The 92,871-nt window shown below is 70.4% G+C and carries 105 protein-coding genes and 3 pseudogenes; 47 read left to right on the forward strand and 61 right to left on the reverse strand.

The annotated features are described in order from the left end of the window. Positions 1-124: 124 nt before the first annotated feature. The 3 genes from DMB42_RS49650 to DMB42_RS49660 form a co-directional block, all read right to left on the reverse strand. On the reverse strand, positions 125-670 hold the full coding sequence (locus DMB42_RS49650) for an ATP-binding protein (RefSeq protein WP_125648314.1): 546 nt from the start codon (positions 668-670) through the stop codon (positions 125-127). 429 nt (positions 671-1,099) lie between these two features. Next, positions 1,100-1,855: a CPBP family intramembrane glutamic endopeptidase gene (locus DMB42_RS49655; protein ID WP_125648317.1), complete on the reverse strand. Its 756-nt coding sequence runs from the start codon at positions 1,853-1,855 to the stop codon at positions 1,100-1,102. Further along, entirely contained in the window at positions 1,852-2,388 is a 537-nt protein-coding gene (locus DMB42_RS49660) for a PadR family transcriptional regulator (protein WP_125648319.1), read from the reverse strand. The genes DMB42_RS49655 and DMB42_RS49660 overlap by 4 nt, the downstream gene beginning before the upstream one ends. Before the next feature lie 310 nt (positions 2,389-2,698). Between DMB42_RS49660 and DMB42_RS49665 the strand changes: the two genes are divergently transcribed. Together DMB42_RS49665 and DMB42_RS49670 are read left to right on the forward strand one after the other, a co-directional pair. After that, positions 2,699-3,031, forward strand: coding sequence for a PadR family transcriptional regulator (locus DMB42_RS49665; protein ID WP_260478393.1), 333 nt, complete (start codon positions 2,699-2,701; stop codon positions 3,029-3,031). Next, entirely contained in the window at positions 3,028-3,972 is a 945-nt protein-coding gene (locus DMB42_RS49670) for a hypothetical protein (RefSeq protein WP_125648321.1), read from the forward strand. The genes DMB42_RS49665 and DMB42_RS49670 overlap by 4 nt, the downstream gene beginning before the upstream one ends. A gap of 269 nt (positions 3,973-4,241) precedes the next feature. Here the strand turns inward: DMB42_RS49670 and DMB42_RS49675 are convergent, their stop codons facing one another. The 4 genes from DMB42_RS49675 to DMB42_RS49690 form a co-directional block, all read right to left on the reverse strand. After that, positions 4,242-6,278, reverse strand: coding sequence for an endo-1,3-alpha-glucanase family glycosylhydrolase (locus DMB42_RS49675; RefSeq protein ID WP_185845284.1), 2,037 nt, complete (start codon positions 6,276-6,278; stop codon positions 4,242-4,244). 339 nt (positions 6,279-6,617) lie between these two features. Beyond that, positions 6,618-6,836: a hypothetical protein gene (locus tag DMB42_RS49680; RefSeq protein WP_125648325.1), complete on the reverse strand. Its 219-nt coding sequence runs from the start codon at positions 6,834-6,836 to the stop codon at positions 6,618-6,620. Between the two features lie 54 nt (positions 6,837-6,890). Beyond that, positions 6,891-7,154: a transposase gene (locus tag DMB42_RS56560; protein ID WP_125648554.1), complete on the reverse strand. Its 264-nt coding sequence runs from the start codon at positions 7,152-7,154 to the stop codon at positions 6,891-6,893. After that, positions 7,063-7,347 (reverse strand): transposase, encoded by a 285-nt coding sequence (locus DMB42_RS49690; RefSeq protein ID WP_185845285.1) that lies wholly within the window; start codon positions 7,345-7,347, stop codon positions 7,063-7,065. The genes DMB42_RS56560 and DMB42_RS49690 overlap by 92 nt, the downstream gene beginning before the upstream one ends. A 526-nt stretch (positions 7,348-7,873) precedes the next feature. Here DMB42_RS49690 and DMB42_RS49695 point away from each other — a divergent pair. Then, positions 7,874-8,185, forward strand: a complete 312-nt coding sequence (locus DMB42_RS49695; protein ID WP_125648329.1) for a hypothetical protein — start codon at positions 7,874-7,876, stop codon at positions 8,183-8,185. Between the two features lie 346 nt (positions 8,186-8,531). Here the strand turns inward: DMB42_RS49695 and DMB42_RS55780 are convergent, their stop codons facing one another. From DMB42_RS55780 to DMB42_RS49710, 4 genes are all read right to left on the reverse strand, one after another. Further along, positions 8,532-8,666 carry a hypothetical protein gene (locus DMB42_RS55780; RefSeq protein WP_260478394.1) on the reverse strand — a complete coding sequence of 45 codons (135 nt, stop codon included), beginning with the start codon at positions 8,664-8,666 and terminating at the stop codon, positions 8,532-8,534. Positions 8,667-9,009: 343 nt separating this feature from the next. Next, positions 9,010-9,660: a response regulator transcription factor gene (locus DMB42_RS49700; protein WP_125648332.1), complete on the reverse strand. Its 651-nt coding sequence runs from the start codon at positions 9,658-9,660 to the stop codon at positions 9,010-9,012. Beyond that, positions 9,657-10,889, reverse strand: a complete 1,233-nt coding sequence (locus tag DMB42_RS49705) for a sensor histidine kinase (protein WP_125648334.1) — start codon at positions 10,887-10,889, stop codon at positions 9,657-9,659. The genes DMB42_RS49700 and DMB42_RS49705 overlap by 4 nt, the downstream gene beginning before the upstream one ends. Before the next feature lie 41 nt (positions 10,890-10,930). Then, positions 10,931-11,908 (reverse strand): hypothetical protein, encoded by a 978-nt coding sequence (locus tag DMB42_RS49710; RefSeq protein ID WP_125648336.1) that lies wholly within the window; start codon positions 11,906-11,908, stop codon positions 10,931-10,933. A gap of 261 nt (positions 11,909-12,169) precedes the next feature. Here DMB42_RS49710 and DMB42_RS49715 point away from each other — a divergent pair, with 261 nt between their 5' ends. Next, on the forward strand, positions 12,170-12,787 hold the full coding sequence (locus DMB42_RS49715) for a GNAT family N-acetyltransferase (protein ID WP_125648339.1): 618 nt from the start codon (positions 12,170-12,172) through the stop codon (positions 12,785-12,787). Here the strand turns inward: DMB42_RS49715 and DMB42_RS49720 are convergent. Then, positions 12,713-13,537 (reverse strand): ABC transporter permease, encoded by an 825-nt coding sequence (locus DMB42_RS49720; RefSeq protein ID WP_125648342.1) that lies wholly within the window; start codon positions 13,535-13,537, stop codon positions 12,713-12,715. The genes DMB42_RS49715 and DMB42_RS49720 overlap by 75 nt on opposite strands. Next, complete coding sequence (locus DMB42_RS49725; RefSeq protein ID WP_125648345.1) at positions 13,534-14,541, reverse strand: ATP-binding cassette domain-containing protein; 1,008 nt, start codon at positions 14,539-14,541, stop codon at positions 13,534-13,536. The genes DMB42_RS49720 and DMB42_RS49725 overlap by 4 nt, the downstream gene beginning before the upstream one ends. Positions 14,542-14,605: 64 nt before the next feature. Between DMB42_RS49725 and DMB42_RS49730 the strand changes: the two genes are divergently transcribed. Next, positions 14,606-15,220 (forward strand): TetR/AcrR family transcriptional regulator, encoded by a 615-nt coding sequence (locus DMB42_RS49730; protein ID WP_125648348.1) that lies wholly within the window; start codon positions 14,606-14,608, stop codon positions 15,218-15,220. Here DMB42_RS49730 and DMB42_RS49735 read toward each other — a convergent pair. The 7 genes from DMB42_RS49735 to DMB42_RS49765 form a co-directional block, all read right to left on the reverse strand. After that, positions 15,217-15,732, reverse strand: coding sequence for a helix-turn-helix domain-containing protein (locus DMB42_RS49735; RefSeq protein WP_260478395.1), 516 nt, complete (start codon positions 15,730-15,732; stop codon positions 15,217-15,219). The genes DMB42_RS49730 and DMB42_RS49735 overlap by 4 nt on opposite strands. A gap of 287 nt (positions 15,733-16,019) precedes the next feature. Then, the gene (locus DMB42_RS49740; protein ID WP_125648555.1) at positions 16,020-17,036 is read right to left on the reverse strand and encodes a bile acid:sodium symporter; all 1,017 of its coding nucleotides are present in this window, start codon (positions 17,034-17,036) and stop codon (positions 16,020-16,022) included. Between the two features lie 169 nt (positions 17,037-17,205). Next, positions 17,206-17,538 (reverse strand): MerR family DNA-binding protein, encoded by a 333-nt coding sequence (locus DMB42_RS49745; protein WP_125648351.1) that lies wholly within the window; start codon positions 17,536-17,538, stop codon positions 17,206-17,208. Positions 17,539-17,547: 9 nt separating this feature from the next. Beyond that, positions 17,548-17,898: a DUF3703 domain-containing protein gene (locus DMB42_RS49750; protein ID WP_185845286.1), complete on the reverse strand. Its 351-nt coding sequence runs from the start codon at positions 17,896-17,898 to the stop codon at positions 17,548-17,550. Next, positions 17,895-18,602 (reverse strand): cation transporter, encoded by a 708-nt coding sequence (locus DMB42_RS49755; RefSeq protein ID WP_125648354.1) that lies wholly within the window; start codon positions 18,600-18,602, stop codon positions 17,895-17,897. Before DMB42_RS49755 ends, DMB42_RS49750 begins: the two co-directional genes overlap by 4 nt. Continuing rightward, positions 18,599-18,988: a metalloregulator ArsR/SmtB family transcription factor gene (locus DMB42_RS49760; protein ID WP_125648357.1), complete on the reverse strand. Its 390-nt coding sequence runs from the start codon at positions 18,986-18,988 to the stop codon at positions 18,599-18,601. Before DMB42_RS49760 ends, DMB42_RS49755 begins: the two co-directional genes overlap by 4 nt. A 142-nt stretch (positions 18,989-19,130) precedes the next feature. After that, positions 19,131-20,018 carry a lipase family protein gene (locus DMB42_RS49765; protein WP_125648360.1) on the reverse strand — a complete coding sequence of 296 codons (888 nt, stop codon included), beginning with the start codon at positions 20,016-20,018 and terminating at the stop codon, positions 19,131-19,133. Positions 20,019-20,246: 228 nt separating this feature from the next. Between DMB42_RS49765 and DMB42_RS49770 the strand changes: the two genes are divergently transcribed. Both DMB42_RS49770 and DMB42_RS49775 read left to right on the forward strand, forming a co-directional pair. After that, positions 20,247-20,546, forward strand: coding sequence for a DUF4193 domain-containing protein (locus DMB42_RS49770; protein WP_125648559.1), 300 nt, complete (start codon positions 20,247-20,249; stop codon positions 20,544-20,546). Positions 20,547-20,894: 348 nt separating this feature from the next. After that, entirely contained in the window at positions 20,895-21,182 is a 288-nt protein-coding gene (locus tag DMB42_RS49775; RefSeq protein ID WP_125648363.1) for a hypothetical protein, read from the forward strand. Between the two features lie 20 nt (positions 21,183-21,202). Here DMB42_RS49775 and DMB42_RS49780 read toward each other — a convergent pair whose 3' ends face one another. Further along, a complete protein-coding gene (locus tag DMB42_RS49780) occupies positions 21,203-22,168 on the reverse strand; it encodes an alpha/beta hydrolase (RefSeq protein ID WP_125648366.1) in 966 nt (321 codons plus the stop codon). Positions 22,169-22,251: 83 nt separating this feature from the next. Continuing rightward, complete coding sequence (locus DMB42_RS49785; RefSeq protein ID WP_221762715.1) at positions 22,252-23,364, reverse strand: serine hydrolase; 1,113 nt, start codon at positions 23,362-23,364, stop codon at positions 22,252-22,254. A 223-nt stretch (positions 23,365-23,587) separates the two neighbouring features. On the opposite strand from DMB42_RS49785, the gene DMB42_RS49790 reads away from it, so the two are divergent. Beyond that, a complete protein-coding gene (locus DMB42_RS49790; protein WP_125648369.1) occupies positions 23,588-25,195 on the forward strand; it encodes a CdaR family transcriptional regulator in 1,608 nt (535 codons plus the stop codon). 18 nt (positions 25,196-25,213) lie between these two features. Here DMB42_RS49790 and DMB42_RS56210 read toward each other — a convergent pair whose 3' ends face one another. Beyond that, entirely contained in the window at positions 25,214-26,833 is a 1,620-nt protein-coding gene (locus DMB42_RS56210) for a zinc-binding dehydrogenase (protein WP_125648372.1), read from the reverse strand. Between the two features lie 90 nt (positions 26,834-26,923). Between DMB42_RS56210 and DMB42_RS49800 the strand changes: the two genes are divergently transcribed. Next, positions 26,924-27,853 carry an AraC family transcriptional regulator gene (locus DMB42_RS49800; protein WP_125648375.1) on the forward strand — a complete coding sequence of 310 codons (930 nt, stop codon included), beginning with the start codon at positions 26,924-26,926 and terminating at the stop codon, positions 27,851-27,853. Positions 27,854-27,909: 56 nt separating this feature from the next. After that, positions 27,910-28,482, forward strand: coding sequence for a cysteine hydrolase family protein (locus DMB42_RS49805; RefSeq protein ID WP_125648378.1), 573 nt, complete (start codon positions 27,910-27,912; stop codon positions 28,480-28,482). Between the two features lie 110 nt (positions 28,483-28,592). Here the strand turns inward: DMB42_RS49805 and DMB42_RS49810 are convergent, their stop codons facing one another. Together DMB42_RS49810 and DMB42_RS49815 are read right to left on the reverse strand one after the other, a co-directional pair. Further along, positions 28,593-28,913 carry a multidrug efflux SMR transporter gene (locus DMB42_RS49810; RefSeq protein ID WP_125648382.1) on the reverse strand — a complete coding sequence of 107 codons (321 nt, stop codon included), beginning with the start codon at positions 28,911-28,913 and terminating at the stop codon, positions 28,593-28,595. Positions 28,914-28,951: 38 nt separating this feature from the next. Beyond that, positions 28,952-29,281 carry a multidrug efflux SMR transporter gene (locus DMB42_RS49815; protein WP_125648385.1) on the reverse strand — a complete coding sequence of 110 codons (330 nt, stop codon included), beginning with the start codon at positions 29,279-29,281 and terminating at the stop codon, positions 28,952-28,954. Positions 29,282-29,409: 128 nt separating this feature from the next. On the opposite strand from DMB42_RS49815, the gene DMB42_RS49820 reads away from it, so the two are divergent. Beyond that, complete coding sequence (locus tag DMB42_RS49820; RefSeq protein WP_125648388.1) at positions 29,410-29,868, forward strand: MarR family winged helix-turn-helix transcriptional regulator; 459 nt, start codon at positions 29,410-29,412, stop codon at positions 29,866-29,868. Between the two features lie 24 nt (positions 29,869-29,892). Here DMB42_RS49820 and DMB42_RS49825 read toward each other — a convergent pair whose 3' ends face one another. From DMB42_RS49825 to DMB42_RS49835, 3 genes are all read right to left on the reverse strand, one after another. Beyond that, positions 29,893-30,732: an alpha/beta fold hydrolase gene (locus DMB42_RS49825; RefSeq protein ID WP_125648391.1), complete on the reverse strand. Its 840-nt coding sequence runs from the start codon at positions 30,730-30,732 to the stop codon at positions 29,893-29,895. Positions 30,733-30,867: 135 nt separating this feature from the next. After that, positions 30,868-31,872 (reverse strand): HEAT repeat domain-containing protein, encoded by a 1,005-nt coding sequence (locus tag DMB42_RS49830; protein WP_125648394.1) that lies wholly within the window; start codon positions 31,870-31,872, stop codon positions 30,868-30,870. A gap of 6 nt (positions 31,873-31,878) precedes the next feature. After that, the gene (locus tag DMB42_RS49835; RefSeq protein ID WP_125648397.1) at positions 31,879-32,547 is read right to left on the reverse strand and encodes a HEAT repeat domain-containing protein; all 669 of its coding nucleotides are present in this window, start codon (positions 32,545-32,547) and stop codon (positions 31,879-31,881) included. A gap of 111 nt (positions 32,548-32,658) precedes the next feature. Here DMB42_RS49835 and DMB42_RS49840 point away from each other — a divergent pair, with 111 nt between their 5' ends. Then, the gene (locus DMB42_RS49840) at positions 32,659-33,564 is read left to right on the forward strand and encodes an NADP-dependent oxidoreductase (RefSeq protein WP_125648400.1); all 906 of its coding nucleotides are present in this window, start codon (positions 32,659-32,661) and stop codon (positions 33,562-33,564) included. A 23-nt stretch (positions 33,565-33,587) separates the two neighbouring features. Here the strand turns inward: DMB42_RS49840 and DMB42_RS49845 are convergent, their stop codons facing one another. After that, entirely contained in the window at positions 33,588-34,430 is an 843-nt protein-coding gene (locus DMB42_RS49845; RefSeq protein ID WP_125648402.1) for a LysR family transcriptional regulator, read from the reverse strand. Between the two features lie 72 nt (positions 34,431-34,502). Here DMB42_RS49845 and DMB42_RS56215 point away from each other — a divergent pair, with 72 nt between their 5' ends. Further along, complete coding sequence (locus DMB42_RS56215) at positions 34,503-35,729, forward strand: MFS transporter (protein ID WP_125648405.1); 1,227 nt, start codon at positions 34,503-34,505, stop codon at positions 35,727-35,729. A 36-nt stretch (positions 35,730-35,765) separates the two neighbouring features. After that, positions 35,766-36,188 (forward strand): hypothetical protein, encoded by a 423-nt coding sequence (locus tag DMB42_RS49855; protein ID WP_125648408.1) that lies wholly within the window; start codon positions 35,766-35,768, stop codon positions 36,186-36,188. A gap of 68 nt (positions 36,189-36,256) precedes the next feature. On the opposite strand, the gene DMB42_RS49860 is transcribed toward DMB42_RS49855, so the two are convergent. The 5 genes from DMB42_RS49860 to DMB42_RS49880 all read right to left on the reverse strand — a co-directional run bounded on the left by DMB42_RS49860 (position 36,257) and on the right by DMB42_RS49880 (position 40,132). Beyond that, a complete protein-coding gene (locus tag DMB42_RS49860; protein ID WP_125648564.1) occupies positions 36,257-37,897 on the reverse strand; it encodes a SulP family inorganic anion transporter in 1,641 nt (546 codons plus the stop codon). A 68-nt stretch (positions 37,898-37,965) separates the two neighbouring features. Continuing rightward, the gene (locus tag DMB42_RS49865) at positions 37,966-38,307 is read right to left on the reverse strand and encodes a helix-turn-helix transcriptional regulator (RefSeq protein WP_125648411.1); all 342 of its coding nucleotides are present in this window, start codon (positions 38,305-38,307) and stop codon (positions 37,966-37,968) included. After that, positions 38,307-38,504, reverse strand: coding sequence for a hypothetical protein (locus tag DMB42_RS49870; RefSeq protein ID WP_125648414.1), 198 nt, complete (start codon positions 38,502-38,504; stop codon positions 38,307-38,309). Before DMB42_RS49870 ends, DMB42_RS49865 begins: the two co-directional genes overlap by 1 nt. A gap of 84 nt (positions 38,505-38,588) precedes the next feature. After that, positions 38,589-39,242 carry a TetR/AcrR family transcriptional regulator gene (locus DMB42_RS49875; protein ID WP_125648416.1) on the reverse strand — a complete coding sequence of 218 codons (654 nt, stop codon included), beginning with the start codon at positions 39,240-39,242 and terminating at the stop codon, positions 38,589-38,591. Further along, positions 39,239-40,132 carry an alpha/beta fold hydrolase gene (locus DMB42_RS49880; RefSeq protein ID WP_125648419.1) on the reverse strand — a complete coding sequence of 298 codons (894 nt, stop codon included), beginning with the start codon at positions 40,130-40,132 and terminating at the stop codon, positions 39,239-39,241. Before DMB42_RS49880 ends, DMB42_RS49875 begins: the two co-directional genes overlap by 4 nt. Before the next feature lie 87 nt (positions 40,133-40,219). Here DMB42_RS49880 and DMB42_RS49885 point away from each other — a divergent pair, with 87 nt between their 5' ends. From DMB42_RS49885 to DMB42_RS49895, 3 genes are read left to right on the forward strand one after another with little or no spacing between them, the layout of a single operon-like run. Continuing rightward, positions 40,220-40,804 (forward strand): NADPH-dependent FMN reductase, encoded by a 585-nt coding sequence (locus DMB42_RS49885; RefSeq protein WP_125648422.1) that lies wholly within the window; start codon positions 40,220-40,222, stop codon positions 40,802-40,804. Further along, positions 40,801-42,273: a DHA2 family efflux MFS transporter permease subunit gene (locus DMB42_RS49890; RefSeq protein ID WP_125648425.1), complete on the forward strand. Its 1,473-nt coding sequence runs from the start codon at positions 40,801-40,803 to the stop codon at positions 42,271-42,273. Before DMB42_RS49885 ends, DMB42_RS49890 begins: the two co-directional genes overlap by 4 nt. Next, positions 42,270-42,653, forward strand: a complete 384-nt coding sequence (locus DMB42_RS49895) for a MerR family transcriptional regulator (protein ID WP_125648427.1) — start codon at positions 42,270-42,272, stop codon at positions 42,651-42,653. Before DMB42_RS49890 ends, DMB42_RS49895 begins: the two co-directional genes overlap by 4 nt. A 20-nt stretch (positions 42,654-42,673) precedes the next feature. Here the strand turns inward: DMB42_RS49895 and DMB42_RS49900 are convergent, their stop codons facing one another. The 3 genes from DMB42_RS49900 to DMB42_RS49910 form a co-directional block, all read right to left on the reverse strand. Continuing rightward, a complete protein-coding gene (locus DMB42_RS49900; protein ID WP_125648430.1) occupies positions 42,674-43,846 on the reverse strand; it encodes a hypothetical protein in 1,173 nt (390 codons plus the stop codon). Further along, complete coding sequence (locus DMB42_RS49905) at positions 43,843-44,379, reverse strand: SigE family RNA polymerase sigma factor (RefSeq protein ID WP_312024811.1); 537 nt, start codon at positions 44,377-44,379, stop codon at positions 43,843-43,845. Before DMB42_RS49905 ends, DMB42_RS49900 begins: the two co-directional genes overlap by 4 nt. A gap of 66 nt (positions 44,380-44,445) precedes the next feature. Continuing rightward, positions 44,446-45,246, reverse strand: coding sequence for an alpha/beta fold hydrolase (locus DMB42_RS49910; RefSeq protein WP_125648436.1), 801 nt, complete (start codon positions 45,244-45,246; stop codon positions 44,446-44,448). A gap of 124 nt (positions 45,247-45,370) precedes the next feature. On the opposite strand from DMB42_RS49910, the gene DMB42_RS49915 reads away from it, so the two are divergent. Then, positions 45,371-45,958: a TetR/AcrR family transcriptional regulator gene (locus DMB42_RS49915; protein WP_125648439.1), complete on the forward strand. Its 588-nt coding sequence runs from the start codon at positions 45,371-45,373 to the stop codon at positions 45,956-45,958. Positions 45,959-46,341: 383 nt separating this feature from the next. On the opposite strand, the gene DMB42_RS49920 is transcribed toward DMB42_RS49915, so the two are convergent. Continuing rightward, positions 46,342-47,520 carry a hypothetical protein gene (locus DMB42_RS49920; protein WP_125648442.1) on the reverse strand — a complete coding sequence of 393 codons (1,179 nt, stop codon included), beginning with the start codon at positions 47,518-47,520 and terminating at the stop codon, positions 46,342-46,344. Positions 47,521-47,782: 262 nt separating this feature from the next. Here DMB42_RS49920 and DMB42_RS49925 point away from each other — a divergent pair, with 262 nt between their 5' ends. Next, positions 47,783-47,962 (forward strand): hypothetical protein, encoded by a 180-nt coding sequence (locus DMB42_RS49925; RefSeq protein WP_125648445.1) that lies wholly within the window; start codon positions 47,783-47,785, stop codon positions 47,960-47,962. An 8-nt stretch (positions 47,963-47,970) separates the two neighbouring features. Here DMB42_RS49925 and DMB42_RS49930 read toward each other — a convergent pair whose 3' ends face one another. Beyond that, positions 47,971-49,200 carry a serine hydrolase gene (locus DMB42_RS49930; protein WP_125648567.1) on the reverse strand — a complete coding sequence of 410 codons (1,230 nt, stop codon included), beginning with the start codon at positions 49,198-49,200 and terminating at the stop codon, positions 47,971-47,973. Positions 49,201-49,481: 281 nt separating this feature from the next. On the opposite strand from DMB42_RS49930, the gene DMB42_RS49935 reads away from it, so the two are divergent. The 3 genes from DMB42_RS49935 to DMB42_RS49945 all read left to right on the forward strand — a co-directional run bounded on the left by DMB42_RS49935 (position 49,482) and on the right by DMB42_RS49945 (position 51,831). After that, positions 49,482-50,216, forward strand: coding sequence for a LysR family transcriptional regulator (locus DMB42_RS49935; protein ID WP_125648448.1), 735 nt, complete (start codon positions 49,482-49,484; stop codon positions 50,214-50,216). Between the two features lie 114 nt (positions 50,217-50,330). Then, on the forward strand, positions 50,331-50,744 hold the full coding sequence (locus DMB42_RS49940; RefSeq protein WP_125648451.1) for an SgcJ/EcaC family oxidoreductase: 414 nt from the start codon (positions 50,331-50,333) through the stop codon (positions 50,742-50,744). A gap of 103 nt (positions 50,745-50,847) precedes the next feature. Continuing rightward, positions 50,848-51,831, forward strand: a complete 984-nt coding sequence (locus DMB42_RS49945; RefSeq protein WP_221762717.1) for an RNA polymerase subunit sigma-70 — start codon at positions 50,848-50,850, stop codon at positions 51,829-51,831. 12 nt (positions 51,832-51,843) lie between these two features. Here DMB42_RS49945 and DMB42_RS49950 read toward each other — a convergent pair whose 3' ends face one another. After that, entirely contained in the window at positions 51,844-52,782 is a 939-nt protein-coding gene (locus tag DMB42_RS49950; RefSeq protein WP_125648454.1) for a LysR family transcriptional regulator, read from the reverse strand. A gap of 115 nt (positions 52,783-52,897) precedes the next feature. On the opposite strand from DMB42_RS49950, the gene DMB42_RS49955 reads away from it, so the two are divergent. Both DMB42_RS49955 and DMB42_RS49960 read left to right on the forward strand, forming a co-directional pair. Beyond that, positions 52,898-53,815: an NAD(P)H-binding protein gene (locus tag DMB42_RS49955; protein WP_125648457.1), complete on the forward strand. Its 918-nt coding sequence runs from the start codon at positions 52,898-52,900 to the stop codon at positions 53,813-53,815. Next, positions 53,805-54,170, forward strand: a complete 366-nt coding sequence (locus tag DMB42_RS49960) for a darcynin family protein (RefSeq protein WP_125648460.1) — start codon at positions 53,805-53,807, stop codon at positions 54,168-54,170. Before DMB42_RS49955 ends, DMB42_RS49960 begins: the two co-directional genes overlap by 11 nt. Positions 54,171-54,198: 28 nt before the next feature. Here DMB42_RS49960 and DMB42_RS49965 read toward each other — a convergent pair whose 3' ends face one another. The 4 genes from DMB42_RS49965 to DMB42_RS49980 all read right to left on the reverse strand — a co-directional run bounded on the left by DMB42_RS49965 (position 54,199) and on the right by DMB42_RS49980 (position 57,738). After that, complete coding sequence (locus DMB42_RS49965) at positions 54,199-55,209, reverse strand: CU044_5270 family protein (protein ID WP_260478397.1); 1,011 nt, start codon at positions 55,207-55,209, stop codon at positions 54,199-54,201. Further along, entirely contained in the window at positions 55,202-55,792 is a 591-nt protein-coding gene (locus tag DMB42_RS49970) for an RNA polymerase sigma factor (protein WP_125648463.1), read from the reverse strand. Before DMB42_RS49970 ends, DMB42_RS49965 begins: the two co-directional genes overlap by 8 nt. Positions 55,793-55,894: 102 nt before the next feature. Continuing rightward, positions 55,895-56,896: a zinc-binding dehydrogenase gene (locus tag DMB42_RS49975; RefSeq protein WP_221762718.1), complete on the reverse strand. Its 1,002-nt coding sequence runs from the start codon at positions 56,894-56,896 to the stop codon at positions 55,895-55,897. Then, a complete protein-coding gene (locus tag DMB42_RS49980; protein ID WP_125648466.1) occupies positions 56,893-57,738 on the reverse strand; it encodes an MBL fold metallo-hydrolase in 846 nt (281 codons plus the stop codon). Before DMB42_RS49980 ends, DMB42_RS49975 begins: the two co-directional genes overlap by 4 nt. A gap of 75 nt (positions 57,739-57,813) precedes the next feature. Between DMB42_RS49980 and DMB42_RS49985 the strand changes: the two genes are divergently transcribed. The 3 genes from DMB42_RS49985 (at position 57,814) to DMB42_RS50000 (ending at position 60,191) form a co-directional block, all read left to right on the forward strand. Then, complete coding sequence (locus DMB42_RS49985) at positions 57,814-58,164, forward strand: helix-turn-helix domain-containing protein (RefSeq protein ID WP_125648468.1); 351 nt, start codon at positions 57,814-57,816, stop codon at positions 58,162-58,164. A gap of 115 nt (positions 58,165-58,279) precedes the next feature. After that, positions 58,280-59,194: a hypothetical protein gene (locus DMB42_RS49995; RefSeq protein WP_185845288.1), complete on the forward strand. Its 915-nt coding sequence runs from the start codon at positions 58,280-58,282 to the stop codon at positions 59,192-59,194. 205 nt (positions 59,195-59,399) lie between these two features. Continuing rightward, positions 59,400-60,191, forward strand: coding sequence for a hypothetical protein (locus tag DMB42_RS50000; protein ID WP_125648475.1), 792 nt, complete (start codon positions 59,400-59,402; stop codon positions 60,189-60,191). Between the two features lie 25 nt (positions 60,192-60,216). Here the strand turns inward: DMB42_RS50000 and DMB42_RS50005 are convergent, their stop codons facing one another. After that, positions 60,217-61,167 (reverse strand): SDR family NAD(P)-dependent oxidoreductase, encoded by a 951-nt coding sequence (locus DMB42_RS50005; RefSeq protein WP_125648479.1) that lies wholly within the window; start codon positions 61,165-61,167, stop codon positions 60,217-60,219. Between the two features lie 54 nt (positions 61,168-61,221). On the opposite strand from DMB42_RS50005, the gene DMB42_RS50010 reads away from it, so the two are divergent. Together DMB42_RS50010 and DMB42_RS50015 are read left to right on the forward strand one after the other, a co-directional pair. Next, on the forward strand, positions 61,222-61,650 hold the full coding sequence (locus DMB42_RS50010) for a MerR family transcriptional regulator (RefSeq protein ID WP_125648482.1): 429 nt from the start codon (positions 61,222-61,224) through the stop codon (positions 61,648-61,650). Between the two features lie 227 nt (positions 61,651-61,877). After that, positions 61,878-62,318 carry a hypothetical protein gene (locus tag DMB42_RS50015; RefSeq protein ID WP_125648485.1) on the forward strand — a complete coding sequence of 147 codons (441 nt, stop codon included), beginning with the start codon at positions 61,878-61,880 and terminating at the stop codon, positions 62,316-62,318. 11 nt (positions 62,319-62,329) lie between these two features. Here the strand turns inward: DMB42_RS50015 and DMB42_RS50020 are convergent, their stop codons facing one another. Beyond that, complete coding sequence (locus DMB42_RS50020; RefSeq protein WP_125648488.1) at positions 62,330-63,517, reverse strand: cytochrome P450; 1,188 nt, start codon at positions 63,515-63,517, stop codon at positions 62,330-62,332. A gap of 109 nt (positions 63,518-63,626) precedes the next feature. Between DMB42_RS50020 and DMB42_RS50025 the strand changes: the two genes are divergently transcribed. From DMB42_RS50025 to DMB42_RS50035, 4 genes are all read left to right on the forward strand, one after another. Further along, on the forward strand, positions 63,627-64,241 hold the full coding sequence (locus tag DMB42_RS50025; RefSeq protein ID WP_125648492.1) for a TetR/AcrR family transcriptional regulator: 615 nt from the start codon (positions 63,627-63,629) through the stop codon (positions 64,239-64,241). A gap of 109 nt (positions 64,242-64,350) precedes the next feature. Beyond that, positions 64,351-64,500, forward strand: coding sequence for a hypothetical protein (locus DMB42_RS53890; protein WP_185845289.1), 150 nt, complete (start codon positions 64,351-64,353; stop codon positions 64,498-64,500). A 50-nt stretch (positions 64,501-64,550) separates the two neighbouring features. After that, positions 64,551-65,510, forward strand: a complete 960-nt coding sequence (locus DMB42_RS50030) for an MvdC/MvdD family ATP grasp protein (protein WP_125648495.1) — start codon at positions 64,551-64,553, stop codon at positions 65,508-65,510. Beyond that, positions 65,507-66,529, forward strand: coding sequence for a TIGR04500 family putative peptide maturation system protein (locus DMB42_RS50035; protein ID WP_125648498.1), 1,023 nt, complete (start codon positions 65,507-65,509; stop codon positions 66,527-66,529). The genes DMB42_RS50030 and DMB42_RS50035 overlap by 4 nt, the downstream gene beginning before the upstream one ends. Positions 66,530-66,546: 17 nt before the next feature. Here the strand turns inward: DMB42_RS50035 and DMB42_RS50040 are convergent, their stop codons facing one another. The 3 genes from DMB42_RS50040 to DMB42_RS50050 form a co-directional block, all read right to left on the reverse strand. Continuing rightward, complete coding sequence (locus tag DMB42_RS50040) at positions 66,547-67,107, reverse strand: GNAT family N-acetyltransferase (RefSeq protein WP_125648501.1); 561 nt, start codon at positions 67,105-67,107, stop codon at positions 66,547-66,549. Positions 67,108-67,320: 213 nt separating this feature from the next. Continuing rightward, a complete protein-coding gene (locus tag DMB42_RS50045) occupies positions 67,321-67,782 on the reverse strand; it encodes an MFS transporter (protein WP_260478398.1) in 462 nt (153 codons plus the stop codon). 106 nt (positions 67,783-67,888) lie between these two features. Next, entirely contained in the window at positions 67,889-68,881 is a 993-nt protein-coding gene (locus tag DMB42_RS50050) for a helix-turn-helix domain-containing protein (RefSeq protein WP_221762719.1), read from the reverse strand. A gap of 376 nt (positions 68,882-69,257) precedes the next feature. Here DMB42_RS50050 and DMB42_RS50055 point away from each other — a divergent pair, with 376 nt between their 5' ends. The 3 genes and pseudogenes from DMB42_RS50055 to DMB42_RS55805 all read left to right on the forward strand — a co-directional run bounded on the left by DMB42_RS50055 (position 69,258) and on the right by DMB42_RS55805 (position 71,442). Further along, positions 69,258-70,082: a ThiF family adenylyltransferase gene (locus DMB42_RS50055; RefSeq protein ID WP_260478399.1), complete on the forward strand. Its 825-nt coding sequence runs from the start codon at positions 69,258-69,260 to the stop codon at positions 70,080-70,082. A 306-nt stretch (positions 70,083-70,388) separates the two neighbouring features. Beyond that, positions 70,389-70,922, forward strand: a pseudogene (locus DMB42_RS55800) (tyrosine-type recombinase/integrase); the annotation flags it as partial. Positions 70,923-71,046: 124 nt separating this feature from the next. Then, the gene (locus DMB42_RS55805) at positions 71,047-71,442 is read left to right on the forward strand and encodes a Tn3 family transposase (protein WP_185845290.1); all 396 of its coding nucleotides are present in this window, start codon (positions 71,047-71,049) and stop codon (positions 71,440-71,442) included. On the opposite strand, the gene DMB42_RS50070 is transcribed toward DMB42_RS55805, so the two are convergent. Continuing rightward, on the reverse strand, positions 71,432-71,932 hold the full coding sequence (locus DMB42_RS50070; protein WP_125648507.1) for a hypothetical protein: 501 nt from the start codon (positions 71,930-71,932) through the stop codon (positions 71,432-71,434). The genes DMB42_RS55805 and DMB42_RS50070 overlap by 11 nt on opposite strands. 6 nt (positions 71,933-71,938) lie before the next feature. After that, entirely contained in the window at positions 71,939-72,310 is a 372-nt protein-coding gene (locus DMB42_RS50075; protein WP_125648510.1) for a hypothetical protein, read from the reverse strand. A 301-nt stretch (positions 72,311-72,611) separates the two neighbouring features. On the opposite strand from DMB42_RS50075, the gene DMB42_RS50080 reads away from it, so the two are divergent. The 4 genes from DMB42_RS50080 (at position 72,612) to DMB42_RS50095 (ending at position 78,635) form a co-directional block, all read left to right on the forward strand. Then, the gene (locus DMB42_RS50080) at positions 72,612-73,307 is read left to right on the forward strand and encodes a DUF6193 family natural product biosynthesis protein (protein ID WP_125648513.1); all 696 of its coding nucleotides are present in this window, start codon (positions 72,612-72,614) and stop codon (positions 73,305-73,307) included. A 48-nt stretch (positions 73,308-73,355) separates the two neighbouring features. Next, a complete protein-coding gene (locus tag DMB42_RS50085; RefSeq protein ID WP_125648515.1) occupies positions 73,356-74,066 on the forward strand; it encodes a recombinase family protein in 711 nt (236 codons plus the stop codon). Positions 74,067-74,970: 904 nt separating this feature from the next. Continuing rightward, entirely contained in the window at positions 74,971-76,857 is a 1,887-nt protein-coding gene (locus tag DMB42_RS50090; protein WP_125648518.1) for a WD40 repeat domain-containing protein, read from the forward strand. Between the two features lie 545 nt (positions 76,858-77,402). Beyond that, positions 77,403-78,635, forward strand: coding sequence for a PQQ-binding-like beta-propeller repeat protein (locus DMB42_RS50095; protein ID WP_125648521.1), 1,233 nt, complete (start codon positions 77,403-77,405; stop codon positions 78,633-78,635). Here DMB42_RS50095 and DMB42_RS54575 read toward each other — a convergent pair. Continuing rightward, positions 78,596-79,066, reverse strand: a complete 471-nt coding sequence (locus DMB42_RS54575) for a DUF4158 domain-containing protein (protein ID WP_312024812.1) — start codon at positions 79,064-79,066, stop codon at positions 78,596-78,598. The two genes, DMB42_RS50095 and DMB42_RS54575, sit on opposite strands and share 40 nt — an antisense overlap. A gap of 256 nt (positions 79,067-79,322) precedes the next feature. Between DMB42_RS54575 and DMB42_RS50105 the strand changes: the two genes are divergently transcribed. Both DMB42_RS50105 and DMB42_RS50110 read left to right on the forward strand, forming a co-directional pair. Beyond that, the gene (locus DMB42_RS50105) at positions 79,323-79,964 is read left to right on the forward strand and encodes a helix-turn-helix domain-containing protein (RefSeq protein WP_125648524.1); all 642 of its coding nucleotides are present in this window, start codon (positions 79,323-79,325) and stop codon (positions 79,962-79,964) included. Then, entirely contained in the window at positions 79,961-81,316 is a 1,356-nt protein-coding gene (locus DMB42_RS50110; protein WP_221762721.1) for an MFS transporter, read from the forward strand. Before DMB42_RS50105 ends, DMB42_RS50110 begins: the two co-directional genes overlap by 4 nt. Before the next feature lie 547 nt (positions 81,317-81,863). Here DMB42_RS50110 and DMB42_RS50115 read toward each other — a convergent pair. Continuing rightward, positions 81,864-83,205, reverse strand: a pseudogene (locus tag DMB42_RS50115) (transposase); the annotation flags it as partial. 2 nt (positions 83,206-83,207) lie between these two features. Here DMB42_RS50115 and DMB42_RS50120 point away from each other — a divergent pair. Next, positions 83,208-83,558 (forward strand): hypothetical protein, encoded by a 351-nt coding sequence (locus DMB42_RS50120; protein ID WP_125648527.1) that lies wholly within the window; start codon positions 83,208-83,210, stop codon positions 83,556-83,558. A gap of 17 nt (positions 83,559-83,575) precedes the next feature. Here DMB42_RS50120 and DMB42_RS50125 read toward each other — a convergent pair whose 3' ends face one another. Together DMB42_RS50125 and DMB42_RS55810 are read right to left on the reverse strand one after the other, a co-directional pair. Continuing rightward, entirely contained in the window at positions 83,576-84,190 is a 615-nt protein-coding gene (locus tag DMB42_RS50125) for a hypothetical protein (RefSeq protein WP_125648530.1), read from the reverse strand. A 283-nt stretch (positions 84,191-84,473) separates the two neighbouring features. After that, positions 84,474-84,662, reverse strand: a pseudogene (locus tag DMB42_RS55810) (RNA polymerase sigma factor); the annotation flags it as partial. A gap of 176 nt (positions 84,663-84,838) precedes the next feature. On the opposite strand from DMB42_RS55810, the gene DMB42_RS50135 reads away from it, so the two are divergent. Continuing rightward, on the forward strand, positions 84,839-85,237 hold the full coding sequence (locus DMB42_RS50135; protein WP_125648533.1) for a nuclear transport factor 2 family protein: 399 nt from the start codon (positions 84,839-84,841) through the stop codon (positions 85,235-85,237). Positions 85,238-85,415: 178 nt separating this feature from the next. Then, complete coding sequence (locus tag DMB42_RS50140) at positions 85,416-86,414, forward strand: helix-turn-helix domain-containing protein (protein WP_125648535.1); 999 nt, start codon at positions 85,416-85,418, stop codon at positions 86,412-86,414. Between the two features lie 8 nt (positions 86,415-86,422). On the opposite strand, the gene DMB42_RS50145 is transcribed toward DMB42_RS50140, so the two are convergent. Beyond that, positions 86,423-87,259 (reverse strand): MBL fold metallo-hydrolase, encoded by an 837-nt coding sequence (locus DMB42_RS50145; protein WP_125648538.1) that lies wholly within the window; start codon positions 87,257-87,259, stop codon positions 86,423-86,425. Further along, a complete protein-coding gene (locus tag DMB42_RS50150) occupies positions 87,253-87,876 on the reverse strand; it encodes a dihydrofolate reductase family protein (RefSeq protein ID WP_260478400.1) in 624 nt (207 codons plus the stop codon). The genes DMB42_RS50145 and DMB42_RS50150 overlap by 7 nt, the downstream gene beginning before the upstream one ends. A 47-nt stretch (positions 87,877-87,923) precedes the next feature. Here DMB42_RS50150 and DMB42_RS50155 point away from each other — a divergent pair, with 47 nt between their 5' ends. Then, complete coding sequence (locus tag DMB42_RS50155; RefSeq protein WP_221762722.1) at positions 87,924-88,400, forward strand: helix-turn-helix domain-containing protein; 477 nt, start codon at positions 87,924-87,926, stop codon at positions 88,398-88,400. Positions 88,401-88,552: 152 nt separating this feature from the next. Then, positions 88,553-89,737: a hypothetical protein gene (locus tag DMB42_RS50160; RefSeq protein ID WP_125648544.1), complete on the forward strand. Its 1,185-nt coding sequence runs from the start codon at positions 88,553-88,555 to the stop codon at positions 89,735-89,737. Here DMB42_RS50160 and DMB42_RS50165 read toward each other — a convergent pair. From DMB42_RS50165 to DMB42_RS50180, 4 genes are all read right to left on the reverse strand, one after another. Then, on the reverse strand, positions 89,688-90,584 hold the full coding sequence (locus tag DMB42_RS50165; protein ID WP_125648547.1) for a hypothetical protein: 897 nt from the start codon (positions 90,582-90,584) through the stop codon (positions 89,688-89,690). The two genes, DMB42_RS50160 and DMB42_RS50165, sit on opposite strands and share 50 nt — an antisense overlap. Further along, positions 90,581-91,621, reverse strand: a complete 1,041-nt coding sequence (locus tag DMB42_RS50170) for a hypothetical protein (RefSeq protein ID WP_125648550.1) — start codon at positions 91,619-91,621, stop codon at positions 90,581-90,583. Before DMB42_RS50170 ends, DMB42_RS50165 begins: the two co-directional genes overlap by 4 nt. Continuing rightward, complete coding sequence (locus DMB42_RS50175) at positions 91,614-92,231, reverse strand: RNA polymerase sigma factor (RefSeq protein WP_260478401.1); 618 nt, start codon at positions 92,229-92,231, stop codon at positions 91,614-91,616. The genes DMB42_RS50170 and DMB42_RS50175 overlap by 8 nt, the downstream gene beginning before the upstream one ends. Positions 92,232-92,408: 177 nt before the next feature. Beyond that, positions 92,409-92,871: proprotein convertase P-domain-containing protein (locus DMB42_RS50180; RefSeq protein ID WP_185845291.1), on the reverse strand; the 463-nt coding region annotated here is incomplete at its 5' end.

The raw sequence follows: 92,871 nt of genomic DNA on the forward strand, positions 1-92,871 counted from the left end.
GCCGGCCACCTTCGGGCAGCAGCGGCTTGAGCCGCTCCCACTCCGCGTTGGTTAAGTCACCTCGACCCATAGGCCCATCGTGACGGCCTAGACACGATCAGTCAGCAGATCTAAGAAACAGCTCCTAGGACACCGCCTGCCCCAGCGCGGCAAGGACCGCGCCCAGTCGGCCGTCCAGCGATCCGCTGAGCTCCAGCACCGGGATGGACTCCCAGGCGCTCAGCGGGTCGTCATAGACCAGGTCCAGCAGCGCATCATTCACCCGCGAGCGAAGCACGTGCATCTCCGCAGCCGGCAACACCCGCTCCGTCTCCGCCGTGACCGGCGTAACGATCAGCAGGTCAAGGCCCGCAAAGGCGGCCCGGAGCTCTGCGGTTCCGGCCTCGCCCGAGGGGTCGGCGCCAAGAGCGGCCATGTACGCGAGGTAGTCCAGTGGCGTCCGGTCAAAGACAACCCCGGCCGCCGAAAGAGGCGAGGTCATACTCTGCACCGAGCGCGCGAACATGGCCCGGTAATCCTCCAAGGAGGGCGGGAACCCGAACTCGTACCCTTCCTCCTCAAGCAGGTAGTACGGCTCGTCGACCGCCACGTGGCCCGGCAGGTGCTCACACAGCGCCTCGGCCAGCGTCGTCTTCCCTGTCCCGTGCGCGCCGGAGATTCCGACTCTCATCCGCGGCTCCCCGCTTCCTGTGAAGGCTGCCGCGGCGATTCCACGGCCACCGAAGATCTCTCCCGCGGGCTTGGTTCTCAGGAACAAACCAAGATCGCTAAAGAGGCTTGAAGACACCCTCAAACAACCTGGCCTACGCCTACCGGGACATGGACCACGTACACGCGCACCTGAGCGCCGCACTCCTCCCGGTGCTCGGAATTGGGGGACATCGGAACAGCCATTGCTGGTCCCGGCGAGTAACAGGGTGCTGACCTGTGCGTCGGTTCCGCTCGGCCGCTGGGTTTCGGCGGCAGGCCGCCACGCGGTTCGTAGGACCGGATTACCAGTGACGCGTCTCGACAGAGCATGAGATGTGTTCGGTCAACCCAGTTACCGGCAGGTGCCGCCAACGGCTGTGCCGCCGTTCCTCAACCCCCACCTCGACCGCTACTGAGGCACGCCGAGCCGTCCTCTGGTCACGGCCACGGCCAGGACCGCGAGCGCCGCCAGGCCCAGGGCCGCCGGCCAGGTGTTCGTGACGGTCGTCCCCGCCAGGAAGAGCGCCCAGTTGACGCCGTTGTGCCCGAGGACGGCCACCGCCATGCTCCCCCGCGACCCGTTGACCAGCCACGCCAGTACGATCGACAGCGCAACCGTCAGCACCAGGTAGGCGACGAGCTGCCCGGCGTCGCTCCTCGCGGTGTCCCACTCGCGGGTCAGGAAGAGCGGCGCGTGCCAGAAGCAGTGGATCACCCCGAGCACCGACGCGGCGGCGAGCGGATGCAGCCTCCGCTGGAGCAGGGGCAGCGCCACGCCGCGCCAGCCGGGCTCCTCCTGGACCGGCCCGCCGATCAGGTAGACGACGTAGGTGACGGCCGCCGCCGCCCCGATCTGCACGGTGTACCCCACGGCGACCGCGAAGGGGATCACCGCGAGAGCGAGGACGTACCAGCCGGGATGCGCCCGCCACCGCAGCAGCCGCCGCCACCCGGAAGGCCCCTCGACCACGCGGGTGACCACGATCGCCGCCGCGAACGGACCGGCGAGCAGGCCGAGCTGGTTGACGCCCGCGATCGCCGGGAGCGAGAGCTCGTACGGCAGAAGCCCCACCCCGCTCTGCGACAGCCACCACGGACTCCAGCCGATCCAGGAGCCCAGGTAGGCCATGGCTAAGAAGGCGAGCAGCGGATGCCGCTTGATCATCGTTCTCCCCCGAGGTCGTCGAGCACGGATCGCCAGAAGGCGGTGTTGGCGCGCACGGTCGCTCTCCCCCAGGTGAGCACCCGCAGATGGCTCGGCTGGACGCCCCCGAGCCCAGGCTGTTCGAGGAAGCGCAACGTCCCGGAGAGCTCTTCGACCCGTCGGCGGGCGAGGGGTTCGATGAGCTCGGGGGCGGCGTCCATGAAGAAGAGCTTGAGCATCGCCGGGTCGCGGTGCTGCGACGCCTCGGCCGGCTCCCCGAGCCAGCGTACGAGCTCCTCGCGCCCGGCGTCGGTGACGGCGAACGTCCGCCGCCTGCGGCCGATCTCCTCCTGCGTCGCGGAGACCAGGCCGAGCGTGACCAGGCGCTGCGGCTCCGCGTAGAGCTGCGAGCGGGGGACCTGCCAGAAGAACGCGACGGAGAGCTCTACGTTGCGCCGCAGCTCGTAGGAGGTCTGGGGGCCTGCGGTCACCAGCAGGCCGAGGACGATGAAGGTGATGGGCCGTAACGAACCGTCCGAATCGGATGGTGGCATGCCTTCACACTAACTCCGGAACGGCCGCCCCGGACGCCTCCAGCATCCAACCACCAGCACCGCCGAGAGCCCCCCTTGAACGGCGAATTCCAGCGGGCGTCGCAACACGATGATCAACTATTGGTGCTGAGAAGCATGGCGAGACGCTCGGCCGGTGGTGCGCCGCCGCACCCGCTCACCGTCAGCGCCAGTACGGTCACCAGCCCGGCCATGCCTCTCGCGGGGCCGTCGTCATGCGAGTCATCTTGACCCCTGATCGGTTGTGACGGCCGTCCGCCCTATAGGTAGATGATCGGTATATGTTGATCACATGAGACAGATGCAGGAGCCGACCTTCCTGATCCTGACCGCGTTAGCTGCCGGTCCACAACACGGGTACGGCATCATCACCGACGTGGAGCGCATCTCGGACGGCCAGGTTCGCCTGCGCGCCGGCACCCTGTACGCCGCTTTCGACCGGCTCCAGGAAGAGGGCCTGATCGCCGAGGACCGGGAAGAGATCGTCGACGGCCGGGTGCGCCGCTACTACCGGCTGACCGGCGACGGCGCCGCGAGGCTGGCGGCGGAGGCCGAGCGGATGCGCAGGCACGCCACGGCTGCCACCGCACGCCTGCGCGTGATCGGCTCGGGAGGAACGGCATGAGCCCGCTCGAATCCCGCTACCGGCGGCTGCTGGCCTGCTATCCCCGCGACCACCGGGCGCGGCACGAAGCGGAGATGATGGGAGTACTGCAGGCGGGGGCACGGCCCGGACAGACCCACCCGGACCTGGCTGACGTGGCCGACCTGCTGTGGGGCGCGGCGCGGGTGCATGCCCGGCGGGCCTTCGGGCCGGTCTCGGCGGGCGCCTGGCGCGACGGGCTGGCCGTCGCCGTGGCGCTGTGGCCGTTCCTGATGCTGGTCGCCGAGGTGGCCACCGTGTCGCTGCGGGCCGCCGAGTCCCTGCGTTACGGCGCGGCCTTTCTGGAGCAACCAAGCTCGATCCGTTTCCTGACCGAGCCGGCCCTGGTCGCGGCCCTGCCCGCGCCGGCCGTACTGTTCGGCCGCCGGTGGATCGCCGTGCTCGCCGTCGTCGCATTCGCGCTGCGTCAGGCCGGCAACCCGGACCCTGAACTGAATCTGGACTTGTTGTTCCTCCCGAACTACGGCCCCCTCCTGGTGGCCGAGGTGATGGCGCTGGTCATCGCCTTCATGCCGGCGGCCTACCGTGCGGTCGGGCTGATCTCCCGGCGCGCCTTCCTGCTGTGGGGGCCGCTCGCCCTCGCGGGGCTCATCGCCAGCAAGGCCATTGTGCGCGCGCGCTGGGTGGACGTGATCGCCGGCGATATCATCACGAGCTGGAAGCCGGTGCCGTGGCTGATCGTGGTCGCGCTGGCGGCCGGGTACGCGTGCCGGTCGGCCGTGGGGCGGCGGGCGGCGCTGCTGCTGTTCCTGCCCGCGGCGGCCCTGGGCGACCTCGGGGACCTGCCGTGGGTGCCCACCTCCACGGCCCTTGCCCAGCTCGGGTGTGCGGCCCTGGCCTTCACCGCCGGGGCCGCCTTGACCCGGCTGCGGAGCAGCCAGAGACACGCCCCGGCGACTTGAGGAAAAACACCCAGCAGATCAACGACCAGGCAGCCTCGATGGTCTGGTACCGCCGTCGGCCTTGGAAGGCTCGCACATGGTCCTGCGTCCACGCACGATGCCTTCGCTGATCGACGAGGACGTGGTCTGATCACTGGGCGGGTCGCCGGGGGCGTGGTGGATCCAGGTCCTCCGGCGTCCGCGGCCGTGCGGGTCGCGCTCGCCGTGAATCCGATCCCGAGCGGCGACATGCCGCCTCCCGGCCCGTCCCGGGGCCGGGAGGCGGCGCGCTACAGCGGGCGCGAGCAGGGGACGCCGCCGCCTGCGTGGTTGATCAGATCCTGGTAGACGACGCTCTTGACGATCGCGGTGTCGCTCTTGACCGTCTGGACGACCTTGCCGTTGCGCTTCAGCTCGAAGACGGGGGTTGTCCCGGGCACCATCGGCGCCTTGAAGGACACCATGCCCGGCCCGGTCACCTCCTTGGTCTGGACGTCCGTGCCCTGTTTGATGGTCAGGGTGCCGGCCTCCTTGACGAAGGCGAGCAGTTCGACGTTGTTGGTGGCCGCGTCACCGTAGGGGATGGAGATGGCGCCGATGGTCTGCTTCGAGGCGTCGAACGGCGCGTCGGTGCGGTGGCTGCGGTGGAAGTAGTACAGGGCGTCGCGCTTGACGCTGGGCTCCTTGCCGGTCTTGAACCAGGTCGTGTAGTAGGCGACGACGTCGGCGGGCGCGTAGCCGCGCTCGACGGACGGGGCCAGCCACGACTCGGCGTAGTCGTTCCAGGTGAGCAGGTTGACGATGTCGGCGTCGCCCTCCATGGCCTTGACGAACGACTGCCGCAGGGTGCCGCTGTTGGACGGCTCCCAGTAGCGCTTGTCACGCGGGCGCACGTCCTCCAGGGCCGCTGGGGCCATGTAGAACTTGCCGCGCTTGGCCGCCTCGATGCCGGACTTGCGGTAGCCGTCCGTGGAACTCTGCCAGCGGACGCCCCAGGAGGAGTAGCCGGCCACGGAGTCGTTCCACTCGGTCTTGCCCGAGCCGCTCCAGTCCAGGAAGATCGGCACCAGGACCGTCTTCATGCCCTGAGCGGCCAGCTTCTCGCGCACGGTGTCCCACCATGCCGGGCTCTGACGCTCGGGGTAGAACGGCGCCAGCGGGATCGTCCCGTCGGGCAGCTTGTACAGCGACGGGTGCCCCTTGGCCATCAGGACGTCGGAGATCACCTTGTCGGGCGCGGCGCCCTTGGTGGTCGGGAAGTCCGGGCTGAGCATGATCCGGAAGCCGGGGTCCACCGCCTTGGCGGCCGCCAGCATCTTGGGGAACTGGTTGAAGCGCTGGTCGCTGGTCGAGGTGTGGTGCTCGTAGATGAAGCCGTCCAGGCCCATTGCGATGGCCTGACGCACCTCGACTTCGAAGTCCGCCTGCCGCCAGTCGCCGGAGCGCACCGGGCGGGTCAGCGGCCGGTCGCGGGAGTGGCCGCCTTGCTCGGCGTACATGCCGTTGGAGCCGGCGGGGTCCAGCCATGAGGCGTACTGGTCCTTGGCCGGGTCCTTGTTGTCGATGGACAGCGGATAGGGCGGGAAGTAGAAGGCGAACACCTTCTTGTCGTAGGAGCGCAGCGTCGAGGCGGCCGGCTTGTCGAACGGCAGGCAGGGCACGCTGCCCGTCGCCGTCGGGGACGCCGTCGGGGAGACCGTCGGAGAGGTGGTCGGGGACGCCGTGGGGGTGGGGCCGGTGGTCGGGGTAGCCGTCGGGGTGGCGGCGGCGGGCGTGTAGGTGACCTTGAGGTTCGGCCCCTTGCCGGTCGTGCGCGAGGAGTACAGCACCGCTACCGGGCCCTTGGACGCGGTCAGGCCGAAGGAGTAGGTGCCGTTGCCGGTGTAGGCCTTGCTGATGTCCAGTTCCGCCACCGTGTCGGCGGTGAAGCCGGTGCGGGTGGTCAGCGCTGTGCCGAACGCCGGTCTGGTTGTCCAGGAGGTGGTGGTCTGCGACCACGTGCCGGTGACCTTGTGCGCGCTGACGGTGGTGTCGGTGGTGCGGGTCGAACGCACCTGGAGCGTCAGCTTGACGTTCTGCGCGTTGGCCGGGACGCCGGAGACCTTGAACTGCATGAGAGCTCGGCGCTCAGCGTTGGTGGCGTCGTTGCAGGTCTTGACGCAGACCGACATCCACTCGGCGCTGCCGTAAACGGTTTCCGGCGCGGCCTGACTGATGAACACGTCGTTGGTCGAGGGCACCACGACGCTCACCGGCGCCGCCGAAGCCGACGCGTCCGCCGCGCCCGCGCTCAGCGCGCAGGCCACGGCGACAAGGACGGCGGGCACCGCCCGTCGATGGGTTGACAAAGGGCCTCCAGTCGGGGGGTTCCCTGGGGTGAATGTGGATCACCTTAGCCGTGCCTTACAAACCCCCGGCGACAAAAGCCACCTTTTGGCCAGTTCCATAAATAGTCATTTGCGCCATAAGTCCGATTGGATCGGGCTATGTTCCGACACGTGATCGTCCCGTTACGCGGGACAGAGTCGCCACAAGGAAGCCTCGACCTTCCTGCCGACTATCCCGTCGACGCGGACCGGCTCGGGGCCGCCGATCGCACGCCCCCCGGGCGGTGGCGGTGGGGAAGCCCGGTACGCGTCTGGCTCTAAGAGCCTGCTGACAAAGGCTTAAGTGCTGGCGGGCATGGGCCCGTAGAGAGCTGGTCCGATCTTGTTGATGTAACCCTGGTGGGACCATTGAGACAGCTGGACGCGGAAGCTGTTGACGTTCTCGATCCCGAGGATGGCGGCCAGTTCACTTCCTCGCCAGGCCGGTAGTGGTGGCGGGTCGCTCCAGCGGCCAGGGGGTGGCAGGCCCGCCAGCTCGCGCGTCAGTCGGCGGGTCATCTGGTGCACGGTGGCCCACCAGATCATGGCCTCGTGATGAGCGGGCCTGCGTTCCTAGATCCGCGCCAGGCGGCGGTAGCGGACCAGCCAGGCGAACGTCCTTTCCACCACCCACCGGCGGGGCAGCACCACGAAGCCCCGCAGGCCGTCGCTGCGCTTGACGATCGTGACCGCCAGGTCGAGGGCCTTCCGGGCCCAGACCTGCAGCCGTCCGGCGTAGCCGCCATCAGCCCAGACCGGCGTGATGGTGGAGAACTTCTCGCGCAGCAGCGCCAGGACCGGATGCGCGCCGGCGCGGGTCCTGCACGGACGCGGCAGTGACGATCACGCACAGCAGCAGCCCGAGGGTGTCCACCACGACGTGCCGTTTCTGCCCCTTCAGCTTCTTGCCCGCGTCGTACCCGCAGGCCGCCGCCCCGACGGTCTCGGTCGCCCTGGCGGTCTGGGAGTCGACGCAGCCGGCCGTCGGCAGCTCACGCCGCCCGGCCAGGACACGCAGCCGCCCGCGCAACCGCGCAGCCAGCCGTTACTCCGGCAGACCACGCCGCGACCAGCTCGGCCATCACCCCCCGCGCCTCGCCCTCCAACACCGACCACTGGGCATCGGTCAGATCCGACGGATATGCCGGTTTCCGACCGCGACATCCGCACCCCGGTGAGGCGCAACTGCTGGCGTTCACGGCCACGGGCGTGCAGACAACCACGGGCTCCAGGCCGCTGAACTGCTTAGACAACACCTCAGCTATCAGGAGCCCGCTCCTGCTTACGGGGCAACTACCCACTCATGACCACAGCACGGCGCTCTACTGACTCGAGCCCGGACACCAAATCCCTTTGTCAGCAGGCTCTGAGAGCTTGGCCGGTTCTGAGGACGTGACCTGTGGCGAAGCTGCTCGCTGGGGCCTTGGGGCACGATTCTCACCCGCACCCCGAGTACCAAGCCCGAAAGAAGGTTGTGCCGACCAGGATAGTTACTGAATGCAGTTGTCTCGTGACAGATTGTAATAAGTCAGTTGACCTTCGTGAGAGGATGCCCGATGCGCCACACCTCTACTGCGCTCCTGGCCGCAACCGCCGCCGGAGCTCTCGCCCTCACCATCGCCGGTCCGGCCTCCGCAGCACCGGGTCTCGTGCGGGTGGCATCGGCGTCCGGCCAGGTGAAGACGTACAACAACCCGGAGGCTGGTCGCTGCTACCAGGGCTTCGAAGGGGAATCCAGCATCACCAACCGGACCCAGGGCACGATCCTGGTCTTCCCCGACCCCAACTGCCAGACCAGGGTCTACATCCCGGTTTTCGCGGGCCAAACCGTTACCGACAACTACCCCAGTTTCAGGCCACTGGACTGAGTCCGACCACGCTCCCCGGGCCACCGGTCCACGATCGCCTTCGGCCAAACATCGCCTTCCTCCATCACAGTCGCCATGCTGCGAGCCGCGTTCTCGGAGTGAGTTCTTCTCAGCTCGGGATCGATCTGAGCAGCCCGCCGCCGGCTCGGTGAGCGGGGCTTCCAGAATCATCTGCGTGAGCAGGCCGGTGTTCTCCTGCCGGACCACGTGCGGGCCAACCTTGTCGAGACCGGCGACCTTCGTGATGCACTCGTCAGCGGCTCTGGCCATCGTTTCGAACCGGCTTCGAACGTGGTGGCGCGGTGGGCCTTCGAGGAGGCTGAGTGCAGAAATCAGCGATAGCGGCTCAGAGCCGGTCCATCGCGTCGTCCAGCTCAGCAAGGAACTTGTCCACGGCGCTCGTATCCAGGCCTGGAGAGGTGATCGAGAAGCTAGGCATGATGGGGTGCGCGCCGCGCCTCTGATCCGGATTGGCTCCCATGGTTGCTCCACTGCTGACCTGGGAGTACGCCACTCCAGGAACGGGACAGAGCCTCATTTCTGCCCGGTCACCGCTCCGACGCGGCCCATGTCGCGCCGTATTCCGGTGGCACCCCTAGTCAGAGGATCCGCCACTGTGGCCGCGCACCCGCGACGCCAGGCGGTGATCCTCGATGGGCGCACTGTGCCATCCATGGCTCCAGAGGCGAGCATCTTGCCATCGGGACTCCGATCTGTTCCTGGGGGCCAGGTCAGTGATCGCATCGCGCTCGGAGGGTTGGCGGGAACTCCCAGCCGGGATCTGCACCAGTACAGAACCCCGACGCCGACTCCCCAGTCGGCGCTCAACGCTCGCCCGGAGTGACAACGCCGGATTCGTACGCCAGGACCACCGCCTGGACCCGGTCGCGCAGCCCGAGCTTCGTCAGGATGCGCCCCACGTGGGTCTTGATCGTGGTCTCCGACAAGAACAACTCGACCCCGATCTCGGCGTTGGACGCGCCTCCGGCCAGGCTGAGGAAGACCTCACGCTCACGCTCCGTGAGCACCTTGAGCACGGCGTCCGGGTCGGTGTCGGCCTTCGCGACGAGCCGCCCGATGAGCCGGCGGGTCGTGGCGGGCGCGATGATCGAGTCACCCCGGTGCACGTGCCGGATCGCAGCGATGATCTCCTCACCCGGCGCGTCCTTCAGCATGAACCCGCTCGCACCGGCGCGCAGCGCGGCCAGGGCGTGCTCGTCGAGATCGAACGTGGTCAACACCAGCACCTTCGGCGGGTCGTCCAGCCGCTGGATCTCCCTGGTGGCGATGACACCGTCCATTCGGGGCATACGGATGTCCATCACCACCACGTCGACGTGCCGCGACTCCGGCGCCGACAGGGCCGACAGGGCCGCCAGGCCGTCAGCGGCCTCGGCGACCACCTCCATGTCGGGCTGGGACCTGACGACCATGGTCAGGCCGTTGCGCAGCAGCTCCTGATCGTCGACGATCATGATCCGGATGATGGGAGACTCCTCGGCTCATAAGGCAGGGTGGCCGACAGTTCGAAGCCGGCGCCGGAGCGTCTGCCGGCCTCCAGGGTGCCTCCCACCATGCCGAGACGTTCGCGCATCCCGGTCAGCCCCACGCCGGCCTCTCCGGCGGGCGGGCCGGCGCCGTCGTTCGTGATGGTGATGTGCAGTCTGTCCGCGCGCCAGGCCAGCGTCATGTCGGCGGCCGCCGTCGCCCCCGCGTGTTTGATCACGTTGGTCAGGCCCTCTTGGATGACACGATAGGCGGTCAGGTCGACGGCGGGGCGCAGCGGCCGGGCATCCCCGACCTCCTGTACGTCGAGCCGGACGCCTGTGTCGCGTACCTGGTCGAGCAGGTCGGAGAGATCGCCGAGGCCCGGTTGCGGAGTGGTGCCACCGTCGGCGCGCAGCACGCCCAGAAGCCCGCGCATGTCGCGCAGGGCCTCGCGCCCTACCCCGGCGATGGTGGCGAACACATCCGCCCCGGGCGAGCCTGGGTCGGACAGCCTGCCACCTTCCGCCTGGCTGACCATGACGGCGAGCGAGTGGGACACCACGTCGTGCATCTCGCGGCTGATACGGTCGCGCTCCGCCCGCGCCGCCTCCTGCCGCTCCCGCGTACGGTCGGCCTCTGCGCGCTCGGCCTTCGCTCTGAGCTCGGACAGGAACAACACCCGGATCCGGCTGAGGCGGCCCAGCGACCATAGGCATGCCGCTGCGGCGACCAGGCCGACCGACAACCCGATCCGCCAAGCGACCAGCTCGTAGGAGCCCGACGAGCCGCCCCATGAGGCCGGGTTCCACAGACGCGCCAGGACCAGGGCCACACCCGTCAGGGCGACACCCAGACAGGCCAGGCTGGGCAGCAGGTCGAGCCGGCCGCAGACCGTGTAGAGCAGCAGCCCGAAGACCAGCGTGCTCGGCAGCAGCACCGCCGGGTAGTAGGCGCCGTCCGGGTCATGCAGGGGCGGTAGTGCCACCAGCAGCAGCATCGCCGCGCTGGCCAGGCCGTACGCGACCAGCGGGCGCAGCCGACGCGGAACGACGCACCCGTGCAGCACCAGCAGGCCGAGACCCGCGAGCAGGCGGAGCGGCAGAGGACTGTCCGAGGCCCGGAGCAGGCTCAACGAGACCAGGCCGAGCGGCAGGAAGAGCAGGACCGCGAGCAGGGCATCGGTGCTCACCTGATGGCGGTCGAGAAACGAGTCCACCGCGGCATCGGAAGATGACGGGGACTCTCGCACGCCCACCATTATGGTCGCTGTACGTGAACGAGGTGCCGGCGGCGGGAGAGGTACGCCAGCGCGGCCACCGCCAGAGCCGCACCCCACAGCGGCCACAACATCTCCGGCAGCCAGGCCCCCAGTTCGGTGTTCGCCCCCGCAGGGCCGACCTGCTCGCCTGTGAGCTTCTTGCGGACGTACATCAGTCCGGCGGAAGTGACGGGGAGGGAGACGGCCAGAGCCAAGTAGGCCGGGAACTTCGCCGGAATCGCACGCCCGCGCAGGAACGGCACCCAGCGCGGCCAGATCTCACCCCACGGCCGGACCAAGCCGAAGGTCAGGACCGCACCGATGAGACCGAGCGTGCTGAGACCGGCGCCGATCGGGGTGATCTCGGCGATGTGGGCCAGGAACCGGTCGCTGATCCCGACAGGCACGCCCAGCAACCAGCCGAAGCGGGTGACGGCGTAGACGACGGGGACGGCGACCGCGACGGCGGTCGCGTACTGCCCGACCCGTAGCGCGCGGGCGGCGCTACCGGGCCGCCCGGCCCCTGCGATCAGCGCGCGCGTCCCCAGGAGCATCAGGCTGACGCCGGCCGCCATCAGGATGAGCAGGTTGACGCTCGGCCACGTGAGCATGGTCGCGATCATCGAGAACTCAGCCTGGCCGGCGAGCGCGGCGACCAGCATCACCGGCAGATACCCAGCGGTCATCATGATGCGCACGTCAGGCAGGAGCACCGCCAGGCCGGCGCCGAGCGCGACGGCCGCGACGGCGGGGGCCCGGTTGAGCGGACCTCTGCCGGCGAGCACGGCGACGACGCCGGCCACCAGCGCCGACACCGCGAGCACAGCCCCGCCGGCTGCCGCTGGAAGAGGGTCGAGCAGGGTGTTGCCCGCGCCCGTACGGCCGGCGTCGAAGGGATATGCGGGCCCTCCGAGAGCCCAGAGCAGGCTGAAGGGCAGATAGCTCACCGACCAGACGGCGACGATCAGGGTCGGCACGATTGCGGGACGGTTTCGTAGGGAAGAGGCGTTCACCCGGCCCACTCTGCTGCCGTGGGGATGCCCCGCACATCGTCACCGGGTCTCGGCCGGCTCCTCCGGAGGTCGCGACGGCGTCGTCCCGAAGGATGACGCCAGACCGTCCGGTCGGCGAGAGCGGGGCGCCCCAAGCTGGAAGGCCCGTGCTGTGGGTCAGCGGGCTCCTCGAAGGCCGCCCTGATGGGACGAACCGCCCGTCCCGGGCTCTGGCATCATCACCGGATGACCCAGTTGACGACCGCCCGCCTGCTCCTGCGCCGCCCGGACGAGAACGATCTCGACGCCTTCGCCGCCATGAACGCCGACCCCGAGGTCATGCGGTACATCGGCGACGGTTCCGTGCTGCCTCCGGAGCGGGCCGCGGCGGGGATCGCCCGTGCCCGGCAGGAATGGGACGAACGCGGCCACGGCCTGCTCTCGGTGGTCGTCCGGGAGACCGGGCGGACGGCCGGCTGGGTCGCCCTGGCGGTGCCCGCGTTCCTGCCCGAGGTCCTGCCCGCCGTGGAGATCGGCTGGCGGTTCGGACGCCCCCACTGGGGACACGGCTACGCCACGGAGGCGGCGCGGCGGCTGCTGCGGTTCGGGTTCACCGAATGCGGTCTCGACCGGGTCGTCAGCATCCGTCACGTGGACAACGACCGGTCCCGGCGGGTGATGGACAAGCTGGGCCTGCGGTTCGCGTTCGAGACCGTGGTGCCCGCCCACGGGCGGCCCGTCGCGGTGCACGAGATCACCGAGGCCGAACACCGCGCGCTCCGCGACGTCTCATCCGCGCCTGCCGTACAGATGGAGGACGAGCGGCGCGCACACGGCGGTGACGGCGGCGGTCGCGACGAGTGACCAGGTGACGGCCGCGCCGGTGCCGCCGGCGTGGTTCATCAGGCCCCTGGCCGCGGTGGCGACGTGGCTGAGCGGGTTGACCTCGACGAAGGCCCGCAGCCAGCCGGGCATGGTCTCGGGCCGGACGAAGACGTTGCTGGCGAACGACAGCGGCATGAGCACGACGTTCGCGATGCTGATGACCACGGCCTGGTCGGGCACGAGCAGGGCGACCGCGGCCCACAGCAGGGACAGCGAGAGCCCGAAGGCGACGACCAGCGCCACCGCGGCGAGCACCCCCGTGATCCCGCCGGCCGGCCGATAGCCCATGACCAGCCCGAGCAGCACCACGACGGCCGACGCGAACAGGTAGCGGACGGCGTCGCTGAGCAGCCCGCCGAGCACGAACGCGCCGCGCCACACCGACAGGGAACGGAAGCGGTCGAAGGCCCCGGTCGTGACGTCCTTGGCCAGGCGGGCGCCGCCGTACATGGTGACGATGGCGATGCTCATGGTGAGCGTGCCCGGCAGGAGGAGCGTGAGGTAGTCGCCGGTCGAGCCGCTGACCGCGCCGCCGAACAGGTAGGTGAACAGCACGGTGAACAGGATCGGGATGGCGATCGAGTCCACGAGCTGTTTGGGGTCGTGCTTGATCTTGAGCAGGGCCCGCAGGGCGAAGGTCGCGGAGGCGGTCAGCGCTCCGGCGCGGCGGCGTGGCCGGGGCGCGGTGAGCAGGACGTCGATCCGGTAGGGCTGGGCCGTGGTGCTCATGCGGGCACGTCCTCGTGGTCGGGGGTGGCCAGGTGGCCGGTCAGGGCGAGGAACGCCTCGTCCAGGCTGGGCTGGCCGAGGGTGATCTCGGCGATGCCCACCTGGGCCTCGGCGAGGCGAGTCATGGCATGCCCGACCAGCCGTCCCACGTCGGCCGCGCCGGCCGGGACGGGGAGCAGCACGGACAGGGCGAGCGGATCGGCGGCCAGGCGGACCGTACCGTCCAGGGCGTCGGCCAGCACCTGCCGGGCCCGCGCGCGCTGCCCGCCGTCGAGGAGGCGCAGGTGCAGCGCGCCCGAGCCGACCCGCGACTTGAGCTGGGCGCTGGTGCCCTCGGCCACGATCCGGCCGCGGTCGATGACGGCGATCTGCTCGGCGAGCTGGTCGGCCTCCTCCAGGTATTGGGTGGTGAGCAACACCGTGGTGCCGGCCGCGGCGACCTGGCGGACCAGCTCCCACACCTGGCCCCGGCTGCGCGGGTCGAGCCCGGTGGTCGGCTCGTCGAGGAACAGCAGGTCGGGCGGCACGATCAGGCCGGCCGCGATGTCCAGCCTGCGTCGCATCCCGCCCGAGTAGCCGCCCACCGCGCGGCCGGCCGGTCCGGTCAGGTCGAAGGCGGCCAGCAGGTCGTCGGCGCGCCGCCGGCCGGCCGCGCGGGACAGGCCGTGGAGGCGGCCGAGGATGATCAGGTTCTCGTGGCCGGTCAGGTCCTCGTCCAGGGCGGCGTACTGGCCGGTCACGGAGACGCGGGCCCGGATCGCCTCGCGCTCGCCGGTCAGGTCGTGGCCGAGGACGCGGGCGGTGCCGCCGTCGGGGCGGGTCAGGGTGGCCAGGATGCGGATCGTGGTGGTCTTGCCCGCGCCGTTGGGCCCGAGGAAGCCGAACACCTGGCCGCGCCGGACCGTGAGGTCGATCCCGTCCAGTGCCCGGTGCTCGCCGTAGATCTTGACCAGTCCGTACGCCTCGATCGCCGGACGGCTCTCGTCCAAGCTGTTCTTTGACATGCCGTAAGACTTAAGTATCTCTTACGCGCTGTCAAGGTTATTGCGGCGGGATATCATCGGCGCGATGGTTGACGCACACACCGCCACCCGGCCCCGCCGCCGGCGCTCGGACGCCCGGCGCAGCATCGACGCGATCCTCGACGCGGCCCGCGTCGTCCTCGGCGAGCGCCCCGACGCCAGCATGGAAGAGATCGCCACCACCGCGAACGTCACCCGCCAGACCGTCTACGCGCACTTCGCCTCGCGCGACGCCCTGATGGCGGCCCTCATCGAGGTCGCCGCCGCGGAGTACGCCGCCCTGCTCGACGCGGCCGCACTCGACACCGCGCCGCCCCCCGACGCGCTGGCCGGGTTCCTCGACGCCGGCTGGCGGTTCCTGCGCCGCCATCCCCTCCTGCTCGACCTCACCGTGGGCCGGGTCCACCGGCCCGAGGGCGACGACCCCCACGACGTCGTGCCGCCACGGCTCGAACGCCTCATCCGGCGCGGCCAGCACACCGGCGACTTCGACCCGGTGCCCCCGGCCGCCTGGCTCGCCGCCGCCGTCATCGGCCTCCAGCACGCCGCCGCGGAGGAGATCTCCGAAGGCCGCCTGGCTCCCCCCGAGGCGGCGGCCCTGTGCCTGCGCAGCGCGCTGCGCCTGTGCGGCAGCGGCGACCGGCCCGCCGCGGGCGGTTAGGCGCCGATCGGCACGGCCGCGCTCCGGGCCCGCGTGAACGGCCAGGCGACGTCGTCCACCGCGAGGAACGGCGACAGCGCGATCGCGCCCGGGGTCGTCCCGGTGAAGGTCATGACGTCCCTGTGCAGGTGGGACTGGTCGGCGTAACCGCTCTCCACCGCCACCGTCGCGGCCCGCTGACCGGCGGCCAGGCGGTGGGCCGCGTGGTCGAAGCGGATGAGCTGGGCGACCCGCTTCGGGGTGAGCCCGACCTGCGCGCGGAACCGGGACCACAGGCGTTTACGGCTCCAGCCGGTCTCGGCGACGAGCCGTTCGACGCGCACCCGTCCCCGGCTGGCCACCATCCGCCTCCACGAGAAGGCGACCTCCGGATCGACGGCCCGGCCCGCGTCGCCCCGGCGGGCCAGCACGTCCTCGGCGATCGCGAACCGGTCCTCCCACGACCCGGCGGCCCGCAGCCGCTCCTGGATCCGTACGGCCTCGCGTCCCCACAGGTCGTCGAGGGTGACCACCGTCCCGCCCAGCTCGGAGGAGGCGCCCCAGGACCGCGTGCGCGACCATCGGGGACAGCCTCAACTGGAGGCATTCGGAGCTTCTGGCCGGCCCCCGCCCGCGGGCCTGGTCGGGAGCCAGCCCGGCGACGACCCGTTCGCGCGGACGGTGATCTCCCATCGGGGCACGCCTGCGCGGACCGGCTCGACTGTACGCACTCCCGACATGTTACGAGCCACTTCACGATCCTCGCAGAGCGCCGCCCCTCACGGGCGCGCCAGGTCAGACGGCGTCTCCTCCCCGTCCGTCATGGCCCCACCCTGCCGCTGCGGTGGCCCGCCGACGTGGACGCGTCCGCCGGGAGCGGTTCGGGCACGAGCCTCGGGACGAGGCGGACGAGGACCACCATCGCCACCAGCTCCACCAGCGTCTGGGTGACCACGGCCAGCGGGGCGATGCCGAGCGCCGGCGGCAACGCCAGGGCGAGGGGCAGGACGACCAGGGAGTTGCGGGTGGCGGCGGAGAACATGACCGCCCGCGTGGCCGGGACGTCCAGGCGTACCGTACGGCCGGCGACCAGGCCCACGGCCACGGCGAGGACGACGAAGAGCGCGTAGAGCGGGACCAGCCGCGCCAGCGTCACGACCTGAGCGCCGACGGCGGCGATCTGGGAGCCGATGACGACGGCGAGTGTGGCCATCATCAGCGGCACCATCGCCCCGGCCATGACCTCCTCCACCACCCGCCCGGCCCGGCGACGGCGTGCGAGCGCCTGCACGAGCGCCGCGGCGGCCAGCGGCGCGACGATGAGAACGAGGAACGCCTCCGCGAACGGCGCGACCTCCACCACGGCCAGCACGTCGGACCCCGCGAAGGCCAGCAGGTAGACGGGCAGCAGGAGCATCTGCGCCAGCATCAGCAGCGGCGCGGCCGCCAGCAGCCGGGCGCGCGCCCCACCGGCGAGCCCGGTGAAGACGATCACGTAGTCGATGCACGGGGTCAGGAGCACCAGCAGCAGCCCGAGCAGCAGCCCTCGGTCGTCGGCGACGCACCGGGACAGGCCGTAGACGATCACGGGGACGACCACGAAGTTCGCCACCAGCGCCGTGACCAGGAAGCGCACGTCACGAAAGGCCCGCCCGACCTCGGCCATCGGCACGGCGAGGAACGTCGCGAACAGCAGCAGCGCCAGCACCGGGTTGATCGCGCCCTCCAGCGCCGGGGCGATGCTCGGGGCGGCGAGCCCGGCCAGCGCGCCGGTGGCGATCGCGGCCAGGTAGAGGGGGATCTGGTGCTCGTCCCACCATTCGACCGCTCGCGACATGCTCACCGTGCTCCTCTCGTGCTCCTCTCATGCTCCGGCCGCCACAACGGTCGGGGGGCGGGCGGAGTCACGACCCCGGAACCACGTCCGTCACCAGGCTAAACGTTCGAATCACCCGAAAGCGTGCTCACGGACACCGTGACCCGTCGCGCGGCCGCCCACGGCACACTCAGTCCGCCTTCGGCGTGCGGCCCTCGGCCAGGTCGGCGAACGGCAGCGGGCAGTCGGGGCAGGTGCAGTCGGTCAGGCTGTCGCAGCCCGCCGCCACCACCGCGGTCAGCGCGGCGCGGATGGTGCTCAGGTCCGCGATCTTGGCCTCCACCTCGGCGATCTTCGCCTGGGCGCGGGCGCGCAGGTCGGGGGTGGGGTGGCCGCGTCGTCCGGTGTCGAGCAGTTCGGCCACCTCCTCCAGGGTGAACCCGAGCCGCTGCGCGGCCTTGATCACGGTCAGCAGCATGACCGTCTCGGGCGGGTAGGCGCGGTGGCCCCCGGGGCTGCGCAGCGGCTTTGGTCAGGCGGTTCGGAGCAGCGCGGCCAGGTCGGCGGGCACCGGCATGGGCCGGGTCAGGCCGACGGTGGCGCGGCCGGTGTTGCCCTCGGGGTAGCGGCCCAGCGCGGAGCCGGGTGCGGCCATGATGATGCGTACCACCTGCCCGAGTGCCTCGCGCCGGTCACGTTGCCGTACGGCCAGGGCGAACATGGCGAGGTGGTTGGCCGTGTGGGGCCAGGGCCAGGGCTGGGACAGGATGTGCGCGCGTTCCAGGTGCCGCCAGCGCGCCTCGGGGGCGGCGGCCGTGCGGGCGGCGCGCATCTCGGCGCGGTAGGCGGCGCGGACGCGCGCCGGCATGGGCCGGGTGATCATCGGGGGTCCTCCTCGGACGGTACGCAGCAGCCGTCGGCGCATCCCCCGGCGGCGGTGGACGACGTGACGGCGGCGTCGGCCGGGACGGCGCAGCAGACGTCACCGCGCCAGGCTTCGCGGCCTTCCTTGACCGCGACGGCGGCGATGACCAGGGCGGCGATCGTGTCGGCCCAGGACCAGCCGAACAGGCTGTTGAGCGCCAGGCCCACCAGCAGCACGCCGGACAGGTAGGTGCACAGCAGGGTCTGCTTGGAGTCGGCGACCGCGGAGGCGGAGCCGAGCTCACGACCGGCGCGGCGCTGGGCGTACGACAGGAACGGCATGATCATCAGCGAGAGCGCGGCCAGGATCAGTCCGGGCGTGGAGTGCTCGGCCTCGCCGGAGCCGAGCAGCGCGCGGACGGCGTCGAAGGTGACATAGGCGGCCAGCGCGAAGAACGAGACCGCGATGACGCGCAGCGCGGTCTTCTCCCGGCGTTCGTGGTCGGCCGCGGAGAACTGCCAGGCCACCGCGGCGGCCGAGGCGACCTCCACCACGGAGTCGAGGCCGAACCCGATCAGCGCGGCGGAGGAGGCCAGCGATCCGGCGGTGACGGCCACCACCGCCTCGATCACGTTGTACGTGATGGTCGCGGCCACCAGCAGCCGGATCCTGCGTCGCAGGACCGTCCGCCGGGCCGGGACGGTCAGGTTCGGCGTGGTCACGACACCGCCTCCCCCGCCTCGGCCTGCCGGCTGCCGTGGGCCGGGCACAGCGTCACGGCGTGGCCGGTGGCGGCCAGCAACTGCTCGGCCGAGGCCAGCAGGTCCATCAGCTCGGGCCGGGTCAGGGAGTAGAAGGACTGGCGCCCTTCGGCGCGGTAGTCGATCAGGCCGCAGTCGCGCAGGCAGGCCAGATGCTTGGACACCGTGGACTGGGCCAGTCCGAGCTGGGTGGTCAGGTCCACCACGCGGGCCTCGCCGCGCGCCAGGCGCTGCACGATGCGCAGCCTGGTCTCATCGGCCAGGGAGTGGAACAGCGCCGCCGCCGGGGAGATGCCCGCGGCGATGTCCGCGCTGACACACCGGCCGCCCTCATGATCGATCGTCATATGGCGATGATATCTGATTCACGGAATGCTGAACAGCCGTCCTGTGCGCCCGTCGGAAGCAGGCCACAACCTTGGAGCCGGGCGGCGTGGTCGGGCAGGCGCCGCGGACTCGGCGGCACCTGCCTGCGTCAAGGGCCCGGCCCTACTCCGGCAGCAGGCCGTTCAGCGAACCTCGGCCGGACTTCGCCTTCCTGCCCGCGCCGGAAGTCGCACCCTCCTGAGCGCTGTCGAACCTGGCCAGGTACGCGTTGATGAAGTGATCACGAATGCCGTCGGTGCCGGGCGCCAGCGGGTCGGCGGTGGCGCCGCCGAGCCGGTCGATCAGCCCCATCGCGGCGGGCATCTTCTCGTGCAGCCTTCCCTGGGTGTCGAAGTAGCGCTCCTCGGCCACATGGTGGAACAGCGGGACGGGCGGGAGCTGCGCGACGACGTCGTTGTTGTTGACGAAGCGGAAGGTACGTCCACGGAACGCCTGGTCGTAGGCGGCGGCGAGTTTGGGGCAGCAGGTGCGGGGCTGGCCGTAGGTGTAGACGCCGTCGGCCAGCAGCGAGGGGTCCTCGAAGTGGGTACGGGCGGCGGCCAGCATGGCCAGCGCTCCCCCGAGGCTGTGCCCGGTGAACCAGAGCGACTGGCCGGCGGTGTGCCAGTCCTCCAGGGTCTCCAGCAGGGCGGGGTGCACGACGTCCAACGCCCGGTAGAAGCCGGCGTGGATGTTGCCCTCGACGGCGGCGTACGGGGTGAGCAGGGTGTTGGCGTCCGAGAGCCAGTCGCGCAGTTCCTCGGGCTGGGTGCCGCGGAACGCCACGATGATCATCTGGTCGCTGGCGGCGATGTACGCCTGGGTGTCCTCCAGCGGGAACGGCGCGGCGTGCGGCACCCGGAAACTTCTGACGCGGTCGAAACCCCAGCCGGCGGCGGTGGCCTCGACCTGGTCGGCGTTCTTGTAGGCCAGGGCGGCGGCGTGGGCCAGACACCGGGCCTGGGCCAGGGTGTAGCCGGTGGCGGCATGGTCGAAGGTGATCGTGGTCATGAGTGGTCCCCCGTAGATCTTCCGATCTGTCATCACTGTCCGTACCCATCCCCTAACCAACCGTCCACGTCCTGTCCGCGCGCACCTGAGGCATGAGTCCTCTTTGGCCGTATCCGAGCCGAAGGGCACGTTGTGGATTCGTCCGGGGCGCGGATGGGAATTTCCTCGCGCATTGGGCACGAAGACATGCGGCCCTGCGGAGACACCGAGACGAGGCGGATGAACACCATGGCGACCGACTACGACAGCCCACGCAAGACCGACGACGACTCAGGAGACGAGAGCCTCCAGGAGCTTCAGGCCCGTCGTGCCGACACCTCGTCCGGCCGCATCGACGTCGACGAGACCGACCTGGCGGAGTCGCTCGAACTGCCGGGCGCGGATCTGTCCAGCGAAGAGCTGTCCGTACAGGTGATCCCGCCTCAGGCGGACGAGTTCACCTGCTCGCGCTGCTTCCTGGTGCACCACCGCAGCCAGCGCACCTCCGAGCGGGACGGTCAGCCGGTCTGCCTGGAGTGCGCCGCCTGACCGGAACGACGCCAAAAACTGACCCGCCCCGCCCGAGCGGTCGCTCCCGCTCGGGGCCGGCGCGGTCCACCAGGCGGACCGGATGTTGCGCGACCTCGACGCCCTGCACAGACTGTGATGGCTTCGTCACCATAAGCGACAACGCAGTCGTGGCGATCGTTCCAGCTCGGGAAAGGACGAAGAATGGTCATCCGGTCATCCACTCAAAGGCCCAGAAGAGCGTCGATCCTCCTGTCCGTCGTCCTGTTCACAGCGGCACTCGCCCAAGGGGCGATCAGCGCGCGTCCCGCCTCTGCCGCGGACTCGACCTGCGGGTCATGGACGTTCAGCAACACCGTCCCCGGGCTCATGGGACGGGCCTGCATCCGGGGCGCGGGCGCGAACTGGAAGCAGGCCGTGACGGAGGTCTACAACGGTTCGGGCGCCATGCAGATCATCTCCCCCGTGACCGCTTACCTCGACCCCCTGAACGACTACAGCGCGGCGTACGACGTCATCATCCGGCAGCAGGAGACGAGGACCGTCACCACGCGGATCACCACCGACGCCAACCCCTTCCAGTTCGACCGCGCCGAGGGCTCGTTCACCGTCGGGCCGACGGAGACCGTGGGGTTCGTCTCGCCCTGGGTGGGCTGATCCTCCCGGCGGCCAGGTCGTCAGGGCCGGTGGAACGCCCGGCGGAGGGCGGCGAGGCGGTTCGCGACGGCGCGGCGGGTGATCTCGGCGTGCGGGACCAGTTTCTCCGAGCCATGGAAGACGCCGGGATAGACCAGCAACTCGGTGGGCACACCGGCCCGGGCCAGGCGCAGGGCGTACAGGACGGTCTCGTCGCGGAAGACCTCCAGCTCTCCGACGTCCACCAGGGCCGGAGGCAGGCCGGACAGGTCGGTCGCGCGGGCGGGCGCCGCGTAGCGGGAGACGGCGTCCGTGGCGCGGCGGTCGCCGAGCAGGGCGGTCCACGACTCGGCGATGTAGTCCCGGTCGATCACGAGCACGTCCTCGTACTGGGTCATGGACGGGGTGTCGGCGCGGTCGTCCAGCATGGGCGCGCTCAGGGCCTGGAACACCGGGGCCGGGCCGCCCCGGTCCCTGGACAGCAGCGTCACCCCGGCCGCCAGCCCCGCGCCCGCGCTGGCGCCGCCGATCGCGATCCTGCGGGGATCGACGCCGGGTTCGGAGGCGGCCAGCCACAGCAGCCCGGCGTAGCAGTCCTCGACGGGGGCGGGGTCGGGGTGTTCGGGGGCGAGGCGGTAGGCCGGGGAGGCGACCACGCAGCGCAGCTCCCGTACGAACCGGGCGGCGACGCCGTCGTCCTGTTCCGGCAGGCCGAACGTCATCCCGCCGCCGTGGATCCAGTAGACGCACGGCAGCGGCCCGTCCGTGGCCCCGGCCGGCCTGTGGATGCGTAACCGCAGGTCAGGGCCGCCCTCCGGGCCTGGGACCCATACGTCCTTGATCAGGACCGCCGGGTCGGGGACGAGACCGGCCAGCCTCGCCGCGGCCATCCGGTCCCGTTCCCGCGCCAGCTCGGCATGGGTGTAGCCGCGCGCGCCGGTCTCGGGAAGATCCAGATGGACGAGTGCGGCGGCGAGCTCGGGGTCGAGGTTCTGGAACATCTTCATGGACGTCTCCTCTCCCCGGCTCCGAGCCCGGATCGCGGACGGCGGATACCTTCGTCCGGGAACGCCGCCGTTCCCGAACGGGGTCAGCGGAGGTCGCGGATGAGGGCGCCGATGACGGACTCGACCTTGCCGGAGTCGAACTCGTCGGTGTCGATCAGGAGCGTCACGGCCCGCTCGCCGTCGTCGGTGACGGCGTTCCTGAACGTGTGACCGCTGGACATGCTGCCGCTGTGCCCCCAGGTGTCCATGCCCGGGATGTGCTCATAACGCTCGACCCCCAGCCCGTAGCCCTGGCCGGCGTCGTCCGGGATGGTCCGCTTCATCTCGGTGAGCTGGGCCGGGGCCAGCAGTTTCCCGGTCATCAGCGCGGTCCAGAACGCCGTCGCGTCGGCGCCGGTGGAGATCAGCTCGCCCGACGCGTCGGCCTCGGAGGTGTTCCATTCCGTCCGGTCCACCAGCGTCCCTGACCGCTTCACGTAACTCCGCAGGTCCGGCCTGGCGATCGTGGTCCGGTCGCCGGGCCAGTACGTCTCGCGCAGCCCGAGGGGCTGGATGATCCGCCGTTCGATCTCGGCGCCGATGCCCCGGCCGGTGACCTTGGTGACGATCAGCCCGGCCAGGTTGTAGTTGGTGTTGGCGTAGGCGAAACCCGAGGGGGTCCTGTCGGGCGGGGGCAGGGCGAGGGCCTGCTTGACCGTCCGCAGGGGCTCGATGTGGTCCCAGCGGTGCGCCTCCTCGTCGTCCCAGAACGGCGCCTCCAGGTAGTCGGGCAGGCCGCTGGTGTGCTGGAGGAGCTGCCGGATCGTGATCTCGCGTCCGTCGTAGCGTCTGGTGCGGACGAGTCCCGGCAGGTATCGCTCGACGGTGTCGTCCAGGCTGATCCGGCCTTCGCCGACGAGCTGGAGCACGACCGTGGCGGTCCACGCCTTGGTGTCGCTGCCGATGCGGCTGTGCTCGTCGCCGGTGACCGCGCGGCCCGTCCGCCGGTCGGCGAGTCCGACGCCGCCGTTCCGGATGCCGCAACGCGGGCTCTTCACCGTCACCACGATCCCTGGGGCGCCGACGCCCTTCAGCGCCTCCAGCGCCGTCTGGATGGGCCTGGTGTCACACTGTGCCGTTGCCGTCGCCGCCGCGGGCGCCTTCACCAGCGACGCGGTGACCGCCAGGGCCACGACGCCGCTCGTCCTGGCTCGCATGATGTCTCCTTCCACGATCGTGCCGAATACGGTGTGCCGGAAACCGGGTCTTCGCGGCGGTTGCGCCCGTACGGGCCGCGACGGGTACAGTCGCTGGGGCCGAACGCGGCGCGCTCGCCGGGATGCGCATGCAGACAGCGTCGCGTCCGTGCCGATCGTGTGGCATGCGGTGTCCGTCCAGGGATTCCACGAATGTCTTGTGCGTCTGGCCAAAGAGGTGAGGATGCTCGACACCGGCGTCTCCGATCTCGGCCAGGTCCTCGACGCGCTGGGCCCTTCGCTGCTGCGGCCGTTGACCGTAATGCCGGAAGGGCCGGTTCCGGTCTCGGGCGTGCTCATCTTCGAGCGGCGCGGTCCGCTGTCGCCCGTCAGGGACACGATCCTGCTCGCCGTCGGCGTGGGGACCGCCGAGGCGCAGGCGCGGGAGCTCGTCGGCGCGGCGGCGAGGGCCGGGTACGCCTGCCTGGTGGTGAAGAGCTTCGGCGAGCCGGTCGCCGAGCTGGTGGAAGCGGCGCGGCGGTCCGGGATCGTGTTGCTCGCCGCCGACGAGGCCGTGGCCTGGCACCACCTGGACGCCATGATCTCCTCGGCTCTCGCCTCGACCGTACGGTTCGCGCACGCCACGGGCGTCCCGGCCCTCGGCGACCTGTTCGCCGTGGCCAACGCGATCGCGGCGATGGCGGGCGGCGCCACGGTGATCGAGGACCGGAACCGGCGCATCCTCGCGTACTCGACCCTGCCCGGTCAGGCCATCGACGAGGGCCGCCGCCAGGGCATCCTGGGCCTCCAGGTGCCGGACGGCCCCGACTACGACGCGCAGTACCGCGCGATCGCCCAGGTGGTGCGTACCTGCCGGTTCCCGGCCATTCCAGGTGGCCTGCCCCGGCTCGGCGTCGCGGTCCGCGCGGGAAGCGAGGTGCTGGGCTCGATCTGGGTCGTCGACGCCGGTGACAGCCTGGACTCGGCCGCCGAGCAGGCGCTCTCCGACGTGGCGGACATCGTCTCGCTGCACCTGCTCGCGGCCCGTACGGCGGTGGACGCCGTACGGCGCAGGCGCGCCGACCTGTTACGGCGGCTGCTGGCCGACCCGAGCAGCGTCACCGCGGTGGCCCCGCAGCTCGGCCTGGACCCGAACCTGCCCGTGGCGGTGGCCGCGTTCGCCGTCGCCGCGGACGAGGCCGAGGAGGCTCTCGCGGCGCACGCGGCCACCCGGCTCGCCGACCTGGTGAGCCTGCACTGCGAGGCCCATTACGGCAGGCACGGCTGCGCGCTGATCGACGGTACGGTCTACGCCCTGCTCCCCAGCGGCCCGTCGCCGACCGCGCACCGCGAACTGGTCGCCGACATCGCCCGCCGGGCCCACGGCGCGCTGCGCGTGCCGGTCCAGGCCGGGATCGGCTCACTCGTCGAGGGGTTGCGCTCGGTCGCGGGCTCGTTCGGCGGCGCCGACCTCGTGCTGCGCGCGCTCGCCGACCGGCCGGGCGGCCCGCGGGCGTGCCAGGTGGCCACGATCGAGGAGGTGTGGGCCGGGGCGACGCTGTCGGCGCTGGCCCAGATCCTGGCCGCCCACGAGGCGCTGCCCCGCGCGCTCGGACCGGCGGTACGCGCCCACGATCTCGAACACGGCACCACGTACGCCTCCACGATCCTCGCCTACCTGGACGCCAACAGCGACATCGCGGCCGCCTCCCAGCGGTTGTCGGTGCATCCGAACACGATCAGGTACCGGCTCGCCCGCGCGGAGGAGATCTTCGGCTTCGACCTCGCGAACCCGGACGAACGCCTGGTGTTGTGGCTGCGCCTGCGGCTCGGCGACCAGCTCGGCTGGTGAACCGGGAGCCCATACCGGTCAGGTCTCCATCGCCAGGACGACCTTCCCGCGGACGAGGCCGCGCTCGGCCTCGCGGTGCAGGTCCGCCAGCGATTCCAGCGGACGGACGGCCACCTCGACGGCCACCACACCCTCGTCGATCAGCGCCACGAGCTCGCGCAACTGGGCCGGATCGTTGCGGGTCACGAACTGTACCGCGCGCGGGTGCGCGATCGGCCGGGTGATCGAGACGAACTCCTCGGCCAGCTCCGCCACCGACGCGGACAGGTCGGCCACCAGGTTGATCAGCACGTCGTTGCCGCCCGGCAGGGCCTCGGCGGTGTAGTCGACCACCTCGTCGGCGCCCAGCGCCCGTACGGCGGCGGCGCTGCGCGGCCCGGCGGTCGCCACGACGTGCGCGCCCGCGTGCTTGGCCAGCTGCACGGCGAACAGCCCGACGCCGCCGCCGGCGCCGTTGATCAGCACCCGGGTGCCGCGCCCGATGCGGGCGTGCTCGAAGACCGCCTGCCAGGCGGTGAGCCCGGCCACCGGGACGGCGGCCGCGGCCGTCAGCGGGACCCGCTTGGGTGCCCTGACCAGCATGTCCGCCTTCGCGACCGCGTATCCGGCCGCCGCCCCTTCGATGTGCCCGATCACCCGGTCGCCGGGGACCAGGTCGCCGGCCCCGGTGAGCACGGTGCCCGCGACGTCCCAGCCGAGCGTGTACGGCAGCGTGACATCGAGCACGCCCCGCAGCAGCCCCATCCGCAGGCCGACCTCCGACGGGTTGAACGACGTGGCGGCCACCTTCATGAGCACCTCGCCCGGCCCGGGTCTCGGCACCGGCACCTCCTCCAGGGAGATCACCGAGGCGTCGCCGTACTCGTGCACGCGGGCGGCCCGCATGGGGCCCAGGAAGTCCGCGGCGTGCTCGCTCGCCCACGTCCCGAACGTGCTCGCGGGCACGCCGGTGACCTCCTCCACGGTCGTGGTGGCCGGGCCCGGCTCGGCGAGGCCGCGGAGCATCCCGTCCACGGCCGGCGCGGGCCAGCCCAGCGCGAGCAGGCGTGGCCGGGTCTCCTCCGGAGGCTCCTCCTCCCAGCGCACCGGCCGGCCGATCGCCTCGCCGATCGCCCGCGCCTGCTCCCGCCGGGTCAGCGGCCGGGGCCCGGTCAGCGTGTGGACCGCGCCGTGGTGGCCCTCGCCGAGCAGCGCGCGCACCGCGACGGCCGCCACGTCCTGCTCGTGGACGGGAGAGGAGGCCACCTCGCCGTACGGCTCCCGCACGACGCCCGTGCGCACCTGGTCGGCCCACCGCAATGTGTTGGCCGCGAACGCGTGCGGGCGCAGCACCGTCCACTCGCGGGCGGTGGCGGCGACCAGCCGTTCGATCTCGACCTCGTACGGGCGGGCGGCGGCCGAGGACAGGTAGACCACCCGCCGCGCGCCGATCAGCTCCACCACCTCGCGGGCGCCCTCGGCCGAGGCGAACGGCCACAGCAGGAACACCGCCTCGACACCGTCGAGAGCCGCCTTCAGCGCGACCGGATCGGTCAACTGCCGCGTCACCGCGCGGACGTCGGCGCCCGCCCGTTCAAGCTGCTTCACCAGCGGGCGGCCGATCGTGCCGGTCGCCCCGCTGACCAGGATTCGTGTCATGCCGTCCACCGTAGGAGCATCGTACGAGGCGTCCAATACGCTGCCATCTGCGATCTATACGTCATCGTCTTCCGGGCTAGACTCCCGCACATGGACGTGTTGAGCGACGTGGTCGCCTCCATGCGCATGGGCGTGCCGCGGTCGGCGCGGGTCGAGTGGCCGGTTCCCTGGGGGCAGCGGTTCCCGTCCGCGCCGGGCTCGGCGGGGTTCCAGGTGGTGTTGCGGGGGTCGTGCTGGGCGATCCCGCCGGAGGGTGAGCCCGTACCGGTCGGGGCGGGCGACGTGCTGTTCTTCCCCCATGGGCACGGCTACGCGCTGGCCGACTCGCCCGCCACGCCGGTCGCGGAGTCCGACTGCGACCCGTACGCGCCGGCCGAGTTGTTCTCCTCGGCCTCCGCGCCGGGCGACGGTCCCGTCACCGTGACGCTCTGCGGCGGCTACCGGCTGGACTCCAGCCGGGTGCATCCGTTGCTCAAGGGGCTCCCCGAGATGATCCACCTGCCCGCCGGGCTGGGGCGCGACACAGAGTTGCGCGCCGCCGTCGAGCTGCTCGGCAAGGAGGTCGAGCGCCGCCGGCCGGGTGCGGACCTGGTGGTGCCGGCGCTGCTGGACACCCTGTTGTTGTACATCCTGCGTGCCTGGTTCGACGTGTCGGCGGAGCACTGCGAGGGCACCGGCTGGGCCGCCGCGCTGGCCGACCCCGCTGTCAGCGTCGCGCTCGACGTCATCCACCGCGATCCGGCCCAACCGTGGACGGTCGAGTCGCTCGGCCGGCGCGCCGGTCTGTCCCGCGCGGCGTTCTCCCGCCGGTTCACGCAGTTCGTCGGGCAGCCGCCGCTGACGTACCTGACCTGGTGGCGGTTGAGCACGGCCGCGCGCATGTTGCGCGACTCCGACGCCGCGCTGAGCACGATCGCCGGCTCGGTCGGCTACGGCTCGGAGTTCGCCTTCGCCAACGCCTTCAAACGCGCGTACGGCGTGGCCCCCGGCAAATACCGCCGCCTCGACCTGAGTTGCTGATATCTCAACTGGCTCCTACTGTTGTCCCAGTTGTCCGCTCAGCCAAGGAGATCTCGGTGCCTCCCAGAACCACGACCACCGCACTCGTCATCGGCGACATCCAGCGCGGCATCACGAGCGGCTACGCGTTCGCCAGGCAGGTCGTGCCGCCGCTCACCGAGCTGCTCCCGCGTGCCCGCGCCGCCGGCGTTCTCGTGGTGTTCGTGCACTTCGCCTTCCGTGACAACGGCGCCGACGTGCCGCCGGACAGCGCGCTGTTGAAGGGCTTCTTCGAGGCGGGGGACACCTTCCACGAGAGTTCGCCCGCGACCGAGGTCGACCTGCCGGTCGCCGCCGAGGACGTCGTCGTGCTGAAGCGCCGCGCGAGTGCGTTCGCCGGTACGGACCTCGACCTCGTCCTGCGTGCGCACGGTGTCGGCACCGTGGCGGTCGCGGGCGTGGCGACCAGCGCGATGGTGGCCGCGACGTGCTACGACGCGGCGGACCGCGGCTACCAGGTGACCGTGCTGCGTGACGGTTGCGCCGACGCCGATCAGGCGATGAACGACTTCTTCATGGACGCGGTCTTCCCGAGCCGGGGCTTCGACGTGGTGTCCTGCGCCGACAGCCGGCTCGGCGAGCCGAACTGACCTCTCCGGCATCGACGTCATCGCCGCGGACCATCGGGCGGAGCCGGCCGCGCGCCTCCAGAAGCTCGGCGCGCGGCCCGTCGAGGTGGGTCCCGACCACGGCATCGGGGTCAGACCCCTGCGGCGATCTTGAGGAGCAGCACGCCGCCGATGATCGCCGCGAACGAGGCGAGCTTGGCAAGGGTGATCTTCTCCTTGTAGATGAGGGCGCCGAGGACGACCGTGCCGATCGACCCGATGCCGGTCCAGATCGTGTAGCCGACGCCGACGTCGAGGGTCTTGAGCGCCAGGCTGAGGGTGAAGATGCCGCCGGCGGCCATGAGCAGGGTGAAGACGGAGGGCCACAACCGGGTGAACCCCTGGGTGGCGTTGGTGCCGAGCGCGAAGCCGATCTCGAAGACGATCGCGACGGAGAGATAGATCCAGGCCATGATGACGATTCCTTGGTGAGAGCCGAGGGGTGGGCGGGTCAGGCGGTGGCGGAACGGTCGGACAGCTTGAGTCCGAGGACACCGCCGATGATCAGGACGAAGGCCAGCGCCTTCCAGAGGGTGAGCTCCTCACCGAAGATCGCGGCGCCGAGCAGTACGGTGCCGACCGAGCCGATGCCCGTCCAGACGGTGTAGCCGACGCCGACGTCGAGGGTCTTCAGCGCCAGGCTCAGGAAGAAGATCCCGCCGGCCGCCGCTCCGGCGGTCAGCAGGGACGGCCCCAACTGGGTGAAGCCCTCGGTGGCGTTGGTGGCCAGCGCGAAGACGACTTCGAAGACGGCCGCGACGAGCAGATATATCCAGGCCATGTGAGGCTCCTCTATTTGCATGTATATGCAAGTGTTTTGGCGACAGGGAGAAGCTTGCATGTACATGTATGCTCTTGTCAATCCCGCGTCTGCGAGACCGGGTCATCATTGGAAGGAGAGGGGTTCCCATGCCTTCGACGGCTTCCGTCCCGTCCTCGGCGCCCTCGGCGCTCTCCGGCTCGTGGAACGACGTCCTGCTGCTGCACGCCCGCGTTGAGAACGCCCTCGCCACCGCACTCCAGCGGCGGCACGGCATCGGCCTGTCGGAGTACCGGGCGCTCGGCCACCTGGCCGCCTCCCCCGCCGGCGAGCTGCGCATGCAGGAACTGGCCGACAAGATCGGGCTCAACCAGAGCTCCGTGACCCGGCTGGTGAGCCGGTTGAACGCGGCGGGCTACACGTACCGGGATCTGTGCCCCGACGACAAGCGCGGCGTCTACACCGTCGTCACCGAGCCGGGCCGGGCGCGCCACGCCGAGGCGTACGTCACCTACGAGGCGACGCTCAGGAGCGCGCTGGAGGAGGCCGGCCAGGCCGCCCCCCGGCTCGCCGCCGCTCTTTCGGCACTGGGCCTGATCGACGGCTGAGCCGGGGGCGAGGCCCGGTCCCCGTCAGGACCGCAGGAACTCGGCGATCGGCCCGGCCTGCCCGAAGATGGCGTGACCGACCTCGGGCAGCAGCTGCACGGTCGCACGCGGGACACACTCGCGTACGCGCCGCGCGGTCTGGCGGGAGTCGAACATGGCGTCCCGGCCGCCGACGACGACGAGCACCGGCATGGACAGGCCGCGCAACGCCTGGTCGGGGAAGACCGGCAACTTCTCCCTGCGCGGGTTGAAGTGCGTGAACGTCAGGACGACGTCGTCGAGCGCCTGGCGGTCCCGCTCCCCGTCCAGTCCCGCGACGGCCATCGCCGACTCGCGCAGCCCGTCGCGCCGGAACGGGCGGGCCAGCAGGGTCTTGAAGATCCAGCCGACCTTCTGGCGTCCCACGCCGCCGGGGCACATCAGGGCCAGGCGGGTCACCCGCTCCGGACGGCGGACGGCGTGATCCAGGGCCGTCCAGCCGCCCAGGGACGTGCCGACGAACGCCGCGCCGGCGATCCCGAGCCCGTCCAGCACGTCGTCCAGCCAGAGCGACACCGCGCCGGAGTCCAGGGCGGGACGCGAGGGCGCACTCAGCCCCGGCTCGCCGACGAGGTCGACGGCGTACGTGCGGAAGTGCTCGGACCAGGTGGGGACGTCTCCTCGCCACATCGACGCGTTCGCGCCCGAGCCGTGCAGCAGCACCAGGGGCGGGGCGTCCCGGGGGCCGGAGACCAGGACGAAGGTCTCGCCCTCGCGCGTCGGCACCCGTACGTGCTCGGCGGGCACCGGCCAGGCGTCCAGCAGCCGCCGGTAGTGGTCGAGGAGTTCGCGCCCACCGGCCTCGGACTTGTAGATCATGGTCATGACAGCTGCACCGCCAGCCGCGCGTCGAGCGCGTCGAGATCCGGAACGAACCACGGGACGACCGTCCGGGCCGTCACCTGGACGCCAGTGAAACGTTTGTCACCGTGTCAAGGTCAAGCGGGTCAGAGGACGGTGTCAGCGCTCGTCGCGCAGGCCGAGGACGTAGGTCGCGGTGAGGGCGACGGCACGGTCGTCGTCGTGGGCCAGGTCCGCGAGGGCTCGGGAGGCGGTCGGGCCCGGAATGTCCGCGAGGGCCTGGGCCAGCCGCCGGCGGGCGGCCGGACCGGCGGCGCCGGGGGCCAGGCGGCCGACGAGCCCGGCGGCGATCCGGTCGGCCGACCCGGCCTGGCTCGCCAGCGCGCTCAGGGCGTCGGCCGCGTCGACGTCGTTCGTCCCCTCGACGACCATGTCGATGAGCGTCGGGACCGCGTCGGTCACGCCACGTGCCCCGAGCGCCAGGGCGGCGTACCTGCGGACCACGACGTCGGGGCCGGCGAGGGCGTCCCGCAGCAGCGCGGTGGCCTCGCCGGCCGGGATCTCGGCGATGGACTGCACGGCACGTTTGCGCACGTCGGCCGCCGGTGAGCCGAGGCCGCGCGCCAGCAGCGCCAGGCCGTCGTCGCCCGAGCGCGCCAGAGCCCATCGAAGGGCTCCGGCGACGTGCGGGTCCGTCTCGCTCAGCGCGGCCTCGACCAGCGCTTCCACCGGAACGGAGACGTCCCCGGCCGAGGACAGGGCCGCGCGCTGGCGCCTGCCGGCACTCTTGGCCCCCAGCGCCTGGAGGAGCGCGACGACCTGGAGGACGTCCTCCCATCCGGCGGGTTCGGCGGCGTCGATGCGGCGCAGCCGGGTGAGCAGCTCGGTCTCGGCCGCGATGCGTTCCCGCGTCTGGCGGATGAGGTCGTCGACCAGCTCCGAGGGCGTGAAGTCGGGGTCGTCGAGCGCCCGCTTGACCTCGCGCAGCGACAACCCCAGCGACCGCAGGCTCTCGATGTGGAAGATCCGCCTGATGTCGTCGCCGGAGTACTCGCGGTAGCCGGCGTGGCTGCGGCCCGTCGGGCGTACCAGGCCGAGGGAGTCGTAGTGGCGGAGCATGCGGGCGCTGACCCCGGACCGCCGGGCGACGTCACCGATCAACACTGCTCATCACTCCTCCTTGCCGGTGCCGCCGAGGGCCACGACGCGCTTCGCCTCCTCGATCGCGAACTCGAATCCGGCGTCCGGGTCGCGCGACAGCCGTTCCGTGGCGATCGCGTGGCCGCGGACGCGAGGGTCGGCAGCCGTCATGGCGTCGTCCAGGATCGGTGTGATCACCTTACCGAGCGCGACCAGCGCGCGGCTGAGGCTCAGCTGTGTCTCGCGTTCGCCGCGCCCGAGCTGCGTCGCCAGCACCGCGGCCAGCTCGGGCTCCGCGCCCTCGGGCACCAGTACGACCGCCGCCCGCCAGGCGCTGCGCGCGACCTCGTCGTCGGCGTCGGTCAGCAGCGCGCGGGTGATCGCCGGCCACGCCTGCCGGTCCCCGATCTTGGACAGCGTGTGCAACGCCTGGCTCCGCGCCTGCGCGCGCTCGGAACGCAGTTCGCCGACGAGCCTCGGGACCGTCAGCGGGGCCGGGTGGCGGGTGAGCGCCCAGGTCAGCGTCTCGCGTACCTGGAAGTCGGGCTCGATCGCGCTGCGCTCGACGAGTTTGTCCACGAACCTCGGGTCCGGGGTCGTGCCGACGGCCATCGCCGCCCGCAGCCGTACCGACGAGCTGCCGTCCTCCAGCGCCTGGAACGCGCCAACCGTGTCCGTGTCCTTATTCTGCCTGGTCATCGGGACCACCTCCTTGGCGACAGTGAAGACCTTGTCACTGTGTCAAGGTCAAGCGAGGTGGTACGCGTTCGCCTATTGTTGGATGCCGATCGAACTCTAAGGGAGCTGAACATGCGGACTGTGCGGATCGACGCGTTCGGGGATCCCGGCGTGCTCACCGTTGCCGAGGCGCCGGCGCCGCGCGCCCTGGACGGCGAGGTGCTGGTACGGGTCGTCGCCTCGGCCGTGAACCCCGTTGACGACAAGACCCGTGAGGGGGCCATCGGAGAGGGCACGCCGCCCCTGCCGATGACCTTGGGATGGGAGCTGGCGGGCATCGTCGTGGACAGCCCGGCCGGTGGGTTGTCCGTGGGCGAACGGGTCTACGGGATGTCCCACCAGCTCGCCACCGGGCGGGGAACCTGGGCCGACCTCGTGGCCATGCCGGTCGGCTCGCTCGCCGTCGCGCCTTCGACGATCAGCCTGCTGGAGGCCGCGACGCTGCCGTTGCCCGGGTTGACCGCCTTGCAGACGCTCGACTGGCTGGGCGTCCGCGCGGGTGAACGGCTGCTGGTGGCGGGCGCCGCCGGCGCGGTCGGGGGGCTGGCCGTACAGCTGGCCCGTGCGCGCGGCGCCCGGGTGGACGCGCTGGTCTCCGGACCGGCGCAGGTCGAGGTGGTCAGGGAGCTGGGGGCCGAGCTGGTCACGACGGACCCCGCCACGTTGCCGGCGGCCGCGTACGACGCCGTCTTCGACACCTTCGGCGCCTTCGTCACCGAGGCGGTCGCCGACGGGGGCCGCTACGCCTCCATCGCCACCCAGGCCGGGCCGGTGCCGGACCTGTCTCACCGGGCGATCCGTACGACGGTCAACCAGGTGCGCGAGGACGGTCCGGGGCTCGCCGAGCTGGCCAAGGCGGTGGACGCGGGCCAGGTGAAGGCACGGATCGAAGCCCAGTACGCCCTTCAGGACGTACGGGCCGCGCACGAGCGTTTCCGCCGCGGCCGGTTGACCGGCAAGATCGCCCTCGCCTTCTGAGGACGTACGTCGGGTCGCAGCGGTCAGATCGTCCGGCGTAGCACGGTCTCCACGGCGTCGATCAGCGGATCGCCCGCGGTTCGCGGGTGCCGGGCGAGGCCGAGCTCGACGTCCGGCAGGGTGGGCAGGGCGTCGGTGTCGTGGCAGGCCATGACCGGGTCGAGGTTCTCCGGCATGAGCGCCGCGACGCCGAGCCCGGCCCGTACCGCGGCCAGCACGCCGACCAAGCTGTTGCTCTCGAACGCCACCCGCCGGCGCCGGCCGGCCCGCTCCAGCGTCTCCAGCACCGACGTACGCCAGGAGCACGCGCCGGTGAACAGCACCACCGGCAGCGGGTCGGCGGCCGGGTCCACCCCCTGGCCGACCGCCCAGACCAGCGGCCGGCGTACGGTCCAGCGCGGCGCCCCGGGGATGTGCGGCACCTCGTCGAGCACGAGCTGCACGCGGCCCGCGTCGTAGGCCTCCCGGATCGCGACGTCGGAGAGGCTGAGCACCTCCAGCGTCACGTCCGGGTGCAGCCGGGCGAGGTCGGCGAGCGCCTGCGGGAGCTGCGACGCGACGAGGTCCTCCAGCAGCCCGACGCCGCAGTGGCCGGTGAGGGCGCGCCCGGTCGCCGCGAGCGCCTGCGCCGACAGCGAGAGGATGCGCTCGGCGTATGGCAGGAGCTCCTCACCCGCCCGCGTCAGCGAGACGCCGGACGGCGACCGGTGGAGGAGCGGGCGGCCGACGGCGCTTTCGAGTTTGCGCAACTGCTGGCTGAGCGCGGGCTGGGTGTGTCCCAGCGTGGCCGCGGCGCGGCTGATGCTGCCCGCCCGGACGGCGGTGACGAACGACCGCAACAACGCGGTCTCGAGATCCCTGGCCATAAGCACCAATTATGTCTCCTCCAACGAATTAACCACTTCCTATGGCTTGAGCGGTGTTCTAACGTCGCGCAGGTGACTGGATACCGACAGGTGCTCGCCGTACCGGGGATGGCGTCGCTGCTGGGCGTCTCGCTGCTCGCCCGTGTGGCGATCAGCGCCGACGTGATGGCGCTGACGATGTACGTCGTGCTCGGCCTGCAGATGAACTACGCGGCGGCGGGCGGTGTCGCGGCGGCCCTGACCGCCGGGACGGCGCTGGGCGGGCCGCTGCTCGGCCGCGTGATCGACGCGCGGGGGCTGCGTACCGTGTTGCTGGCGACGGTCGCGGTGCAGATCGTGTTCTGGCTGAGCGTGCCGGTCATGCCGTACGGGGTCCTGCTGGGCGCCGCCTTCGTGGCGGGTCTGCTGATGGTGCCGGCCGCGTCGGTGACCAGGCAGGCGATCGCCGCGATGACGACGGAGGGACAGCGCCGGGCCGCGTTCGCGCTGGAGTCGGTGCAGGGCGAGCTGTCGTACATGGTGGGGCCGGCGGTGGTGATCCTCGGCGCGGCGAAGATGTCGCCGGAGGTGGTGGCGTGGGGCGTGGGCGCCGCGATCACGCTCGGTGGCGTCGGCATCGCCTGGCTCAAACCGCCGCTGCGTGCCGCGCACGAGGCGGAGTCCGGCGCGGCCGTACGTCCCTCACGCCGGGAGTGGCTGGGCGCCCGCATGATCGCCGTACTGACGATGTTGTTCGGCACGACGATGCTGCTCAGCGGTGTCGACCTCGCCATCGTCGCCACGCTCGAAGAGGCGGGTCAGGTGTCGTGGGCCGCCCTGGTCATGACCGTGTTCGGCGCGGCCTCCGTCGCCGGCGGCCTGGTCTACGGCGCGCTCCCCCGATCGCTGCCCACATGGCTGCTGCTCGGCCTGCTCGCGCTCGTGACGGCTCCGGCCGGGTTCGCCCACGATTGGCCCTGGTTGTGCGTGGCCGTCGTCGGCGTCGGGCTGCTCACCGCGCCGACCCTCTCCACGGTGGCCGACGCGGTGAGCCGGTTGGCGCCGGCCGGCGTACGGGGTGAGGCGGCGGGGTTGCAGTCCTCGGCGGCCAGCGCGGGGTTCGCGCTCGGGTCGCCGGTCATCGGGGTGGCGATCGACGCCTCCATGCCTGGGGGCGGCTTCGCGGCGGCCGGGCTGGCCGGCCTCGCCGCGGCGCTGGTCGGCTCCCTGCTGTCCCGCTCGGTCTCGCCGCGACGGACGGGCACACCATCCGAAAGAGATCATGAACCATTCGAACATATGGTAAACAAAGGGAGTTAGAGTCCGTCCGAAATGCCAGCAGATTGAAGGATGCACGTGCTCAGGAAGACCTTCACGACCGCCGCGCTCACTCTCGTCGCCGCCACCTCGCTCGTGGCGATCCCGGCGGCAGCGAACGCGGAAGTCTACTGCGGCGCCGGATACAACGTCGTTCACCAGAGCGACATGCACAACTACACCAAGAGCTGGGGGACGGTATACCTGGCCTACAACAGCAGCACCGGCAAGAACTGCGTCACGGTCGTCAAGAGCAACTACGTCGGCACCGCCACCTGGACCAACGTCACCCTCACGGTCCAGGGCGGCAGCAGCTACGGCGTGAGCGAGACCGTGAAGTACTACGGCGGCCCGGTCTACGCCAGCGCCAGGGGCGCCTGCGTGAAGTACTCGGCCATCATCGAGGCCCCCAGCGGCGCCCGCGCCATCGGCGGCCGCTCCACGTGGGGCAACTGCGGCTGACCCGGAACGGCCGCCGAGCGGCTCCACGGTGACGAGTCGCCCCGCGGCTCGCTCGTCACCGTGGAGGATCAGGGTTCGTCGCGGGCGCCGAGGGTGCCGAAGGCCAGGATGCCGGTGCGGCGCAGGTGGTCGCGGGCGGCCGCGATGGCCTCCGGGGTGGTGGCGAAGACACGACCGGCCGCGTCGAGGCGGGCGATGACACCCAGGGCGTTCAGCGGCTGGTGGTGGCCGTCGCGGATGCCGGAGACGTACACGGTGATGCCGCGCCGCTCCAGACGGGTGATGGCGTCGCCCAGGACCAGCGCGCCGCTGGCGTCGATGGTGGTGACCCGCGACAGGCGCAGGATCACCACGGAGACGTCGGCGACTTCGGACAGCTCCAGCAGGAAACGGTGGGCGGCGGCGAAGAACAGCGGCCCGTCCAGCCGGTAGGCGACGATGTGCTCGGCCAGCAGCGCGCGTTCCTCGGTGTCGTGGTCGGCGGGCAGGTCCGCGTGCAGCGGTACGGCGTCCAGCCGCACGTTGCGCGCGATGGCGCGCAACGCCAGCGCACCGGCCACGACCAGGCCGATGATGACGGCGGCGACCAGGTCCAGGGCGAGGGTGGCGACCGCGGTCAGCGCCAGGACGAGCGCGTCGGCGCGGGTGGAGCGCAACATGGCCCGCACCGAGCCGACCTCCACCATCCGTACGGCGGTGGCCAGCAGCACCCCGGCCAGCGCGGCCAGGGGGATGCGGGCCACCAGACCGGCGGCGCTGAACACGATCACGCCGAGGACCGCGGCGTGGGCGAGCGCGGCCAGCCGGGACGCCGCGCCCGACCGCACGTTGACCGCGGTACGGGCGATCGCCCCGGTGGCCGGGACACCGCCGAACAGCGGCGCGACCAGGTTGGCCAGGCCCTGGCCGAACAGCTCCCGGTCCGGATCGTGTTTGTGGTTGACGCTCATGCCGTCGGCGACGGCGGCCGACAGCAGCGACTCCAGCGCGGCCAGCGCGGCGACGGCGACGGCCGGGGCGATCAGCGAGCCCAGCGCGCCCAGGTCAAGGAAGGCCAGGGAGGGAGCGCCCAGCCCGGTGGGCAGGGCGTCGATCCGGGTGAGCGGCAGGTCGGCCAGCTCGGCGACGAGGGTGGCGGCGGCCACGGCCAGCAGCGAGAACGGCACGCCGGGCCGCCGGCGGGCCCCGGCCAGCATCACCGCGGCCACCGCGCCGGCCACCACCGGCGCGGCCCAGCCGGGGTGGCCGGCGAAGGCGAGCACGGCCTTCCCCGCCACGACCAGCACCTTGTCCCCCTCCGGGGTGGGCACGCCGAGCGCGGCCGGGATCTGCTGCAAACCGATCACACACGCGATGCCCAGGGTGAACCCCTCCACCACCGGGGCCGGGACCAGCGCCATGTAGCGGCCCGCCCGCACGAACGCCAGGCCGAGCAGCAGCAGCCCCGCCAGCACGCCGACGGTGAGCACGCCGGAGGCGCCGTGGGCGTGCATGATCGGCACCAGCACCACGGTCATCGCCCCGGTCGGCCCCGACACCTGGAGGGCCGAGCCGCCGAAGACGGCCGCCAGGGCGCCGGCCACCACCGCGGTGGCCAGCCCGGCCTGGGCGCCCAGCCCCGAGGAGATGCCGAACCCGAGCGCCAGCGGCAGCGCCACGATCGCGACCGTCAACCCGGCCAGCAGGTCCCGGCGCGGATGGCGGCCCATCGCCGCCAGATCGGCGCGCGCGGGCAGGACCGAGCGCAGGCGGTCCCAGCCCGCCCCGAGCACGGAGTTCACCGGCCGCTTGCCTCTGCTTCGAGTAGTTCGTTGAGGAGGGCGTGGCGGCCTGAGAGCTTGGCGCCGAGGAGCTGGCGGGCCGCGCGCAGCAGTTCGGCGACGTCCCCGCCGGACAGCGCGTAGACCACGGTGGAGCCCTCGCGGCGGGCGGTGACGAGCTCCGAGCGCCGCAACACGGCCAGGTGCTGCGACAATCCGGTCGGCTCCACCTCGATCTCGTTCAGCAGCTCCCGCACCGGCTTCGGCCCGTCCTGCAGCAGCTCCAGCACCCGGATGCGCACCGGATGGCCCAGCAGCCGGAACAGCTCCGCCTTGGCCTCGTACAGCGGTACTGACATCACGCGCCCTCTTCCGGGGTGTCCGGACGGCCGGTCTCGATGTCCACTCCGTGGGCGTGGGCCAGCCGCCGCAGGTCCTCCCATTCGCCCTCGGCCAGCAGGGTCGCGTAGTGGTCGTCGTCACGGCGGGCGGCCTGCAATGCCTGCCAGGCGGCGTACGCCCGATCCCGGATCGTGGCAGCGAAAGCGGTGCTCACGCGGTACCCCCTTCGTGGTCGCCTTAGCAATTACGAATATTCGCAATTACGATACCGCAGAGCCACAGGGCCCCGTGAACGAGGTCACCCCGCGGAGTGCCCGAAGCCGTGCAACATGGCGGTGAGCCCGGTCTCGAAGTGGTCGCCGAGGGCGGTGAGGTCGGCGGCTTCGGCCAGCAGGTTGTAGTCGGGGCTGTCCGGACGCGGTCTGCGGCTGCGCCGTTCCGCGCCGAGCCTGGTCACGGCGATGGCCATGGCGTGGCCGACGGTGAACTCGCGCAGGCAGCGGGACACACGAAGCGCGTCCGCCGGGGGGATGCCCTCGGCGTGGAGTTTGGTGAGCATCCTGACGCCGGTGTCGATGGAGGCGGGCGAGCGTACCGGGCGGGTGGCGAACACCTGGACGGCGTGGGGGTGGCGCAACAGCGTGTCGCGCAGCCGCAGGCAGTATTGCCGGACCAGTTCCTGCCAGGGGCCGCCCCAGGGCAGGGTGTCGACGTCGATCTCGGTGAACAGCGCCTCGGCGACGCCGTCGAAGAGCGCTTCCTGGTCGTCGTAGTGGCGGTAGGCGGCCATCGGGTCGAAGCCGACCGCGGTGCCGAGCTTGCGCATGGAGAACTTGCGCAGGCCGTGCGCGTCGATGAGGGCGAGCGCGGCGGCGGCGAGGTATTCGCGGGTGAGCGTGGGCCGGGTGGGCGGCTCCGGCAGCCCGCGCGGCGGGCCGGCGTCGGCTGTCATGCTGCGAAGCCCTCCAGGATCGTGGTGAGTGTCTTGGCGAAGTCGTCCGGGTGCTGCATGAACGGGACGTGGCCGCCGGGGAACTCCTGGCAGGGTACGCCCAGACGCCGCGACAACACCTGCGACGGCGTGTGGTACGGCTTGCCGACGCTGTCGCGCCCGGCGGCCAGGCACCACGGCGCGGTGGCGGCGGCCAGCGCGGCCAGGTCGGGCTGGAAGTCGAAGCAGAAGGCGGGCAGCTCGCGGCGCAGCGTGAGCTCGGCGTTGCGGAGCTGGCGGGTCATCACGTCCGGTTCGCGCCGGGTGATCTTCCGGGCCAGGTCGCCGGCGGCGAGCATGAGGTGGGTCCCGGCGGCGATGACGGCCTGTCCGGCGGGTGACAGGAAGATCCGCGGCGGGTCGGGCAGCGTCATCGCGCCGAAGGCGGCGTAGGCGCGCATCACGTGGCCGTCGCGGGCGAGGCGGCCGATGTCGTCGAGCTCCCGGCGTTCGGCGGAGTCGGCGGGCAGGAGCTGGACCAGCGGCGGCTCGTGCACGACGGCGCCCAGCAGGCGGCCGGGATGCCGGGCGACCATCTCCAGGGCGATGATCGCGCCGCCGCTGTTACCGAAGACGTGGGCGCGGTCCAGGTCGTGGTGGCGCAGGACGGCGGCCGCGTCGTCGGCCTGGGTGGCGGGCGTGATCGAGGAGTCGGGGCGGGTGAACGGGCTGCGCGAGTTGCCGCGCCGGTCGTAGGTGATCACGGTGAACGTCCGCGCCAGCAGCGGGACCACGTCCGCGTACGCCCCGGCGTCGCCGCCGCCACCGGAGATCAGCAACAGCGGGGGGCCGTCACCGGCACGTTCGACGTGCAGGCGGGCCCCGGGGACTTCGACCGTGTCGTTCGCCATGATCGGCCTTTCTGTCTACGGCGTAGTTCAGATCTACATTGTAGACAGCTTGAGTTTGCCCATAGGCGAACTTCTAGCGTCGGTGCCATGACAGAAGACAACGTCGACAACCGACTCCGGATCGCCGTGGTGATCGGGAGTGTGCGCAGGCCCAGGCTGGCCGACCCCATCGCCGCGTGGCTGGAACGCGAGCTCACCGCGATCGACTGGCTCGACCTCGATCTGATCGACCTGGCCGCGGTCTCGCTGCCGATGCACGAGATGCAGCCGGGCGGGGCGGCCGCGTCCCCGATCGCCGCCCGGCTCGCGGACGCCGACGGGTTCGTGTTCCTCACCCCTGAGTACAACCACAGCTTCCCGGCGCCGCTCAAGAACGCGATCGACTGGCACTTCACCGAGTGGGCGTACAAGCCGGTCGCGTTCGTCGGCTACGGCGCCTCCGGCGGCATCAGGGCCGTCGAGCAACTGCGGACGGTGCTCCCCGAGCTGCGGGCCACCACGATCCGGGAAGCGGTGTTCATCCCGATGGCATGGGAGCATCTGGACGCCGAAGGCCGTTTCATCCCTCCCCCTGGCACACCGCAGGCGCTGAACACGGTGATGCGCGAGCTGGGCACGTGGGCGCGGGCGCTGCGTTCCGTCCGGATCGCGGATCTGGCCGGCCGGAGATGAACAGGCTGACCCCGCCGGAGCTGCGCGCCGCGGTCGTGCTGGCGTTCGGCGGGTTGATGGCGGTGCTGGACGCCACGATCGTCCTGGTGGCGCTGCCGCATTTGATGGCGGCGTTCGGCGCGTCGCTGACCTCCATCCAGTGGATCATGGCCGCGTACACGCTCGCGATGGTCGCGACGATGCCGCTGGCCGCCGGGCTCGCCGCACGCTGGGGAGCACGGCGCGTGTACCTGGCGGCGCTGGCCGGATTCGCGGTCGCGTCCGCCGTCGCCGGCGCGGCCGGCGGACTGGGCTGGCTGATCGCCGCGCGGGCGGCGCAGGGCCTGAGCGGTGGCCTGATGGCGCCGCTGGGGATGGCGATCGGGTTCGGCGCGGTCGCGCCCGAACGCCGCGGCCGGATGATGGCGATCACCGGCCTGCCGATGCTGGTCGGGCCGATCCTGGGTCCGGTGCTCGGCGCGGTGCTCCTGGGCTCCGGGTCGTGGCGGGCGCTGTTCCTGATCACCGTGCCGCTGGCGGTGCTGGCGGCCGTGGGCACGACGGCCTGGCTGCCCGCCGATCCCGCGCGCGGACCGGGGGCCCGGCTCGACCTGGCCGGCGCGCTGCTGCTGGTCCCGGGCGTCATCGGGGTGGCGTACGGCATCAGCGCCCAGGACGGCCCGGCATGGGTGCGGATCACCACGGTGGCCGTCGGCGTGGTGCTGGTGACGGCCTTCTCGGTACGGGCGCTGACCCATCCCGAACCGCTGCTGCGGATCCGCCTGCTGGGCGACGCGACGTTCGGCAGGGGCACCGCGGTGCTCGCCCTGTACGCGGCTCCCTACTTCGGTTCGGCCCTGTTGATGCCCGCGTACGTCCAGACCCTGCGGCTCGACGGCGCCTCGGTCACCGCCGCGCTGGTGATCCCCGGCGCGGTCGGCATGGGCCTCAGCGTCCAGATCGCCGCCCGGCTCCTGGACCGGCTCGGCCCTCGGCTGGTCGTCGGCACCGGGCTCGGCCTCGCGATCGTGTCCGGCCTGGTCGGGCTGGTCGTCCTGCGGCCGGACACCCCGTACCCGGTGCTCGGCCTGCTCGGCCTCTTCCAGGGAGCGGCCACGGGCGCGATCATGATGCCGACGATGTCCGGCGCCGGCCGCGACCTCCAAGGCTCCGACCTGGCCTCGGGCTCCGTACTGTTGTCGCTGGTGAGCACGATCGCCAACGGCATGGGCACGGTGGCGGTCGGCGCCCTGTTCACGGCCCTGACCGCGGCGATGACCGGCGGCGCCTCCCTCACGACGCTGGCCGCTCCGGGAACGGCCGACAGAGCCGCGCAGGCGATCGCCGTCACCGACGCCCTGCGCTGGACCCAGGCGGCGGCCCTCGTCGTGATGACGCTCGCCCTGCTGGTACGGCTGCGCTCCCCACGGCGCGCTTCGGCGATACTGGACCGGCGAGATCAGGCGGTGAAAGCAGGAGGTGTGCCGTGACCGTCACCGGTCATCCCGGTACCGAGGCGGGCCGCTCCGCGCTCACGGTCGGGCAGGTGGCCAGGGCCGCCGGGGTGACGGCCAACGCCGTCCGCTTCTACGAGCGCTACGGCGTGATCACCGCTGACCGCAACAGCGGCAACGCCCGCCGCTTCACCGTCGACGCGATCTGCCGGATCAAGCTCGCCCTCGCCGCGCAGCGGGTCGGCATCACCCTCAAGGAGAGCGCCGGCATCCTCGCCGGGATCCCGCCGCTCTCCCCCGACCTCGGCCTGTGGGTCGCCGCGGGTGAGGAACTCGTCCGGATCGGCCGCGCCCACGTCGACCAGCTCCAGACGACCGTGAACGAGCTTGCCACCCTGGACTTCCTTCAGGGCTGACCCGCCCGTTCCCGGGCGGGTCAGTTGCGGCGGGTGAGCACCCAGTTCCAGGTCTCGTCACCGCCGCGGTCGCGGACGGCCGTGAGCGGGGTCGTCCGATCGCCGTCCACGCCGGCCAGCACGAGACCGTTGTCGAACTCGCTGTCGCACGCCACCGCGCAGCCGAGCGTCAGCACGTTGTCGTTGTCGGTCCAGGCCAGCTGCTGCAACACCACCCGCTTGCCCGGGATCGACGGCGGCAGGTCGCGGCCGAGCACCCGCCTGCCGTCGGGTGAGACCTTCGACCAGGACGTGTAGTCGATGTACCGGTCGCCGGCCGGGCCGTCCTGGCGCTTGCCGTCGAGGCTTAGCCACAACCTGTCGGGCATGGTGTCGGTGGGCTCCCAGAGCATGGATCCGTCCAGGCTCCAGCCGAGGTCCTGGCGGGCGTTCATGTTCCCGGGCTTTCCGTCGCGGTCCAGAGACGGCAGCGGGTGGTAGACGGCCTCGCCGGTGGCCACGTCGATGATGTAGTAGCCGGTCCGGGGGGCGACGAGGTCCTCGACGGTGTAGGCGCTCTCGCCCATCTGCTTGCGGCTCTGCTCCGGATACTGGGAGTAGGCGGTGGCCAGGACCTTGGTGCCGTCGGGCGACCAGGCGAGCGAGCCGACGTCGTGCTCCAGGTCGATCCAGGTCAGGATCTGCCTGGTGTTCATGTCGAGGATCCCCACCCGCCTGCCGATCTTCTCGCCCTGGAGCACCGCGGCGAGCTGAAGCCCGGGCGCCACGTCCAGCCAGGCCCACGCCGTCTTCTCGTAGCCGTCGGAGCGGGGGTCGTACATGTGCCAGACGCGGCGCAGGCGCTCGGCGCCGTCGGGCAACTTCTCCCGCCAGGTCGTGAAATAAGCGGATACGGCCACATCGCCCGCCGCCACGAACTTCTTCGGCGGCGCGTTCTCCAGGTCGGCCCGCACGTCCATGGATGGCACCTCGGGACGTACGGGCACGGTGACCCCGTTCGCCGGACGTACGGTCGTGTTCCGGCCGTGCGGCCCGACGGCGAGCACGGCCACGACAACGGCCAGCCCGGCGGCCAGGACGGTCACCGCGGCGGGCAGCCAGGCACGCCTCCGTAGCGCCCGGTCGGCCAGGTCGTGCGGCACCTGTGCCTCGCCGGCCCACTCTGCCATGGTGTCGCGAAGCAGCCGGTTCATGTGGTGACCTCCAGTTCCGCAGCCAGTTCGGGGGCGATCTGCCGCAGCCGGGCAAGTGACCGGTGCGTGGTGCTCCGCACCGTGCCGACCGAACAGGCCAGCATGTCGGCGATCCGGTCTTCCGGCAGGTCCTCGAAGTAGCGCAGCACCAGTACGGCGCGCTGCCTCGGGGTGAGCCTGGCCAGGGCGCCGCGCAGCACCATGCGCAGATCGCTCTGATGTGTGCGGTCGGCCGCCGGCCGGTCGGGCGGCTCCGCCTGGACGACCTCGCCGCGCCGCCCGATCGTGCGCCACCAGGTCACCTGCTGGCGATACATGATCTGCCGGACGTACGCCTCGGGCGCGTCCACCCGCCGCCACCTGGCCGCCAGCTTCGCCAGCGCGGCCTGCACCAGATCCTCGGCCTCATGCTGGTCACCGCCGGTGAGCATGAACCCGAGCCGCATCAGGGCAGGCGAGCGCGCAGAGACGAACTCGCGGAAACCTTGCTCATCCGCAGGGTCCACGACCACCTCCAAACGTGTGAATGACACCCCCTCAGACGCGGAAAGGCCCGTCCCGCTATGCCTGTCCCGCCCGGCGAATTCGCACGGGTCCTGTCACAGGCGGTCGAGGAAGTCCCGGACGGCGGCGGCGAAGCCGTCCGGGTCGTCGTCGTGGACCCAGTGGCCACAGCCGGGCAGCTCCCGCAGGACGGTGTCCGGCCGCCGTCCGGCCATCCGCCTGGCCATCGAGGTGGGCAGGACGAAGCTGTCCGTGCCGTGCACGAGCAGGGCGGGGCAGCGCGAGCCGAGCCAGTCGGCCCACCAGTCGCCGACCAGCGCCCGCTGCGAGGCCATCATGTCGCCGTGGTCGAACAGGAAGCCCCAGCCGTCGGCGTGTTCGACGGCGCTCTCCATGAAGTAGCCCGCGTCGGGGACGCCGCGGACCTCGACCTGCCGGCGCAGTTCGCGCAGGGTGGCGGCACGGCGGGGCCAGCCGGTCACGTCCAGGACGGGGTGGGGGATCTCCGGCTGCCGGTTGAGGGCGCCACCCTCCTCCACGACCAGGGCGCGGACCAGCTCCGGGTGCCGGGCGGCGAGCTGGTAGGCGGTGACGCCGCCCATGGAGTGGCCGAGCGTGATGATCGGGCCGAGGCCCAGGTGCCGGACGAACGCGGCGGCGTCGGCGACGTACGCCTCCCGGCTGAAGTCGCCGTCGGAGTCGCTGTGGCCGTGACCGCGTTGCTCCAGGGAGATCACCCGGTACGCGGGCGCGAGGGCGGCGGCCAGCGGGGCGAACATCCTGGCCCGGCCGAAATGCCCGATCACGGCCAGGACCGGGACGCCGTCGCCGCCGAAGTCGACGTAGGCCAGCCTCCGGCCGTTGACCTGGGCGTACTGCTCGGCGGGAATCGTCATGAACGTTCCTTCCCGGGAAGAAGGCGGAAGGCGAGTTAGCGTAACAGTCGTTGCGCTAATCTGCGTAACGACTGTCACCTAAATAGGCTGTCCCCGGACGTACTCGGCCTCGGAGGGAGACATCATGGCCAGACCCCGTGATCCGCGGCGCCGTACCGAACTGCTCGACGCGATCATCGGCCACCTGACCGTCCACGGCGTCGCCGGACTGTCCCTGCGTCCCCTGGCACGGGCGCTCGGGCAGAGCACCTCGGTGCTCACCCACCACTTCGCCACCAAGGACGACCTCATCGCCGCCGTACTCGCCCGCCTGGACCAGCGGCAACGCGACCGGCTCCAGGCGTTGCCCGGCTGGGCGGAAGGGCGCAGCCTCGGCGCGGTCATCCGGGCGTCGTGGGAGTGGCACCTGGCCGACGACCACCTGCCGCTGATCCGGCTGCTGCACGAGATCGAGGGCCTGGCCGCGGCGGGCCGGCTCGCCGGCGCGTACGTGCCCACGACGCTGGGCGACCGCGCCGAGTTCGTCGCCGACGCGCTACGCGCCCATGGCGTCCCCGACGAGGACGCCCGCGCCCACGCCACCCTGCTCAACGCCGCCTACGCCGGCCTGCAGCTCGACTACCTGACCACCGGCGACAGCAGGCGCGTGGAGAGCGCCCTCGACCGGCTCGTCGAACTCGCCGACACCTGGACCGTCCGGCCGCGTCCCTGACGTCCCGCGTTCGCCGGGCTCAGCGGTCACGGCGGTCTCCCCGGCGGAACCGGTAAGTAGCTGCACGCTGGGCCTCTCGCTCACGGGAGACAGCGGAGTCTGGTGGCAGGGGTCGCCGTCGCTACCGGAAGGTGCCGATAGTTGGCGTCACGCCGTCCTGCGCCTATCGTGATCTTAGTCGGCTCGTCGTGGCGTGCCTGGAGTGTTCACGCCGTTCGCGCAGGTGAGGCGCGTGGTCGGGGCCGGGTCGCGGGTGGGCGAGTTTCACACAGCGTCGGCAGGTGACCGCTGCGATCATGGCCGGCGCCTCGCGACCCGGGCGCGCGATCGAGCACCCCTGTGGTCCCGCATCGCCGAACGCGCCATGGAGTTCCGCAGTTCGCTCAGCCTTTGAACCGCCACATCATCGCATGCGCCTTCACCGGAACCCCGTTCAGGCCATGCGCAGTGGAGTCCCTCGGCCCTGCCGAGCCCACGGCGTACACCTCGACGGTGCCTGGCCGCAGGGCCAGCTTGGTCACCGAGGCCGACCAGCCGCGCGGGACCGGTACCCGCTGCCTGGTCCACCGGCCGTCGCCGGACCGATGCCACAGCTCATCGCCGGCGGCTACCAGCCACATCCCGCCCTCGCCATCCGGCTCGGCCTCCGAAGTGCCGAGATCCCAGACGCACTGCCAGGTCCCCTGTGTGAACCGCAACCCGAACGACCGGCGCACAATCCAGGGCTCGTTGTCGTCCCTGGCTGGGCCTGCCTCCTCCCAGGAAGCTTGGCCGAATACCCAGGTTTGACCGTTGCCGAGGACCACCACGTCGTCCCACAGAACGTCGGCGTCTTCCGGCACCTTCAACGACGGCACGCCGATCTGCCGCCACCCGCTGCCCTCCCAGCGTGCCGCAGCGAAATCGCCGACCGCCCAGGTCTCCGCGCCGAAGCCCGCCAGCGCCTGGACCGGGAAGGAGAGCTTCCTCGACTGCCAGGCGCCATCGTTCCACCGGTGGATGACCTCGTGATCGGCCGCCCACGGGCCGCTGGAGGAGAAGGACGGCCAGCCGTCCCGCTCGGGGACGGACTCAACCCGCCACCGCCCTGCCTCGTAGCTCGCCGCATATCCGTCGTTGCCCCGCTTGCCGAACACCCACGCTCGGTCCTTCGACTCGGCGGCCACGGTCTGGACCTCAGCGAGGTTCTCCGGCAGTGTGAGGGGGGTCCAGTCGGAGCGGTTCCAGCGCCAAGGCACGTGCTGCCCGGCCGTGTCCGCGTGCGCAGCCCAGATCGTCCCGTCCGCCGTCACGGCCGCGTCCATCAGCGCCGTCCCCTGCGTGCCCTCGGTCCAGAGCGTCTCCCAGCCGGACGGCTCGGCGGCAGGCTGGATCTCACGCTCCTTTCGCGGAGGTCCGGGGCAGAGCTTTGGGTCGGCGAAGACCGGCGACAGGCGCGGGGTCGGCAAGGGCTCGGGCGACGTGAAGAGCGCGGGAGCAGGTAGGGGGCTTATGCCGCTCCCGCAGGCGGTGGACAGCGCGAGTACGGCAAGCCCTGCGGCCATACGTTTGATGGTCTTCATTCAATCGGAGGGATCGTATCGTCGGGCAGGCGGCAGGCGGCCTGACAGCCCTGGAGAATGACCCCAGTGCTCGGGTTCTTGGAGTCGGCAAGCCTGAGGCCGAAAGGGACGATGCCGCAGAACACTCGCTCGCCGACGCCGAGCCGACCCATCAGGGAAGCTTCGCTGCCCCCGCCCGCCATGCTCTCCAGAAATCTCAGACCGACCCACTCGTATCAACCACGCCCAAGGAGATCATCAATGTAGCGATCCCGGCGAGGCAATGCGGGATATCCGACAAATACGCCACCCGCCCGCCAATCGCCCGGCCCTGCCCGCCCAGCTCGTGGCCTGCCGTACGGTGGCCTGGACCCTGGCCGCCCTGGCCCTCGCCCCCGCCGCACCCGCGCCGGTTCCCGAGATCGCCGGCCCCACCTTCCGGGAATGGCTCGACGGTGCGTGAGGTCGGGGTCAGGCGTCCATGGCCTGGTAGAGGGTGGTCCAGAAGTCGTGGATCAGCAGCATCGAGTCCGGGGTGGACGCGCCGACCTGGGTGAGCAGGATGCCGGTGAGCTGGTTGGCCGGGTCGGCGTAGGTGGCGGTGCCGCTGCCGCCGTCCCAGCCGAACTGGCCGATGGGGGCGTAGTCGCCGCGGTAGGTGCGAACCGCCATGCCGAAGCCCCAGCCGCCGTGCTGGCCCTGGCCGTGTGAGGTGTGCACGTTGGCGACGGCCATGGCGTGGCGGGCGGCCTGCTGTTCCGGGGTGAGCCGGTTGGTGGTCATCAGCTCGACGGCGGCCCTGGACAGGATGCGCCGGCCCTTGTGCACGCCGCCGTTGAGCAGCATGCGGAAGTAGGCGTGGTAGTCGTCGGCGGTGGAGTTCAGCCCACCGCCGCCGCTCGGGAACAGCGGCGGCTTGCTGTGGCGGCCGCCTTCGGCCGCGTCCCACACCAGGAACTCGCCGGTCTGCGGGTCGGGGGCGTACAGCGGCGGCAGCCGGTGCAGCTGCCCGGCGGGCACGTGGAAGCCGGTGTCGGCCATGCCGAGGGGCTCGAAGACGCGCTCGGCCAGGAACTCCTCGAACGGCCGGCCGGTGACCCGGGCCACCAGCACGCCGAGCAGGTCGTTGCTGATCTGGTACTGCCAGCGCTCGCCGGGCTGGTGCATCAGCGGCAGCGTGCCCAGGCGGCGCATCCACTCGTCCGGCTCGGGCATCGGCTCGGGCAGGTTGGGGGTGAGCCCCTGCGCGAAGACCTCGTTCATGATCGGGGTGCCCAGCGAGGTCATGTCCATGCCGAGCCCGAAGGTGGAGGTCAGCACGTCTCGTACGGTGATCGGCCGGCGGGCCGGCACGGTCTCGTCCAGCGGGCCGTCGAACCGCGCCAGCACCTGCCGGTCGGCCAGCTCCGGCAGCCACTGCTGCACCGGGTCGTCCAGCCGCATCCGGCACTCGTCCAGCAACACCATCGCGGCGGCGACGGTGACCGGCTTGGAGGTGGAGGCCATCCGGAAGATCGTGTCGCGGCTCATCGGCGCGCCACCGTCGTGGCTCATCGTGCCGAGCACCTCGACGTGCGTCTCCTCGCCCCGGCTGAACAGGGCGACCAGCCCGGGGATCCTCCCGGACTCGACCGGGCGGGCCAGCACCTCACGCAGTATGCGCAGCCCCGTCGCGGAGAAGCCGTTGTCGGTGGTTCCCATCATCGATCTCCTTGCTCACAATGCTCGATCTCGTGTGACCCGGCGCCCGCGTGGCTGCCGGGGGTGAGTCCGGTCGTCCGGTACGCGGTCGCTGAACCGTTCATGGCGTCAACTGTCGCCGACCGTGCTGACACCGGCCTGTCGCCGTCCTGACGCCGCCGCTGACACGACTCCGTCGAGCGGTCGATTCGTACGGTCCGAGGATCAAGTACGGTGACACCCGGAACAACGGCGAATCCCGAAAGATCACCTTCAGTAGGAGTAAACGGAGCAGGTCAGGCGTGGAACTGCGTGACATCGAGATCTTCCTGACCCTGGCCGAGGAGCCGCACTTCAGCCGTACCGCCGCCCGGCTCCGCCTGTCGCCGGCCCGTGTCACCCAGGCGATCCAGAAGCAGGAACGGCAGGTCGGCGCCCCGCTGTTCGAGCGCACCAACCGTACGGTGCGGCTGACCCCCGTCGGCCGGCAGCTCCGCGACGACCTCCGGCCCCTGCACGCCGCCCTGAAGGACAGCATGGAGCGCGCCCGCCTGGCCGCTCAGGGCATCACCGGCACGCTGCGCGTCGGCATGCTGCCCGTCAAGGAGCCCGACCTGCCCGTCGGCCCGGTCCTGTTCGCCGAGCCCCGGGTGGTGGCCGTGGCCGCCGACCACGAACTCACCCGGCGCGGCTCGGTCTCGCTGGAGATGCTCGCCGACTTCCAGCAGGCGGGCCCGCCGGAGTGGCCGGACTACTGGGCCGACGGCTACATGCCGTCCCACACCCGCTCGGGGCGCCGGATCGAACGCGGCCCGCTGGTACGCAACACCGAGGAGGTGCTCGCCCTGGCCGGCAACGGGGAGATCGTCAACCTCTTCCCCGCCCACATGAGGCGCTATTGGAGCAGGCCCGACATCGCATACCTGTCCGTACGGGACATCGACGCCCTGGTGTGGCGTACCGGGGCCGAGAACGAAGCGGTACGGGCCCTGGCGGCGGTCATCCGCGATCTCGGCCCCTTCGCGCCGGACGGCTGATCGCCGAACCGGAAAAAAGTCTCCCCCGCCGCGATGAGTTCCGACCTCGCCGCCGGTATGTACCGGCGAGCTCACCGGAACACCCCGGCCGAGCCGATCACAAGGGAGAACCTGATGTCAGACTGTCGCATCGCGGACGAGGCCGCCATCCAGGCCGTACTGGCCGCCTCCTACAAGGCGTGGGCGGCCGGCGACGCCGACGGCATGGTCGCCGACTACACCGCGGACGCCACCGCCATCATGACCGGCTCGCTGCGCGACAGCCGCGACGTGATCCGCGAGAACATGGCCCGGAGCTTCGAGGGGCCGCTCAAGGGCAGCTTCACCTACAACAAGCAGCTCAGCCTCCGTTTCGTCGGCAGGGACGCCGCGATCGCCATCAGCGAGTCCGCCGTCCTGTTCCCCGGCGAGACCGGTGTCCCCGAGGACCGGCGCAAGGTGAACGCGACCTGGGTCTTCGAGAAGCGGGACGGCCAGTGGCTGATCGCCGCTTATCACAACAGCCCGGTCCTGCCGCCCGAGCAGTGATCGCGGTGAGGCGGCGCGGCAGACACTAGGCTGGTTTTCCATTCAGGATCGGACGTATGCCGTGGCCAGGGCGTTGACGGGCGGCAGTGAGATGGGGCGTGGCGTGACGGCGGTGGCAGAAGGCTTCGATCGCCTGGTCGAACCGTACCGGACGGAGTTGCTGGCGTACTGCTACCGGATGCTCGGCTCGGCCCACGACGCCGAGGACCTGGTCCAGGACACGTACCTGAGGGCGTGGCGGGCGCGGGAGCAGTACGACGACACTCGCAGCTCGATGCGTACCTGGCTCTACCGGATCGCGACGAACGTCTGCCTGACCGCCCTGGAGGCACGTGGTCGCCGTCCGCTGCCGTCGGGCACGGTGGCCGCGTCCGATCCGCTCGCGCCCTTCGTCCAGGGGGAGCACGCCGCCTGGCTCCAGCCGTTCCCGGACTCGGCGCCGGCGGCGGGCGACCAGGCGGGGACCGTGATCGACCGCGGCAGCCTGCGCCTGGCGTTCGCCGCCGCCCTGCAACACCTGTCGGCCCGCCAGCGCGGCGCGCTGATCCTGCGTGAGGTGCTCGGCTTCTCCGGTGCCGAGACGGCGGACATCCTCGGCACCACCGTCGTGTCGGCGAACAGCTCCCTGCAACGGGCGCGTAGCCGGATGAAGGAGGCCGGGGTCCGGCAGGAACGGGTCAGCGAGCCGTCGGCGGCCGAGCAGCGCGCCTGGCTCGAACGCTACATGAAGGCGTTCGAGCTCGCCGACGTCGAGGGCCTCAAGCGGCTGCTCGCCGAGGACGTCGTCATGGAGATGCCGCCGATGCTCAACTGGTTCTCCGGCCGCGCCAATTACGGCCTGTTCATGGAGTGGGTCTTCAGCGCGGCCGGGAAGGACTGGCTGCTCAAGGAGGTCACGGCCAACGGCGGCCAGCCCGGATTCGCCGCCTACCAGCGCGTCGGCGGCGGATACGTCCTGCACACACTCCAGATCTTCACCGTCACCGACCAGGGCATCACCCGGAACTCGGTGTTCCAGGACCCCGACGTCCATGCGGTCTTCGGCCTGGCCGCCAGGCTCGACGACCGGGGACTCGCCGTCGCCTGACCTCCGTACCGGTCATTCCTCCGGGGCCGGACGGAGCACCCGGCGTACGGCGCCACGCAACCACCGGTGGCCGCCGTCGGCGGTGTGGCGCGGGTGCCAGGCCATGCCGATCGTCAGCGGCGGCAGCGGCAGCGGGATGTCCAGCAGGCGCAGTCCCAGCGCGTACGCCGCGTCGCCGAGCGGCGAAGGGGGCTCGCCCGGCAGCGCGGTCGGCACCAGGCAGACCACGTCGCCGACCGCGGCCAGCGCCATCGCGGCCAGATGGCCGGGCAGGACCGCGCTGACCCGCCGGCTGAGCCCCTGCTCGGCCAGGGCCGCGTCCAGCGGGCCGGTGAAGCGGCCTCGGCGGCTGACCGCGACGTGCTCGGCCGCGGCCAGCCGGGCGGGCGTCAGGGTTCCCTCGGCGAGCGGGTGCCCGGCCCGGACGCCGGCCGCCATCCGCAGCGTGACCAGTTCCTCGACCCGGGTCTCGGGGTCCACGTGGTCGATGGCCCCGATCTCCAGGTCGATCCGGCCCTCGCGCAGCGCCGGGCCCGCCTCCCACTCCTCGGCCAGCACCCGCAGCGAGACGCCCGGCGCCCGGCGCCGGGCCAGCGCGAGCAGCCCCGGCGCCAGCGCCGCGCCGACCAGGTCGGAGGTCTGGACGGTGAAGGTGCGCCGCAGCGCGGCCAGGTCGATCCCGCCGCTCGGGGTGAGCAACGCCTCCAGCCGGCGTACCACCGCGGCGGCCTCGACGCGGGGGGCCTCGGCGCGGGGAGTGGGCACCATCGCCTGTCCCGCCCGTACCAGCAGCGGGTCCTGGAGCACCCGGCGCAGCCGGGCCAGGGTACGGCTCATCGCCGCGGGCGAGGTGTGCAACCGCGCGGCGGCACGGGTGACGCTCTGCTCGGTCAGCAGGGCGTCGAGGGCGACGGCGAGGTTGGCGTCGAGGTTTGGATCTGTGCTGCTCACCGGCATCATTCCATTTCGCGCAATTATTGCATGCTGAAGTTCCCATTGTGGCAATACGGGGCGGGTCGGCACGATCGAAAGGACCGTACAGATCCGACACGGACACGAGGATTTCATGATCGTCATTACCGCTCCCACCGGGAACATCGGCAGGCGGCTGCTGTCGCTGCTGGTCGAGGCCGCGCCCGCACACGGAGAGGAGGTGCGCGTCGTCGTACGCGATCCCGCCCGGCTCCCCGAGGCCGTGCGCGGACGGGTCGAGGTGATCACCGGCTCGCACGGCGACGCCGCGACCGTCGAGCGTGCCTTCACCGGGGCCGACGCCGTCTTCTGGCTGGTGCCGCCGGACGCCTCGGCCACGCCCGACGAGGCGTTCAGCGGCTTCACCCGCCCGGCCGCGCGGGCGTTCGCCGCCCTCGGCGTCGGCCACGTCGTCGGCGTCTCGGCGCTCGGCCGCGGCACCCCACTGGCCGACCGGGCCGGGCTGGTCACCGCCTCCCTGGCCATGGACGACCTGATCGCCGGCTCCGGCGTCGCCTACCGCGCCCTGGCCTGCCCGTCCTTCTACGAGAACCTGCTGGAGGAGGCCGGCTCGATCCGCGAGGACGGCGTCTTCACCGACACCGTCGCCGCGGACCGCCCGGCCCCGCTGGTGGCCGTCGCCGACATCGCCACGGCGGCCGCCGGGCTGCTGCTGGACCGCTCCTGGACCGGCGTCGGCAGCGTCCCGGTGCTCGGCCCGCAGGACCTGTCGCCCGACGACCTGGCCCGCATCATGACCGAGGAACTGGGCCGTCCGGTCCGCTACCGGCGCCAGCCGCTCGACGAGCTGCGGTCCACCCTGCTCTGTTATGGGCTCGACGAGGTGTTCGTCGAGGGCATCGTCGACATGAAGCGCGCCAAGGACCAGGGCCTGGACGCGGGCGTCGACCGCGCGCCGCAGGCGATCCCGGCAACCGGATTCGCGCAGTGGTGCGCGCGGACCCTCAAGCCCGCCGTCCTCGCCGTCCCGGAGGTCGTCGATGCCCGCTGACCGGACCGTGCCGCCTGTCACCGCGTTCATGCTGGTCAAGACCACGCCCGAGTGGCTGGCGATGACCGTGGCCGAACGCGTCCAGGCCTTCACCACCCAGGTCGTCCCGGTGATCGAGGCCCGTACCCGGGGTGTCCGGTCCCGCTTCTACGACACGGAGTTCTACTCGGCGCGGGTCACCGACGTATGGGTCTGGGAGGCGGACGACCACGAGGCGTACCGGCTGCTGATCGACGCGCTGCGCGAGACCCCCTTCTGGGACCGCTACTTCGACGTGGTCGACCTGCTCGTAGGCACCGAGAACGGCTACGCCCGCACCTACGACCTGAACCCGGTGGCCACCCTCGCCACCTGACGCCTCTCCGACGACGCCCGAACGCGGTCTACTCCACGTTCGGCGCGTCGTCGGCGACGCTCACCCGCAACTGGGCGCTGGACGACACCACGCTCCCCACCGGGGCATCGGCCAGCTTCGCGTCCACGACCACCCCCCGGCGGCCGAGATAGTCGTAGGTCTTCCGGTCGAAGATGTACTCCTCCCTGACCCCCATGGGCGACACCATCGCCGCGGCTATGCCCTCGCGGCCCGCGGCGTCCTGGGCCTCCCGCACCGTCACCACCCCGGGAATCGTGGCCGCCGCGCGGAACAGCGCGGCCCGCTGCGCGGCGGGCAGGTACGACTCGTCGAGCAGCCCGCCGACCCGGTTCCACGCCTCGTAGTTCCGCAGCCTGTCGTCGGGCACCTGCGTGTACAGGTGCCTGCGCATGCCCTCGGTGTCGGTCGGCAGCTTGCTGACGTAGGCGTAGTCGTTGCGCAGGAACTCGGCTCGGTCGTCGAAGTCGGCCGCCCGATCGGGACGGCCGGGCCTGCCCGTCGGCGCCTCCTTCCGCGCGGCCGGTGGCAGCGTGTGCCCCGGGTACGGCAACGGCGCCAGGACCTCCTCCTGCAGCACTCCCCCGACCGCGCTGCCCTCGACCGGCAGCCAGATCGTGCGCTTGGAGCGCGACAGCCAGATCCCGTCGCTCCCTCCGGACGTGTCCATGCTCTGCGACTCGTAGACGAGGAACTGGCCGGGCCTGGGATGCAGCTCCGGACGGCTGCCGGCGTGCTCGGCCGCCCGGGTCAGCACCTCCACGGCCGCGACCGTACGGATCATCGGCGGGGGTGGCGTCGGGGCGGGCTGGTTCTGCACCACGAACACCGCCACTCCCACCGCGGCCGCCAGACCTCCCGCCAGCGCGGCACGCAGTCCGAGGCGGTGAAAGCCGGGACGGCGGGCGTCGGTACGGGCCGGCGCCGACATGGCGGCCATCAGGCGCTCCGCCTCGGCCCGCAGGTCCCCCTGCACGGGCACCTCGGAGCGGAAGTCGTTGATCTGGGCCAGCTCATCCATGGCGAACCTCCTCGATGACGAGTGCAGTGGGGTCGGTCCCGCCCAGTTCCTCGCGGATCTTGGTACGGGCGCGGTTGACACGCGAGCGGACCGTTCCGACGCGGATGCCGAGCGCCTCTGCGGCTTCGGTGTAGCTGAGGCCGCCCCAGGTCACCAGGAGCAGCACGTCGCGGTGCCCGGCGGGCAGCGCGACCAGCGCGGCGGCCAGGCGCCGCCGTACGGCCTGGGCGCTCAGCCGCTCGTCGCTGCGCGGGGTGAAGGGCTCGGTGACCGGGTCCACGCCGGTACGGGCCAGCAGGTTCAGCTGTCTGGCCTCGGTGCGCTTGTGGCGGCCGATGAGGTTGGTGGCGATGCCGTACAACCAGGGGCGAGCATCGTGCCTGGCCAGGTCGTAGCGACCACGCTGGTGGAAGGCGGCGAGGAAGGTCTCCGCCACCACGTCCTCGTCGCCGTCGAGCCCGAGGCGGCGGACGACGAATCTCTTGATCTCGGCCGCGTGCCTGCGGAAGATCTCCCCGAAGACCTCGGGCTCCTGCCGGGACCGCTCGATGACGGCGGAATCGGCGGGGCTCGTATCTGACATGCTCTGGCCTCTCGGCTCACGGATGGAACACCCCTACTTGCCCGCCCGAGGCCGACCGGTTCCCACCGTGAGGCCCGACCCCGCCCTGAGGGTGTTCTGCCTCTACGCCTGAGGGTCGAGGAAGACTCTGCCGAGCGGGCGGTCCTCGACGACCCGGCGCTGTGCCTCGGCGGCCTGTTCCAGCGGGTAGACCCGGTCGACCGCCGGTCGCAGGGCGCCTTCGGCCAGATGCCCGAGCAGGGTGCCGTAGGTGTCGGCGAGTTCCCGCTGGGCGAACGCGGTGAACAGGAATCCTTCGAGCCGGGCGGTCTTCCAGATCAGGTCGGTGACGTCGACGGACGCCTTGGTGCCGGCCGTGTACCCGATGCTCACCACGACCCCGCCCTGCCGCAGCGCGCCGAGTGCCTGACCGGTGAGGTCGCCGCCGAGACCGTCGAGGACCACGTCCACGCCGGCGCCGTCGGTCAGCCGGGCGACGCCGGCGGCCAGTGTCTCGGTCTCCAGGTCGATGACGGCGAGACTGTCGGCCTGCGGGATCGCGGCGAGACGGTCGGCGCCGCGGGCGGTGGAGATGACTTTGGAGGCGCCGAGGAGCGGGGCCACCTGTGCCGCGGCGGAGGCCACCGCGCCGTAGATGCCGGGTGCCAGCACGACCTGCCCCGGCCGGAGGCGGGCGACCCTGGTGAGCGCCAGCCAGGCGGTCAGATATCCCGAACCGGCCGCCAGAGCCGCGGCTTCGTCATCGTCGACCTGCTCGGGGATGGGGACGAGGTGGCTGGACGGTACGGCCGCCTCCGCACGCCACGTGCCGTCGAGTTTCGTACCGTAGCCCCAGCCGCACAGCAGGACGCGGGTCCCGGGCGCGTGTCCGGAGGCGCCGGGGTCGATCACCCGGCCCACGGCGCTGGCTCCGGGGACCAGCGGCAGCGGCTTGCGCATCGACGGAGGCAGCACACCGTTGCGGACCTTGTCGTCGAGCGGGCTCACCCCGGCCCGGGTGATCTGGATCAACACCTCGGCGTCGCCGGGCGTCGGCCGCGGCACCTGGTCGATCCGCAGGTTCTGGAGGCCGCCGAACTCGTGGAATCGTACGGCGCGCATCATGCCAGCCGCTGCGCGTTGAGCCAGACGGTGCCCGGGTTGAGGCGGTCCGGGTAGCGCCGGGTCATCTCGTCGAAGAACGCCTGAGGGGTGGGCTTGGCGGCGACCACTTCGAGGGCGGTACGCAGGTATTCGGCGGTCTCGTCAAGGATGCGTGGATCGTCCGGGCGGTCTGGATCCTTGTGCCCGGCCACCACGGCCGTGGGCCGCAGGGCGCGTACCGTCTCGATGGCCTGGAGCCAGGTGTCCACGCCGCCGTCGAACCCGCCGTCGGCGAGGTACTGGTGCACGTTGTTGTACGCGACGTCACCCGCGACGACGAGGCCGAGCACCGGCACGTGCAGCACGGTGGAGTCGTCGCCGTCGCTGTGGCCGACCTCGATCGGATGCAGCCCGTGCCCTTCGAGCACGAGCCCCTCGGCCGGCACCGGCTGGGCGGTCACCCGCAGGTCGGGAAGCTGCCCGGGGAACAAATTCTCCCAGAACGACCGGCGCCGCCCGCTGATCGAGGCGTGCATCAGCCGGATCGTGCCCTCGGTGGCGACGACCGTCGCTCCCGGGAAACGCTCGGCCAGCAGCGCCGCGCCGAACCAGTGATCACCATGACCGTGGGTGATGTAGATGTGGGTCAGATTCTTGCCGGAACGTTCGACCCAGTCGCCGGCCTGCCGGGTCTGCTCGACGGTGAAGGGCGGGTCGACCAGGATCGCGTCTCTCGCGCCCTGGATGAGGGTGGTCGAGAGCGGCGACCACTGTTGTGGCGCGCCGGTGGGAAGCGTGCCGCTCGTGGGGATCTGTCCTGATACCCACACTTCGTACGATGGCTGCGCGGTTGTGCTCACCATGCTTGCTCCTTGTCGATAAGCTACTATCAATAGGTGAGAAGCTATCGAAAAGATAGTAAGTCGGGAAGGTGAGTCATGTCACATCGCCAGCTGGACCCGGACGACATCCGGCCGTACTGCCCGTACTACGCCGCGGCGATGGACACTCTGGGGCGCCGCTGGGCCGCGACGGTGTTGCGTGCGCTGCTCGGCGGGGCCACGCGGTTCAGCGACATCGCGGCGGCCGTACCCGGCATGACCGACAAGCTGCTGTCGCAACGCCTGAAGGATCTGGAGGCCGACGGGCTCGTCGAGCGGGTCGTGCAGGCCACCACTCCGGTACGGGTCGACTACCGGCTGACCGAGAAGGGTGCCGCGCTCGGCCTGGTCCTGCTCGACCTCAACCGCTGGGCACTGGACTGGATCACCCTCCCCGCCAACCCTTGAGGTTCTTCACGACCACGGCCGGCGGAGGTTCGGTAGATCAAATCCGATATGTTGTCTTTTGTCATGTCTTCGCACTGTCTTGGGGGCGTTGTCGGTGCGCGCAATACCGCTGATCGTGGCTCTCGTACTGAGCCTGGCCGGTTGCGGTGCGCTCCCCGGACTGCCGCTGCGGCCCTTCGACGCACCTGCACCGACCCGAACCCCGACCACCTCGCCGCCTCCCTCGCCCACCGCCTCGCCCACCACGAGCACCACCCCCGCTCCCTCCGCGACCAGGGCGGCCCTGACCGTCCCGCAGGCCCGGAACGCCATGCGGAAGTGGGTGGACGACTACAACGCGATGCTCAGGAAGCGCAAGTGGTGGCGGTCGAACGCCCGCCTCGACGCCCTGTTCATCGAGGGGGCACTGCACGAGGGCGTGCTCGAACGCAGCCGTGAGGACCTCGGATGGAAGCCGGAGCACAAGCCGATCAACCCGACCGGCACCCCGACGCTCTATCTGCCCAGGCCGGAACGGCAGCCGGCGATCGGTGACTGGTTCATCGCGAAGGCGACCTACAAGGACACCAAGGGACACAGCCGCCCGCACGTGCTCGCGTTCTTCCGCTCCCCCGGGCAGTCCTTCAGGCTGGCCGTCGTGACCCCGCTGCACTGGGGGCAGCAGATGCCCAAGCCGCTGCTCGACGCCGACGGTTACGTCACCGACATGGACAACGCCGTGGCGGGAGCCGTGGCCGAGGAGTACCGGAACTTCTGGAACGGGGAGAAGAAGAAGGAGGGCGACTCCGGCTACCGCCTGGCCAGGAACAACTACAGCCGCAAGGCGTTCCCCGAGGTCAACAAGGGGATGTACGTCGGATATGCCAGTTACGGCGCCGTCTTCGGCTTCCGTACGGCGAGTGGCGGCATGTTCTTCCTGTTCGCCCTGCTCAACGACCCCAAGAGCGTCAACAACGTGCTGAGCGAGGCGCTGCTGGTGCCCAAGGGCAGCAGGGCCATCCAGGAGCTCGGCGGAAGCTGGTTCTCCTAGGTGCGCATTCCTGCGCCATGGCACTTCTGCAACTGAATCTTGCCGGTCACCGGGAATGGGTTTCGGTGTGGCGTCGATGAGTTGATTCGTGGCAAGTGTAAACATCGTACCGGTCTAGATGCCCTGCTCGGCGTGCGGAAAAGGCCGCATTCCGGTCTATGGGTTCGGATAGCGACTACGGGCTGCATTCCGAAAGGAACGGTACATGTTCACACTCGATATGCGAGCAAAAGCCGACACCATTCCCTTCCGATCGACGGCATGTCGCCTTGGGCGGACCACGAGACGGGCAGCCCTACGCGGCTCGCTCTCGACGGCCCTCGTCTTCAGCATGGTCCCGGCGGCACATGCGGACGACGACGGACCATGTGGCGAGCGCACTTTCTTCAAAATCCATCAGCTCTCGCCGAGAAATTTCTTCATCCCCCGCACCCGCTACATTGACGGTCCCGGCGGGACCATCACGGTGACGGTGACCCGCGAATACGAGGTGAGGGCGTTCCGGGAGACGGAGAACGAGCACCAGGTCTCGATCACGACCGGAGATCTGGTTCGCAATCTACGCAAGATGGGGGTCCCGCACCTCGAAGAGCGGCATATGGTTTTCACCGGGCATGAATACAGCCGGACTATTAGTAAGGGGATGTATGGCAATATGTGGTACCGAGTTTTCGGTTACCGCATCGGCTGGTCGGCCTGGTCGGTGCTCGGCACCTGCCGGGAGGTCAGGGTCGCCGCGGGCATCGCCAACGTGCCCGCCAGGGTGGAGGGCTGGCGCTACTGGGAGTCCAGGCACCCCACCTTCAAGGGCCGCACGTTGTCCCTCGACGGTACGGATCCCTCCGGCGGCGGCGGCGATGGGTCGAGGGCGGGGACGGGGGCGGCGGCGCGGGCGGGGAAGCCGCCTTGGTTGGGGCCGTTGACGGCCCCGCTGACGAGACCGTCGTTGCCGCGACAGGCCCCCTCGACCCCGAGGGAGAAACCGCGCAGGCGCTGACCCGCCGGCCGCCGCGCCCCCTGCGTCAGGAGAAACGATCCAGCCCGGTGAGTTCGCCGGACAGAGCCCACAGCCGGGACGCGGAACCGGGATCGATCGCCCACGGCTTGACGCCGCCGACGAGCATGTCGTCAGTGGTCGCGGGTTCGGCGATGTCGCAGTCCTGGCAGTAGGCGGCGCCGTACTGGTCGAGCAGGGGTGAGGTGGCCGCCCACACGGCCGTCGCCGCACCCTGCGCCGGGGTCTTGAAGCCGTCGGCCCGGCGGCCCTCCGGGGTGATCCAGCCCTGGGCGATCTGCTGCTCGCGGGGGATGCGCCGTTGCAGCGGGGTGAGGATGCTGCCCGGGTGCACCGCGAAGGCACGTACGCCATCGGCCGCCCCGAGGGCGTCGAGATGGACCGCGAACAGGGCGTTGGCCGTCTTGGACTGCCCGTAGGCGAGCCAGTGGTCGTAGCCGTGCCGCAGGTGCGGGTCGTCCCAGCGGATGTCCGACAGGAAGTGCCCGGACGAGGCGACCGACACCACCCGCGCCCCGGCCAGGGCCGGGCGCAGGCGGTTGACCAGGGCGTAGTGCCCGAGGTGGTTGATGGCGAAGTGCGGTTCCCAGCCCGGCCCGATGAGCGTGTCCGGGTACGCCATGACCCCCGCGTTGCCGATGACGATGTCGAGCGGCCGGCCGGTCTCCAGGAACCGGTCGCTGAACATGCGGATGTTGTCGGGGTCGGCCAGGTCGAGTTCGTGCACCTCCGTGCGCGGGATGCCGTACAACGCCTGTGCCGCCGTGGCGGGACGGCGGGCGGGCACGACGACGTGCGCCCCGGCGCGGGAGAGCGCCCGCGTGGCCTCCAGCCCGAGACCTGAGTAACCGCCGGTGATCAGGACGTTCTTGCCGGTCAGGTCGATGCCGGCGAGGACGTCGTCCGCCGTGCTGTGCGCGTCGAACCCCGAGCCGATCTTGTGTTGCGTGATTGCCATGGACGCGACGGTAGAATCTAGAGTGCGATCTAGGTCAAGCTATGGCGGTGGAGCATGAGCAGGCACGCGGACGGCCTTTCCATCGGAGACGTCGCGAAGGCGACCGGCCTGGGCGTGCACGCCCTGCGGTTCTTCGAACGTGAGGAGCTCTTCCTCCGCCCGATTCCGCGTACGGCCGGAGGACAACGCGTCTACGACTCGGCGGACGTGGAGTGGCTCCTGCTGTGCAACCGGCTACGCGAGTCCGGCATGCCGATCGCCACCCTGAAGGCGTTCGCCCGGCTCGTCCGATCCGGTCCTGGCAACGAGGCGGAGCGGCTCGCGCTCCTGGAGGAGCACGAGAGAACCGTCCAGGACAGGATCGCCGACCTGACGGACAGCCTGGAGATCATCCACGGCAAGGTCGTCACGTACCGCAAGCACGTCGAGGAGGGAACCGCGGCCGGACTCTGGTCGCCGACCCCGTCCACGCCGGGGGCATGACGCGGGTCACCATGGGAGCGAGGCCGCACCTACGGTGAGTCGATCACGAGGGAGCCCCCATGAACGTCCGTCGCCCCCTGGGGGCCACAGCCTTCTTCGTCGCCCTTCAGTTCACAGGGATCCCCCTGCTGCTCAGACTGCTTCTCACAGAGGAGAACAGGTCCGACCCGAGAGCGTATCCGCGGTACCCGCCTCCACCCGGCTTACCTCCGGAACACGAGCAGTACGTGACCTGGACCAACGGTCACATCGCATGGGTCGCCCGGACGGCCCACCGCTCCTGGATCCGGTACAACATCGCGGCGGCGGTCTCCGGCCTGTCCGCGATCGGAACCACGTTCACCGTGGCCGTGCAGGCCCCGCCCTGGCTGACCGCCACGCTCGGGCTCGTCGCGGCGGTCGGCCAGTTCTTCCAGCAGTTCGGGCATGACCGCGAGAAGGCTCACCTCGGCCACCAGCAGGCGGTCAAACTACAGAAGGCTCTCCGGGACTACGTCACCGACTCGGCGGAACTGTCCGGAACGCAGTTGCGCCGGCGGTTCGCGGAGTTCCGCCGGCAGTTCGAGAGCCTCAAGGAGGAGTACGGGTCGGAGATCCTCAAGGTCAGGGCTCTGGACATGCCGCAGATCGCTCAGCAGAACGGCTCCGATCCCAGCCGGAACGCCTAGCGAGCCGGTGGTCACCACGTGACGGGCAGCCTCGTCAGGCCCGATCCGCGCGTGGTGGTCAGTTCGCCGGCGGGTACGGCGAGGGTGAGCGAGGGGATGCGGGTGAACAGGGCGCGGAAGGCCGTCTCCAGTTCGGCGCGGGCCAGGTTCTGCCCGAGACACTGGTGGATGCCGTGGCCGAACGTCAGATGTTGCCCGGCAGGCCGCTGCACGTCCAGCTCCAGGGGGCGGTCGAGCAGCCTCTCGTCGCGGTTGGCGACGGAGGTGACGATCAGTACGCCGTCGCCCTCGCGGATGAGCCGCCCGCCGATCTCGACGTCCTCGATCGCCACGCGAGGGAGCAGGCCCTCGCTGGACACGTACCGCAGGAGCTCCTCGACGACGCCGGGCAGCGCGAGCGTGCCGCTGCGGACGGCCGCCAGCTGGTCGGGGTGTTCGAGCAGCGCGAGGGTGCCCAGCGAGATCATGCCGGAGGTGGTGACGTGTCCGGCGATCAGCAGGATGAGAGCCAGCCCGACGACCTCGTCCCGGTCGATCGTGCCCTGGTTCACCTGGTGGGCGAGCAGGTCGTCGATCAGCCCGTCGCCGGGGTGCGACTGTTTGGTCCGTACCAGCGCGTCGAGGTAGCCGCTGAGTTCTGCCATGGCCTGAGGGGCGTGCTCGGGGTCGTGCCGGAGCCTGGCCTGCCGTTCGAAGAAGGCACGGTCCTCGTACGGGACGCCGAGGAGTTCGCAGATCGCCAGCGAGGGCACCGGCAGGGCGAAGCCGGACACCAGGTCGGCGGGCGGGCCGGCGGCCAGCAGGGTGTCGAGCCGGTCGTTCGCGAGTTGTTCGAACCTGGGCCGCAGTGCCGTGACGCGCCTGACGGTGAACGCCGAGATCAGCGCCCTGCGTTGGCGCTGGTGTTCCTTTCCTTCGGCGCCGAGCAACATCGGCCTGGTACGCGGGCCCGGTACGTCCGGCAGCGGCAGAGGTGAGCCCGGGTGCGTGCGGTCGGCGGTCAGCCGGGAGTCGGCCAGCAGGGCGCGGCCCTCGGCGTATCCGGTCACCGCCCACGCCTCGCGCCCGTCGGGCAGCCGCACCTTCGTCCCGGCGTCCCCGCCGGGCCGGCGGGACGGTCGGTAGCCGTCCGCCGGGAGGTACGGGCAGGATTTGACGGTCGGCAGGCCGGGCAGCGCGTCGGTGGTGTGTTCCGTCATGGTCGGTCCTCCACGCGAATCGTCGCCTGCTTAAGATGCGCAGTGCATCTAATTACCGCAAGCACGGTAACACGCATAAGATGCGAAGCGCATCTTAAGGAGTGATTCGATGACGGCCACGCGGCGGCGCGGACAGCGGCTGGACGACGCCATCCTCGACGCGACCTGGCAGGTCCTTCAGGAGGCCGGCTACGCCAGGCTGACGTTCGAGGCGGTCGCCGCCCGCGCCGGCACCAGCCGCCCGGTGCTCAACCGGCGCTGGCTCACCCGGGCCGAGCTCGCGCTCGCGGCCATGGAACGCGCCGCCCCGCCCGTCGTCGCGGCGCCGGACACCGGGAGCCTGCGCTCGGACCTGGTCGAGCTGCTGCGGCAGGCCGTCAACGGGTTCGGCGCCGTACGGGGCGAGGTGCTGGCCGGGCTGCTCGCGGAGACGGCCCGCGACCCGGACGCCACCGCCGCCGTACGCGCGTGGATCGCGCGGTCCACGACCGGGGACACGATGGCCGCGATCCTCGCCGGCGCGGCGGAGCGGGGCGAGATCCGCACCGCGGACGTCCCCGCGCGCGTGCTCCGGCTGCCGTTCGACCTGGTACGCAACGAGGCGATCCGCTACGGCCTCCCGGTCGCCGACGACGCGATCGCCTCCATCGTCGACGACGTCGTCCTTCCGCTCGTCGGCCACACATGTGGTGAGAGGCCTGCCGCCGCTCCGCCCCCAGGATGACAGCTGATCATCCACACGACGGACGACGCCTCCCGTGCCCTCTCCCTAACGTGTTCCACGCGATGGGGCGCATCCGGCTCCCCATGCGTACGAAAAGGGCGGGATGAACATGGGGAAGACTCGCACCAGCATCGACGACATCGCGGCCCTGGGCGCTGAGCTCGACGAGGGCCAGCTGCTCCAGGTGAACGGCGGCGCCAAGAGCCAGGTCATCGTGATCCACGGTGGCCACTCGCACACCTCCGGCGACAGCAACTAGTACGCCGTGGGGGCGCGGCCCAGGTCGCGCCCCCGACCGGAACCACACTGATGATCCTCGTACTGACCTGCGGCGGTGACGAGCACGCCGAACGTGTCATGGGGGCGCTCGCCGGGGCGGACGTCACCGTCTTCGACCCCGCGCGGTTCCCCGCCGCCGCCACCTTGGAGATCGGTCATCCGGGCGACGGCTCGACCGTCCGGACCCTCGGGCATGGCGGCCGCCGTCTCGTCCTCGACGAGCTGACCGCGATCTGGTACCGCCGCCCCGGGAATCCGGTGGCCCACCCTCTGACCGTCGCCCGCGACCACGTCGAGGAGGAGTGCCGCGTCATGGCCGAGAGCCTCTGGGACGGCCTGGGGTGCCTCAAGGTCCCCGCCTCCAGACCGGTCATCGACCGCGCGGGGCGCAAGCCGTACCAGCTCGAAGTGGCCAGGCAGCTGGGCTTCGAACTGCCCGCGACGCTGATCACGAACGATCCCGAGTCCTTCCTCGACTTCTACGACCGGCACGAGGGCCGGGTGATCACCAAGCCCGTGCACGGCAATCAGCTGGAGGCGGACGGTGAACGGTTCGGGCGGTTCGCGGCGCCCGTGACCCCGGCGGACCTCGGTCATGCCGACGCCCTGCGCCTGTGCCCGGTCATCGTCCAGGCGTACGTTCCCAAGCGGGTCGAGGTGCGGGTGACGGTGGTGGGCGGCGAGCTCTTCGCGGCGGAGATCCACTCCCAGGTCAGCAACCACACCCGGTACGACTGGCGGCACTACGACCCGGGGGCCACCCCCGTGCTGCCGCACGACCTGCCCGGCGAGGTCTCCCGGCGCTGCCTGGAGCTGGTCGAGCGGCTCGGGCTGTCCTACGGCGCGATCGACCTGATCCTCACGCCGGACGGCCGCCACGTCTTCCTGGAGATCAACCCGAACGGCCAGTTCCTGTGGATCGAGGACGCGACCGGCCTGCCGATCAGCACGGCGATCGCCGAACTGCTCAAGAGCGGAGTGAGACGATGACGTACGGGCCGATGCTCGCCGACCTGCTCGGCCTGCTCAGCTCGGGTATGCCCGAAGGCGGCCTGGACGGGTTCCGCGCGGCGTACCCACAGGCCCGGACGCGACTGGTCGCCCAGCGCGAGGAGTTCGACGGATCTTTGCAGCACGCCCTGCTCATCAAGGACGGCGACGGCGCCACGATCTCGCTGTCCTGGTGTGCCGACCGGGCCCTGCCGTGGCCGTTGCGCGGCGTGCACCGTGCGGGCGAGCACCTGCTGCTCCGGGTCAACGGCATCGAGACGCCGGTGGCCAGGGCGATCGCCTGCCTGGACTTCATCTGGGACGAGTCCGCGCTGTCCGACCGGCTCGTCGCCGACAGCCTCGTACGCGAGGAACTGGCGGAGGCCCGCGAACCGCTGGGCGACACCGCGTTGCAGGAGGCGATGGACGCCTTCCGCCGCGCCCGCGGCCTGCTGACCGGCGCGGCGACCCGGGCCTGGATGGACCGCAACCGCATCTCCCACCAGGAGCTGGAGGAGCTGGTCGCCCTTGAGGCCGCCGTCGCCGCACTCCGCTCGCGGGTGGCCGCGGGACGGGTCGAGGACTGGTTCGCCGAACACGGCGCGGAGCTGGACGGTGACCGCCTCGCGCGGGCGGTGTTCGTCACCGAACCGGCCGTGCCCGACGCGGACGGGTTCCTCCACGCGGTGGAGCGGGCGTTCGCCGACGGCAGCGCCCGTCCGGGCGAGGTGTTCGCCACCCTGCACCGGGGCGACCTCGACGGGGAGACGGCCGAGCGGATCTTCGGGGCCGTTCCGGGGACGATCGCCGGGCCGTTCCCGGTGGAGGGCGGGCACCTGCTGGTCAAGGTCCTGGCGGTGGAGCCGGCCGTGCTCGACGAGGCCGTACGCGACCTCGTCGAACGCCGGATCTTCGGCGAATGGATCGAGGGGCGCAGGAACACGGCCAAGATCGAATGGTTCTGGGGGGTCGCGGAACGGACGGCTGCGGGTGCCGGGGCACCGCGCGAGCGTGCGTGAGGGCGCCGCCCGGTGGTTCAGGTCTTCTGGCGGTCGGCTCGCCATTCCGGGGCGAGCACCGACCAGACCTCGACGTCGTGCCGTTCGCCCCGGTGCGGGTAGCTTTCGCGTAGTACGCCGTCCCGGGTCATCCCGATCCGCCGGGCCACGGCGATGCTGGCCGTGTTCCCCGCCGCGGCCTGCCACTCCACGCGGTGGATGCCGCGTTCCTCGACGGCCCAGTCGATGATCACGCGGATGGCCCTGGTCACCAGGCCCTTGCCCGCTGCCGACGGCTCCAGCCAGCAGCCCGCCTCGGCGGTGCCGTGCTTGATGTCCATCGTCCGGAACAGGACGCCGCCGACCAGCTTGCCGTCGACCCAGATGCCGTAGATCCGCCCGATGTCGGCCGCGGCCTTGTCCGCGTACGTCCGCAGCACCGACCGGGCCGACTCCAGGTCGGTGACGAGGTCGGGCAGGGAGATGAACCGTCCGATGAACTCGCGTCCCCGGTCCATGTGGTTCAGGAACTCCTCGGCCCGCCAGGGCTCCAGCGGACGCAGCTCGGCGCCGTCGTCGCCCAGGGAAATCGCGAACATCGCTTCCTTTCCGTCCGGGATTAACCCGTTCTGTCGAGGAATCTTCTCACGGGGACGCGGCGGTCTCCTGGAGCCGTACGGTCCGGGGCCTCGGTCGCGCAGGGCGTCGTCGGGGTTGAGCAGCAGGCACGCCTTCATCGACAGGCAGCCGCAGCCGATGCAGCCGGTGAGCTCGTGTTCGAGCTTCTCGATCGCTCGGCGACGTTCCTCAAGCTACTTCTTCCACGTACGGGAGAGGCCCGACAGGGTGGGGCCGATGGCGATGCCGACGCCGGCCATGGTGCCCATCAGGGCGAAGGCGCGGTTGCGGGCCGCTCCGGCGTAGCTTGAGGCGAGGATGGCGCTGCCGGCCGCCATGAGCCCGGCAGCGCCGACGCCGGAGACGATGCGGGCGAGGTCGGTGATGATGATCGTCCGGCTCAGCGCCGTCGCGAGGAACCCGGCCACGAAGACCAGCGCCACCGCGACGAACACCCGCCGGCGGCCGATCCGGTCGGCGGCCGATCCCGCGACGAGCGTCATGGCCGCGAACGCCAGGTTGTATCCGGCGACGACCCAGTGCAGCGGGGACCCGGACGCGTCGAGATCCCGGCCGATGCTCGGCAGCGCCACCGCGGTTCCCGAGATGGACATCGCCACCAGCACGACGCTGACCAGCACCACCGGAAGCGTCAACGGAGAAGCCCGATCCACGGCGGCGGGATGTTCGGACGGTTCTGTGGAGGTGTCCATGCTGTTCGCTTCCTGTGGTCCGAAGGCCGACAGCGGACAGCCCACCAGCTCAACCTGAGTTGAGGTCAACTGCGCTGGTGAGGGCCTCGTGGCGGTAGTCCTTGGGCGGCAGGCCGTACTTCGCGCGAAAGGACCTGCTGAGGTCGGCGGCGCGGGGGAAACCCCAGCGTGCGGCGATGACGTTGATGGGCTGCCCGGCGAGCCTCGGATCGGCCAGATCGGCCCGGCAGTGTTCCAGGCGGCGGCGCCGGATCCAGGCGGTCAGCGTCGTGCCCTGACGCTGGAACAGCAACTGCAGGTAACGCACGGAGATGTGGTGCCGCTGCGCGACGGCGTGCGGCGTCAGGCCGGGGTCGCCGAGGTTGTGCTCGACGAACTCGCGGATGCGCGCCATCAGAGCCAGGTCCCGGGTCTCGGGCGACAGGCGGTCCTGCGCGTTCAGGCGATGGGCCACGAAGGCCAGGGCCATGTCCAGCGTGGCGGCGCCGAGCCGCTTCACGTCGGGCAAGGACATGGACGACGCCTCGCGTACCAGCGTCTTGAGGTAGGAGGCGAGGATCGCGCCGATGCCGCCGCCCGCGGGCATCCTGCCGGCCACGAGCGCGTCGACCTTGCCGGACGGCAAGGGCAGCTCGGACTTGGGCAGATGCACGATGATCGCCCGCGCCGGGCTCGGGCCGTCGAACGCGCCCCCCTCGTAGGGCCGGGAGGTGTCCCACATCACCAGGTCACCGGCGGCCATCCGGGTGTCGTTGCCGCCTTGGGAGATCCACATCGTGCTTCCGGCGATCAGGGCGAGTTCGTACCGCTCGGGGTCGGAGCGGCGGATCAGCGCCGGCGTGCGCACCGAGCTGAGCGCGGGGAACGACATGGTCGTCAGCTGTACGGCGTCCAGGTCGATCGCGCCCGCCGAGGCCCGGAAGTCGGCGGCGTGGCCGCTGGCGACCCGGATGGGCGCCACGTCGCGGCTGATCAGATCGCACCACCAGTCGAAGCGTTCGCCGGGCGGCAGGTCCGTGCTGTGCAGGGTGACGAGTCCCAATCCGCACCTCTCACGACATGATCTCGGGCTTGGAGACCCTACTCGATATGTGGCGAGAAACGCGCGGCCCGGCAACTGTCGAGGCAGTGGGCGGGCGGTCGCGAGGTGCCGTCTGTGCCGCCATTGCCAACGAACGTTGCGCGCACCGCCAACGACTTTCCCGATCGGCCGTGAGTAGGCTGCGCACGCCGGAATCATGAATTCCCGAACAATTCCCGGGTACGGCGGCACGATTCCAGCATGAAAGCCGTTCTGAAAAGGGCTTTCGGGGAGTGATGGAACGATGAACGGCGCCGGCGTCGCAGGTGACCCTTTACATATTCGGCCACAACTCAAGAATGTCGCCTGGGAACGAACGGGCGACGAGCTCCGCCTCGTGTACGACCCGCGTGACCAGTTGATGGTGAGCGACCCCGACGGCCACGTGGAGAAACTGCTCGCCCTGCTGTACGAGGGCGGCCGCACCGTCAGCCAGCTCGCCGACGAGCTGTCGCTGCCCGTCCAGGACGTGCTCGGCGCGGTCGAGTCCTTCGACGCCGAGCGACTGCTGGAGGACGGCGAGCGCCTGGGCAGGCTCGACGCCACCGAAGCCGAGCGCTACTTCAGCAATCTGGCCTTCTTCGAGTCGTTCGGGACGCTGGCGCGCAGCCGCGAGGACCTGCAGCGCCGGTTGAGCGAGTCGCACGTGCTGGTGCTCGGCACCGGCGGCCTCAACTCCAACACGATCCCGCATCTCAGCGGGCTGGGCGTCGGCAGGATGACCCTGGTCGACAGGGACACCGTCGACGTACGCAACTTCGCCAGGCAGTACCTCTACCGCTGGGAGGACCTCGGCGCCAGGAAGGTCGAGCGGGCGGCGGCGTGGGTGCGCTCTTTCGACCCCGCCATCGAGGTCCAGGCGATCGACACGGGCATCGAGAGCGCCGAGCAGCTGGCCGAGCTCATCGACAGGACCCGTCCTGACGTGGTCGCCTCGGGGATCGACCAGCCCAAGGAGATCGACCTCTGGGTCAACGCGGCCTGTGTACGGCACGGCGTGCCGTTCGTGCGCGGCGGCATCACGGTCACCAAGGGAATCGTCTGGTCGGTCGCGCCAGGGGTGAGCGCGTGCAGGGGCTGCGTACCCGCCGATCCGTCACCGAACCGAGCCACTGGACCCGGGAGCTCTGCGCCGAATGGGTCGCAGCCGTCGACCGGATGACCATCGGCGACTACATCCAGCGCAGCCACTCGGGGCTGGTCAAGCGGGCAGGGGAACCGCTCTCGCCGCGCACCAAGGCCGGATACCTCACCGCGACCAGGACGTTCTTTCGCGACCTGCACGAGTGGGAACAGATTCCCCGATGGTTCGACCCCGCCACAGCACTGCGAACACCCCGAAGCATCCAAGCGCTCATCGGCCCCAACCCCCGAGTGATCGACGACGACGTGTGGGCCAAGCTGCTCTGGGCCGGCCTCAACGTCGAACCCGAAGTTCCCGATCAGCTCCTACGGACTGTGCAACCCGATGGAGCTGGTCCGGGCGGTCACACTGACCTGGCTGTTCAGCGGCCTGCGCAGCGACGAAATCGCCCGGCTGCGCGTCGGCTGTGTCCGCTGGCAACACGACGACCAGCCGATCGCCGGAGACACCGATGAGGTCTTGGCCCGCGATGCCGTCTGCCTGCTGGACATCCCCACGCACAAGACCGGGACAGCGTTCACCAAGCCGGTCGACCCGCTCCTCGGCAAGGCCATCGAAGCCTGGCAAGCCATCCGCCCCGAGCAACCGACGATGCTGGACCGCAAGACCGGCGAACGCGTCGACTTCCTGTTCGCCTACCGAGCACGCCGGGTCGCCAACACCTACATCAACAAGACGATCATCCCGTCGCTATGCGGCAAGGCCGGTGTCCCAACCCGCGACGTCCGCGGCAACATCACCAGCCACCGGGCGCGCTCCACCATCGCCACCCAGCTCTACAACGCCAAGGAGCCGATGACGCTGTTCGAGCTGCAAGCCTGGTTGGGGCATCGGTCGCCGGACACTACTCAGCACTACGCCAAGATCACACCCAATACCCTCGCCCAGGCATACCAGGACGCCGGCTACTTCGAACGCAACGTCCGCACCATCGAGGTCCTGGTCGACCGGGAGGCGGTCGAGACGGTATCTGTCGGACCCGGTGTACCGCCGGAAGATCTCCCGGCAGCTCAACAAGGGCGAGTCCCTGCACGCGCTGCGCCGGGACCTGCACTACGCGCAGCAGGGCGCCATGGTCCGGCCGCACCTGCAGGACCAGACCGAGCAGTCCTGGTGCCTCACGATCCTCACCAACGCCGTCATCACCTGGACGACCGAGTACTACGCGATGGGCATCAAGGAACTGCGCGCCCAAGGCCGTGAGGTCCCCGACGAACTGCTGTCGTTCATCGCTCCCGGCCACCGGGAGAACATCAACTTCTTCGGCTTCATCGAGGTCGACATCGAAGGCGAGACTGCCAAGCTCGACGACGGCTGGCGGCCCCTCCGCCCGACCCTGGTGAACGAGGCCGGCACCACCTTCCTTCTCAACCCCTGAGCTCGTCCCGTTTTGAACGGTCGGGCAGCGGTCTCCAGAGTCCCTGCTCCTTCAGGAGCTTCCTGGCGGCGTGCTGGGTTCGTTGAGAGGCAGCAGTCTGAGCTGTGGCGATCTTGTGGAGTAGGTCAGCGAACAGTTCGGCCTCCTCGGGCCTCACCCAGCGGAGCGTGTGTGAGATCCAGTGGTCCGACCATGCGCTCAACCCGGTGCTGATGACGAATCGCACCGGTCCGGCAAGGTCGGGGTCAGTGGGGCCGAGCTCCGCGCGAGCCTCGGATTCGACCTCGTCACGTGGTCGTTCGACCAGAGGAAGCAGCCCGATGGACGCCTTGCCGAGCGGCACCGCGTGATGGTTGGGCGGCGCTTCGTAGGCCCACTGTCCGTCGAGGATGATCAGCCAGGTGCGCCCCGGCTGGATCTCGAGGATCTTGCGCTTCTCGACCGTCATGGCCAGAAGTATGTCGGTTTGCTGATGATGCTCGGCGAGCATTGCCGCTCACGGTGATTCGAGAAGTCGTCTGGTCTCCGGGCCTGCGAAGGCGTACCCAGGAGACTGTGCGTCCAGGTACTTGAGGACTCGGATGATCAAGCATTCTCGGATCATGTTCGACGGATCGTCACACGTGAGGAGCGCTTCCGTCACTGCGTAGCAGCGTTCAAGCACCGGGACGTCCGTTTTGGAGATGGCAGGCTCGAACACCTCCCACCAGAAAACCTCGGACATCAACCCGTACACGTTGTCGAGGAACGGCTCATGGTCGTACTCGGCGGCGTCCGCGATCTCCTTCGCTTCCCACGCAGCTAGAACCGGCCGAGCCTCAGGCAACTCCGACCGGAGGAACTCGCGCAGCGTCGCAACATCAACCATGGCGTGAAGCTACCTGATCAGACCCGGCCGAACTGATACGCATGCCTGGCGGCCCGAGCCAACCGGCACCCCATAGTCCGATCACAAGTGGGGGCGCAACCGGTCGACTCCGCCCCCTCGCCGGATCCGATCTGAATGCCGTGCCCGACCTGCTGGAACGGGCCGTCGATCCAATCGGATCCGATCCCGACTTACGCCTCCCCTTTTCGCCTCCTATGATGGCCGCTACCGCAACACCACACGGGCAGCAGATCGGAATCTTATGAGCTGCGAACCCGACCCGGCTGTCCTCTACCCGGACGTGGCCGCCCATGGCAGCCTCGCCGCAGCACTCCTCGCCGCAGCCGCCGGCCAGGGCCTGTCCCTGCCCCTGGCCGTCACTCCCTCCGATCCACTCCGCCATGCCACGATCGCCAGCCTCATCCCGCATCGCCACTCGTCCTACGTCACGGCGTGGCATCACGAACGGCGCTGGACCATCTGGGGCTCGTCTAACAACAGGCTCATGATCTGCGGCGCCACCGAGGATCTGCGTGAGCTTCCTCAAGTGATCCGCGGGTGGGCCGAAGGAGCCAGCCTCGAGGAGATCGGGCAGGCCGCACTCTTCGACGTCCTGACCGGACGTTTCGAGGTGCCCGACAACAACCCCGTCGACATCATCGCCTCAGAGTGGCAGTGGATGCTCAAAGACGCCCGCGACGCCGACTGGCCCGAATACCAGGCCCTCATCGAGGCCGCCTACGCCGAACCCAGGCTGCGACGGCTCTACCCCTACACCAGCCACTGGGCGCTGGGCTTCTCCAGCACGCCCGACTACCCGTTCTCCCGGCCCTTCGTCTGGATTGACGCACCACGAGGAGCCGGCGGCTACACCATCAGCGAAGGGCGCAACGACCCCGACCCGATGCAGATCCCCACACCCGCCGAAGCAATCGCCATCGCCGTCGACCGAATTCCCGCCGACCTGCAGCAGACATCCCTTGAGAACCCCGCGTAGGACTCCTGAAATCAACCCCGGCCGACCTGGGAAGGGGCACGATCGGGCATGGCCGACCGAATCTACCTTCGGTATTCCACCGACAAGCAGACCGATACCCGCCAACGACACGCCCTGGCCACGCTCCTGGGCGCCGGCGCCCTCACTTATGAGGACCCCGCCACTTCCAGCCGCCAGCTCTCCCTGGATCGCGCGGGATTCACCCGGCTCCTGCACGAGGCCGCCGTCGGCGACACCATCCGCATCGCCGACGCCGCCCGTCTGTTCCGCTCCGTGGCCGACATCCTCGCCCTGCGCCCCGTGCTCATCCGGCGCGGCCTGCACCTGCGCGTCGAATCCGGGCTGCTGTCTGGCATCGACCTTGCCTCAGACGACCCCGGCACCAAGATGATGGTCTCCGTGCTCGCCGCAGTGCTGGAGTTCCAGCGCGACATGATCAGCGAGAACACCCGCCAAGGCGTCGCCGCCGCCGAGGCCTCCGGCGAAACCCTCGGCCGCCCTACCGCCCTCGACGCCGCCCTCGCCGCCGACGTCGTAGAGGCCTACCGGGGCGGCATCGCCGTCAAGGCCCTCGCCCGCCAGCACCACGTCGCACCCAAGACCATCCGCCGCGTCCTGGACAACGCTGGGGCTCGCCAACCGCCCGACCATTTCGACACCCTCCCCGCCACCGGCGAACCCGCCGCCGATACCGCCAGCCCCGCTGCACGCAAAGCACACCGCGTGTATACCGCCCGCGTCGCAACAGCCTGCCCCTAACACCAGGAACTCGCAGGTCAGGGCCATATCCGTTGCATTTTCGCCGTTTGCTACGGGAGCCCCTTTGAGCGTTGCGGGCGCGCTGCTTGCGGCCGTGATTCTTGGTCATCGCTCTGCCTCTTTCGTGCGCTACGACCCCATGACTCGCGCGCAGGATTCAGAGCCTGACAACGCCATTGCATACTCCCCCGGGATGCCTCCTGGGGCGTCGCGTTGATGAACACAGTCCACCCCGGTAGACGGGGTGCGGTCACCTTTGCCATGTCCCTGACGGTCATGGGCCGCGCAGGGGGCTTGGGCCGAGCGACGACGGCCCGGCTGTCACTCTAGTCATCGCCTCGGCGTGGCGGAAGGCCGTCATACCCGTGATGTGCCGACCATTGCGATTCTGCCAGCGGTGCCCAGCCAGAGGTGCTGCGTGGGCATGCGGCCTGGCCAAGCAACGCTCGTCCGTATCGGTTGTGCGCTCCAGCATCACGCGGGCGGACAGCGGTTCGCCCCCTCTCCCATGCCTGGCAAACCGAGAACTGCCGAGCGAGCTCCTTGACGGCGCCCTGAAAACAGAGGTCTGGTTCTCCTCAACAGGTAAACACCCTGATGCTCTAGGACACCCTCGCCGAACCCGAGTGGGCCGAGGTACTCACCGACGCTGACTGCTGCGGCCTCACCCCGCTATTCACCACCAACATGACCCCGTACGGCACCGTGCAACTACGCACCGACCAGCGCCTGGACCTCAGCGGACCGCCGACACCGCCGGGTGGTCAGGACGGCCAGGCTCGGTAGCAGCGGGCTCGGTCGCCGGAGGCTGGGAGGAGCCCCCGCTCCCGGGATATCCGGCTTGGGGTGGGTCTGTCGCGCTTCGCCGCGCGGATGTCGTTGATCATGAGTAGGGTCGGTGGCCATGGACTTCACAGGGCGGAACGTGATGCTTTGCGGCCCGTTCCAGAAGATCGGAACGGGCGAGGCCGAACAGCAGCTGGTCGCGGCCGGGGTCCGCGTCGTGCGGGAGGTCTCGTCCGACCTGGACGCGATCTTCGAGGGCCAGGGGGACGTGCCGACCGGGGCGTACGCCCAGGGCATTCCGATCTTCGACGAGGCGACCCTGCTCTGGCTGTTGGAGGAGCCCGAGCCCGTTCTGGAGACCGACCTGTTCGGAACGCCTGACCTTGAAAGGCTGGCGGACGCCGACTGGGCGGCGTTCACCCCGGAACGGGACCTGCTCCCGCTGCGCGACCGGCTGGAGGCGCTCGAACGCGAGCACGGCGTCACCGACACCCACCGGATCGCCACTCAGCGGATCCTCGAACGGGGAACGACTCTGAGCCGCCCGCTCGGGCACGAGAGCGAACTCATCGCCTTCGCGCTCAGCCCGTGCGGCCGCTACCTCGCGACCGGGACCTGGCTCATGGAGGCCGGGCAGGACGGCTTCGGTGCCCTTCAGATCTGGGAGGTCACCACCGGCAAGTGCGTCAACACCCTGACCCGGATCGACGGCGGCGTCGGGTGGCCCGGCGAACTCGGAGCGATCCAGTGGTCGGCGGACGCACGGCACATCGGCATGGCCTTCAGGACGAACGCGGTCGGCGTCTGGGACCCGTTCGGCGAATCCAACGAACCCAGGGCGGAGGCCCAGGTGACGGACGGCGCTCCGCGTCCGCCCGCGTGGGCCATACATCCTGACGGGTGGCACGCCTTCATCTCCGCGGGCACGCACGAGCAGAGCGGCGTCCAGGGATGCGTCGTCCCAATGCAGGCGGGCCGGCTCTTCTGGGCGCCGGAGCTCCACGAGTACACCTTCACCAACTCGCTGCCTCCCGAGATCGGCAGGAAGGAACTCTGGGTCGAACGGCCACCGCTGTGGTCCCCCGACGGCGCCCTGCTGTACTGCCAGGAACGAGGCAGCGCATTCGTCGTCGACGTCGCGACAGGCCTGCCGACCTGGCACGCCGAGACCGGATGGGTGGCCGCGTGGAGCCCCGACGGCCGGTACCTCGCCCACATCTCTCAGCACGGGGTGGAGTTCCTGGACGCGACGAACGGGCGGCCGATGGGCCTGCGGGTCCACGACACGTCCCTCGACCGCTTCAACACATCCCTACACTGGGGCACTCGCGGCGCCGAGGTCCGGCTCGCCGTCGTGGTCAGCGAGGGCAGGGGCCGGATCGACCTGGGCGTCCACATCGTCGACGAGCGCGGGGGCCTCACCCTTCCGGACGTCACACCGCTCAACGCGGTCGACAAGGGGGACTGCGAGGCGTGGGCCTGGGCGCCGTCGGGCGACCGAGGCGCCCTCCTCACCGCCGCCGGCGAAGTCCAGATCTGGGACCTCGCCGACTCGGCCCGCCTCCAGCGCGCCTTCCCCGTCCCAGAAGGGGTCGAGGGCGTCCTGTGGGGCTCGGGCGAGGTGATCATCCTGGTCTCCGGCCGCCGCGTCCGGTTCGTCCGGGCCCACTCCGGCGAGGTCATGGCCGACTACACCTTCTCCGGCTGGTGGCAAGAGCCGGGGGACATCCTCGAAGACGACCTTCTCGAGCACTTCTTCCAGCGCTACGTCAAGCTCACCGACGGCACCTGGTGCATCCCCGTCGAGCCGTCCGCCGCCATCGCCCCACCCGAACGCCGCACCAAGATCGAGTCCTCCCTCGCCTGGACGGTCGACCGCCGCTTCGCCTGGCCCCTCCGCTGGGGCCACTTCGACATCTGGCCCGACGTCCCCAGCGCCGCCAAGGGCCTGACCTTCGACTCCCCCGACGCCCGAGCCGTCAAGGCCGCCGCCCGCCCCGCTTGACCGCCGGCTGCAGGGCGCACGATCTCCGTTCGCCGGGAGAACGAACGGCGCTTACACCTCGACCCAGATTTCCATTGCGAGCCCTACCCGCGTTCCGTCCGCCCATCACCAAGGCGGGGGCAGACCAAGTAAGCCGGGAAGGGCCAATAGGGCTGGCCAGGCGGTGGAGGCGGAAGCCGAGGTTTCGGCTGTGGATAGCCATACCCGGCGTGGGGCCGGATTGGTTCCCTCGGTGGTCTGGCTACGCTGACGTGGTCAGACGCCGTCTCGAGAACCAGACAGAAATGGAATTCTGTCCCGTGTGCCGACCGCCGCTGCCCCTTTCCGGCTTTGCCCCCCTGTGACAGCGAGCGCCGGTCAGTGCGTTGAGAGCGCCCCAGCGATTCGTGCGTGTTCTGCGGGCCCTGAATGAGTGGTCTCGCGGTTGCTGACCTGCGATGGTCCGCCGGCTGCGCGATCAGGCGCATGTTTCTGGTTCGCCCGGTTCCATAGCGCGTGCTGGGACTACGCTTGGTGATCTTACCGGCTATTGATGATGGAGTGGCATGACGGTCACACCGCATTTTGGGAACGATGGGCGCAGCGGTGCGTATCGAGCCTCTGGCGTACCTGATGGGGCGCAGGTCGCCTGGATCGCGCGAACGGGCGCCCCCGTGGTGGCGTCTCCGGTGCTCGTGGGCGGCACGCTCGTTGCCGCCGATGTGTCTGGAGCGGTTCACGCGTTCGATGCCAGGACCGGTGAGGTGCGCTGGCGAAGGGCGCTTGGAGAGAACGGCAGGGACGGTTTGGCTGAGATCCTGACGGCGCCCGCTGTCTGGAATTCCTGGATCTTCGTGCAGTATGAGATCGGAGAATGCGCGATCTTCGATCTACGGACCGGAGAGCTTGTGCGGAAGCTGGATCACGACGGTTGCCCAACGGTGATCGGTGACCTCCTGCTGCTCCACACGCTGGAGGAAGTATGCGCTTTCCGCCTGCCCGACCTGAAGCCGCGGTGGCGGACAAGAGAAGCGCCCGGCTGGGTGCAGACGAGCCCGGCGATTTCTGAGGCCGGCATCGCCTACGCGGCACTCGGTAATGAACCGCACCATACCCATACCGGCGTGCACGTGTTCGATGTGAACAGGGGGGAGCTGCTGACCTTCGTCGAGGGCGGTGATATCACCTTTCCGGGCGATTCTCTGGACGAGGACGAAGAGGACGAAGAAAGCTCCCACGACGACGAGCAGGTCGTCTACTTCGCTCAGGCGCATGCGGTCCTGGCCGAGGAGCGAGTGTGGATGCCCGTCTATCGTGAGGAGGAAGACTGGACGGCGCAGATCGTGGGCCTTGATCCACAGACCGGAGAGCAGATCTGGGGTTATCTGCCCGATCCGGGGCGTGACAATGAGGTGGACTCGGCAGTGGCGGTGTCGGACGGGACGGTCTACGTGGTGGAGATCCTTCGTGACACACCGCCCGAACAGGACAGTGCTCGTCTGCATGCCGTCGATATCGCAACTGGGCGTCCGCGTTGGATCCGTTCGTTCGGCTCGTGCGCGGGCTCGCCGGTGGTGGCCGGCAGGGCCGTCTACGTCGCGACTTTGACGGGCACGGTGTCGGCATTCGACACCGTCACCGGGGAACAGCGCTGGACCGCCAAGATCGGCGAGGAGATCCTTCATCCCTGCTATGTCGACGACTTCGGCGACCAGTATCACGAACACGGTCTGGCGGTGCTGCCTGGAGACGGCGTGCTCTATGTTCGAACGAGTGCCGGTGTGGTGGCCATGCGGTAACCATGCCAGAGCGCCAGAAGGCGATCTGGGGGGCAGACAAGATAAGCCCCAAAGGGGCAAGGACTGGTCAGCGCCCTGGTCGGTGACGGGTTCTCAACTCTCGGAAATGGACATTCCCGCACATTGCCGACTGGTAGACAGGGCTCATTGCCCCTTTCGGCCTTGGTTTGCCCCTTACAGAGCTGAACCAGCATGCCCAGCTGGTCCACCGACCGCCGTCCACGGCCTGGATCGACGAACGCCACATCCGCCGCCGTCGGCGTGAAATACCGGATCAACTCATCGCTGGTGATCTCCGGGAACGAGCGCAGCTGCTCCAGCTGCTCCTCGGAGAACATCTTCTCTGACAACGCACCACCTCTACCTGCCGTACCGGACGAAACCGGAACGAAGGTAACGGCAGTGATCACCAAACCGTCAAACCCGACCATTATCCCAGGTCAGGGGCAACTTCGTTGGAAATTTCTTCATTGCTACTGGGACCCCTCCGAGGGTGTCCGGAAACATTTACCTCTCCGGACACCGTAGCCACCAGCGACAACACCGTCCAGAAACGTCAGTCCAAAAACCCTGACTCGACCGGGTGTCGCCGCCCGCCTTTGCGCTGAGTTCCCACCGCAGCACATTCCCAAAGATTTTTTGCAAAAATACTTTGGGAAAGATGGTAGGTGGATCTACTCTTTGGCTATGGTCAGCGAAGAGCACAAGCGCGTTCTCGACCCTGAGCAGGATGCCGCCGCGCTGAAGGCACTCACGCACCCCTTCCGCATCCGGCTGCTCGGATTGCTGCGGCAGGACGGACCTGCCACCGCGAGCGAACTCGCGGTCAGGACCGGAGAGACATCCGCTTCCACCAGCTATCACCTGCGGGTTCTGGCGAAGTATGCGTTCGTCGCCGAGGCCGAACACCGCGACAGGCGAGAGCGCCGCTGGCGGGCGGTGCACCTGGTGACGTCCTGGAGCAACAAGGGGATGGACGCGGCACCGGAAAGCCGCGCCTTCGTCAGCTTCGCACGCAGGCGCCAGATCGAGCACCTGGAGGAGTCCCTTGCCCGGCATGAGGCCAACATCACCGCCGGGCGGCTCGGCCAAGAGTGGCTGGAACCATCGGATATATCCGACCTGCTGCTTCGGCTGACCCCCGAGTCTCTCACCGAGCTGCGGCAGGTGCTCGATCGGAAAGTGGAGGAACTGACCACCCGAGACGCGGGCGACCCACGCGCTGCTCAGGTCGTCTTCCTCGTCGCCGGACTGCCCCTCGCACCGCACGATCCCGACATTGATCTGGACGCCTCCGTTCCCGCGCCTACCGGCGAGGACGAATCGTGACTGAGCTACTGAACATGCGCGCCGCACGTCGCCGCTATGTCACAGCCTGCGTGCTCTTCTGGCTTCCGGCCGGGTTGACCATCGCGCCCCTGATCCTGCTCTTCACCGAACGTGGCATGTCCCTCGCGGCCATCGCGGGCTTCTTCGCCGCGCACTCTTTCACCGCCGCCGCGCTGGAGTTGCCCACAGGAGGGCTGTCCGACGTCCTAGGGCGGCGCACCGTCCTGGCCGCCGCCGGTCTGCTGAATCTGGTCGCTTTCCTGCTCCAAGGCCTGGGTACCGCGCCCTGGGTGCTCACCTGCGGCATGGCCCTCATGGGGGCGGGCCGAGCCCTGTCCAGCGGGCCGGCCGAGGCATGGTACGTCGACATCGTCCATGCGCACTCCGGCCCCAGTGCCGACCTGCGTCCCGGTCTAGCCCGAGGAAAGACGGCGACATCGGCGGCGCTGGCCGCCGGCACTCTGCTCGGCGGCGCTGTGCCGTGGTTACTGGCAACCGGCCCGGACGTGGGTACGCAACTGAGCCAAGCAACCTCCGGCCTGGTTCTTTCTCTGTCGGTACCGCTGCTGTTGGCCGCTGCTATCGAGATCGTCTTCGTGCTGTACGTCCTGACAGCCCTGCGCGAGCCACCTCGGCCAGCAGCCACTCTGCGCGGCGTACTGCGAGGGGTCCCCGCCACCATCGCAGATGGACTGCGCCTGGGCGGACGCGACCCAATGGTCCGCCGTATCCTCCTCAGCGCGGGGGCTGCCGGCAGTGCCCTGGCCGCCATCGAACTGCTCACACCAGGCCGGGTCGCGAGCCTGACCGGCGCATCGGAGTCGGGCGCGGTGGTCTTCGCCTCGCTGGCTTGTGCCGGTTTCCTCTGCTCGGGCCTCGGGAGCCACCTCGCACCGCTCATCGCACGCCTGGCAGGCAGCGGCGAGCGCGCGGTCCTGGCAAGCCTGGGGACCAGCGCCAGCGGCCTGCTCCTCCTCGGCGCCACCGCGGCATCCACCGGAGCACCCGCGACAGCCCTCGCGGCCACCGGCTACGGCCTGGTGTACCTCGGGCTCGGCTCGGCGGGCCCGAGCGAGAACGATCTCCTGCACCGCCGGGTCACAAGTGCGGGCCGCGCTACCGCCTTATCCGTCCAGTCTCTCGCCCTGCAACTGGTCGGCGCCCTCACTGGCTTATTCGTAGGTGTCCTGCCGCCCGGCCCGATTCCTTGGTTGCTGGGAGGAGCCGTATTGCTGACAGGAGCCCTCCTATGGACCTACCGCGGCCAACCGACTCCCGCGACCGGCATGGCAACAGCCCAGCACACCACGGTGTCGCCCTCTCCGAGCGCGGATGCGCCGCCCCGCATCTGACCGAAGGATCAGAGGGTGCTACCCACAAGTCCGCACAGACCCCTTACCGGCCCATGTTCACCGACCACGGCCGCTGTCGCGCGTACAGAGCCGTGAGTACGTCGCCGTGCATGTACGGCTTCCCGTTCCGACCGTGACGATCACCCAGGAGGTCACGATGCATCCAGACTTATACCTATTTGTTGAAGGCGTACGAGCCCGTGAGTTGTGGGAGGAAGCTGACCGGCAGCGCAGAGCCCGCCTGGTCGCCCCCGCGTCGGTCATCAGTGCTTTCGAGGAGCGGCTCGGCTGGGTGCTGGTGAGGGCGGGCCTTCGGCTCGTGGACCGCCACGCCTGCAGGCCGCACTGGTCGCCATCCATGCCGCCGCGGTGATTGCCGACCTCAGGACCGAGGTGCCGCAGAACCTGGCTGATCATCACGGACAAGATCGACGGTTCAGACGAACCGATACTCACCCAGACTGGCCGTGAGCACGGCCCACGAGCCACGTGCAAGTCTCCGATCCGACCTCTCAGAGAGGCCGACGACCGCTGATCGCTGCAAGGTCTACACGCCGTCCTCATCCACGACGGCAGAAGATGCGTCCTGGGGCAGCGCCGCCGCTCCGAGCGGTCGCAGGCCCTTGTCTGGAGCCGAGGAAAGCGATCGCGTAGCGGCCCAGGCAGTTGAGGTGGGCGTGGCCCAGCGGGGACAACCGGGCCACATCCTCGTCCTTGACCGGCACGCCCTGGGCCCGCAGCTGGTCCAGGATCGCCGACAAGTACTTCGAGTTCCACAAAACCACAGCATTGAGAACCAGCCCCAATGCCGCTAACTGATCTTCCTGGCCCTCTCGGTAGGCCTGCCGAACCTTCCCGGCGTTGCCGTGGCAGAGCTTACGCGCCAGACGGTGCCGGGACTCCTGGACCGACAGCTGCTTGCCCAGGCTGCGGCGGTAGCTGGAATCGATCGGGTCCAGCATGCTGAGCAGGTGCATCGTCTTGTCGATGCGGCCGTACTCGGCGAACGCCTGCCCCAGCGGGGTCGGGTTACCCTGGCGGGCGAACATCCGCAGGAGGTCATAGGCGCGCACCTGGTTGGTCACCAGCGACCCGGCCACCCGCACCATGTCCGGCCACCGCGTGGGCACCTTCTTGATGTTCATCTTGTTCCGGGCGATCGCCTCCAGCACCCCGTACGCGCCGCTGCTGCCGTCGGGCAGATCGGCCCGCCAGAACCGCTGGTCACCCAGGTCGGCGAAGCGAGGTGCGAACTGGTAGCCGAGCATGGAGAAGATCCCGAATACCATGTTGCTGTTGCTGTCGCTGGCCTGGTCCGTCGTGACCACCTCCGGTTTCGGCCCGGCGTCCAGGTTGATCAGGCAGTCCAGGATGTAGAGAGAATCGCGGGGCGTGCCCGGCACCACCATCTGTCCGATCCCCGCCACTTGATCATTTACTGCGTTCAACCAGGTCAGACCCCTTTTGTAGCCGTAGTACTTAGGTGAGGGTCCGGCGTTGATCGTTTTGACCGGGACGACGAATCGCAGCCCGTCCACCGACGCCAGCAGCCCGCCGCCCCACGCCGCGACGATCGGCACCCGGCCCTGGTGCTCGATCAGGATCGCGTTGGCGGCGGCGTGCGTCTCGCCGCGCACGTAGTTCTGATCCACATGCGAGAGCCGGCCTCGGGTCAGCGCCTCATCCCCAGCCTTGATCACCGGGGTCAACCCGACGTTGCACGCCTCGCTGATCAGCAGCGCCACCAGTGATCTCGGCAGGTCGTTCATGCGGGTGGAGGTGTCGGCCAGGTGCACGTACGCGTCCAGGAAACCGGTCCAGGCGTGCACCTCCAGCAGCAGTTCCGGCAGGTCGATGCGGGGCAGCATGGCCTGGCAGGCGGCCCGCAGCCATGGCGAAGACCTACATCAACACCGCTGTCATCCCCTCGCTCTGCCGCAAGGCCGGAGTCCCGACCGCCGACGTCCGCGGCAGCCGGCCATGCTGGACCGCAAGACCTCCGAGCAGGCTGCTGTACCTGGCGGGGGTCGTGGTCATGGCCGGTGTGTTCGTGCTCGTGGCCCTGCCGCTGCTGCTCGCCCTCGCTCGGTGGGGGCTGGCAGGGCTGAGCACCGGCGCGATCGGTACGGCCGCCTTCTGGGAGGCGCTCGCCGTGGCGGCGTACGCGGTGACGCAGCTCGCCCTCCCCCCGCTCCTCGCCCTGCGGGAACGCCGCCTGCGAAGGTCCGGCAGGCTCCTGTGAGAGGTGTGGTCGGCCGGTCATGAGTAGGTCGACTCCTTCGGCGCGGGGTCGTCGGTCCAGCCGAGTCGCTGGACCACGTACGCCGAGCTCCCGTCCCCCTCCTGTACGGCGAGCAGTTGCCCGCTGTCCCGGTCGATGATGATCTGCTGACGGGCGGACGCCTCGCCATACGTCAGCGCGATCCCGGTACGGCCGTCGATGTCGGCGACGTTGTCCTCCACCCGCACCCCCGGCAGCCCGGCAAGCACGCGGTAGAGCCCGGCCATGGTGGCGGACGTGCTCTCGGCGTCGAGAAGGAGCCATTTGCCCACCCCCCACAACCACGCCTCCGGGGTGTCCTTGTCGTTGGTCCGCAGGATCTCGGCCTTGAGCGCCTCGGGGTCGGCAGGCAGGTCCGTGACCGGTGTTCTCGTCATCTTCAGCGGGGTGAAGTAGGTCTTTCCAGGCAGGCAGCCGTCGCACAGGGTGGGCGAGCCGGCGTTCTTCCACGCCTGTTCGTCGGCGGGCGTGAGCGGTTTGGCGAAAGCGGGTCCGCGCTGTGTCCGGTACCCGATCTTCCGTTCCCGGGCGGCCCACAGCACGTCCCTGATCCGCTGCTCGACGGTGTAGCCCGCGCTCTTCTGCCGCGCCACCTGCACCATCTCCCGCCGTCGCGAGGATCACCTTCTCGTCGTAGGTCAGCTCGCCGTAGGCGACGAGCAGCACCACGTCGCGCTCACCGCGCGACAGTCGGGCCAGAGCGGCCGAAAGTTGCCCTACGGTCACCCGCGCCGCGATCTGATCCACCACCCGTTGATCATGGCCGTCCTCGGCGACGGGCGGTCCCGACCTGGCCAGTGCCCGGTATCGCCGCAGCTCGGCACGCCGGTGCCGGCCGATGAGTCTGGTGGCGACGCCGTACATCCAGGGTCTGATGCCGCCTTTGGCGGCGTCGAAGCCGTGGCGTTGGCGGAAGGCGATCAGGAACGTCTCGGCGGCGAGGTCCTCGGCGACGTCGAGGTCGAGGCGACGGCCGATGTAACGGCGGATCTCCTCGTAGTGGGCATCGAAGATGACGGAGAATCGCTCGGGATCGGCGACCGCTCCGTCGAGGAACGTGGTCATGCATGGTCTCTCTCGCCGGTGATGTCGGACGCTGGTGATTGCCCGGTCGCCGCCGACCCTTCCATGCGATTTTCACCGCCGATCAAGGAGGCCGGGAACAGTCGGCGTTGACCTTCACACCGGTGTGACGCCTTAGCGTCCTGGTCGTCAGCCACCATCAAGTGAAGGAGTCACTCATGGCGGGAGCAGTGGTCATCGGAGCCGGGCATCCGGAGGCGGACGCGTACGGCGTCATCGCCGAGCTGCTGGGCCGCTGGCAGAGTGCCTTCGACGACCACAGGACGGCCGACCTCGTCTCGCTGTTCACCGAGGACGCCCTGTTCCAGGGCATCAGCCCGCGGTTGCGGGCCGGCCCGGCCGAGATCTTCGGCTACTACGACAACGTCGCCGAGGGCGCACGGGCGATCGTGGAGGTACTGCGGGCGAACCCGCTGTGCGACGGGGTCGTGAGCGGGTTCGCGGACGTGACCTTCACCGCTCGTACCGGTGACATCTTCCCGATACGTCTGTCCGTCGTCGCTCGGCGTTTCGAGCACACCTGGCGGATCTGCCACTATCACGCAGCGGCACGCTGACGCCCCCTCAGCGCTTCAAGGCCTGGCGCGACGTTGCAGGCACTTCGACCTCCACGGATCGGAGCTGCCGGGCCCGGGAGCGTCACCCAGGGCCGGGCTGAGCGGGAACACGCAGGTCAACGACCATCACCGATCAGGTTGTGATCGCCCTGTGATTCCGGCGACGGAGTATGCGATCATGATCAAGGGGACCTTGCGGATCGTCTTCACCGGTGAGGATCTGGCTCGTGTGCGCATCGCCGGCCGGGCGGACGTGATGTGGGAAATGGCGCTGAGCCTGCACATACTCCAGCGGCCGGGCGGGGCGAGCACGCTGTCCGGCTGGCGTCGGCAGGCCCGCGCCGACCTGGCCGAGGCCGGGTTGCTCAAGCCGGTGCGGGAGAGGTTGGTGCCGCTGGTGCCGATCAAGGCGTACTTCCCCGACTTCCTGACGCCGTACGAGTCGATGAACGGGTTCCGGCAGGGCCTGGACGTCCTGGCCGACACGCCGTCGGCGCGGGTGCGGCACGAGGTCGACCAGTTGCGGCCGCACGTGCCGGTGCCCGCGACGCTGGACGACCTCGCCCGCGGCAACCGCCGGTCCATCCGCGGCCTGGCCCGGCTGAGCGAGCGGTACTGCCAGGTCGCCTTCGGCTCCCGCCGTACCGACATGGAGGCCGCGCTGGGACGTGAGCGCGCCAGGCTGACCCGCGTGCTCACCGACCAAGGTGTGGAGGCGATGCTCGCGAGCCTCGGGCCGTCGATGCGGTGGCGGCCCCCGGTGCTGGAGGCCGACTACGCCACCGGCCGGTACGAGATCCACCTGCAAGGACGCGGCCTGACGCTCATCCCCTCCTACTTCGGGCGGTTCGCGCCGGTCGCGATGGCCGATGTCAGCCTGCCGCCCGTCCTGGTGTTCCCGATCCAGCACGCGACGCCCGCCCCTGGCGCCGATCCCGACGACGCGCTGCCCGACCTGCTCGGGGCCACCCGGGCCCGCGTCCTGCGCTGCATCGCCGCCACCGACGGCTGCACCACCAGCGAACTCGCCCGCAGGACCGGCGCCTCGCTGTCGTCGGCCAGCGCGCACGCCCAGGTGCTTCAGCGGGCCGGGCTCGTCACCAGCACCCGGCACGCCAACATGGTCATCCATCAGATCACCCGGCTGGGCAACGACCTGATCCTCCGCCGGCAGTGATCGCCTCGCTAGCGGGGTGTGTCGGCGTGATCGTTTCGCTGGTCGAGGCGCCGGCGTTGCCCTGTGTGCACGTGGCTCACCCATTCCCAGCCGGGCCTGGCCGACGGGCCGATCCGCGGGTCGCCGGGCTCCCGGCCGTCGCGCAGGGCGTGCACGTACGCCCGGTCCTGGTCGATCCGTACGCGTACCTGATCGGCTGCGCCGACCGACCCGTGACCAGGGACGAGGACGTCCACCTCGCCCGCCACCTCTTCGAGCAGCCGCAGCGCTGTGAGGTATTCCTCGATCGGGTCGGCGGTGCCGTCCAGGTCGAGCATCGGGATCAGGACGTCGGAGAGCATGTCGCCGGCGACGAGAACCCCGCGTTCCGCGATCAGGAGCGCCGCGTGGCCCGGCGCGTGCGCCTGGTGCTCGATGATCTGGACCTGGGGGCCGTCCCATGGGATCCGCGTGGTTCCGGCGGGCAGGCCGGTGATGAGGCCGAGCAGGTCCAGCGGCACCTGCCCGGCGACCTCCGTCTCGACCAGGTGGGCGGCGATGCGGTCCTTCGCATCTGCCTCCGACAGCAGTTCTCGGACGGTGGCCGCGCAGCGCGCCGTGCCGTAACGGGGCGCGTCGCCGAGCCGGGCGTGCCAGAGCAGGTGATCCCAGTCCGGATGGGTGGAGAAGCCTGCCACAACGGGCTGACCCAACTCGCGCAGGTCGTCCGCGAGGCAGTCGATCTCGGCGCCGGTCACCCCGGGGTCGATGAGCAACACACCGGCCCGGCCCCGCACGACAATGGCGTTGCTCTGTACGAACTCGCTCTGGTGGACCAGCACACCCTCTGCGACCTGCGTCAACACGGGCGCACCTCGCCCGCGTCGCGGATGGCGTATCGGTGCATCGTGACCCCCTGCTTGAACGATTGCTGTTCGAGCAGGTCGAGCTCGATCGGCACGTCGTAGTCGTCGAACAGCGGCCTGCCGAAGCCGAGGACCGCGGGATGGGTGAAGAGCAGCAGCTCGTCGAGCAGCCCTGCCCGGAGCAGCTGTGTGGCGAGCGCCGCGCCGCCGACGCTGATGCCGCCGTCGGTGCTGGTCCGCAGGTCGGCGAGTTGCTCGATCGCGTCGTCCCCGCCGACGATCCGGGTGTTGTGGTCGGCGTCGCGGCGGGTACGGGAGACGAGCACCTTGGGCTTGGCGGTCCAGATCTCGCCGTATTCGCGCATGTAGTCCGGCAGCGACGTGTCCTCGCCCGCCCTTGGCCAGTACTCCTCCATGACCTCGTAGTAGACCCGGCCATGGACCATGAGCGCGAGCGCCCGCGTCCGCGCGTTGCACTCGCGGTGCAGTTCCTCGTCGATGCGCAGCCACTCGCCGGCGCCGTTGTCCCCCGGAACTTGCTCGATCCGCAGGTCGAGGGACACCTGCATCGAATAGACGAAGCGGCCCATCAGCTCCCCTTCCCAGAGTGCTTGCATTTTGCAACTACTATAGGGAGGGCGAAATGCCTGTCAAGGAGGGAATCGTGGAACCACGGTCCGGGTGTCCGATCAACGCCGCCGTCGAGGTGCTCGGAGATCGCTGGTCGTTGCTCGTGCTTCGCGACGTCATCTTCGGCGACCGCCGCTACTTCCGGGCACTGCTCACCGGGTCGGTCGAGGGCATCGCCTCGAACATCCTCGCCGACCGCCTCGTACGGCTCGTCGAGGCGGGCATCCTCACCCGCGGCACCGCCGCGCGGGGGCAACGCGCCCGCTACAGCCTCACCGAAGCCGGCATCCAGCTTCTTCCGATCATCTACGCCCTCGGCAACTGGGGCCTCGACTGGCGCCCGGGCGGCGCCGACCTTCGGAGCCGGCAACAGCTCATGCGTGACGAGGGTCCGGCGTTCATCGAGGAGCTCATGGACGAGCTCCGCGTCCGCCACCTCGACGCCCCACCGAAGCCACACGACGGCCCAGGCCCGTTCGAACGCCTCGACGCCGCCTCTCCCCCTCGGTGAGCATCGGCCGGGGCGCCGACGTCTCGCCGTCGAGCACACTGGCGCCGGTGTCGCTCGACGCGGGACACGATCGCGCCGCGATTCCTTCACAGGTTCTCAACTGATCAGGTCCCGTGCTGGTCAAGCATGCCGATCCATACGATGATCGCTGCATGTCGTCCCGTTCGTCAGCCGCGCTGGCGGGCCTGGCCCTGGCCGTTCTGGTGGCCGGATGCGCCGACCCGGCCGCCGGCCGGGTGTCGCTGGTCGGCGCGACCCAGCCCCCGGTGGCCCCGCCGCCACCGCCGTCGCTCATGGTGTCCGCGGAGCCGGTACGGCACCCGTACCCGCAGGCGACCTCCTTGGCCGAGCCCATGGCGACCGGAACTCCCCTGGCCGCGACGGGTTCCCCGCGGTACTTCCTGTCCGCCCGCACTCCGCTCGCCCACTTCCCCGGCAGGTCCAAGACCGCTGTCTTCACCCCGGTGCCGCCCGCCGTGCACGACGCCGGGACCGGGGCGTTCATCGCGAACGTCCCGCTGCCGCCCGGCGTCGAGAGTTCCTGGCACCTTGTGGCCGCCGCCCGCGACAACCGTACGTTCGCCGTCGCCGGCTGGACCGAGCCGAAGAATCCAGACATTCGCTTCTTCCTGGTACGCCTCGGCGAGGACGGGCGCCCCGGGATGCCGACGGCCGTCACGCAGACCGACCCCGACGACCTGACGAGCGTCTACGACCTCGCCCTCAGCGCCGACGGCACCCGGTTGGCCTACTCCACGCCGCTCATCGGCGGCGGCGCCAAGATCTCCGTGCTCGACGTCGCCACCGGCCGGCGCCGGGACTGGAAGACGTTGACGCACTCGATGGTGCGCGGCCTGTCCTGGGCCCCGGACGGCCGTTCGCTCGCCTATGTGCTGGGTGGCCGGGCCATCGCCCTGCTCGATCTCACCCGGCTGGGCACCGATCCGGAAGGCGCCGCGTCCCGGATCATCAAGAACGCCACGGGCCCCATGCCGTTCGAGTCGTTGGCCCACACCCCTGACGGCAGCGCGCTGATCTACGCGTCCGGGCACACCGTCGAACGGATCCCCCTGGCGGGCGGTCCGCCGCAGGTCCTGGCCCGGCGCCTCGCTGAGCCTGCGCTTCAGCGTGGACGGGACCGGCGAACACCTCTTGTACGTGCACAATTGGCGCGCCTACCAGGTCTCCCTCGCCGACGGCGCGATCACCTCGGTGCCGATCACGGTCGGCGAACGTCCGGGCGAGGGCGGCTCGCCACGCGCGGCCTGGTGACCAGAGGCTGCAGGCTCAGCTCACGCCGGGCACGGCGGGCTTGTCGTTCGTCCAACCGGCCTTGAACGTCTTCACGCCGGACTTGCCGAGCATCTGCTTGCCTCCGTCCTTGAGGTCGGTGTACTCGGCCAGCAGCGTCATGGCCGTGGTGTCCACGATCAGCTGCTGCTTGAGCACCGACCCCTCGGCGGACGGGACGGGCAGGGCGAGCTTCTGGCCGGGGCGGCCCAGCGGGTCCTTGCTCCGGCCGAGATCGCTGACGCCCTTGGTGGTCTTGAGAACCTGGAACGCCGCGGCCCTGACCTTGTCCGGCGCCGGGTTGACGTACAGGAGCTCGACCGCCCGCTCGGCGACGTACCGGTCGCGGTTGACCAGCCAGTCGTTCTTCGTGGCCTTCGGGGCGGTGGTCTTCGCCTCTTCGGCGGCCTCGTCGATCCAGGCGTCGACCTCGGCGGTCAGCTGCTTCCTGAGCGTCTCGGCCTCCGCCGGCAACTCCTGGAGCTGCTGGTACGTCACGTACTTCTCGCCGAACCGGAACCCGGCGGGCCGCCCCTTGGTCGCCCGCACCCAGCCCTTGCCGGGCCGGCTGGACAGGTGGATCTTCATGCCTTCTGTGCGGTAGTCCCAGGTGGTCGGGGATCCGTCGGCGCGCCAGGCCGCCTCGTCCTTCTTCGTCGCGGGCTTGGCCCCGAGCTCGCGGTAGCCGGTCCAGCCCTTGCCGTCCGGGGACAGCCAGTCGGTGCTGACGCTGCGCTGGATCAGGTGGTAGCCGGTGCCGACCGCGCGCGGGTGGGTCGTGGTGAAGGTGGTCTCGACCCGCCAGTACGCCCCCTTCGGCGCGTCGGCGGACGCCGGAACAGTGGCCACACCGGCGAACAGCAGCCCAGCGGCGACGGCAAGAGTGAATCTCATTCGTTCTCCTTCAACGGGTTGGAATCCGCCCAGCGGCTGTCCTGAATCGCGGTGTACGTCAGGAGCAGGCCGTCCGCGGCGGAACGGACTTCGAGGGAAAGCGGTCTGCCGGAGGCGGGGTCGATCACCAGCCGGGTCCTGGTCGCCCCCTTGTAGTTCGGCGGCGCGAACTCCCCGGACTCGTACTCGATCGCCTGCCCGGCCCGGCCCAGCGCGTCGGTCACCTGTCCGGCGGCGCTCACCCCGGGCAAGGAAGCGAGCAGCCGGTACGCGGCGGCCCTGCTCGCGCTGGTCACCGGCGCGAAGAACAGCAGCCGCGCCGCGCTGTCGATGGTCGTACGGTCGTCGGCGGCGAAGAACGCCTTCAGCCCCTCAGGGGTGTCGGGCACCTCGCTCATCCTGGTCAGCGGCTTGCCCGCCGTGAGGATGCGGAAGTCCCAGTCCTCGCTCGACCAGGTCCGCCGCTCACCGGGTGCGGCCTGTACGACACCGATGGCGCCGTTCTCAGAGGGCTTGTCGTATGTCCAGGACGTCGGCGAGCCGTCGGCGGCCCACGCCGCCTCGTCCTGCGGGGTCGCGGGCTTGATCCCTTGAGGGGTCTCGCGGTACCAGGTGAGCCCTTCGGGGTCCGCGGGGATCCAGGTCTCGACCGACTCGCTCTCACGCAGGACGTACCGTCCGCCGGGCTCGTGGAACAGCCGGCCGCGGACCTCCGTGCTGCCCCACCACGCGCCCTCGTCGGGCATGGCGGCCACCGAGGCGGCCGCGACCAGCAGGAAGCGTTTGCCGTCCGCCTGGGCGACCGCGCCATGAGGAGTGGTCACGCCGCCGGGCGCGACGTTGGCGACGACGATCGCCGTCGCGGCGGCGGCCCCGGCCAGGCCGAGCGCCAGCGCACTCCACCTGCCCGCCCGGCGGCCCCGCCGTACGCGCTCCTGGGCGAAGGCGGCGGCCAGCCGTTCGCGGCCGGCCCGCTCGACCTCGGGGGACAACGGCGGCGTGGGCAGCAGGTCCCGCACCGCCTGGTAATCATCCATCAGAGCCTCCAAGCAGTGGATTGACGCCGCCCAGGGCGGCACGAAGCTTCCTGCGCACCCGGGACAGGCGGGACCCGACGGTCCCGTACGGGATGTCGAGCGCCTGGGCCACCTCTTCATGGCTCAGCTCGCCCAGCGCGCTCAGCAGCAGCACGTCCCGGTCGCCGTCGGACAACGCGCGCAGTTCGGCCGCGAGCCGCCCCTGTGCGCTCGCGGCGTCCACGCGGGTGACCACGCGATCCTCGTGGCCGTGCTCCCGGCCGTCGTCCGTGCCGGCGTTGCGCTGCAGCGCCGCCAGGCGCCGGGCTTCGGCGCGGCGGTGCAGTGCGATCATGGTGCCGGCGAAGCCGTACAACCAGGGACGGACCGTGCCACGCCGGGGATCGAACGTCTCACGTTTCCTGAACGCGGCCAGGAACACCTCGGCCGTGAGATCGTCCGCGGCCTGCCCGTCGAGCCGCCTGCCCAGGTAGGCGTGGATCTCGCTCACGTACCGGTCGTAGATCTCGCCGAAGCGTTCGGGGGTCCGGCGCGACAGCTCCACCAGAGCCTCGTCGCTGATCGTCCCCCGCGGATCGGCGAGATCCGTAGCCGTCGAATTGGCAGTCACATCCCCTACTCATCCGATGGGCCGTTCTGCTTTCACGCCCGGCGGCGGATCACCGGGGACATCGGCTGGAACATCGGCTGGAAGAGGATACGAGAAGGTCGCCCGGGTGCTGCGCGACGACGTGAAAGGGCCCCGGCCGGTCACCCGGCCGGGGCCCGTTACCCCTGAGTACGACGGTCAGAGCGTGATGCTCCAGGAGTCCAGGAAGCCGGTGTCACCGGCGTAGACGTCCCTGATGTCGAGCGTCCAGGTTCCGGCGGCCTGCTGGCTGACCGGGACCGAGAAGGTCCTGGTGCCGTACTGCGTGCAGGAGGTGCCGCCGTAGGGGTCGACCAGGTAGTAGGTGTTGTTCGGGCCGCGGAGCCGGATGTTCAGGTCCTCGGCGCAGGTGTGGCTGATCGTGATCGAGAGCTGGACCGGGGAGGTCGCGGTGCCCGTCGCGTTGGACGTGATCGCGCTCCGGGTGGTCGAGTAGTCCCTGATCTGGTAGTTAGTGTCATTGGTGAACGTCCGGCCGGGGCCGCCGGGGCCTACCGTCAGGGTGTACGTCGCGGTGTGCGTGGTCGAGCCGGTGCCCGTGACGGTGATCGAGTACGTGCCCTGTGCCGTGGAGGCGCCGACCGACAGGGTCAACGCCGAG

Origin of the sequence: Nonomuraea sp. WAC 01424, assembly GCF_003947315.1 — a bacterium.
Lineage (GTDB): Bacteria > Actinomycetota > Actinomycetes > Streptosporangiales > Streptosporangiaceae > Nonomuraea > Nonomuraea spiralis.

Excerpts from the sequence above, each read along its gene's own strand:
- DMB42_RS50070 (WP_125648507.1), bottom strand. The coding sequence starts at position 71,932 with ATGCTCGCCGAGCATCATCAGCAAACCGACATACTTCTGGCCATGACG.
- DMB42_RS49680 (WP_125648325.1), bottom strand. The coding sequence starts at position 6,836 with ATGACCCGCCGACTGACGCGCGAGCTGGCGGGCCTGCCACCCCCTGGC.
- DMB42_RS49695 (WP_125648329.1), top strand. The coding sequence starts at position 7,874 with ATGCGCCACACCTCTACTGCGCTCCTGGCCGCAACCGCCGCCGGAGCT.
- DMB42_RS49810 (WP_125648382.1), bottom strand. The coding sequence starts at position 28,913 with ATGGCCTGGATCTATCTCTCCGTCGCGATCGTCTTCGAGATCGGCTTC.
- DMB42_RS49760 (WP_125648357.1), bottom strand. The coding sequence starts at position 18,988 with ATGACGATCGATCATGAGGGCGGCCGGTGTGTCAGCGCGGACATCGCC.
- DMB42_RS49650 (WP_125648314.1), bottom strand. The coding sequence starts at position 670 with ATGAGAGTCGGAATCTCCGGCGCGCACGGGACAGGGAAGACGACGCTG.
- DMB42_RS49890 (WP_125648425.1), top strand. The coding sequence starts at position 40,801 with ATGAACAGGCTGACCCCGCCGGAGCTGCGCGCCGCGGTCGTGCTGGCG.
- DMB42_RS50085 (WP_125648515.1), top strand. The coding sequence starts at position 73,356 with ATGGCCGACCGAATCTACCTTCGGTATTCCACCGACAAGCAGACCGAT.
- DMB42_RS49915 (WP_125648439.1), top strand. The coding sequence starts at position 45,371 with ATGGCCAGACCCCGTGATCCGCGGCGCCGTACCGAACTGCTCGACGCG.
- DMB42_RS49825 (WP_125648391.1), bottom strand. The coding sequence starts at position 30,732 with ATGACCATGATCTACAAGTCCGAGGCCGGTGGGCGCGAACTCCTCGAC.
- DMB42_RS50135 (WP_125648533.1), top strand. The coding sequence starts at position 84,839 with ATGGCGGGAGCAGTGGTCATCGGAGCCGGGCATCCGGAGGCGGACGCG.
- DMB42_RS49770 (WP_125648559.1), top strand. The coding sequence starts at position 20,247 with ATGGCGACCGACTACGACAGCCCACGCAAGACCGACGACGACTCAGGA.
- DMB42_RS50020 (WP_125648488.1), bottom strand. The coding sequence starts at position 63,517 with ATGACGGAACACACCACCGACGCGCTGCCCGGCCTGCCGACCGTCAAA.
- DMB42_RS49815 (WP_125648385.1), bottom strand. The coding sequence starts at position 29,281 with ATGGCCTGGATATATCTGCTCGTCGCGGCCGTCTTCGAAGTCGTCTTC.
- DMB42_RS50025 (WP_125648492.1), top strand. The coding sequence starts at position 63,627 with ATGACGGCCACGCGGCGGCGCGGACAGCGGCTGGACGACGCCATCCTC.
- DMB42_RS50150 (WP_260478400.1), bottom strand. The coding sequence starts at position 87,876 with ATGCAAGCACTCTGGGAAGGGGAGCTGATGGGCCGCTTCGTCTATTCG.
- DMB42_RS50005 (WP_125648479.1), bottom strand. The coding sequence starts at position 61,167 with ATGGCAATCACGCAACACAAGATCGGCTCGGGGTTCGACGCGCACAGC.
- DMB42_RS49820 (WP_125648388.1), top strand. The coding sequence starts at position 29,410 with ATGCCTTCGACGGCTTCCGTCCCGTCCTCGGCGCCCTCGGCGCTCTCC.
- DMB42_RS50160 (WP_125648544.1), top strand. The coding sequence starts at position 88,553 with ATGTCGTCCCGTTCGTCAGCCGCGCTGGCGGGCCTGGCCCTGGCCGTT.
- DMB42_RS49790 (WP_125648369.1), top strand. The coding sequence starts at position 23,588 with ATGCTCGACACCGGCGTCTCCGATCTCGGCCAGGTCCTCGACGCGCTG.
- DMB42_RS49910 (WP_125648436.1), bottom strand. The coding sequence starts at position 45,246 with ATGACGATTCCCGCCGAGCAGTACGCCCAGGTCAACGGCCGGAGGCTG.
- DMB42_RS50165 (WP_125648547.1), bottom strand. The coding sequence starts at position 90,584 with ATGAGATTCACTCTTGCCGTCGCCGCTGGGCTGCTGTTCGCCGGTGTG.
- DMB42_RS50170 (WP_125648550.1), bottom strand. The coding sequence starts at position 91,621 with ATGGATGATTACCAGGCGGTGCGGGACCTGCTGCCCACGCCGCCGTTG.
- DMB42_RS49840 (WP_125648400.1), top strand. The coding sequence starts at position 32,659 with ATGCGGACTGTGCGGATCGACGCGTTCGGGGATCCCGGCGTGCTCACC.
- DMB42_RS53890 (WP_185845289.1), top strand. The coding sequence starts at position 64,351 with ATGGGGAAGACTCGCACCAGCATCGACGACATCGCGGCCCTGGGCGCT.
- DMB42_RS49715 (WP_125648339.1), top strand. The coding sequence starts at position 12,170 with ATGACCCAGTTGACGACCGCCCGCCTGCTCCTGCGCCGCCCGGACGAG.
- DMB42_RS49765 (WP_125648360.1), bottom strand. The coding sequence starts at position 20,018 with ATGACCACGATCACCTTCGACCATGCCGCCACCGGCTACACCCTGGCC.
- DMB42_RS49845 (WP_125648402.1), bottom strand. The coding sequence starts at position 34,430 with ATGGCCAGGGATCTCGAGACCGCGTTGTTGCGGTCGTTCGTCACCGCC.
- DMB42_RS49775 (WP_125648363.1), top strand. The coding sequence starts at position 20,895 with ATGGGACGGGCCTGCATCCGGGGCGCGGGCGCGAACTGGAAGCAGGCC.
- DMB42_RS49900 (WP_125648430.1), bottom strand. The coding sequence starts at position 43,846 with ATGAACCGGCTGCTTCGCGACACCATGGCAGAGTGGGCCGGCGAGGCA.
- DMB42_RS50105 (WP_125648524.1), top strand. The coding sequence starts at position 79,323 with ATGGTCAGCGAAGAGCACAAGCGCGTTCTCGACCCTGAGCAGGATGCC.
- DMB42_RS49970 (WP_125648463.1), bottom strand. The coding sequence starts at position 55,792 with ATGTCAGATACGAGCCCCGCCGATTCCGCCGTCATCGAGCGGTCCCGG.
- DMB42_RS50010 (WP_125648482.1), top strand. The coding sequence starts at position 61,222 with ATGAGCAGGCACGCGGACGGCCTTTCCATCGGAGACGTCGCGAAGGCG.
- DMB42_RS49660 (WP_125648319.1), bottom strand. The coding sequence starts at position 2,388 with ATGCCACCATCCGATTCGGACGGTTCGTTACGGCCCATCACCTTCATC.
- DMB42_RS49730 (WP_125648348.1), top strand. The coding sequence starts at position 14,606 with ATGGTTGACGCACACACCGCCACCCGGCCCCGCCGCCGGCGCTCGGAC.
- DMB42_RS49965 (WP_260478397.1), bottom strand. The coding sequence starts at position 55,209 with ATGGATGAGCTGGCCCAGATCAACGACTTCCGCTCCGAGGTGCCCGTG.
- DMB42_RS49725 (WP_125648345.1), bottom strand. The coding sequence starts at position 14,541 with ATGTCAAAGAACAGCTTGGACGAGAGCCGTCCGGCGATCGAGGCGTAC.
- DMB42_RS56210 (WP_125648372.1), bottom strand. The coding sequence starts at position 26,833 with ATGACACGAATCCTGGTCAGCGGGGCGACCGGCACGATCGGCCGCCCG.
- DMB42_RS49955 (WP_125648457.1), top strand. The coding sequence starts at position 52,898 with ATGATCGTCATTACCGCTCCCACCGGGAACATCGGCAGGCGGCTGCTG.
- DMB42_RS49750 (WP_185845286.1), bottom strand. The coding sequence starts at position 17,898 with ATGATCACCCGGCCCATGCCGGCGCGCGTCCGCGCCGCCTACCGCGCC.
- DMB42_RS50095 (WP_125648521.1), top strand. The coding sequence starts at position 77,403 with ATGACGGTCACACCGCATTTTGGGAACGATGGGCGCAGCGGTGCGTAT.
- DMB42_RS49835 (WP_125648397.1), bottom strand. The coding sequence starts at position 32,547 with ATGACCAGGCAGAATAAGGACACGGACACGGTTGGCGCGTTCCAGGCG.
- DMB42_RS49720 (WP_125648342.1), bottom strand. The coding sequence starts at position 13,537 with ATGAGCACCACGGCCCAGCCCTACCGGATCGACGTCCTGCTCACCGCG.
- DMB42_RS49785 (WP_221762715.1), bottom strand. The coding sequence starts at position 23,364 with ATGCGAGCCAGGACGAGCGGCGTCGTGGCCCTGGCGGTCACCGCGTCG.
- DMB42_RS49860 (WP_125648564.1), bottom strand. The coding sequence starts at position 37,897 with ATGGGCCGCCATCCGCGCCGGGACCTGCTGGCCGGGTTGACGGTCGCG.
- DMB42_RS49885 (WP_125648422.1), top strand. The coding sequence starts at position 40,220 with ATGACAGAAGACAACGTCGACAACCGACTCCGGATCGCCGTGGTGATC.
- DMB42_RS50035 (WP_125648498.1), top strand. The coding sequence starts at position 65,507 with ATGACGTACGGGCCGATGCTCGCCGACCTGCTCGGCCTGCTCAGCTCG.
- DMB42_RS50030 (WP_125648495.1), top strand. The coding sequence starts at position 64,551 with ATGATCCTCGTACTGACCTGCGGCGGTGACGAGCACGCCGAACGTGTC.
- DMB42_RS49960 (WP_125648460.1), top strand. The coding sequence starts at position 53,805 with ATGCCCGCTGACCGGACCGTGCCGCCTGTCACCGCGTTCATGCTGGTC.
- DMB42_RS49670 (WP_125648321.1), top strand. The coding sequence starts at position 3,028 with ATGAGCCCGCTCGAATCCCGCTACCGGCGGCTGCTGGCCTGCTATCCC.
- DMB42_RS54575 (WP_312024812.1), bottom strand. The coding sequence starts at position 79,066 with ATGGTCGGGTTTGACGGTTTGGTGATCACTGCCGTTACCTTCGTTCCG.
- DMB42_RS50075 (WP_125648510.1), bottom strand. The coding sequence starts at position 72,310 with ATGGTTGATGTTGCGACGCTGCGCGAGTTCCTCCGGTCGGAGTTGCCT.
- DMB42_RS49665 (WP_260478393.1), top strand. The coding sequence starts at position 2,699 with ATGAGACAGATGCAGGAGCCGACCTTCCTGATCCTGACCGCGTTAGCT.
- DMB42_RS49800 (WP_125648375.1), top strand. The coding sequence starts at position 26,924 with ATGGACGTGTTGAGCGACGTGGTCGCCTCCATGCGCATGGGCGTGCCG.
- DMB42_RS49655 (WP_125648317.1), bottom strand. The coding sequence starts at position 1,855 with ATGATCAAGCGGCATCCGCTGCTCGCCTTCTTAGCCATGGCCTACCTG.
- DMB42_RS50040 (WP_125648501.1), bottom strand. The coding sequence starts at position 67,107 with ATGTTCGCGATTTCCCTGGGCGACGACGGCGCCGAGCTGCGTCCGCTG.
- DMB42_RS50090 (WP_125648518.1), top strand. The coding sequence starts at position 74,971 with ATGGACTTCACAGGGCGGAACGTGATGCTTTGCGGCCCGTTCCAGAAG.
- DMB42_RS49740 (WP_125648555.1), bottom strand. The coding sequence starts at position 17,036 with ATGTCGCGAGCGGTCGAATGGTGGGACGAGCACCAGATCCCCCTCTAC.
- DMB42_RS49865 (WP_125648411.1), bottom strand. The coding sequence starts at position 38,307 with ATGTCAGTACCGCTGTACGAGGCCAAGGCGGAGCTGTTCCGGCTGCTG.
- DMB42_RS49875 (WP_125648416.1), bottom strand. The coding sequence starts at position 39,242 with ATGACAGCCGACGCCGGCCCGCCGCGCGGGCTGCCGGAGCCGCCCACC.
- DMB42_RS49930 (WP_125648567.1), bottom strand. The coding sequence starts at position 49,200 with ATGGGAACCACCGACAACGGCTTCTCCGCGACGGGGCTGCGCATACTG.
- DMB42_RS50120 (WP_125648527.1), top strand. The coding sequence starts at position 83,208 with ATGGCGAAGACCTACATCAACACCGCTGTCATCCCCTCGCTCTGCCGC.
- DMB42_RS49920 (WP_125648442.1), bottom strand. The coding sequence starts at position 47,520 with ATGAAGACCATCAAACGTATGGCCGCAGGGCTTGCCGTACTCGCGCTG.
- DMB42_RS49985 (WP_125648468.1), top strand. The coding sequence starts at position 57,814 with ATGTCACATCGCCAGCTGGACCCGGACGACATCCGGCCGTACTGCCCG.
- DMB42_RS49980 (WP_125648466.1), bottom strand. The coding sequence starts at position 57,738 with ATGGTGAGCACAACCGCGCAGCCATCGTACGAAGTGTGGGTATCAGGA.
- DMB42_RS49700 (WP_125648332.1), bottom strand. The coding sequence starts at position 9,660 with ATGATCGTCGACGATCAGGAGCTGCTGCGCAACGGCCTGACCATGGTC.
- DMB42_RS55780 (WP_260478394.1), bottom strand. The coding sequence starts at position 8,666 with ATGGGAGCCAATCCGGATCAGAGGCGCGGCGCGCACCCCATCATGCCT.
- DMB42_RS49925 (WP_125648445.1), top strand. The coding sequence starts at position 47,783 with ATGCGGGATATCCGACAAATACGCCACCCGCCCGCCAATCGCCCGGCC.
- DMB42_RS49975 (WP_221762718.1), bottom strand. The coding sequence starts at position 56,896 with ATGATGCGCGCCGTACGATTCCACGAGTTCGGCGGCCTCCAGAACCTG.
- DMB42_RS49940 (WP_125648451.1), top strand. The coding sequence starts at position 50,331 with ATGTCAGACTGTCGCATCGCGGACGAGGCCGCCATCCAGGCCGTACTG.
- DMB42_RS49780 (WP_125648366.1), bottom strand. The coding sequence starts at position 22,168 with ATGAAGATGTTCCAGAACCTCGACCCCGAGCTCGCCGCCGCACTCGTC.
- DMB42_RS50000 (WP_125648475.1), top strand. The coding sequence starts at position 59,400 with ATGTTCACACTCGATATGCGAGCAAAAGCCGACACCATTCCCTTCCGA.
- DMB42_RS50140 (WP_125648535.1), top strand. The coding sequence starts at position 85,416 with ATGATCAAGGGGACCTTGCGGATCGTCTTCACCGGTGAGGATCTGGCT.
- DMB42_RS49880 (WP_125648419.1), bottom strand. The coding sequence starts at position 40,132 with ATGGCGAACGACACGGTCGAAGTCCCCGGGGCCCGCCTGCACGTCGAA.